Source organism: Gracilibacillus sp. JCM 18860, from assembly GCF_055395245.1.
This window is the reverse complement of sequence record NZ_AP043868.1, coordinates 3724025-3839367: the sequence shown is the minus strand read 5'-3', so window position 1 is coordinate 3839367 and position 115343 is coordinate 3724025. Positions and strand designations below refer to the sequence as shown.

Genomic DNA, 115343 nt, shown 5'->3' with positions numbered 1-115343 from the left:
AGGTTAAGCGTTGCTCCACGCCACAACGATGCTAAAGAATGAAAACTAACCTGCAGTGATCCTGCTCCATTGAAACTATCTTGTTCATTTAAAAAAACTGTTTGGCTATTATCAGCTGCTTCCCAATTACCAATATCTTGATCAAAATTATTAATAACATATGGTTGCAACGGTTTCTTCACTAATTCTACCCCAGCGAATTCTGGTAATTCTCTATCAGCCAATTGGGTTGAGTCAAAATCCGGTATGACATCCTTCCAGTTTTCAATTCCAATAATGGATTTAGCAAATTCAGTAACCTCTAGGGATTTTCCTGTATCGATATACTTGAAAACATCGTAAATATATTTTTTCTCATCTGGTGTACTTATTTCCCCTTCAGCTGTCGTCCATAGGCCTAATTTAAGCCCACCTTCTTCAGCATGATCGGTATGTCGGTGAAGGATAAAGGAATCAATTTCATCTAAAAATTTCACCTTATAATAAGCGTATGCATAGGCAGCTGCCTGAACCTTTTGTGCTTCTTCTGAATTATCTCCACTGTGAAAGCCTTGCTCTGACAATATAATCCGCCTTGGGTTATCTTCATACAACAATTCTTCTTGGTTCATATATTCAGATAATACTTGAAGATTCTTAAAGGTAATTACATCTGTGTTGAAATCATCTGTTGCTTTATCATCATTCCAGAATCTTGGTTCGAATAAATTTTGCGGATATGGGTGAAACGCTATATGCCAAGGGATATCGCCTTGAGATTTGATCCCTTCATTTAATAGATTAATAATTTTTTTATTATCATATTTCCACGTTGAATCTGCTGGAATGTTTTCATCCCAAAAGTGATCTAAAGAAATATAGGTTCTAGCATGTGCATAGTGACTTTTCACAATAGTGTTAGTTAGTCTTAACGTTCTCGCATACTCATCTACATAGTCCCAGACTAATTTAGGACCCATATTATTCCAAACCTTATTTTGTCCAACTTCATTACCAACTATATAGTTAACCGCACGGCCATACTTTTCATCTTCCCTTGTATAACGTTCAGCTAGAAAATTTGTTATTGCACTATAATACTTCGTGCCTATTTCATTTTTTGTATTTACAGCATACACTGTTCCACCTGGTTCCGCGTCTGGGTGGATCAAAAATTCATTAGGTGTATCCTCATTCATTCCTGTGTTATACATTATTAAGATGAGAGAAACAATCATGTTATTATCAGACATGCTCTTAATCTGATTATCTAAGCCTAGCACATAATCCTTTTTAAAATAGAAGGTTTCTCCTTCAAACTCGTATTCTATTGTGTTATTAGGGTGATTATCGCTACGATAAAGCATTAGATCATACGCCACATTAATGGCTGCATGACTGATACCTAATTCTTCTGCATCATCCGTCATCTGTACTTGAATTCCTTTTTTACTTTCTGCTTCTGGAAAAGGAAAATCATTCTGAGCTAATAGTTCCGGATTCGTTACATATTTAGCATCATCCACTAAACTATATTCTCCTTCTTCATTTTGTAACACTGCCACAAATTTTGAATAGAGTCGATGATTATCACCATCAGTTAGTGGAATTTTAAACGAAAATGTCGAATTTACCGATTTTTCTGCGATTGGCGTAACTTCCTCCCACCCCTGTTGTTTATTTTCATATGGTGCCAATTCATATAAAAACAATTTGGCATTTTCGTTATTGTTTACATATTCTTGGTTAACTGTTCCTTCAATCCTAATTGCTTCATTATTTGTTATGACACTCTCATGAATTTCTCCCTTGTAATCTATTAACTCTACAGGCTCATAGTCAAATTCTATTTGATTAATCACTAATTCTCCACCTGCTTGATCAACCATTGGTTCGATTCGAAATTGTTTAAGTGTACCACGCCATAAAGATTTATCAGCAAAGGAAAAATCAATTGTTTGCAAACTTTCTGAGGGATCAACATCAAATATTTTAGATTTTTCAGCATCCCAATTGGGCTCTTCTTCTGTTATCCAAGAAATTTTAAACTTGTTTGCGTCTGTTTCGTTTTTCATATTAATCGTTAATTTATTTCTCAATGATAAGTCTTGTTTGAAAACCGGTGAATAGAGTGATGGATTTTCACCAGTTACATTCATGTATAAATTACCACTATGCACATCTAACTGACTAGCTTCACTCGTGAAACCTTCTTTATCTCCAGCAACTGAAAATGTCATATCTATCATACTTGTTGCTACTAAATAATCAATTTGAAATTTACCATCCCAATGATCATATCCCGGCCCTCCTGGTTCTATCCCTTCCAGATCAAAGTTTTGCATATAAGAAATTTCGATCTTTGTAATAGCATCTCGATTTCCCCAATCTTTCATATCTAACAAGAAGGTATTCCATTGATCTGAGTTAATCTGCGCAATTCCCTCATAGGAATCTTGATTACTATGTAACGTTACCTTAATAAAATAATCAACTGGTTGCCATCCCCAAGAATTAGCAGCTAATGCCAAATAATTATGATCTGATAAATTTAAAGGTGTATCAAATTCACGATATATGGTACGCCATTCATAAACTTTTACTAGTTCGGGTGTCTGTTCAAGAGCACCAGATCCCTCGTATACGCTATTCGGTCCATTTGCAATACTTGTTACATAGTTGATTTCCTTTGAATTTTCACCTGCTTGCCATGTAGCTACATTTTCAGCTGAATTGAAATCATTAATGACCTTACTTGGATATATCATGGATGCATCCATAATATTATCAGTAGTTTTTAAATCTTCATCATAAGCTCCAGCAAATACTGGTATCGTACTAACGGAGAACAAAACCAATATAAATATTAAGAGTAACAGCTCTTTAAAATGAAGTAAGAATCTTAGAGGAGTTGTTTTTCCGGATAATAATAAAAAGTTAGATTCTTTTCCAACTATGGCATTAGGTAACAAAAAATCATTTAAAGATTGATTATTCTTCATAAGTTCCCTCTTTCCTATTAAATTTCCACTAGTTTTTGACATCTATTAATTAGTGTAGGTCAAGCTACCATTATATTTTTTATAATAACCTGGTGAGCATCCCACTTTTCGACGGAATAAACGGCTAAAAAATGCTGGATCATCATAGCCTACCTTCATGGCAACATTAATCACTTTATCATCTGAATGCACAAGGTAATATTTCGCCTTATCAATTCTGATTTGATGTATCATTTCCGTCACTGTTAGTCCGGTATGTTGCTTATAAATACGATTTAAATGCCTAACACTTATATTAAATACATTAGCTACAACCGCAGTTGATATTTTTTTATTGTAATATTGCACTAAATAATGGTTAATTTTTTTAATTAGCAATGCTCTTTCATCATCTATTTGATTCGTTTGAAAAGTTTTGATGCATTTTGAATGATTATGATTTGGTATTCTAGATAACAAAATTAGTATTTCAACAAGACGTAGCCAGATTATGGGTTGCGATCCAAGCGTGTTGCTATCTAATTCCTCTTTCATACTAAGCAATATCCGTTTTATATTGTTAGCATTATGCTTTTCGAGTTTGATAGGTATGTTTAGCTTTTCTTTATTATCTAATAATGATTGGATGTCAAAACTATTAATAAAACTTGAGGAGCTAAAGTCTGCAATATATGTTTGTTGAATCAGTTCAGGTGGAAATTTACATTTTATGATTTCGAGTTCATTAGAGGATGTCACAGAAAAAGTATGCCGTTCACCTGGATATATAATAAAAATATCATCAGCAGATAAGTATTTGCTGTCTTGCCCTTCCACATCATGCTTCATACATCCATTTACAACGTATACTAACTCAACGAACTTATGGTTGTGAATGGATGATATATTTTTCTGTTTATCTGTAACATCTTCAATCCAAATTGGATAAGCTGTATCGTTCATATACTCATCTTTGCTAATAATCATTTTAATCACTCTCCCTAGTATAACTTCACAATTATAAAGGTTAGATGGGTAATTCTTTTCATGTTATTCCTTGCTGGGCATTTTCGTATAATTCTCCATTGATAAAAACAGAAATGTTATCATCAAAAACTCCTTCCCATTCCAATTCTTTTGGAATATTGCAGTGATATTCATAATTATTTTCATCTATTTTGAACCATGCAATTGCTATGTCACCATGTCTAGTAGGGATCATACCTTTCACATTTTTTAATTCTCCAATATAGGGATGTAGCATTACTTTCTTTAAACCTATTTTAGAAATATCAACTCCTAAAATATGTTGATTTAACAAATATCCCGGGGTTGATCCCCAACCATGACATTGACTTACTGGAATGTAATCCACTAAATAAGTTGGTGTATGCCCCTGAAATTCATGAGGAATGGTACAACTAGGTTTGTCAGGATCAAATGCTTCCCACCAAGTGGTTGCTCCTTGCTTTAACATACTCCCCCAATATTTTTTCATGTGAGACATTGCCAATGCATGATAATTAAGTGAAAACAAGCTTTCTAATAAAATATGATAGAAAAATGGACCTTTTAAATGTGGAAGTGTATCTTTGATATAATAATCTTCCACAAATCTTTCTGCCTCTTGCCTTGTCATAATTCCAGTCCAAATCGCAATAAAATTCGTCTGATACGTAATGGAATTGGACTGTTCATCACCTACTAAACAATCGACAAATACATTCTTTTTCTCGTTCCATTGATATGTTCTAATACTTGTTTTCAAATCATCAGCTTTTTCTATCCAGCGTTGTGAAAGATTATGATGACCTAGTATTTTTCCCATTTCACTTACAATTTTCAAAGCTTTATAATAGAACATAGAAATAGCACTCACTTGACCCCTTTTATCAATGTAATCCGCCCAATCAACGAAACACCAAAACCCGCGATCCTTATCAATAGTAAATAAACCTTTTTCTGTTTCGTGAGATTCAAACCAAACCATTAGCTGAGTAATGGTAGGCCATAATTCTTCTAAAAATGCTTTATCTCCAGTAAATTGATAGTAGTCCCATACACCATAGACCCAATGAGCACAAAAATCTGGTAATAACATTTCATTACGCTCTGGTCCGGTTCCAGGTAATGATCCATCTTCATTTTGAATACGAGCAATTTGTCTCAAACATTTTTTAAGTAAAGCTTCATCACCAAAAACTTGATAAATAACCCTTGCCATGATAACAGCATCAACAACCCATAAAGCCCTCTCCCTTAAAGGAGTATCTTCAAGATGATCTTGACTATTTATTTTCGTCGTATACACACTCACATCCCATATTTCATTCAATAATGAATCATTTGATAGAAATTCGCCTTGCTTCTCAAAAGGATAGTGCACCAAATTGATTGCAACTTTACTTACTTTAACTGGCTCAGGAGTTGCCTGTATCACTACTTTCATATATCGGAATGCACGTCTCCCAAAAGGCTGCAGCTTATTAGTGCCCTTTTTCAAAATGAAAGTATCGTACAAGCTTACGTCTAAGGATTCTCCGTAATATAGCTGCAATACACCGCCTTCTGGTACTATCAGCTCCAAATTAACATAGCCAACCATCTCTCTAGTAAAATCATAGGTTATCGATGGCATAGCTCCTGGCTTAGATGCATCAAACAAAACTTCCTGCAAAAATGAACACTCTGTTGTCATCTTGCCATAATTTTCAGACATAGCTACGATTTCCTTTGGGTAAGCGTATTCATTATGAAGAAATGGAATTTCTCTTGGAATAAGATTTTTCCAAGGAGAATCTTTTGCATTTACTTTTGCAACAACATCGGCCTGTGACCAGCTAGAATCATCATATTCCAACAAATGCCAATTATCTTCTTGGTTAGCTAAATAAACTTCTTTATATCCATTCCATTTGTGTTGTCTGCTTACATCTTGCACCCATCTTTTTGATTGACGACATTTCCACGATTGATCTGTCACCAATTCATAATTACCGGTATGGAATTGTAAATAGAATCCACCTGGTCCTTGATATTGTTGTGTAACAATATCCTCACTTCCAAAGTTATATACTAACGCTGTAATAATATTTTCTTGTCCCATCATTAAATATTCATGGACATTATATTCATCATAATATTGCCATTCATTATCAGATGGAGAGGGACCACGACCAATTCGATGACCATTAACCCATAATATGTACTCCTGATTAGCTGAAACTTTAATAATCGCGTTCTCTTCTAATTGGTTAAGCATGAAACACTTTCTAAATTCCAAGTAAACGTTATCATTTCTTTGTAATAAATGATGCCAAATCCATTTTGCATTCCTATTCATAGAAGTTAGCCTCCAACCTCTTTATTAAGTATATGTTTATATAATAAAGTATACTTAATTGTTTGTAAAGTATTTTTTGGATTTTTGTACCTGAAATATAATTAATTGTTGAAAGAAAAGTAGACTGGCAATACAAAAATGATTTCATTTCCGATTTATTATCATTCTAACTAGAGCTAGAGTTATTTATGCCTTTTTAATATACGCAGTCACACTTTATTTATTGGAGCGAATGGACAGCATATACTATAAACAGAAATAAAAAATCCAGAGATTTTAAATTTCTCCAGATCTTTTTATTTCAGATAGCATTTTTGTACTATCTCTTACTATTAATTTAGGATAAATCTCATCTTTTATTAACTCTTTATTATTATTTTTATCTAACATCGCGTATTCTTCTAATAATTCAACTGACCTTTTTCCTAAAGTATACGAATTTTGATTAATGGTTGTTAGAGCAGGTGAATAGTACTTACTTAATTGAAGATCATCTATGCCTACTACACTAATATCTTCCGGCACGCTTAATCCCGCATCTTTTATTGCTTCAATAGCACCAAATGCTTTTAAATCACTAGTTGCAACAACTGCTGTTGGGGGATTATTTAATGCTAGTAAACGTCTCATACCTTCAAAACCCATTTGTTCTGATTCGTGCTCCCCACTAACAATCTGTATATTCTCCGATCTAAAAAGAATTTGATGATGCGATAATGCTAATTTATATCCTTCTAGTCTCAACATAAATTCTTGGTTCATATCTAGGAGCGAATCTCCTGTAAGAATAATTCCGATATTATGGTGTTTGTGAGCTATCAAATGTTGTGTCGCTAGATAGCCGCTATTCACATTATTAACTACTACATATGGAATTTCTAAATGAGGATAATAAAAATGCGACGTAATAAGTGGACGCCTTTCTTGCTTCCATTTATCTAGTACATCTAAGCTAATGCCGTCACCTTTTCCATCATTCAATATGATGAGTCCGACACCTTTTTCATTAGGTGGTTCACCATTACGGTGGTAATTCCACATTTCAAATTTTATATTTTTCTTTTCACAATCATGATGAATTCCTTCTAATAAATCAACATAAAAGCGATGGGATAATAATTGAAAAGAGACTTCCGTATGCACATAGTAAATTTTGGTGATTTTATTTTGTTCACTTTCCAATTGATTTTTCAAGGATGGATTTACAAAGGATCCTTTCCCTCTAATCCTCGTAATAATACCATCAGTTGCTAGTTCAACTAACGCTCTTCTTGATGTTATTTCACTCGTATTAAACATTTTCGCAATTTCAATTTGTGTTGGTAATGGTTTATCTAGAGGATATTTATCATTAATTATTTGTTCCTTTAATGTTTTGTATATTATTTCATACATTGGCTTTTTATTCATTCTATTCACCTCTTAAATAAAGTATACTTTATTATCATTAAGAGTCAAACAAAACAGATTAATAAATGACTTGCATTAAAGATATACTTTAAAAAAGGCTACATAGTCATGATAAAAATAGTCAACGATTACTTGCTTCATCTGTTTCTTTCGATCAGCTTTGATCCTTATCGCTCGTCAAATCCAGATTGTTTGAAAAAAACATCCCATAGGACCTGAAGGAGACAGCATCCGTGTAGCGCTACAATTTTTTAAAACTTGCATTCGTTTATCTCTATCATAGGCAAAGTTTTCCTTATACTTTATATTGGAAATTTTTATTAAAAGTAAATGATCAAAAACACTATTAATGGTTTTTAACGATTACTTCTGCATCTTGAGGGCATCTTACTTTTATACCTTTTGGAGCTTCAATGTAACTTTTCACTACTCCCTCTACTTTTAATTCATGCCTCACAAAAATATTCCCTTTAGGCGTCGGATAAGTTCCCTCCACCCAATCTAAATCTCCAAGCATTGGCTTGATTTCAATCGTTTTACAACCTGCTTCTATTATCCTTATTCCCAGTACAAACTCTGAAAGCCATGCTGTAGAACCAGATGCCCACCCATGACATAGGCTATGTCGGTATTTAATATAACAATGATCACCATATGTACCATGCACATCTACCTTACTATCATCTTCTGTGACAACTTCATCTATTTTGGCAGCATCTTGAAGCCATTCAACATCAAAATCTTCCCAGAAGGTTGTGGCCCCTAAGCTTAACATGCCTCCCCAATACTCACGTATAGTCTCCAGACTACCGATAATATCACCAGCATGCACCCGTGCTTTTAAAACATAATATCCGAGAAAAGTTGAAATGTCTTTAGCACCATCAATAGAAAGAACTTCTTCATTGATAGAGTTTTTGTCGACAAGCCCTGCTAATGACATCAATGCTGCAGCTTGCTTACTTTGACCATGTTCAGGTACATACTTTCTCAGAAGAGCTGCCGACTCCAAATATCTTTCAGCAAGCAAGGATTCATCTAGTTCTTTGCATAGCATAGCCCCCGCCTCCATTGCTAAAATGAGCAAACTATGGACACCTGCATCTACAGCCTTTGTATTACTTGTCGATGGCCAATCGATGAAAGGATTCGGCGTCGTATTTCTACCATTTTCTAAAATAAACGAATCTAAGAAAGACAATAATGATAATAAATAGTCTTTTTGTTCTTTTAAATACTCTACATTACCATTTTGCATATACCAATCCTTTTGAATAAGTATCCACCACATAGAATACGATGGAATGCCGTTCATCCAGCCTGGGATTTTAGTCTCATCACGGATTAAATCTAGACTTCTAGGTACAGAATCATCATAGCCGAACACAGATTGGATTGTTGAAGTTTCTGGGTGCATATCACCGATCCATACGAGACGATCACGCTTAATTCCGTCCCATAAATAATTTTGCATATTAAGATGGACCGTATACGCTCCAGTTTGCCATATGTTATTTAACAGATCATCGTTAGATCTAAAGCTTCCTTTATATTCAATATCTTGATAAATGAATACAGCTCGAATTGATTTTAAATCTACAAAACTAGCTTCATCTAGTAAATCAATCCGTACAAACCGAAAACCTGTATTCCCAACTTCACTCATGCCCATAAAGCTTACTTCAACCTCTTGATCACGTATGGCATGATCATTCGTTGAATTATTTTCCCCCAACTCACTCATTGCCTCCATCGCAGACTCACCAAATCTTACTCTGAGCCTTGATTTCTTCCCATTCCCTCCCTTCCATGCAAGGATTTGTATTCCGCCGTGGAGCTCGACGCCGAAGTCTAGCAAAAGACCAGCTCTATTCCCATTATTCGTTAACCTACATGCATTACCAGTATCTAAGGTAATCTGGCCACTTCTTTTTTCTAAAAGAATTTCTTCATTTTCAACTTGTGCATCTATTCCCTCCGTTTTCCAAATCACTCGTTTTGGCATTACATACTTTCTTACACGATTATCATTGTCGATCCTATTTAATAGATCTAAATCTAGTATATCCGTTAGTTTTCTATGACCATATTCATACAAATTTTACTCCTCCCATCTATTAAACTGCAATCAGTGGGGAAATCTTCCCCACTGATTTTTCATGTGATTCGTTATAACAAATCTTACTACATATTCTATAAAACACTCCCGTTATTCAACCGCTTTCCAACGATCATAGGCATCTGAGTGTATTTGAATATACTGCTCCACCCCCATGTCCTCTAATGTATCAAGATACTCATTCCAATCATTTTCTATCGATGCACCACCTGTTATAAATTGCGCTTCCATTTGTTCCACATAGTCCTCAATATCTGTTCTAAATGTATTTAAAGTTTTTATTTCATCTTCCGTAAAGTGAACATGAGGAAACATAGGTTCAGCAAATGGCTTAATATTTTCCAGTGTTTGTTGCATAATATGAGCATCTTGAGGATCTGTTTCTTCCTGTTTATACAGCTGTAACTCTTGTATGTGATCATGTGTTCTAGGTTCGGCAACACCTAGTGGCTTAATTTTACTGATGAATTCATTTCGTTCCATACCTTCAGGAGTTAAATATCTTATCCCTTGTTTATCATCTATATATTCAAAATCCTCGCCTTCAATTCCATAATTATATAAAATGGCTCCTTCATCACTGTACAGATAATCAACCCATCTAATCGTTGCCTCTGGATGTTCATTCACATTCGTGATGGCGAATACACCTGGTTGAACGAGTGAAGTTCTCGGTGCTATTTTTTTATTACTAACTTCAGAGGTTAATGGAGAAAGCGCAACATAATCTTCATTTTGTTCAATACCTACTGTTAAAAATGGCCCTCCATCATAAAAAACTCCTAATTGTTCGTTTGCCCCTTTCGCATTTACATGTTGCTTGTCTTGTGTAAAGGATTCAGAATCATAAAGGCCCTCCTCAAACAATTTGTTCATAAAAGTCAGGTAATCTCTATATTCTTCCTCCATTGGTGCAAATCTCACGTCACCCGTTGTAACATCAAGATGTCCTGTAAATCCAAATGCAGCCTGAATAACATTATGCACATTTACATCCTTAGAACTTGCCATTGGTATTTCATCTGCTTTCCCATTTCCATTAGGGTCTTCTTCTTTAAAAGCTTTCAAGACAGAATATAGATCATCGATTGTTTCCGGCATTTCTAAGCCTAATTTGTCTAACCATGTTTGATTAATCCATAACTTTTGATAGGATAAAAATCCTAATTCTGAATCAACGAAAGGTAACGAATAAATATGACCGTCAGCTGCAGTGATGGACTTACGAACTTCTGGTTTTTCTTCTAGCATCTTTTGTAAGTTCGGACCATGCTCTTCAATTAGTTTTTCTAACGGTATTAGCTGACCTTCTGCACCATAATCTGCCTCTTGCTCTATCGTTAGCCCCATCCCTAGTAAGACATCTGGGAGGTCGTCACTAGCAAAAGCTAAATTGAGTTTTTCTTCCATACTTTCAGCACTTGGGTTATTAAAGTGAAAACCAATATTCGTTTTTTCCTTTAAAACTTGAAAAACTTTTAATTCGTCCCATGGTACTGTCTGGTGTGGCGTAGAGGGACCCATCATGATTAACTCTATTTTTTCATCAACAATTGGGTAGCCCTCTTCATTAAATATATCCTTATTTAAATCGGAACTTGTTTCTTCCTGCCCTGAGTCTGAACATCCTGACATAATAAAAACACTCATAACAAAAGCGAAAAGTAGATGCTGTCTTTTCAATGTGTTATCCTCCTATACTCAATGGTTAATCTCTAACAAAACCTATTGAAACTAACACCACCAATTGACTCCTTCCATTTGTGACCACTATACTGCTTTTAGTTTTCTCGCCACGTATCATAGGCTTCTTGGTTAATTTCTACTAAACGGTCAACATTCATTTGCTTTAAAGTATCTATATACTCTGGCCATTCATCAAAAGAAACATCTCCTACAACAAAGCTTGCTTGCATTTGCCCTACATACTTTTCAATGTCACTTTGAAGTGCTGATACTTCATTTCTTTGTTCTGTAGTTAGATATACATCTGGTAAAGATATAGTAAAGTGTTCTTCATACTTCTCTACAACTTCTTTGTCAATATTATTGTTTAATGGAGAATCTTCCTTATGGACCCATTCCTTGGACATGTAATGTGGCACAAAAGTTCCTGCTGCAGGTGTTCTTTCTGCATTTGCTTCGGCCATGCTTTTCCCTTCAGGTATAATTTGCTTCCATGATGTTTTGGTTTCATCGGTCCATTCCCAGTCTTCCCCTTCAATACCCCCTGTTGTTCCAATAAATACACTACCTTCTTCTGAATAAAAATAATCAACCCACCTCATCGCTGCTTCAGGATTTTGAATCTTATCTGTTAAAGCAAATGTTCCTTGAATTACGCCTGAAGTGGATGGCCACATTAATTTATCATTTATGGAACTCGTTAATGGAGGTAGTGCTACGTAATCCCAGCTCTCTTCTTCCGGAACTTTTAAAAATGCACCTGCATCCATAAATAAGCCTAAACGCATATTTTGCCCTTTAGCATTTAATTGTTGCGCATCCTGTGTAAATGTTTCTTGATCTAATAACCCTTCACTATAAAGCTTGTGCATGAATTTAAGAAATTCTTTATAATTATCCATTGCAGGAACGAAAACAACCTCATCATTTATTACATTTAAATTGTTATTTCCGAGATAACCAAAGGCACCCATCAATCCATACTTAATATCATCTAACCCTGATGATCCAACAGGTATAATTTCTGAATCCTTTTCATGAAATGCTTTCAAGATTTGATATAAATCCTCAACTGTCTTAGGCATATCCAATCCAGCTTCATCGATCCACTTTTTATTAATCCAAAGCTTTGGACCAGTCAAATCCCTTGGCACATCGATAACAGTAGGAAGTGCGTAAATATGTCCATCTGGTGTGGTAATGTTCCGTCGAAGATCTGGATTTTCTTCTAATAACTTCGAGAAATTAGGAGCATATTCTTCAATTAAATCCTCCAACGGTAGAAATATGCCTTCTGAGCCATATTTCATCTGATCGGCAGTACTTATAGCTCCTCCAAAGAAAGCATCTGGATAATCTCCACTAGCAAGTAAAAGGTTAAATCTTTCTGTATAGCCATCTCCGGAAGGTGTTTCCCACTCAATGTGGATATTTGTCATTTCTTCATATTCTTGAATGATTGACATATCCTTCCATTCTGCTTGGATAGGGTTTTTTTGACCTACCATTTCTATGGTTATTTGTTCATCAACTATAGGAAAACCAGTTTCATTAATAGTAACTTGCTTATTATTATCTGTATCATTGCCCATTTTGTTTGAATCGGTACATCCAATTAAAGTAGCAATTACAAATAAAACAGAAAATAAAACATACCATTTTTTCAACCTTCTCACTCCCTAATAAATTGTTCTTACTTTGTGCCAACACCTTTATACACTTATGCCTCCTTTTCATAAGCTCTTTCTTTTCTCTAATAAACGATATATAGTTGTAAATAAGACCTCTTACTCTTTAATTGAACCAACTAATACACCCTTCACAAAATACTTTTGAAGGAATGGGTAGACAATGAGTAATGGAAGTGCTGATACGATCATTACTGAGTATTTGATTATATCTGCAATTCTAGCTTGCTCTGCAAAGGATTCTAAATTTTGGCCAGACATCATCATATCCACACTCATTTCATTCAAAATTAATATCTCACGTAAAACTAGTTGTAATGGGTACATACTTGAATCGTTCAGGTACATGAGTGCATTAAAATATTGATTCCAAAGCCCAACTCCATGAAATAATGCCATTACAGCTATAATTGGCGTAGAAAGAGGTAATACAAGCTTAAAAAATATATAAAAATCTGTTGCTCCATCCATTTCAGCTGCTTCTACTAATTCGTTGGGAACATTTTGCTGAAAAAAAGCTCTCGCTACAATGATCGACCATACTCCAAGTGCATTTGGCAGAATCATTGCCCATGTAGTATTAATCATGCCTAAATCTTTAATTAATAGATACGTAGGAATCAACCCACCGTTAAAAAACATGGTAAAGAGAAAAAACCACATAATCCCTTTTTTAAAGGGAATATCTTTCCTTGAAGTTGCATATGCACAAGGTAAAAGTATAAACAAATGTACTAAAACACCACTAATTGTGTAAATAATTGTATTTTTATAGCCGTTCCAGATATCTGCATTCTGAAACACCCGTTCAAATCCTTCGAAGGTAATATCCTTTGGAAATAGCCACATTTCCCCTGAATTTACTAAAGTAGGGTTACTTATTGATGCGCTTACAATATACAGTAATGGATAGATAACAATGGCAATAAGAAAAATAATAAACAGTGTGTTGAAAAAGATAAAAACTTTGTCTGCTGCACTTTCACGTTTCAATTCCTTCACTCCTTTCTACCAGAGACTATTATTGGTTGTTTTTTTAGCTATATAATTAACGGTTACAAGTAAGGTCAAACTGATAAGTGAGTTAAATAAGCCGACTGCTGCTGAGAAACTATACTGTCCTTCAAGTAACCCTGATCGATAGACAAATGTTTGAATAACATCAGAGGCTTCCATATTTAATGGATTTTGTAGCAAATACACTTTTTCAAATGCAATAGCCATTAGGTTGCCAACTTCTAGTATAAGCAATATAACAATTACTGGGAGTATCGCTGGAATGTTAATATGTAAGATTCGCTGAAAACGAGTGGCCCCATCTACTGTAGCTGCCTCGTGAAGTTCCGGGTTTACACCAGCCAATGCTGCAAGATAGATAATTGCTGACCATCCCAGATTTTGCCATACACCTGATTGTACAAATATCGTTTTAAACCATCCAGGCTCAGCTAAAAAGGCAATTGGTTCCATTCCAAAAAGACCGAGAAAATTATTCACAATACCTGTAGAAGGACTTAAAAAAGCGACTAGCATACCTGTCATTACTACGACAGAGATAAAATGTGGTGCATAGGTAATCGTTTGTGTAAATCGTTTAAACATACTACTTTTTATTTCATTCATTGACAATGCCACGATTATTGGTACTGGGAACATAGCCAACTGATAAGCACTAATCAAAAGTGTGTTGCTTAGAATGTCCCAAAAATAATAGGCATTAAAAAATCGTTCGAAATGGTCAAAACCAACCCATGGACTTCCTAGTATCCCAGCTGAAGCACTGTATTCTTTGAATGCGATAATCACACCATACATAGGGTAATAATTAAAGATTGCAAAGAAGACTATTGCTGGCACCATCATGGCATAAAGACGCCATTTCTTTTTCATTTTTTTCCAAACTTTTGCGGACGGTTTAACAGATACTATTGTTTCTATTTCAGTCCCAGCCTTTGTTGCCATTATTCTTTCACCCCTTTTTATTATTGAGTACTTAATAATAATACATGATAGTGTTTATACCCATCATCAAGTCATCTAATACTACTTATACTTTGTGCTAGGCATTAACTTTTCGAGTAATTAATCCCCCTTACAGTCATGCTTATCTATTATCTGTAATCGCTTACTTTTCCCATGAGATCTTTTTTAAACCTAACTAAATATTACTTCATTCCAAATAAGCAATCATTGTCCCGTCCGCCAAGTTTAATGGTCATTTCGGTCATGTTAAGGTGAGACAGTAATCAGCGGAGAGATGTTTCTCCACTGATATCATCACTTGCAATATCTCCTTGATGGAGAATTCGTAGAAGAAATAGATTGGAGTGTGAGGGAGACTAAATTATGAGCTACATATAAAACAGAAATACCTCTTACACCATCACCTATGACGGTATAAGAGGTATTCTATTACAATTTTTTAGCGTGAATTTTGACACATGGGAAACAACCATACCATAAAAATGCTAATGGGAACGACCGATTAGTTCAAAAGGTTTCTTAAATCGGTAAACTAAAAGCTATACGAATAGTCTAAAAACCTGTCTTTGCAATAAATCTAGGAACCACAGAATATGGCTTTTTGCTTCGTGCTCTCACTTCATAAACATTCTCATGCGAGATAGTCAATTCTTTCATGAAGTCCTCATATGGCTGTTGCGCTACATCCACGAGTCCGATTTGATAATTCTCTCCGTCAAATCTCCCTAGAACAGGCTGATCATTATATTGAAAATAGTGAACACCAATGAGGCCTGGTACTGAAGCAGCCTGCTCCACATAATAACGGTAAGCCTTTCCTCTCTCTAATTGATTCTCTGTCGCTTTTATTCCATAAGCTGGTAGACCTACGTCCGCTCCTCCAAAATGAAATTCACCAATAATAACGGGGATTTTCAGCTTTTTGCTAATGGATGTTATTTGTTCTTTATTCGGTTTATCTTGATAACAATTAATAGAAAATACATCAAATAGCTCACAGCCCTCTAACAAACTCTCACTAGAAATCCATGCATATCTTATTCCCATATTCAAGTGATTTGGATCTACTTCCTTACAGCAGGTTAATGGAATTTCAATATATCTTCTTATCATTACCTTCTGAAAAAATACAAAATCTTCTCCCTCTATCACCGATTTTGGCAATTTGAAAGACTCTGATGAAAACAGATCTTCGAAGGAAGTCAAATTAGTCTGCCATGCCTCATTTAATCGACCAATTTCGACATACCTTTTTGCTAAATAGTCTACAAATGCTCTTTTACAAAAACTGGTTTCTCTTTGATTGATCATTAGTTCTACCAAGTTTAACTTATTGATAAACGCCCAATGTGGCTCATTGCGCATAAAATATCCAACCACTCTACGATCATCTCGTATTTCTTCAAGTTGTCTAGCAAACTTTCGAGCATTATCTTGATATGCTGGATCAAAAACGTCTGGAAAATCTCGATATATCTTAAGAGATGTTTCTGGGAAATCACGCATTTGGAACACATAGGGAAGCTCTGAGAAGGAAATAAAGTGATCGTCAGACCAGTTGCCAATTGTGTTGAATTTCCATTGCTTCAATCTTTCATTGGTTAAAAACATCCATTTGTTATTCCAATCCTCACCGAAAGCTCTGATTAAATTCGCTATATGAAAATCAAAAGCTTCTTCATCAAATGCTTCGGTAAACCTATTATCTCCGATAGGAAGTGATGGTAATAGATTTTCCATTCCTTTTATTTTCATCGGACTATTTGGCCGAACACAATTTACACCAATGCTAAAGAAAGGATCACCTTCGGGACTAATTAGCCACCAATTAGTTCCATCATAGTCTGTACGAAAAAAACCGTTTGACGCAAACTTGCGCTCACCATCAAAGAAGAAAGGTCGTTGACGAACCTTTGCCTCTTCATAGGCTTGTATAAGCCTCGCTTTTAATTGTAGTGTACTTCCTATTCTCCCTAGCCATTCTCTGAAATTATTTTGGCCCATTTCATCGATATACTTCATTTCTTTCACTTGGCATTCTGGCTCATTGGTGAGTAGCTCTATGTTCGAAATCATGAATTTTCTTGAAAACCGAGAGGAGGGTGTCTCGATATAAACGGAATCGATGTATTCTAAATCAACAACAGGATCACCTCTTAAAACGGTTTGCATCACATTAGGATAACGCTCAAGAAACAGCTTTTCCCCGTTCAATGCGCTTAGCGGAAGACAGATTGTTGTCAGAACATGAGGTAGAATCCCAAAGTGAATTTGTACAAACCTACCGCTCCTCTCTTCAAATCGACAGATGATCACAAGAACATCCTCTGATTCATGAAACACGTCAGCAACAAAATATTCATTTTGTAAAAAGGCGTGCTTCGAAATTGCTGTCAGATCCAATTGAAAGCCACCACCATTACAAGAAGTAGCGATACTTAATGAGACATCATCCATATAATCCACTACTGTCTTATTAGACAAATTTATTACGTGTTCCTTCAAAAACTGCATTTATCTCAACTCCTTTTTACTCTTTAATCGAGCCCATGACAATGCCTTTCACAAAGTATTTTTGCAAGAATGGATAGACAAGTAAAATCGGCAGTGCACCTATAAATATCTGAGCAGATTTGACCGTACGCTGTGATAAGTTTTCGAGATCCTCAGGGTTCGTACTGATTTTACTCATATCTTGTTGAACGACTATCGTTTGAAGGAAGGTCGCTAATGGATAATTGGAGGTTTCCCTCATATAAATCAAACCATCGAACCAAGAATTCCAATGAAATACCATCGTAAAAAGGGTGATGGTGGCTATACCCGCCATTGATAACGGCAGATAGATTTGAAACAGAATCCGGAAAAAGCCAGCACCATCTATCTTTGCAGCTTCCTCTAATGATTTAGGAATCGTTTTAAAGAAGTTCATTAATAGAATAAGATTAAAGGCATTTACCACCCCCGGTAAAACGAGTGCCCATACCGTATTGGTCAGATTCAGATTGCTGACTAGAATGTAGCTTGGAATCATACCTCCAGAAAATAGCATGGTGAAAACAATGAACCACATATAGAAATTTCTACCCTTAAACTCCTTTGATAAGGCATAGCCAGCAAATACTAATACAGTCATCGTAATAAACGTTCCGAGGGTAGTTCGATAAAAGGAATTATATAATGTTTGTAAAAATAAGGGATTATCGAATGTTTTCTGATAGGCCTCCAGGGTAAAATCTACTGGTAGAAGGTTAATAATATTCGCACTTGCCGCTTCCTTTCCACTGAAGGAAACTGCAAGTACATGAATTAATGGCAGAACACATAGAATAGCCATTGCAATTAAAAACGTATAATTAAAAATATTGAAAATTTTGTACCCCAATGTCTTATGATACATTTAGATTCCTCCCCTAATAGACTAAAAAATTCGATAATTTGCCAATTTATAAGCTAACCGATAGGCAACCACAATTAACACAAAGCTTATGAGTGATTTAAATAGACCAACAGCTGTTGCAAAGCTGAAATTCCCGTTCTCCAAGCCCATTCGATAAACATACGTATCAATCACATCCCCTTTGTCATACACCAAAGGATTATAAAGGTTAAACACTTGATCAAACCCAGCATTTAAAATATTCCCTAGCTGAAGTGTGCTAATGACGATAATAATTGGTAGCATTGCAGGTAAAGTAACATGCCATGTTTGCTTAAATCGATTTGCTCCGTCCATTTCCGCTGCCTCATACAAATCCGGATTAACCCCACTAATCGATGCCAAATATACAATCATAGAAAAACCAAATTCCTTCCAAATATCGCTTGTAACGAGCACAGTTCGGAACCAATCTCCATTACCTAAAAAAAATATTGGCTCGATACCAAATCCAGATTCCAATAACCTATTCACAATACCCCCGTTTATCGATAAAATATCAATAAGAATTCCACCTAGAATAACCCATGAAAGAAAATGAGGCAGATAAACCATTGTCTGAATTCCACGTTTAATACTCATTTTCCTAATTTCGTTTAATAACAATGCCATGATGATCGGAACGATTAATCCGAAGACAATCTTCAAAACGGAAATAATGAATGTGTTCCAGATTACTTGGACAGAATCGTCGAACTTGAATAATGCTTCAAAATGCGAAAATCCCACCCATTGAGAACCGAAAAAACCTTCCCAAGGCTTATAATCCTGAAAAGCCATAATATTTCCAAACATTGGTAAATAGTTAAAAATAATCGCAAATATTACTACTGGTAAAACAAGTAAATGAAGTGGCCATGTTTTCTTCCATTCAAACGATGCCATGAAATGATTTTTCTTTTTTCTCCTTTCTCTTGACTCACTTATTACGCCTTCTGTGTATGCGCTTACTCTTTCCTTCACCTTGACCCCTCCTCGACACAAAAAATATGGCAAATCAGATATTGTAAAAACAACTTCATCTGTTATTATTATATCAACTCAAATAGCCGATACCTATGACAGGTAATTAACATCTATGACCACATTTATAACCAATTTTTAATAGCTGGGGGGAATAAAGTGATTAAATACAAAATCTTTAATAAACTTGTATTAGCTTTATTTATTTTACTTCTCGTTTGCTCTGTGCTTTTTACCATTACACAAAAAATAAACGAGTCCATTATGCGAAAAAATTTAGAAGAATCCACGAAAAAACAGCTAGACTACTCGGTGGAACAATTTGAGAAAGATCTACACCAGCTAGAAGTGATGAGTATATTACTGATCAACGATAGAAGTATTAAATCTTTCAGCACATCCTATGACTTTAGTAGTAGAATCGATCACCTGTTGAAGCGAAAATATGTGGAGGAAAAATTAAAAATTCAACAAAATGTGATTGGATCTAACCATGCATTCACTATCTACTGGCCACAAACAAATGAGATCATTTCTACCAATCAAGAAATAGAATATGATGCGTATGATTTCATCCATACTCCAAAAAATAAGTGGTTCTCTAAATGGGCAGGTGGTTCTCTTACCTTTGGCTTTATGGTAACGAGTCCATTAACTATTAATCATTTTGAAAACGTTAACACTATTGTTGAAGCAAGTTTTTCTGCTGAATTTTTAGATAATGTCTTAGATTTGATTAATGCATCGGGGAATGCCAATTCCTTTATCTATTTATCAGATAAAACTAGTTATGCTACTAACGAAATCAATGACTCAATGATTTCAGAAATCACAAAAAAGCCATCATTTAATCAAGATTCAGGTTCCTTCATCATTGAAAATCAAGACATCAAGTATGCCGTACATTATCGTTATATTTCTTCCATTGATGCCAAAATAGTAGGCTATACAGAGCTCGATAGCTTTCTAGCTCCACTTAACGATATAAAATATTTAGTTTATTTATGCCTTTTTACTTTGTTTATGACAGGCATTCTAATGGCTTATCTTTTACACAGACATCTACGATACAACATGAAGCATTTAGTAAACAAAATTGATCAGTTAGGAAAAGGGGCGTACGACACCAGGGTTACCATCCAAGCGAATAACGAGTTTGACTATCTTTTTTCCCGTTTCAATCGCATGGCACAAAAAATACAAGCACTGATAGAAGATGTTTATATAGCAAAATTAAGAACTCGAGAGGCACAGTATAAGCATTTACAATCTCAAATCAATCCTCACTTTCTCTATAACTGCCTTTTCTACATCGTATCAATGGCGAAACGTTCACCAGAGGCAGTCACCACGATGGCTAATAATCTTGCAAGGTATTACAGATATATTACGAAGAAAAATACAGATCTTACAGAACTCCACGATGAAATATCTTTTTTGAGAAACTATCTCGAGGTTCAAAGTCTTCGAAATAGTCAATTAACTTATAAGATAAATATCGCAAAAGAAATGGATCATATCTTCATTCCACCTCTCACGCTTCAACCGATTATCGAAAATGCGATTCTACATGGTATCGATAATCGTAGGGGGGCAGGAGAAATCATCGTAACTGGAGAAGCCACTAACGAATGTTATCGATTAATCATTGAGGATGACGGAAAAGGACTTCCATCATTTGAAATCAATCAGCTTTTACATTCCATTAATCAGCCCAATATTGGCGAGAGTGAGAGCTATGGTTTATGGAATATTAACCAACGACTTCTTCATTATTATGGAGAGCAAACGAACATTTCCATCCAGTCAAGAAATCCAAATGGTTTGAAGGTAACGATTTCGATTCCTAGGTTGTCCAAAATCAGAGATAATAGACAGCTTGTCCCTAAGAAAGGAGCTATATAATTGGATATCTTAATGGTAGATGATGAAAATTTTGTGTTGGATTACTTAGAAGACTGTATACGTAGCTTTGATTTAAAAATAAATGCGATTCACCGGGCGACGTGTGTAGATGATGCCTATGATTTATTATCCAATATGTCGATTTCTATTCTCCTTACAGATATACGGATGCCAGAAAAAAATGGCTTTGACCTACTAGAGCTCATTTATTCAGAGGAGCTACCTACCAAGATCATTCTGTTATCTGGTTATTCAGAATTTGATTTTGCAAAATCTGCAATACAGTATGGAGTGATGGACTATCTACTGAAGCCAATAATGCCTGATGAATTACAACGCGTTTTAGTAAAAACGATGGAAACTGTTACGAAGGAAAATAGGAAAAGAAAGGAGTTCATTACTAAGAGAATTAATTATAGACAAAGTCAACATTTTTTGAGAGGACAATTCCTTTTCGAATTATTCCAAGGGAAGTCCTATTCTGAGAAGGAATTCACGAAAAAACTAGCAGAACTGCAGCTTGATATCCCTTATCGAAGTGATTGTATCGTTAGTTCGATTTTGATGAAAACTAACAGCTTCAGAGGTGATAGCCAAGATACCGAACTATATCTAAAAGCGATCATGAATATTACCGAGGAAATACTCCATGAAGCTATCCCTACAAGGGAACAGCTGTGGTACTGTATCGATCCCTATCATTTCTTCCATTTCGTTATTCCTTTAAACTTAACCAATTCTGATGATCTCATGAAACAGAAGCTGAAGCGAGTGAAGCAAACAATCGAAGCATTACTAAACATTCGGATAGTCATGCTTCAATCTGAGTCTATTCAGTTGAACAGGGACCTCCATTCGACATATATGCAAATCGTTAACTATACCTTGCGATTAACCGAACAGAAAGATACGATGGTTCATCGGATTAAGAATTTAGATCCTTCAAGGTCACCCAACTATTTTCAGCACCTAACCGAGGCCCCTTCGTTAATCGATTTAATGGAGGTTGCACGATGGAATGAGGCCTATCAAAAGGTGGAGGCGATTCTTGACAAAATGGAAAAAGACGCTGTTTTCACACAGCAGCATTTAATGGAAATAATGTATTACTTCTTCAGTTGTTTTTCCTATATCTCTGCAAAAAATAATAGGCAACATACCTACTTTCCAGAATATATCACCTTTATCCAGAATCCGTTTACTATTAGCACACCCAAGGATATCAAAAACTGGATACAAAAAGGCATGGATTATTTGAGTAATACAGAAAATGAAAACACATCGAATAAAAACTTCTTAATCGCACAGATTCATGCCTTTATTTCAAAGAACATTCAACAAAATGTAACCTTACATTCGATTGCGGAGCATGTTTATTTACATCCTGTCTACCTGTCGAGATGGTACAAAAAAGAAACAGGATCTAGTATTTCCTCTTATATCTTTCAATTACGCATGAAAAAAGCTGTGACATTATTATTAACGACGAATAAGAAAATAGCCGATATTTCTCAGGAGGTAGGCTATCAGAAAACGCAATATTTTATAAGATTATTTAAGGAGCATTTTAAAATGACCCCCCAAAAATATCGGGAATCTAAAAATAGTCTAGAAATCCACCACTCTTAAAGTAGTGGATTTCTTCTTTATTTATTAATACTCTGATACCATTCATTCACTTCTTTTTCAATATCTTTACCACCTTTGGAATAGTATTCCTCGACAAATTCATCAAACTTATCTATCGAATATTCTCCATAAATAATTTTTGCGAAAGTTTCTAATTCAAGTGTTTCTAGATTTTCTCCTCTTGATTTCATTGTTTCAGTAGGCGCTCCAAGGAATAGACTTGGTGTATTAATGTCCCTCATCTCATAGTTTAGAGCTCCGGCTTTTATTTGTGCTTCTGAACTCTGCGCGATTACCTTCTGCGCACTAGTTTCTGGTTCATTTCCCTCATATATAAAATGATGATCCTCAGAAGACTTCAATGGTATTTCAGGAATATTCCAGAACAAAGTATATTTTCCCGGAGTTGCCGCTTGATCTAAAGGGGTTGGGAATTTGGTAGGATCATAGACAGCCTCTCCATCTACCATCGCATAATCATAGCCTTCAAAGAAACCATGCTCAAATTCTCCTGTTTCAAAAATTCTATCATAGATTTTGTCAAAATAATGAAAAAATGCGTCCATATGTTCAAAGCCTTTCCGGAACATCATCACCTTCCCCTCATTTAGACTATTCATGAAACGAGCTGATTTTCCATCCTGGCCAACAGGGAGAGTATAAGCTTCTAAAACCGCATCTGGATTCGTTGATTTCACATCACCTAAAGGCCAGCCTTCTGCCCAAAACGGTGCAGCGATCATTCCGGATTTTCCTTGAATGAATGCTTCCGTTGCCTTTACCTCATCCAAAACCGCTAATTCTTGATCTAAATACCCTTTACTATACCAATCTCTTAATTTATTTAAGCCTTCTTTAATTCCTGGTTGCACAGAACTATAGACTAGACTGCCTTCTTCATTTTCTAGGTAAGTACCTGGAATATATTTTCCTGTATATGCACCAAAGACAAAGCTCACATCAGACATCCAATTATTAAAGCCATTCCTTCCAGAGAAGCTGAATCCGAATGTATCATCCACACCATTTCCATCCGGATCATCATTTGTGAATGCTTCCATTACTGATTCAAATTCTTCTATCGTCTTTGGTGGCTCTAATCCTAAATGATCGAGCCAATCTTGTCTAATCCATAGAACCGGACTAGTACCATCTCCTGCAGTAAAGATTGGTAATCCCATTACCTTTCCATCATATGTTACCTGATTAAACGCATAGCTATTTTCCTCGTAAACCTCTTTCAGGCGATCGGATGCATATTGATCAAAAGCCTCTGAAATGTCCATCACTTGACCTGATTGGATAAGGTCATCAATGAGAATAGGATCTTGTACGATAAATGCATCCGGTAGCTCTTCATCGGACGTAAGGGATAGGCGTAGCTGTGTATGATAGGCACTATTGTCAGCAGACTCCCATAGATCCTTTATTTTTATCCCTAAGGATTCCTCCGCCCATTTGTTATGAATATTTTGGTGAATATTTTCTCCATTAATGAAAACATAATCAGAGCCTACTGGTCGAGCTGTGGTAATTTCTACAGCAGGTTCAAATTTTCCATCTTCATTTACCGTTGTTTCAGTTTCTTCGCTAGACGTGTCTGATGTGGCATCATCCGAGCTAACTTCCTCTGAACCTCCTCCATAACTACAGGCAGACAATAAGAAAACGATTACAATAAAAATAATAAGAAATAATTTGCTTTTCATATTAGACCTCCCTTTATTTATCTCCCCATTATTATAGCTGGAAAATTACTGTGTAGATATGCCCCATTATCTACAAACATAGCCAGACAATCAACCAAATTTGCTCTGAAGTTAAGAAGAGCCGCGGCTCCCATCACCACGGCTTATAAAACATTATACAAATTTCACAACATCCTCAAACGGCCGTCTACTTTTCGGCGTGGCATCCTGTACTCGATAGCCAAATGCCGCCATTACTGAAATCGTGAAATGATCGTCCTCTAAAAGTCCTTCCTTCCGCAGCAATTCGTTCATTGCTGCGATGGAAAATCCTTCAATCGGACAAGAATCTATTCCTATTTGTGCAGCTGTTGTCATCATGTTTGCTAATGCAATATAGGTTTGCTTAGATGCCCAGTCTGCCAAACGACGATCATCCTCTAACAGGTCGAAATCCTCTTTTTGGAAGTTTTCAATCATTGGTAACATGCTTTGTATTGCCTCGTCTGGATAGTTGTGAACATTTTTGTAGTGATCCATTAAATAATTGGAACGATAATTCATATCCTTTGCTGTTCTAGCCAAGAAAATGACAAAATGGCTCGCATCCATTACTTTACCTCTTGCACCCCATGAAGTGTCTTTAATCTTTTCTCGTAATTCCGTACTTTGAATAACTAAGAATCTCCATGGCTCTATCCCAAAGGAGCTTGGAGAAAGGTGTCCCGTTTCTAGAATAAAGCGGAAATCCTCTTCCGCTATCTTTTTATTTGGATCAAATTTTTTCGTTGCATGCCGAAAATGCATTGCATCCATTATATCCTTTTTTATTTGTTGTTTATCCATCCTTACACCTCCCAAATGTTTCCTTTTCTATTATAATTAGTTTGGGAACGAGAAGATAATATTTTGCTTTGATTAGTGATACTAGTAAACGGGCAGTACCATTAATTGCAAGATAATTGCTTTTCAAACACACCTACTCACTAGCATTGCGTTGATTATGCCGGGAAACCTTCATTCTGTTTCCACATATTTTCATCGAACACCATTTGCGCCTACCGCTTTTATCGATAAACAGTAAAACACAATCTGGGTTAGCACAACGTCTAAGTGCTTGTAGATCTCCTGTGGTATACAATCGCAATGCATCAAATGCTACTAAGGAAACTATTGCATCCAAAGAATCCCCGACTGGAATCGGCACAAGGCTCCCTTCTTTTATCCGCTTATAAGAAAAGGGCGCTTTTTCGATTAATGATTCTAGATGGGATACCCATTGGTCATCAAGATCTCCCTTATCTACAATACGTTCAAACCCTTCTCGTAAAAACTCTCTCAAATCAAGAAGAGCATGGAGTCCATCTGATATGACATATTCTTTATCGAATTGCTCATCCACTATATTTCCTTCCTTTAGCATTGTTTGAAACCAATCGGCGAAGTTCCCCTTAAGCAGGTCATGCCGAATTCCTCTTCTTACAATTTCCGTATTAACTAGATCTAATGATAAGTAATTTGAGGTAAGTGGGAAAGTTTCATTGTTTGGCATTTTCTATCCTCCTGAAAATTTTGAACTAACCATATTATAACCTATTTACAAGTTAATTAAAATCATCTATACTAACCACTATAAACAAAATAAGTGGTTAGTTTGAAAGGAGTAGATGTTAATGTCAAAATCCATCAAACCACCTTTTACGCAGGAAACTGCACTTGCTAAGGTGAAGGCAGCAGAGGAAGCATGGAACACAAAGGATCCAGAAATGGTAGCTCAAGCCTATACCGTGAATTCACAATGGAGAAATCGTACTGAATTTTTTAAAGGAAGAGAAGCCATCAAGGAATTTCTTAGGAAAAAATGGGCAAAAGAGCTTGATTATCGTTTAATGAAAGAACTCTGGAGTTACACAGAAAATCGCATATCGGTTCGATTTGAATACGAATGGCGAGATGCAGAAACCGATCAGTGGATGCGAACCCATGGAAATGAACATTGGGAATTCGATGATGAAGGGCTTATGAAGCGTAGGGATATGAGTGCAAATGACTATCCAATTAAAGCATCTGAGCGTCGATACCAAAAATAAATTAGGTGGGAGGTGGTTAAATGAAAACAGGACATGTAGGACTAAATGTAAGAAACATGGAGAGATCTCTTTCCTTTTATAAAGACATTTTCGGGCTAAAAATTGTAAGAGAATCTAAGGAAAATGGAAAGAAGTATGCATTCTTAGGACATAACGATAAGATAACCATCACTTTATGGGAACAAAGCCAAACAGAATTCTCCAAGGACCAATCAGGACTTCATCATTTAGCGTTTGAGGCAGATTCAATTGAAACAATCAAAAGGATCGAGGAAAAGCTAGTTAATATAGGCACTAACATGATTTATCAAGGGATTACGCCACATGAAGAAGGAGCTGAATCAGGTGGGATCTTTTTCTTAGATCCTGATGGGATTCGATTAGAGATTTACACTCCTTCAGGCACCTCATATCATGCTCACAATAATACGGAAGGTCCTGCTTGTGGGTTCTTTTAATGATGAAATATCATCGAGGGGAAATCGAAGTGCAAGAAAAAGCTTGTTTAAGGGAAGAGGCGTCCCGTGTAAGTAAGATTGTTCGTGAAAATATCGTGGATGTTGCTGCAAGATTTATTGAAAAACAGGTGATGCTAATTATTGGATTACAGAATGACAATGGCTTGGTATGGACTTCTGTAGTTTATGAAAGGCCTGGTTTTGTGAAAGTAGTAGATTCACAAACAATTTCCGTGCGAGCCCTTCCTCAACCTTCCGATCCCATATTTGCTGGTTTGAAGACAGGCAATACGATAGGGATATTAGCCATTGAGTTTGAAACAAGAAAACGGATGAGAGTAAATGGGATCATTACGAAGGTTCACGGGACTGGATTTACTGTAGAAACAAGAGAAGTGTACTCGAACTGCCCAAAGTTCATACAATCGCGTACCTTTTTAGGCTTCCAAACAATGAAACGCCAAGAACCGAAACTAGCTACACACCTAGATAAAGACCAGAAGGAAATGATACGTGAAGCAGATACATTTTTTATTGCAACCCACCATTTAGAGCATGGTGCAGATGCTTCTCACCGTGGAGGATTACCTGGATTTGTCCATATTGCTGACCCCCAGACTCTATTAATCAAAGATTATCCAGGAAATCATATGTTTAATACACTAGGAAATCTAGTAGAAAATAAACAAACCGGCTTGTTGTTTCTTGATTTCGAGGCAGGAAACCTTCTTCAAATTAATGGAGAATCGACAGTACATTGGGAGGGGACCGAGAGGTTTATTCATTTTAAGGTTAGACAAGTAAGAAGTGTTATAGGAGGCTTCCCGCTCCAATGGGAGTTTGGTAACTATTCTCCTTTTAATCCTTCGTTATAGGAATATAGCAACTAGTTATGTATTAGGAAAATCCGAGCAGATTTTACAATTTAACAGTATGCAAAAGGAACTCTTCAAACAAATAGGGAGCGTGACCTTCCCTGCGCTCCCGGATATGATTAAGCCTTCAATTCTTCCACTTCATTCTCAGATAGCTCAGTAATATCACAAATTTCAGCTGTGTTATAACCTTTATTAATCAATTTTCTTGCAACTTCTTTTTTTCCTTCTTTTAATCCTTCTCTTAAACCTTTATCACGCCAGGAATTTGGTAACTTTTTGACAAATTCCTCTAAGGACTCATCCTTTGTATCGCGTAAATGTTCCATTAACTGCTCCTCCTCATTACGGTCTAGTTTTAAATAAGACTCAAAGAAACCATGAATTAATTCCATCTTAGCTGGATCTAACTCTAATGTTGCTAACAAACGCAAAAATTCTTTCTTCACTTGAATTCTCTCAGATTGTTTATAGCCCATTTTACTTAATAATGCAACTGCTACAGGATTAGAGGGTGCAAGAAAAGAACGCCAATTCTCTTTTCTTAATTCCACTTTCAAAAAATGGAATGTTAATACGTGATGGAACGGAAAGGACATGGTAAAAACGTCTGGTTCGTCTCGAATTTGATCATAGGTGAATATGGTACTACAACCCTCTCTTCTTCTTAATAACAAAGATAGCATAAAAGTTGTTCCATACAAAGAACATAAGTTCGCTAAATTGCAATCGATTCTACCTTTAATCTACTTAAAATGATCAAAATATATAGGTATGATAAACTAATCATAATAGAAATTGTAGAAAGGGCGTGCGGTGAACATGACGAATTCAATAAAATTAACCTCTTTAAGCTCAAAGGGTGGTTGTGGCTGTAAGATTGGTCCAGCCGATCTAAGCCAAGTACTTAAAATGCTCCCACCAGCTCAAGTGAACCCTCACTTATTAGTTGGGCTCGAAACAGGGGATGATGCTGGGGTATACCAATTAAACGAAACAACAGCTTTAGTTCAAACCTTAGATTTTTTCACACCGATTGTAGATGATCCATATTATTTTGGTCAAATTGCTGCAGCAAATTCGATTAGCGATGTTTATGCAATGGGAGGCACTCCTATTACGGCATTAAACATTGTAGCATTCCCCATCTCCACCTTAGATAAATCGATTCTTACAGATATTTTGCTTGGTGCAAGTGACAAATTGGCTGAGGCAGGCGTGACATTAGTTGGTGGACATTCAATTGACGATCAGGAGCCGAAATTTGGTTTAGCCGTAACAGGTACAGTACACCCAGATTATGTCAAAACAAATGCAGGCGCAAAACGAGGAGATCGTTTGATTTTAACCAAACCAATTGGTGTTGGAATATCGACATCAGCAATTAAGCGCGATCTTTTAAATGAAACGGAAATCGAACGCGTTTCAAAAGTGATGGCAACATTAAATAAAACAGCTGCAGAAACGATGAAAAACTATCAGGTCCATGCATGTACAGATGTGACAGGGTTTGGATTACTCGGACATGCCGTCGAAATGGCTAAGGAGAGCAAGGTAGAAATCCGAATAAATCAGGAGCAGGTGCCTGTTTTACCAAGAGTACGGGAATTAGCCGATCAAGGAGTCATCCCTGGTGGAACGAAAAATAATTTCCAGCATATTAAAGATGTCGTAGCATTCCCAGAAAAAATGGACCAGATAGATAAATGGATTCTAGCAGATGCGGTAACATCAGGAGGACTTCTGATCGCTGTTTCTAACGACCAAGCCGACGATCTACTCACAGAATTACGGGATCAAAAAGTAGAAGCTGCGATAATTGGAGAAATATTAGATGGAGCATCAGGAACTATCTCCGTTCATTAGAAACAAATTAGGAAGGATTGTCAGAATATGATTGAGGACATTCAGGCAGATGAACTGTATCAGCTTAAAACAAACAACAATCATGTGTTAGTAGATGTACGTTCACCTAAGGAATATCAGGAAGCGACGATTCCTGGCAGTGTGAATATCCCGATATTTTCCGATCAAGAACGTGCAGTAGTTGGTACCATTTATAAACAAAAAGGGCCAGAGGCAGCAAAAGAAAAAGGCCTTGAGATCTTTTCTAAAAAGCTGCCGGATTTTATTAGAGAATTTAAAAAAATCGATGTGCAAGCTACCGTATTCTGTTGGCGTGGTGGAATGCGCAGTAAAACGGCCGCAACAGTTTTAGGATTAATGGGAATCGAAGTCCAGCGGTTAAGTGGTGGAATCCGTGCCTATCGAGAATGGACGGTCGAGCGCTTGAATCAGTTTGAGATGAAACCAGAGCTGTTCGTTTTAAATGGTTATACTGGCAGTGGTAAAACCATTTTACTGGACCGGCTCAAGGCGAAGGGATATCCAGTGATTAATCTGGAAAAATTGGCAGGTCACCGTGGCTCGATTTTTGGTCATATAGGAAGGAATCCTGTCAATCAACGCTCATTTGATTTTGCTTTACTTGAAAAATTACTTGAGGTCCAGCAGGAACGCTTTGTATTTATCGAAGGGGAAAGCAAGCGGATTGGAAAGGTAGTCATTCCGGACTGGTTTGATCAGAAAAAAGAAAATAGCAAGCAGATTTTTGTCCATTTGCCAGTAGAGGAACGGGTGAGGAATATATTAGACGACTATCAGCCATGGTTGAATCCAGAACAATTTAAGGAAGCCTTTCACATTATTAAAAAAAGGCTACCAACCAACATCTCTAAAGAGCTAGGCGAATATCTAGATGCTCATGATTTTACCAAGACAGTGGAGCTACTACTAACTTATTATTATGATTCTCTCTATGATTATTCAACCAATTATCCAGAGAGTCAGAAGACAGCTTTCACTGCATCCAATGTAGAGGAAGCGGAGGAGCAATTGGTGAAATGGGTTTCGGATCGGTACGGGAGTAAGGTGAAATAATTCTAACTTTTCAGGAGATGCGTGACTGTTTGATATTCATACGGTAGCCCTACATATTTTAGAAAAGGGCTACCTTTAAGCTTTCGTTAGTCAGTATGTTGTTTGATCAAATCAACCGTATGGAAAAGCAGTCGCTTATTTCCCCATTCCCCATGTCCTGGGACAACGATTTTCACTTGTGGATATTTCTCGATTACTTTTTTAACAGAGTCATCCCATTTTTCTGCATTGGCATCAGAAAGATTTCCAAGATCCTTTGCATCTAATGATTTGATGAAGCATCCACCAAATAAAATTTTATATTGGGGTAGCCAAGCCGTAATGTTATCCTTTGAATGGCCTTCACCAGGATACATGGTCTCTATAACGGTGTCACCTATATTCATCATCGGTTTTTCATCGAGTATCGGTTTTGGCGAAGGATATCCATTTTCTTTTGCTAGTTTCGCTGTCAAACGTGTACTTCGCACTTCTATCTTCTTATCTAATAATGCTTGAATTCCTCCAATGCTATCATCATGTGCATGGGTAACAATCGCCAGAACGACTTTTTTCTTCAAATGTTTTTGAATCATTTGTAATAAAGCTTTCGTTTTTGGATGATTCCCCTCTGTATCCCATGCAGTATCAATCAAGACCGCCCCTTTGTCAGTGGTAACAACTAACCCATTGTGGGGAATTTTGGTGCCCTTCCACTCATTATAGGATGTATGTACCCATACTTTGTCAGTTAATTGGGTCAATCCAATAGACTTGTCTTGACTAGTAATATGGGTAGGAGATTTTTCAGCTTCAGCATTTACTTGATCATTCAGTTTGGCAAGGTCTTCTGTAATTGTGGTTTCTTGATTTTCTTTAGGTTGAGTAGGTTGAGAGTTATCCTCTGAACAACCTATAAGCATGATACATAGGAGAAGCAATACTGGCCCAATTTTTTTAAATTTACTCCATGAACTCCTCATCATCTAACCTCTTTTCTACCAAGTGCTTTTTTGGTTTAGGTAGCTAAACAAACGGATCAGAAGGCCTTCTTTCTCATACTGCTACCCTTAAATTCTATTATAATAAATGAAATAAAAGATCGATATGCTCGGTTTTTGCCACTGTACCCGTACAGAAGAAAGAGGATGTGAAGAAGATTATATGATCATAGTGTAATGTGATAGAGAAAAAGATGATTATTCTCCCACTCCAAACTGTTTTAAATGATGATCAAGGTGCTTATATATTCCTTTTCCCCATTGCTCAGGAGTAAGTTTACCGAAAAAAGGATGTGGATGAGTCGTACACTTCTCTGGGCCATTATTCTGGAAGGTTATTATTTTCCCCTTCAGTTTTTCCTTCTCTGTTTCAAATTCTTTTTCTTCGACAATCAAAATGGTCGGAATGGTGGACATATTTTGGGCTAATGGCTTGTCGTTATAAAACATCGGTTTCACAAGATTTGCTATGAATATTCCTAACCAACCTCGCGCTGGATGAGATTGTCCCATTGCAATATCTTGAAAGGCTGAGCAATGTGCTAACATTTGGGCAACATCCATTTTACCCCATTTGGATTTTGAATCTGGGCTTAATTTGTCAATACGGTTTAAAATTTCTTGTAAATGTAATGGATTAAAAATATTTTTCATTTGTACGCCTCATCCCTACTAATTTCTCTTCTGTTTTTTAGTTAGAAATTTTACCAAAATCTGAAAACAATTATAGCATAATAATCCAATTTCCAGATCATAAACAGAAAGCTTGCCTATTCAAAACCAAAGAGATATGATTATTATTTGCACTATAAGAATATGGAGATGACTTATGTTGAAAAAGTTCTTAATTAAGCCATGGTCAGCGATCATGATTGCCATTTTTTGTTCGATTCTTTGGGGAAGTGCCTTTCCTGTTTTGAAAGTGAGCTATGTCGAATTACAAATGGCACCGAACGATGTGATGGCTAAAATGGTTTTCGCTGGGATTCGCTTTTTAATAGCAGGTATCATTGTGCTAGTATTACTAGCCTTTATGGATATTAGAAAATTAAAAATCACGAAAAGACAATTACTAGTATTAACTCTATTAGGAATTATTCAAACAGCTTTACAATATTACTTTTTTTATAATGGATTAGCCATCGTATCTGGCATGCAGGGAGCTATCCTATCCTCAAGCGGGATCTTTTTCACTGTATTGCTTGCCCATTTTTATTATAACAATGATCGGTTAGATCGAAAAAAATGGCTTGGCATTATCGCAGGATTTATTGGAATTGTCCTCGCGAATTGGGGACAATCCTTTGCACTGTCCTTTCAATGGAATGGAGAAGGGTACATGATTTTGGCAGGGTTAACTAGTGCAATTGCGACCATTATGGCAAAGGAATTAGCGACTGGTATTCATCCTTTTGCTATCACTGGATGGCAGTTAACGATAGGCGCTATTTTATTACTCTTGGTCGGCTACCCTCAATTGCAGGAGGGCGCTATTGTTTTTACCCCTTTAGGTTGGGGATTGTTACTCTATTCCGCCTTATTGTCAGCCATTTCCTTTGGATTATGGTATTCGTTATTAAAATATCAGGCTGCAGGTAAAATCAGTATGTATAAATTTATTGTTCCTGTAGCTGGCGTATTGTTATCGGCGATGTTTATCGATGGGGAAGCGTTAAATGTGATGATCTTCGGAGCTATCGTGATGGTGGCATCAGGGATTATAGTAGTGAATTATCGGTCTTGATGGGAGAAGAAACGCCCTCCAACTTCATTACACTTCTAATACCGACCAAAACATTACAAAATAACTCGCTAATACAATCAAATAGAAGATGCTAGACCAAAGGATATGTTTTTTCATATCCTTTTTCATTACAAAAGCAAACAATAATACCATAATATTTTGGGACGATTTCACAGCTCCAAAAAGGGGGGGATTGTTTACCAGTTCGACTGTTGTTTCGCTACCTGAGCGTCTACCAAATCTCATGACAACAATCAAGAACATCAAGGCATGGAATATGAGCAATACTAGATTAAGAATTTGTTATTTTGTAAATGTATACAAAATTTAACTTCTTCTATTAGGTTATATAAAGATACTCTTTTGCAGACTTTCACATTACTAATTATTATTTTTTATTTGTTGTTTAAGTCCATGTAAATAGTGAATACAACTTTATATTTTAATTCAATTGTACCATAGTGCTAATTGCAAAATTATGAATAGAAAGGAATAGTAATTTAGGAATAGTAATTTTATGAATTATTGAGATCAAAACACACAATACTATGCTATACGAACAAATGCTTAAACTTAAATGTATCCCCTTCCAATAATTACATTCTTGTTATATAATATATTTGAACTATATTATCGAGTGAAAATCGACCTATTTTTGAAGGGTGAAGTTCCCAGAAAAACCTACTCAATACGTTGATTGGTAATTCTTCTTATATTTTGATTTTTCAATCATATTCCCGGGCGCATTTAGCGTCTTTTATTTTAAAGGTTAATAGAAAATTTGTCCTAATCGTTAGTTTATGTAGTATTAATTATTAATTTATAGAAAAGGGAGATGTATAAATTGTCGACAGAATTACGTGAAAAATTACATGATCTATCAAAAAGAGTAGAATCTTTAAAAGGGAAAATTGAGACTGAAGAAGCTACTAAAACTAGTATTATCATGCCATTCTTTCAGATTTTAGGTTATGACGTATTTAATCCAAATGAGTTTACTCCAGAATACACAGCAGATGTTGGAATTAAAAAGGGAGAAAAAGTAGACTATGCTATCATTGATAATGGTCAACCAGTAATCCTGATTGAAGCAAAATCTATCTCTGAAAAACTAAATAAACATGATTCACAGCTATTCCGATACTTCGGCACGACAACTGCTAAATTTGCCATATTAACAAATGGAGTAGAGTATAAATTTTTCACAGATTTAGACGAACAAAACAAGATGGACTCTTCACCATTCTTTGAATTTAATCTATTAGACCTTAAAGAGAGTCAGGTAACTGAATTAGATAAATTCAACAAAGAAAGGTTTGATTTAGATAATATTTTTAGTTCTGCATCTGAATTAAAGTATACAAATAAAATAAAATCCTTATTATCAGAAATATGGGAAGAACCTAATGAAGATTTCGTTACCTTTATTCTTAATAATGTGTATGAAGGCAGAAAAACTAAAAATATAATTAATCAATTTAGTCCTATAGTAAAACAATCATTAAACCAATTTATTAATGAACTCGTTAATAAAAAATTAAATGCAGCTCTCAACTCTACTTCTAGTGAAAGCGTAAAAAAGTCGGATGAAATGCAAGAGCAAGAAGGCGAACCAGTTTTAGATAATGGAATTGTTACTACGGAAGAAGAGATTCAAGGTTATACAATTTCTAAGTTAATTCTTTCCGAAATCATGGACGAAGACCGCATTTACTATCGCGATAATAAAAGCTACTTCAATATATTAATAGATGACAATATAAGAAGATGGGTATGTAGATTAGGACTAGATAGCAATAAAAAATATATTCAATTTAACGATGAAAACAAGACTACTTCCAATATCGAAAAAGTTTCAGATTTAATGAAGCATAAAGAAAAAATAATTGAAGTAGCTAACAGTCTAATATAAATAATTAACAATGGTATTTCAAGAGATTCAAGAATTGGGTATGGAAGGGCTAAAGGAAAGGAAAAAGTTTTTGTCAGGCGCTAAACCCATTTCATAGTGATCGTGGGTATCAATATATCTCTAAACGTTTTAAACAAATGATTGATAAAGCTGAAATGGTTCATAGTATGTCACGTGTTGGTCGCTGTATAGATAATGGACCTATGGAGGCTTTTTGGGGAACGTTAAAATGTGAAAAGTATTATTTACATCAAACAAACTACCGAACGTATGAGGTGCTTGTTGAAGCCATGGATGAATATATATATAATTCTATAATCATGAAAGATTACAAAAAAGACTGAACGGCCAAAGCCCATCAGAATACAGGGTCAAGGCCGCTTAATCTACATTTTATATTTCCACTGTCTACTTGATAGGGGCAGTTCAAAAACTAGTGGCTTTTACTAATTTATTTACTACATTCCCAAACTAACAGTCTTTCACTCTTTGTTCCATACAAAAGAGTGAAAAATAATCTCACAAAACTTGTATATACCCTTCTGTCCCATTCACAAGAATTCGCTGCCCGTCTTTAATTTGTTTGGTCGCATTCTCTACTCCAACCACTGCAGGCAAGCCATATTCCCGTGCGATAACTGCTCCATGTGTCATTAGACCTCCAACTTCGGTAACGAGACCTTTTATTGATACAAATAATGGAGTCCAGCTTGGGTCGGTAAAGGTCGTAATTAATATATCTCCTTCTTCTAAATGAGCATCCTCTAAATCTACAATCACACGTGCACGACCCTCTATCGTTCCGGTTGAAACGGGTAAGCCGGCAATAGCATCTGCTGGCAAATCCTCTCGTTTGTATTTTCCTACAATAATTTCACCATCCGACGTCATCACTCGTGGCGGGGTGAGCTTTTCATATAAATGATACTCATCCCTGCGCTGGTTGATGATCTGATAATCTAGCTTTTTCGTTTGGATTACTTCACCAAGCTCATCAAAAGTGAGATAGTATATATCACTTTTTTCATGAATCACCCCTAATGGGATGAGTCGTTCTGCCTCTCTTAACAATGCCTGCTTATAAACAAAGTAACGATTAACCATACCGTATTTTGGGTATTCTCTATATCCGCTAAAATTTCGGATCAGGTCGATCCTCTGCTTTGTTTCCTTCGCCTTTTGTTCCCCATCTGGTAACTGCTTCAAGCGCTCTAGTAGCTCCTTTTCCTTTTTCCAAGCTATTAGCCGGCCTTGTTCAAATCTTTGTTTACTAGCATTGGGCTCAAAGTTTTGGATATTACTAAGAATCAACGGAATAAGTGTTGTAGGTTTTTCGCCCCAGCGGGGTTTCGTTAAATCGATTTCTCCAGCACATCGCATTCCATACTTTTCAAGGAATGCAGAAATGGCGTCTTTGGTGTCCTGCCCACCTTCCAATTGAAGGAGCTCATCCAAAAAATTATCCTCTTCTTCCACCTTTTGTAAATATTCCATTACGTTGGGATACGGCCGAATCACATCGGCAACATCTAATAGTGCAAGGCCCATTTCTGACGTAATATTATTTGGTACAGATTGAGAGAGCGTGTCCGCTACATTTTTTTCACCTAGCCACTTATGCATTTTTTCATTAATCCACATGGCAGCATTCATTGCAGCCATAAGCACACCCATACTTTGCGGATCTGATAACATTTCCCTTAATCGCTGAATATCATCCAGTATAAAATGGAACAAGTCTGACCCTTCTTTTGTTTGGATCACTTGTTTTAACTCTTCCATAGAGGTTTGGTTTCGCTTCATCAATTCCGTTACGATAGATGGATCATTATCAAATGGGGCTTCAGAACCTATAGGTGATAGCTTATCGGGACTCTCTTCTTCTTTAATAGGTAGATCTTCTCGCTCGATGATCGTCATCAATGCATCCTTAATGAGCGGATCCGATTGGCCTAAGGTGTTTAGTAGCATTTCTCTGCCCTCAGCTGAAGCCAATCTAGGGGTAATATCAACAAACAATCTTCCACCTGCTACATGCATCGGTGCAGGTGTTGTTAACAAGAAAAAGGACAATCCTAGTGGTTTCATAGCAGCTGTCATCATTTGTTGATGACCGACAGATACATAAAAATGGTTTTCTTCGGTCTCACCTACTTCTGGGATCGGATAAAGTGTCGTGATTGGCCGACTCTGAACGATATAAAATTCATGATCTACCAAGCACCATTCGATATCCTGTGGAGCTTCAAAATGTTGTTCTATCTGCTTTCCGATTTGCGCCAATTGTAAAATTTGCTTTTCCGTAAGGGTCGGAGAATCTTGGCGGTTTGGATCGAGTTGTTGTCTTTCTGTTCCACCGTCCTTTCTTGTATGGATCGCTAATTCTTTAGTTGCTATCCTTTTCTCGACGATTTGATCATCCTGTACTTTATAGCAATCAGGCGTTACGATGCCTGATACCAATGCTTCACCTAGTCCAAAGCTAGCATCGATCGAGGTGACCTTTCGATTTGATGTAATCGGATCTGCGGTAAATAAGATGCCAGAAGCTTTTGGAAAAACCATCCGCTGAACTATGACAGACAGGTACACGTCTTGATGATCAAATCCATTTTGCATCCGATAAATCACAGCACGATCGGTAAAGAGGGATGCCCAGCATTTGCTAATATGGCTCAAGATGTTTTCTTTGCCGATAATGTTCAAATAGGAGTCCTGCTGTCCGGCAAAAGAGGCATGTGGTAAATCCTCTGCCGTTGCACTAGAGCGAACGGCATATGCATGCATCTCGCCAAACTGTGTGAGATAGTGAGTTATTGCTTCTCTAATTTCTGGAGGAATTTCTATTTCGATAATGGTTTGGCGGAGCTTCCTGCTGACTTCACCAATTTGTTCTTGATCTTCAACAGTTAGCAGGCTAAGTTGCTCCAACAATGCTTGAATCCCTTCATTTTGTCCGATAGCTTTTTGAAAGGCCTCTGTCGTGAGGCAAAAGCCTTCTGGTACTTGTATTCCGTGGATTCTAGATAATTCTCCTAAATTCACTCCTTTTCCACCAACGAGCTTGTGCTGGGATTTTTCGATTTCATCAATAGCTAGAACCAAACCACTCATTCCACATCTCTCCTAACCTATAAGATTCTCTATGATTGTAGCAACTGCACAGACCAATAAACAGTCTATATTTACGATTTTTTATATGCTATAATGTAAGTGGAGATAGTGATCATCAGCTATTTTCTCTCTGATCGACTCTTTCCTATATACAAATTCCTACCATTACATTTTCAGAAAATTGGAAATGTTTACTTTTTTGTAAAAAGGATTGTATTTTTAAATAATCCTCTGTAAAATTATTTGTAATCGTTTACAAATAATAGTTTGGAGTGGGATGAACATGATTACTTTCTTAATAGCAATATCAGCCTTAGTTCTTGCTTATTTCACCTATGGAAAATATGTGGAGAAAATATTTGAGCCGAATAAAAAGCGACAGACACCTGCCTACGCGAACCAGGACGGTGTAGACTATGTCCCAATGCACAAACAAAAAAACGCACTTATCCAACTATTGAACATTGCCGGAACTGGTCCGATTTTTGGTCCGATTATGGGTGCCTTATATGGTCCTGTAGCATTTTTGTGGATAGTTCTCGGCTCGATTTTTGCAGGAGCTGTGCATGACTACTTAACTGGTATGATCTCTATTCGAAATCGAGGGGCACATATTCCAGAGCTTGCTGGGAAATTTTTAGGGAACATTTCCCGTCATTTAGTCAATGCCTTTGCGTTACTGCTTTTATTGCTTGTCGGCACCGTATTTGTCACGACACCAGCATCGTTATTGCATAATTTAATTGATGGCAAGGTTGCTTTAATCGTGATTATCCTCGCTATCTTTGCTTATTATATATTGTCTACTATTCTACCAATTGATAAAATTATTGGCCGAATTTATCCGTTTCTTGGTGCGATCTTACTCATTGGTACAATTGCCGTGGGAGTTGCCTTAGTTTTCTCAGACTATCAGATTCCAGAATTAACTCTTGCTAATATGCATCCTGGCGACTTGCCGATTTTCCCTATTTTATTCTTAACGATTACTTGTGGTGCTCTATCTGGATTCCATGCCACTCAATCACCACTTATTTCTAGAACCGCTCAAAATGAAAAACAAGGACGTTACATTTTCTACGGGATGATGGTGGCAGAAGGGATTATTGCGATGATTTGGGCAGCTGCTGCCATGAGTTTATTTGATGGTCAAGGGCTTCAAGGTTTGATAAGTGAAGGTACCGCTTCGCTTGTCGTCAATGAAGTTTCGATGACATTACTTGGTGCAGTTGGTGGAACCATTGCTGTTTTAGGTGCGGTCGTACTACCGATTACTTCTGGTGATACGGCATTTCGTGCTGCACGTAATATCATTGCCGATTATATCAATCTAGGCCAAACCAAGCTTGCAAAACGGCTAGTTATTGCCATCCCAATGTTTGTAGTATCTTATTGGTTAACAACGATCGATTTTAACATTCTATGGCGTTACTTCTCGTTCGCCAATCAAGGTACAGCAGCACTAGCCCTTTGGATTGGTACCATGTATCTTTTTGTAAAGAGGAAAAACTATGTGATTTCACTTGTCCCTGCACTATTCATCACAGATATGGTGCTAACGTATATCTTATATGATAGCAATCTCGGATTTGGCTTATCCTATCAGGCGGCACATACAGGTGGTATCGTTATGACGGTTTTCATTTCTGCTTTATTCTTCTGGAAAGGGAATAAAAATAGGGAAGGGAAATTGATTGTGGATATGGAGGCACCTTCTTTTCGTGGTGTAGCGTAAACGAAGTATGGCTGACTGGAAGGGTTAGATTGGACCTTTCATAGTCAGCTTTTGTTTTACCAAGTAGAGTTTTTATTTCTACTGACTATAAAAAATCTAACTTTTTCATCCTTGCTTTCTTTGCCAATAATAAATGGCAAGTTGTGTCCTATCACGAATTTCTAATTTATCTAAAATAACGGATAGCATATTTCGGACAGTTCCAACGCTTAAGAATAGCTGTCCGGCGATTTCCTTGTTCGAAAGTCCTTGAGCAACTAAATCCACAATATCTGTTTCTCTTTGCGTCAGTCCTTCCAACGCTTCTCGATCTGGTTCCATAATTGTTTTTAATACATCTGCGTCTAAGACGGTTGATCCTGCTCTTAATGCCCTGATTTGCTGGGCCATGTTTTCAATCGCTGCTGACTTTATTAAATATCCCTCTGCTCCTGCTTTTAACGCAAGTCTAATATTCTTCTCATCCTGAAACGTTGTTAACATCATAATTTGAACAGAAGGCCACTGGTCTTTTATTCTCTTTGTACTTTTGATTCCATCCATTATTGGCATTTGTATATCCATTAAAATGACATCTGGTAATTCTCGTTGACATACTTCAATCGCTTCTTGTCCATTTGCTGCTATATCAACGACCTCCAAATCTTCTTCTTTCCCAAGTAATAGCTTTAAACTTTGGCAAACAAGTTGATCATCATCGACGATTAAAAGCTTCATCTGTTAACCTCCTTTTTCTAAAGGAATGACACAAACAAGCAAAAATCCATTTTTTCGATTAATGGATAAGCTTCCTCCCATAGAGCGGGAACGTATTTGCAAGCTTCTTAAACCACTTCCAGTGTGGCTATTTTTTTCAACTGTACCATTATCCTGAATCAATAGGCGCACAATCGATTCCGTGACTTGTAAATCCACCTCGACTATTGTGGCATTACTATGTCTAGCAACATTTGTCAAAGCCTCTTTTAAGCAAGCTTCTAACAGCCTCCATTGATGAGCTGAAACGGCTTGCATATTACCAGATTTTTGAAGGTTTATATCGAGTTGTTGAAAATAGTGTACGATATTTTCTAAGCTTTCAATACCCATCCATGTTGTTGGAGTCATATTATGAACCGTATCCCTTAAGTTTTTCGTACTACGCTTTAAACGATTTTTCACTTCCTGGAGTAGTTTCTCGGCTTCCCTCGAATCTTGAATATACTCGTACGCTTGAAGAGCCAGGGATGCACCTGTTAAATCATGCCCTAAATGATCATGAAGCTCGCTAGCTATCCGGTTCCTTTCCATTAGTTTTGCTTGGTGGGAAGCTGATTGATTCGCTTCCAACAAATCTATCTTCATGCGTTCTAGCTCATATCTAGCCTTTCGCTGTTCATCTGCCTCCTGTCTATATACTACTTGATTTTTTAAGGCGATGAACGAAAAGACACCAAAGAAGAAGGCCTGCAAATAAAACCAAAATAATAGACTAGAAGCTGCTTGCGCAAAAAACAGACTAATAAAGATAAGAAGAGATAATAGCCATTTGCCTTTAAGGGCTAGCTCAAAAATTGGCAGTGCTAAAGCATAATAGCTAATATTTGTATGTGGGGTGAACAAAAAACAAATAAAAACATCCACTAAAACAAACCAAATCGGTAAAGCAAATCTCCAACGTAAACTTGTCACAATTAGTAAAAGAAGAATAAGGATAAAGGATCCATTCGTAGATTCACCAATAATCCATAAATGTATGAGAAAGCCGATAGTTAGAAAGCGCCAACCGTTTATAAATAGCATTGGTTCCTTTTGCTTCAACCTTCCCACACCTTTACTAATAGATTTTTCTTGTACTTCCAATAATGATACATACGATGGTATATAACCATAGTACACTATTAATCAGTAGAAAATCGAGGATATTTTCTCCAAAAACAATCCAATTCAGCCCTTCCGCAAGCCAATAGGTTGGAAAGATAACAGCGATTCGTTTTAGCAAATCTGGAAATATCTCTATCGGTATTATTAGCCCTCCTAGTACTACGATTAAAAAGATGAGGGACATATAAAGGAGAAAGGAGGTATCTTTCCTTCGATAAAAAGAAATCCATGCCAGAGCAATCGCCAGTGAAGCAAAGCAAAACGATACAAAAAGCAAAAAGAGCCTGCTTGGCTGGTATAGCTCTTGGCCAAAAAGAATGCCACCATATACAACAATGGCACATTGTAGGATAAGGATAACTGAGTAAGCTAATAAATTTTGACTTAAATATTGAAAATGGCTAACTGGTGCTACCGCTAGTCGTCTAACCACACCTTTTCCTCGATCCTCTAAAATAATGGTGGCTAAACGAATGCCGATAAACAAAATTAAAATTCCAAAATACTGATAACCATAAGGAAGAAATGGCCACCCCTCTCCTTTAGGTAAAAAAATACAAGCTATCGGAAAAATAGTAAGAAAAATTAAATTGGTCGTATTACCAAAAACTCTTTTTAAAGCAAAACGAAAAATAGTCACAACTTTCTCCTCCTCCCTAGATTGAGCATCACAATAAATAAGAGGACGATCGCCACTAAAAGGATATTCGCTTGAAACCACGCTTTTCCCGTATTCGATTGGCCCATCTCATTAATTGACATGATCGATAAGGTTAGTGGATTACCATACGTTCCAAAAAAATCAAAAAAGATATTCTCAGGCATTGGAAAAAATAATCCTGCCAAGACGACAAATCCAACACCATACAATTCACTTAATCGTTCCGCGATTTTATATTTTTTCACAGAAAAGGTGAAGATCAGACAAACAATGATCGATAAAATGGCCATTAAGGAAATGATATAAATCATCCATGCCCAATTAGCCCAAATGATGCCTAAAACAAATTGTGTATAAATCATTAATAAAACACCAAGTAAAATCGAATATCCAGCCCCACATATCATGATCGAAAAAGCATACATTCTTTGGTTAAAGGGTAAGGTGTATATTCTCATTCTGTTTTCTTTAAATAAATCATGATCGATTAAATACATGACAATCACACCTGCAAAAAGCTGAAACACAAGCACCATTGTCAGTGCATTTTGATAATGATAAGGCACTCCTGTTTCTGTGACAGATTCTGATAGAATAAATGAAAAAATCGTGATGAGAATAATAGGAATGACAAGAAGCAATAACAAAACAATATAGTTCCTGGCCATTCTAAGTACAGTAAATTTGACTGTTGAAAGTACTCTCATTACTCCTCCTCCTTATCCCTTAGCTGCTTACCCGTTAAAGTTAAAAAGACATCCTCTAAGTTTGGTTTATCGGCTTGAATGCCAAGCACTCCAGCATGTTCCTTCACAAGTGTGATGATTCGATCTAAATTGCCAGATCCAAATGTTGAAATAATGATGATTTGGCTTCCAGCTACGATAGCCTTCTTTACCCCAGCAATCTTTTCCAGACTATTCACTGGGACACTGTCAGGATCGGTAACGTCAATCCTCACTTTTTCTTCATGCTGTACTGTTTGAATTAATTCCTCAACCGTACCCTTCTTTATGATTTGGCCTTGATCCATAATCGTTACGCTAGAAGCAATTGCTTGAACCTCCTCCATATAGTGGGTCGTATATAAAATAGTCGTACCATTTTCTCTTAATTTTTTCACTGCTTCTAAAATATAATTTCTTGACTGTGGATCAATTCCAACAGTGGGTTCATCCATGATTAGAAATCTCGGCCGATGTGTTAGTGCACAAGCAATATTTAACCTACGCTTCATTCCTCCAGAAAATTTAGCTGGTACTTTATTCCCCTTATCTGCTAAACCAACAAACTCCAACGCTTCTTCTACTCTTTTCTTTTTTTCTTGCCTTTTTAGCCCATAGACACCTGCAAAGAATTGCAAGTTTTCCTTTGCTGTTAATTCCTCAAATATCGTAATCTCCTGTGTTACAAGTCCGATTCTTTCTTTATTTTGATTAGAGAATGGATTTTTCGAATTCCCGAAAAGCTCTATCTTCCCACGATCGAAAGGAATCATTCCAGTTAATGTTTGGATTAACGTTGTTTTACCTGCCCCATTAGGACCAAGCAGACCAATAATTTCTCCTTCTTGGATATCTAAGTCTATATAATCTAGGACAACATGAGAGCCATACCTTTTAATAACACCTTGCATAGATGCAATCGTCATATTGTTCACCCTTTCATTTCTTGTTACCTTCATTATCGCCATACCTATTCCCCGTCGGTAGTTACATTTGTCATTTCATGCTTGGAACGTGATGGAAAATTATGTAGTGATGGAAGAAGATTGGTTACTGGAATGGTATTGACTAATGTTGTTCATACAGACGTTGCCACAAGACGTGGTGGTTTTAATCTACAATCTGGAAAAAGTTGGATTAAATTAAAATGAGCTGTCGTAACAACAGCTCATTTGAAAGTCAACCTAATGTATATAGATTTCAGTATAAACTTTTACAGTTTTCTGGTAGTTTAAAAGGATTTTCTGTATCAATACGATCATAAAACATAATTCCATCTAGGTGATCTATTTCATGCTGAATAACAATAGAGGAATAGCCTTTAAGTTTTAACACTATTTCTTCTCCCTCTAAATTAAACCCTTTCACTTTAATCCGCTCATGCCTTGGGATAAGCCCTTTTATATCCCGGTCAACAGAGAGGCAGCCTTCGCTTGGTGGCAAATAAATCATAGAAACAGAATGGCTGATTATTTTCGGATTAATAAGGGTATATTCATGCTCTGTACCTTTCTCATCTCTCAAATAAGCTACGAACATACGCTTATTCAAACCAATCTGATTCGCTGATAAGCCTACTCCTGCACGTAATTTATATTTTTTGGATAGAACGGGATCTTGACTATTTTTCAAGAAATTCATCATACAAATTAATGTTACCTTATCTTCATCAGATGGAGGTACCAGTACTTCTTGTGTTGGTCGATGTAGGATTTCGTTTCCTTCTCTTACTATATCTTTCATTGTGATCATGTAATTTGAATGAAATTTACTCATAAATAAACAATTCATCCACCTTTACTTTTAATGTTTGTGATAATTTGAAAGCCAGCTCCAATGTGGGGTCATATTTATCATTCTCGATACAATTTATCGTCTGTCTAACAACTCCACACTCCTTAGCAAGTTGCTCTTGTGTTAACCCCAGTTTCTTACGTATTGCTTTAATTTTATTTTTCAACAGTATCACCTATGTCAAGTATATTGGACATTAATATTATAACAACCACAACAAATATGTCAATTACTTTGGACATTTTCTATTATAAAGTACCAAGAAACTACACACGAAATGAGGAAATATCAAAGTAGATTTTATGGGTAGAAGAAAAAGATATACTTAATTGAATATTCCCATCAATCTTTAGGCTATAGAACGTCTGTCTCCCTTTTATCGTGCTATTGTTTGTCAGCCACCCTCATTCTAAAGTAAGAAAATGAAATTAGATGAAGAATATACCTTTTTAAATCATGAAGTTACTTCTCCATACGATGATGATCCTATTATCCCTGAACATAAATTGGAGTTACCTTTTGATTTGGGTTTTATGAGCTATTAAGTACCAAGTTTATTAGATCTAGTCTTGATTTTGGCACTTATCATCGTTATAAGTGTCACTTTTAGTCGTATGGTAATTATTTTTGGTACTTAATTGTGGTTTAAGTACTATTTTGACAAAGGACTTTTTTTTTCTGGTACTTAAATTTGTTCTTCACTAGCACCCATTCTTTGGCAATTACACTGTCAAACACAGACTCCCTAAAATAACTTTCGATGCACACCCTCGTTTACTGCACCAATCCGTTCAATTGCATGCTGTGACCTCACATTTCGAATGTCTATTTTGATCTGAACACTACTCTCCTTTTTTATGACATATCCTTCCTGGTCACGTATCTGAAAAAGCTGATTCTTTTTTGGTTTCTTGGACTTTTTGGGTACTAAGGATAAAACTAATGATTGCTGCAACGCTACAAACATACGGGAGGAAAGAGTATCCCCAATTAGAAATGACAAAACCACCAATCATAGAACCAAGAGTTATACCAATATACAAAGCCGTATTATTCCAAGCCATAACAATTCCTCGGTCATTTGAATATTCAACTGCTAATCTTGCTTGGTATGATGTAAATCCTGCATACCCAACTAAAGCCCACATAAACAAGAAGAAATAGATCCAATCACCTGATGTGAAGAAGATACCTAAACAAACGAAAATTAGGGTCAAGAAAATGAGCGTAACTTTCGAAATCTTCCTTTCTCCAAATCTATCTGTTAGTTGACCACTTATAAGACTTCCTATAACAGCACCGATCCCATAAAAAGTAGTAGCTAAAGCGATTTCTGATGATGAGAATCTATTTTCGGAATAAAGAGCTGCACCTAAGTAAACATATAGAGCATACATTGAAATAGCCCAAATAGTTGTAACACTTACTGAACCAAGCATTCTTAGCAGATTTCCTGTTAATAGATTCCTTGCCGAATTATTTTTGGAAATATATTTCCATATATTATAATTTACTACCGCCAATATAGCTCCTATAATAGCCATTACAACAAATACTGAACGCCAACCAAGAAAATGCTCTAATAACGTACCAAATGGAGCTCCTGCCCAAAGGGCTGTTAAGTGCCCTGAAACAACAATCGAAAGCCATGTCCCTGTCCGGTTTGGTGGTGCAATATCTCCAATGATTGCATATATCAAAGGAGTAATTGAAGCAACGGATAAACCAGCTAAAATACGACTAACAATTAACCAAAAAAATGAAGGAGCAAAAGCAGTTAGTACGTTAGAAATGACGAACAACACTAAGCCAAATGTAATTAATGCTCTCCGTCCATTTTTATCTGAGAGCCACCCGAAAAAAGGAGCAAAAAAAGCATACGTGACAGCAAAAACTGTTACCATCCATCCAGTCATCGCTGAACTTATATTATAAGCTTCTGAAATGAACGGTAGTAACGGAGATACTACAAATAAGTCAATACCCATTAGAAACAAAGTTATCCAACCAACACTTAAATATACCCTCACTTTAAGCTCCATTACATCCCCCATTTACAATTATTGTTACATGTATATTCTTTGGAGCTATAAAAAGGACCTCTTGTTAAATAAACTGCCCGTTAGCACATTACATCTCACACTATTTTAACCTAATATTCCATCATTTCGTTTTAGATTTATGCCATGATACAAGACGATCATTTGATAATCGTAGTTGAACTCCTGCTACCTATAGTCATTTACAATCTTTTGTGTAGGAGAATACAAAAAAGACGGCTTCTCACTAAAGAAAAGCGCCCTTATCATGAAGACTCGGTTTCAAGATAGCCTTACTCAATGCAATTACCAAACTTATTAACTGGTAATGCTTAATAAGAAAATAGACGCTCTGCGCTCTTCTTAATGCAATCATTACTTAAATATGCTGTGATGAACGCATCTGGTACCTTGTAGCTTATAAAGCTGAGTCGATTGTAGGATTAGAAAATAGTTGACTTTGGCAATTAACTTGTTTTATACTTTTTTATATAGTTGACAAAGTCAATCATTTTTAATTTAAAGGAGTTGTTAAGTTGTGACGCAACCGACAGTTTCAAGCGTATCTAAAGTTAGACAGTTTAATCGTTTTTATACCAATGTTCTCGGTTTACTCAACCAACAGGTGTATGGTAGTCCTTTTTCTTTAACAGAAACTCGGATTTTATTTGAAATTAATAGTCTAAGTAACTGTACAGCAAAGTTATTGCAAGAAGAACTGGGGTTGGATCGTGGGTATGTGAGTAGAATATTGAAACGTTACGAAGAACAAAATATGATCTACAAACAGAAATGGGAGGAAGATGGTCGTACTTATTTTATTCACTTAACTGAAAAGGGAAAAAATATTTACAGAGATTTAGAAAAAAAAGCGAATCAACAAATTGAATTTCTTTTAACAGATTTAGATAGTGATAAACAACAAAAGCTCATCGAATCAATGAGTAGAATTGAAGGCATCTTGTCGGAATGCTTTGATCAAAATGAAGCGAACATTTCCATTAGAGACGATTATACTGTTGAAGATAAAAAAGATATTATCATTGAAAAGCAAAGAGCTTTTTATACAGCTAACCATGGATTTGATGAAACATTTCTAGATTATCTTCACGAGACCTTTAATGCAAAAATTGAGAAAATTTGGATTGCAGAAGATAACGGGAAATTTGCAGGTTGTATTGGATTAGTCGAAGAAAATGAAAAAACTGCTATGTTAAGGTGGTTCATTGTTGAGTCGTCCATTCGCGGAAAAGGAGTAGGCACACAATTGGTGCGAGCACTACTTGATTACTGCAAAGAACAACAATATGAACGAGTGTATTTATGGACTGTGAGTAGTTTGCCGATAGCAAGACGATTATATGGAAAATTTGGTTTCAAAATAACTGAAACAAAAGAAGAACAATTATTGTGGGGACAGCCAATTGTAGAAGAACGATGGGATTTAGAATTGAAATAATCACTACGCATTCCCTTTCCGCCCTCATAGTCAAAAGCTTCCAAAAATGTATACGATGCTAGTTTTATTCTTGTTCCATGAATGGATAATATAACAACAAGATCGTTGATATGGCGGTCTTGTTGATCTAAGGGGGCAGACTAACGTAGTAAAAGTAGCTCTTAAAAATAAAACTATGCTCATTTAATCGAGATTCAGAAACAGTCCCTTTGAAGCCTTCTATTCATTATTTTTTATCACCATCTGGATTATGTCCTTCATATCGCTGCGTTTCGCCGTAATAAAAATGAATACATTTGTAATTCTTAATCCAATCAAGAATTTCAGCTCCATTGTAGAACATGCATGTCAAAAGATTGTGGGCCACCTCACTTCAATCGTATGAATGTGTTTCTTTTCCACAATCAATATAAATAAGCCGACAAGCATTTATACTTATCGGCTTTTACATTATAACTCTTCACCATTTGTTTCAATTTCCGATAATAGACATAATTCATGCACCGATCTAGGAGCTTGCTTCATTTCTATTAGTTCTCTAACTTAACGCAGGGGATATCACCAAATTTCCTCTGTGACCAACAGTTATCTTATGAATATATGGGGACTCTTTCTCAAAAAAATCGCAATTTAATATAATTTTTTATCACCTATTGTAACATGATACCAAGTTTATTAGATCTAGTTTTGATTTTGGCACTTATCATCGTTATAAGTGTCATTTTTGATCGTGTGGTTATTGGTTTTGGTACTTAATTGTGGTTTAAGTACTATTTTGACAAAGGATTTTTTTATTCTGGTACTTAACCTTGTGATTGACTTTTATTTATGGGATTTTGAGGTTTGCAATTTTTTAAAGAAGTTTCTTTCTTTTAAAAAAAGAAGAGCCTTCTTAAAGAGCTCCTAATGGTTTAATTAATTTAAAGAATTATCATTGTAAATGGAGTTACGATATTTTATATCTAGCCCTTTATCTTTATTACTTTCTTTAGCGTGTTTCATTGCGTTCTCAGAAAGGTTACTTTACTTAAAATATGCTCTATATGCTGTGATGAACGCTTCTGGTGAAGATCTCACGGTATACGTATATACACCTTGTAGCGTATGCAAATAGAGAATACCACCTTTATTTGCAATTTCTCGATAAGAAAAATCCATCACATCCTTAATCGGAAACTCTCTATTGTGTGTAACGACCTTATCGCTATATAAGTAAATGATTCGGTCATGTTCAATATGAAACTGTTCAATACTTGTCACTTTTCTTTCTATTTTTATATATGGGTGCTGTGCTATCAAGCTCATATAACCCTCCTCCAAAAACAAAGGCTTTTTATAATTATGTTATCACAAATATCCTTACCTTTTAAAACAGACTTCAATCAAGGGTGATTCAGTAGATTGATCGTTTTGCCTACACGGGAGCGTCAGAAAATGCGATTTACAACGTTAAGCACATAGAAATCCCAATTTCTTTTTATGTATTAAGGGGAAATTGGGAAAGATCTTCAGCATCCCTTTTCGTTGCTAACCGAACATTAAGTGTCATTCGCTACACTCCTTAATAATAATTCCTTCTCAAGTTAAAGACCAAATTGGCTAAATTCAGCTTTGATTTTGGCACTTATCATCGTTATAAGTGCCACTTTTAGTCGTGTGGTTATTCGTTTTGGTACTTAATTGTGGTTTAAGTACCATTTTTGACAAGACATTTTTTATTTTGGTACTTAACGTTTCCCCATCAGCTTATTGTCCTTTAAGCAGCTGGTGTTGAAGAAGTCATACGTGTGCATGATTTATGAATTTTGGAATAAATATATAACAGAAAGGAGGAGGCTCTTATAACGAAAAAAATTCTATTATTTTGTGATCCCGGAATTGATGATTCTTTAGCGATTATGTACACCATGCTGAATCCTGACATCGAGCTTGTTGGTATCGTCACTAGTTATGGGAATGTGACAAAAGAACAGGCTACAGCTAATGCTGCTTATTTAGTACAGTTAGCAGGGAGAAATGACATTCCGATTATCCCTGGTGCTTCTCAGCCGGTGCAACAGGAAGATGTGACGTTTTACCCCGAAATTCACGGTGATGGAATCGGTCCGATACATCCTCCTAGTAATATGCAATACCAAACATATCCTTTTGATATGATTCGTTATATTATAGAAAAATATAGAGATGAGCTTATCATTGTAGACACAGGGCGTTCTACCACCCTTGCCATGGCATTTATCCTATTTCCAGACCATTTAAAAATGGTGGCTTCCCTCTATGTAATGGGTGGAGCATTCTTTGTTCCAGGTAATGTTACAGCACTAGCTGAAGCAAACTTCTATGGAGATCCAACGTCATCTAATTATATTCTTAAGTTCGCACACAACTTGACCATCACGCCTTTAAATGCCACTCAATTTGCAATTCTCACCCCAGATATCGTGGACGCCATTTCTAAAAATAAGAAAAACATCTATGCCTTCATGATTGCTCCTGTCTTTGAATATTACTACGAATTTTATAAAAAATCAGTACCAGGTATTTCCGGAGCGCCTATTCACGATCTTCTTACTATTATGGTTATTAATCATCCTACTATTGTTGATTACATATACTATGATGCAAATGTGGTTGAAGGCGGAGAAGCAAAAGGAATGTCTTATATTGATTATCGACCAACAAGTAAAACAGGAAAAACACGAATTGCCATCCAACTTCATTACGAAGCCTTTATAGATGAATTTAGTAGGATTATGTTACCGAAATGATGATAGATAGTTAACTCGTGTTGCTTGTATTCTAACGGGAAGTTTTAGCCGAATAACAATGGTCATTTCAGATACAAAAATAAGATTTCATAGCATTTTTTATATAATTAATGAGTGCTATTACTTCACTCTCTAGTCCCTCCCAATTATCCATACACTCTCCTCGATAGGCTTTTCTTGCTATGTCGACTAAAGTCGCATGCTCTTTAGGTAAAAGGGGAATCGCCCATTCTGCAGCCACATCTTTTGGAGAAATTTTACCTGTAGTCATTGTTTGCCACATTCGAGCTAGGGTCAAAATTACATTACGCTCATCACCTTTGATACCCTCCATCAACTCTGGGTAAGAATCCTTAATCGCTTCTCGAATATCTGTCATAGGCACGGGAGCAAGTATATCTGAAGCATCAGGACCAAATAGAGAAATACTATTCTTTCTTGCTTGTGCTAAAACAATAGCCAAATCAGGATCATAGCCTGGATCCTTAATTTGACCATTCTCAAAATCATCCCTAAGCCACTCACCATAGACAATTTCTTTCTTTGGTGGATATTGCCAAGGCATAACATCACTGTGATTTATAACCGTGAGTTCAAGTGGTCTCAAAGAATCTTTATTTCCTATCTTTCCAGAAATAAGCATTAGTCTATCAATTAGTTTCTTTCGAGTTACTTCAGGTAAATGGTTATTCACTATCACGAGGACATCGACATCACTGTTAATGCGTAAGCCACCTTTTACTGCTGAACCATATAGATATACTCCGATTATTGAACTTCCAAATAACTCCTCTACGATTTTTAATGCTTGAATTGCTTGTGCTGGTATTTTTTCATTGCTCAAATTGTTCAAGTAAATACTCCTCTCTTCTGATCCTGCCTTGTTCGTTTAAGTGAATAACACCACCATATCATAAATCTACAATCGAAAACCATATGTATAAACAGAGAAAACACAGAGAACTTACTTTTCTCTGTGTCACTCCCCTTCACTATCCACCCTCTTCACAACCTTTGCCGGCACTCCCGCCACCACACTATCCTCCGGAACATCCTTAGTCACCACTGCTCCTGCTGCGACAACGGCGTTATTTCCAATATGAACACCAGGAAGTATGGTTGCGCTAGAACCAATCCATACATTTTCGCCAATCGTAACGGGAGATGGATATGTCGTGCTTCTAGATTCTAAGGATAGCCCATGATTAAGTGTGGCAATCGTAACATTCATGCCGATCAATGTACCGTCACCGATCGTAATGCCTCCTCTATCTTGGAAGGAACAACCCGTATTGAAAAACACATTCTTCCCGATCGTGATATTTTTCCCAAAGTCTGTATAAAACGGTGGAAAGCACATAAAAGAGGGATCAACCTTCGATCCTGTTAACTCACTAAAAATATCTACTATCTCCTCTTTTGAATGATAGGATGTGTTCAATTTCATCGTTATTTTTTGGGCATCATAGCTGCATTGTGTTAAAAGCCCATGTAATTCTTGATCCACACCTGAAATCGGATTACCTTTCTTGCAAAATTCAATAAACTCTTCCATATTCATTATTCATTCACCTAGCTTTTGAGTTATATTTCGAGATATTATTCTCTTTTAACAATAGGTTACTCCTTATAGTTAACTCTAGGTCAAGAAATAAACGAACATAAACCCCAGCAACCAGTTATATTTATTTTTCAATCCTGACATAATGTTGTCAGGGTACTTCTGTATAATGATTTTATATGATATTATGCTAACCTTACAGGAGTGGTAATAATGGTTGAGAATCATTATGTTAAACTTGTCGGCTTGAAGGAAAATAACTTAAAAAATATAACACTCACTATTCCAAAAAAGAAGATCACTGTGTTTACAGGCGTTTCCGGATCTGGAAAATCTTCTATTGTATTCGACACAATATGTAAGGAAGCTCAGCGTCAGTTAAATCAGACATTTACGACATATATTCAAAATCGATTACCAACCTATAGTCCAGTAAATACATTATCCATTGAGAACCTATCCCCTGCCGTGGTGATTGATCAAAGACGATTAGGAGGAAATGTACGTTCAACGCTTGGTACAATCACAGATATTTACTCATTATTGCGATTATTATTTTCTCGAGTGGGAGAGCCCTTTATTGGTGAATCCGATGTTTTTTCTTTTAACAATCCGAAAGGGATGTGTCCAAACTGCCAGGGAATTGGACGAAAGGTTGAACCAGATATAGAGAAACTATTCGACCATACAAAATCCCTTAACGAAGGAGCGATTTTGTTTTCCACGTTTTCCGTAGGAACATGGTACTGGCAGAAGCATTTAAACTCAGGCCTATTCAATCCGAATAAAAAGTTAATGGATTACACGGATGCAGAATGGAAAATGTTACTACATGGAAAAGATGAGAAAATTATATTACCCTTAAAAGACGAACCCACCAAATATTATGAAGGCGTTATAGACAGATTTAAACGGATGTACTTAAAAAAAGACATCCGTCAATTATCGCATAATGTTAAGAGATTCATTACCATAACACCTTGCACCACATGCAATGGAGCTCGTTTAAGTCAAGAGGTATTAAATTGCAAAATAGATGGCTATAACATCGCTCAATTCACTGCTATGGAAATCGGAGAATTAATAAAAGTAATCAAAACAATAAAAGATCCAATAGCTAAACCTATCCTATCGAACATTTCAAGTCGATTACAGCATCTCATTGACATGGGACTTTATTATCTTACCTTAAACCGAGAAACATCCACCTTGTCTGGGGGAGAATCACAACGTGTAAAAATGATAAGACATCTTAATAGTAGTTTAACAGATATGATGTATATTTTTGATGAACCGAGTATCGGATTGCATCCCTGCGACGTACACCGCCTTAATAGAATGCTCCAAAAAATTAGAGACAAAGGAAACACGGTTATAGTGGTTGAACATGACAAGGATGTTATCCGTATTGCTGATCATATAGTGGACGTAGGACCAGGTGCAGGTACAAATGGTGGTGAAATTGTCTATGAAGGAAATCTAACAGGATTATTGGAAGCAGATACATTGACTGGAAGATATTTAAGAACTAAACAATTATTAAAAAAGGAAGTCCGTCCATTTAATGAGTATCTTTCCATCGTTAAAGCATCCAAAAACAATCTAAAGAATGTTACTGCTCGTATTCCTTGTGGTGTTCTTACTGTTATTACTGGCGTAGCTGGTTCGGGGAAAAGCACACTGATTTTAGACGAATTTTTAGCACAGTATCCAAATGCGATTGTAATCGACCAAAAGTCAGTGGGTACCTCGATTCGGTCTACCCCTGCGACTTATACGGGCATAATGGATATCATTCGAAATTCGTTTGCCTCTGCTAATAAAGTAAGTAAGTCCCTTTTTAGTTTTAATTCAGAGGGGGCCTGCCCAGAATGCCAAGGGAATGGATTTATTCATACAGACCTTGCATTTCTGGAAAGTATGAGAACAACTTGTAAAATATGTAATGGAAAACGGTTTAAAGACGAAGTACTTCAGTATAAATTAGACGGAAAATCCATTTCAGATGTATTAGACATGACAGTGTTTGAGGCACTTTCCTTTTTTCAGGAGGAAGAAGTGCTTTCCACCTTAAGAGCATTTTCAGAGGTAGGATTAGACTATATGACTTTAGGTCAGCCATTAAACACCTTATCGGGTGGTGAGTGTCAAAGAATGAAATTAGCTGGCGAGCTACACCAATCTGGCAACATTTATGTTTTGGACGAGCCGACAACTGGTCTTCACATGTTCGATATTAGCCATTTATTATCCATTCTAAATCGTTTAGTGGATAATGGCAGCACCATCATAGTGATTGAACACAATTTAGATATCATGAAACAAGCGGATTGGATTATCGACCTTGGACCTGATGGTGGTAAAAATGGAGGAGACATCATGTTTGTAGGTACTCCACATGATTTAGTAACAAGGAGTAACTCGCTAACTGCACAATATCTAAGAAATGATATACAGGAGGACTTACCTTGAAAATCGAACGTTTATTAGGAATCATTGTGTTACTGATTTACAGGAAAAGAATGAAGGCGGTGAACTTATCGAGGTACTTCGAAGTATCAGAGAGAACGATATATAGAGATATTGATTCTCTTCAACGTGCAGGGATTCCGATCGTATCGCTTCCTGGTCAAGAAGGCGGTTATGAATTAACGGATCAGTTCAAATGGGATAAAAAGTATCTATCGCTAGAGGAATTACTCTCTATACGGTGGGCGTTAGAAAGTATGGAAAAGGCTACTGGTTTCGAAGATATGAATGAATTGGTTTCGAAAATTAATCAATTAATCGACTCCGATCCCACGCAAGATAAAAATATCCAAATACAACTTTCTCATTCGAATCATCGTTCGCAACATATTCAAACAATATACAAATCCATTCAAAATAGTAATGTAATTAAAATTCGCTATGTGGATCATCAAGGAAAAGAAACAGAGCGAGAGATAGAATCCATGGGGATTTTTTTAAAAGACTACCACTGGTACTTGTGGGCATATTGTTTACTACGAAAAGAACTCAGAATCTTTAAGCTAGCACGGATCTTGAATATTCATCCTACAAATCGCTATTTTACGAGACGTCCGTATACAATGGAAGATATATATGAAAAAGAAGATGGAATATCTGGAAACAGCATAGAGCCATTTACCGTCTGCTTCCAATTTAACCGAGAGATGAGAGCACAGGTATTAGATAACTTTCAAAAAGATGAAATAGTGGTTAATCCAGATGGGACGTTCATTGTTAAGAAAAAATATTACACCATGGATAAAGCGATCATTCAAATTCTTCGTTTTGGAAATAAAGTCCGTATTATTTACCCGAAAGAGTTGGTGCAAAAGTTTACCAAGTGCTTGGATGATATGAAAGATTTATATAGAGAGCAATAAATAATGCTCGTCAATACTCTATTCCAAAAGATTATCAAGAACTTGGTGTAAAAATTGAATCTAATAATAGCAATCATGACACGCCTACACCTAACACGCTTTAGCCATTCTACGATTTTTGTGAGTCCTACCTATAAATCTGTTAATGCAAGATCTTTTTTTAAAAAGGAAAACCATATGATACAATAAATGTATAAAATGTTAACATTTTCAATTTATGTATAAGGGGGTGTTTATAGTGGTATTAGAGGATTTATTGGGGCCAATATTCGTATTCATTATTAGCATATTTCTTCGATTTAAATTTTAAAAAATGAAATTTATATTTGTAATTATTATAAGCGTGGTAATTGGGACTTTCTTCTCTCCATTCATTTCAGAAGTAAATAGATCGATATTAGATGTGTTCCTATTCAATTGTTTCGTATCCCTTTGTGCACTATGGTTGGTAAAATGGTTTATATATATGAAACCTAAACAATTAGAAATTTACAATTCTATTGAGAGATTTTTTTCAAATAATGATGACTTAACTGTAGAAGAAAAAGAAGAGTTGAGTAAACTACCTTCAGAAAATATGTTTGGATTACCGACTTTAATTTTGGGTGGTGTTGGATTTCTTTTTGGTCCTCAACTTTTATTTGTTCCCATAATTGCATTGTTATTTGGCATATTAACATTTGGAACGTTGGATAAAAGCAGAGGTCAAAATCCTTGGGCTTTTTACATAGGGATAACCTTTTCCATTATTGGAATAGTTCTTCACGAATTAGGTTACACCCACATATTAAATTAACTAAGACAATTATTTATTTTTAGGTATTTGCCATAGTATTGAGTAGAGGTTTTGTAATACTAATAAACGACTTCTTATCCAAATTGATTTGACCACTGATGGTGAGTGAAGGGCAACAATACACCCCTCTCTCTAAAATATACTCAAATCCCATTGCTTCGCGATATGTCGAAGAAGCCTAATCCCTGCAATACTATTGCCTTGCTCATCAAGCGCAGGACCATACACCCCAATTCCGCAACCTTCTAGAAAAGGGAGCTCCTCATTTCTAGCTCTTGGTGGTGAAACTGCAATAATACCACCAGACACCCCACTTTTTGCTGGGATTCCGACATATGCAGCGAATTTTCCTGAGGCATTATACATGCCGCAAGTCAGCATCAAGGCCTTTGCTAAACGGGCAACTTGTCTTGGAATAATTTTTTTCTCCGTTTTTGGATCCTCGCCATCATTTGCTAATATCATCCCAATATGGGCCAAATCCTTTAGGGAAATTTCGATCGAACATTGCTTGAAGTAGGTTTCCAATGTTAGCTCTAGGTCTGATTCCAATGAGCCAATTTCGACGAGATAGTAGCCGATGGCTCGATTTCGCATCGAGGATTCTTTTTCAGATGCAAATACATCCATGTTTAATCTGGGACGGTAGCCTAGGATATTTTCTAACAGCTGAAATAGGGGCACTAGTTTCTCATCCGATGTTTTTCCGTTTAATAGTGACGTTACTGTTATAGCGCCAGCATTTACAAATGGATTAAATGGCTTTTTGAGCTGTTTCATTTCTAGGTGCATAATGGAATTAAAAGCGGCACCTGTAGGCTCTACATCGACACGATCCAGTACATAAGAAATGCCTCTTTCCATACATGCAATAATAAAGGTGAACACTTTGGAAATGCTTTGTATCGTAAAGGGTATCTGAACATTGCCAGACTCTATGGTCATCCCGTTAATGCCCGTGATGGAAATGCCTAAGTGTCTTTTATCAGCTTGCGCTAAAAGTGGTATGTAGGAAGCGACTTCCCCTTCCTTCGTATGTTTCCTGTAAAAAGTCACCCAATCATCCACATAATTTTGCAGCCATTCTTTTGTTAGTTTTGTATTTTGATTAATAGCTCCCTGTACCAAAAAACCACCTCACTGGTGGTAGTTTGTGTATTTTCTTGGGAAAATAGTCAGGGGATTGGACATAAGCTACCCTTTTCCCTCTTTCCATTCCATTACATATTCCTCCATCACTTCTTTTAATTCTTGTCCTATACGGGAATAGGCTTCATCATTAAGATTAGCAAGTGATACACGAATCGACCATTCTGGTGCTAAAAATCCTTGACCGCTTAATAGGACAATCGATGATTTCTCGGCTAATCGGTATAAAATATCTTCTGGTTGATAATTTTCTAAAAGATATTCTGTAAAGCCTTTTTCATAATAATGATTGCACCAGATTTCCAGATCGATTTCTGTATAATAGTCTGCATTATTTGGTAAATGCTTCTTCGGCAATCCTAGACCTTCATATAAACGAAGCATCCTTCGATCTAAAATGTCGTTGGTTTTTTGTTTATACTCATTATTGGTATCAAGCATGGCAAATATGGAAAATAAGGCCATTTGTACTTGCTGTGGTGTCGATAGTCCAGCGGTGTGATTCATGGCGACATCTCTACTGTCTGCTACGATTCGATCGATAAACTTCGTATATTCTGGAGTTCGGGTAAGAGAAGCATACCTTCTATTTAAATCCTCTTTCTTTTTTTCAGGTAATTCCTCCAATAACTTATCAAAAACATTATTCTCACTTATAGCAATGGTTCCTAAGCGCCAGCCTGTCACACCAAAATATTTGGAAAAGGAATACACGCCAATCGTATGAAAAGGTAAATCCACCATAATCGAGCGAAAGCCTTCTACAAAGGTTCCATACACGTCATCAGAAATGATCATTAAATTAGGATTGTCATGCTGTACAATTTGTGCAATTTGATCTATGGTTTCTTTTTTTATCGAGACAGATGGTGGATTGCTCGGATTGGTTAGAAATAGTGCCTTGATTTCCTTATCCTTTAACTTTTCTATTTCCTCTGCAGGGTATTGCCATGTATGGTTCCCCTCCTCATCTATTTCGGTTGCCATAATTTTAACGAGCTCAAAAGCATTATTCGGGAGTTCTGGAATCTCTATGTATGGTGGAAAGATCGGAACCATCACCGCGATTTTGGACCCCTTAGGAAGTAGGTGATTTTTATATAATGTTTCAAAAATATAGCACATCGCTGCCGTGGCCCCTTCGACTGCAAATAAATCAAACGTATTTTCCTGATCATATAGCTCCTTCGATAAAAAGTCATGCACTACTTTTTCCGTTCGAACAAGCATCCGACCAGGATTAGGATAGTTATCCCCGATGATTCCATCTACTAATTCATAGACCCAGGCATCTCTTTCAAACTGTTTTCTGTTGATTCCGTAATCAATGATTTCCTTTAGCAGCTGCATTCCTGGAATGTGCGGATTTTCTTTCGCATAATTTTGGAAGCGTTCTGCTATCCCATTACGATTTGGCATGCCAGCTAAGTCACCTTCATCCCATACTCGTCTTGATTCAGAGACCGCAAATTGTCCAAGCGCAAAAAATGCTTCTCTTGGGGAGGCGGCAATCCAATTGGGATTACCGCGACCCGCATCAAGCATCGTCCTAGTTATCCTCTTTTTTCCTTTGGCAAGCTCAATAAGTTTTTCTTTTATTTCAAAGGGGCTTATTCTACTTGCTTTATTTAGTTGATACATCGAAATCCTCCTAAACAATCTACTATCTTCATTTACATAAGTATTCCACTATTAGGCGTGAAATATTATCTGAAGATACATTTCTTAGGATAACAGCATGTTTAGGAGATAGAATTCGGTGATCTTAAAGGTTATTGCATTACGATCCAGAATGTTGAGTTTTTGAGTGATTATATTACTTTATGGCCTGAACTAACAATACTTTTGTATCCTAGAACAAGAGTTTTATAAACGCTCACATTATGTGATCCTATTCATTTTTTGAAGTTTTCTATAAATGAATAGAGCTAAAATTTTGAATAATGAACAAAAAATCCTTTTTCACAGGCTTCTTTTTATCAAAAAGTAATACTTTGTATCATTAAAGCAATATCAATGTCCACAGACTCAATTGTATTGCATTTTCTAATATAGGACCGAAAATATTAATAATTATTTACATTTATATACATAAGTGATATCATTATAATATAAAAATATTTCATACAAAGGTGGTTATATTCATTATGTTGCAGGAGCGAAAAGCATGGACAATAAATGGTTATCTAGGTATTCTCCTTATAGTTTTACTCTTAGGTTTAACCGCTTTTACCTTTTTTCAAGAACAATTCGTTGTTGGAGTCATAGCTCTTCTCATCGCCATCCTACTTGGAAGTGGTATTACGTTAGTCCAACCTAACCAATCAGTGGTTGTTACGTTTTTAGGAAAATACATGGGTAGTATTCGACAGGAAGGTGTAGTAATTACGATACCGTTCACTGCAAGACGAGTTGTTTCCCTTCGCGTTCGAAATTTTAATAGTAAAAAATTAAAAGTAAATGATGTGAATGGGAACCCGATTGAAATTGCTGCGGTTATCGTTTTTAAAGTAACAGATTCCGCAAAAGCAGTATTTGAAGTGGACCGCTATGAGCAGTTTGTGGAAATTCAAAGTGAAACAGCCATTCGTGCCGTTGCAACGAAATACCCTTATGACACTTTTGAAAACGTGGAATTAACCTTAAGAGGAAATGCCGAAGAGGTGTCCGGCGAACTAGCTTCCGACTTACAGGATCGTTTAGAAGTTGCTGGTGTAGAAATTATCGAAACAAGGTTAACCCATCTTGCTTATTCGACTGAAATTGCCCAGGCTATGTTACAACGTCAGCAAGCAGATGCCATCATTGCAGCAAGACGGAAAATCGTTGAAGGAGCAGTAGGAATGGTACAGGATGCCATCGAGCAATTGGAAAAAGAAAATATTGTAGACCTTGATGAGGAGCGTCGTGTCGCCATGATTAACAATTTACTTGTTTCGATCGTAGCAGACCATGGAGCACAGCCTGTCATTAATACCGGCACACTATATCAATAAAATTTGTTAAAAAAGAGGGTTTCTATGACGAAGAAAAAACATTTCCCATTGCGAATAGACCCTAAACTCTATGAAATATTGCACAGTTGGGCCAAAGATGAATTTCGTAGTGTAAACAGTCATGTGGAATTTTTGTTACGAGAATCTGCCAAAAAAGCTGGGCGATTACCTAAAACTCAGGATAAAAAAATTGGGGAGGATTAAGTTCTTCTCCTCTTTACTGTAGGTGTGGTGTATGCCTTTGATTTACTAAATAGAAAAAGGATCTTAGCCTAAGATCCTTTTTCTCATGCTATTAACATTATTCATTGGACAGTTTTAATTGATCAAGCACTTTAAAGAAAAGGCTCAGAATAATGGCAATGATGGTGGCTAAGCCCATACCTGTTAAGGAAACATCCCCGATATTAATGGCAGCACCACTAATTCCAATGACGAGCACCACACAGGTTAATATCAAATTCTGTGAGCGGCTATAATCAATTTTCGCTTCCACAAGCATGCGGATACCACTTGATGCGATTATACCGAACAATAATAGTGAAATCCCACCCATTACAGGCGTTGGAATCGATGTGATCAGTGCAGCTAATTTTCCACAGAAAGATAATATAATAGCGATAACAGCTGCCATACCAATGATCCACGTGGAGTAAACTCTCGTAATTGCTAAAACCCCGATATTTTCTCCATAGGTTGTGTTAGGTGTTGCACCGACAAGACTAGAAATAATGGTGGAAATCCCATTCCCCGCTAATGAACGATCTAAGCCCGGTTCCTTTGCCAAATCCTTTTTGACAATATTCCCTGTTACAAATAAATGCCCAATATGCTCAGGAATAAGGACAATTGCCGCAGGAAGTATAATCAAGATTTGGGACCAGTCAAATTTTATTTGGTAAAATTCTGGCATGGATATCCATGCAGCTTCCTTTACAGTTGTTAAATCAACTAAGCCAAAAATAGCAGCGATAACATATCCTGCAATAATACCAATCAAGATAGGAATAATTTTCAGAAATCCTCGTAAGGTTACCCAACAAATAATGGTAATCAGCAAGGTTAGGAATGATACAATAGCCGCTTTAGGATCAATCGCCCATGAAGCCCCTGCATCTGCTGGCGCAATCCATCCTGCCATTTCTGCTGCAGTCGGCACAAGCTCAAGACCAATAACAGCGACGATAGCTCCCATAGCTGCAGGTGGGAAAAGGACATCGATCCAAGCAGTTCCGGCGATTTTGATGATAAGAGCAACAACGCATAAAATAATACCGACAAATAGGAACCCGCCTAGTGCATAACTATAACCCTCCATCCCCGAATAGTGACCTAAAACGACAAGCACTGGTGAAATGAAGGCAAAGCTAGAGCCTAAATAAGCTGGAATCTTTCCTTTCGTAATAAAAATATAGAGCAATGTCCCGACACCATTCATCAATAAGATGGTCGCAGGGTTAACACCGAACAGTACAGGAACCAAAACCGTCGATCCGAACATCGCAAATAAATGCTGAAGACCTAATGGTAAGCTCTGCAAAAAAGGTACACGCTCGTCAACTTGTATTTCATCATATTTTGCCACTTTATTTTCCCCCTTGAAGTAAATATAGGGTTCAAACAGTTACCGCTTAATAGACAAAAACACCTTGCTAAAAAAAGCAAGGTGTTTGCGGATTGATACAACCATAGACTACCAGATTAGCTATGGTTATGAACTTCACAGACTTTGAATCTATTCCACCTTGCCAGTCTCACAGGACTGAATTAAAGGTAACCGTATGAACTTATCTCAAATATTATTACAATATATTGTCGAAATGTCAATGTTTTTTTGCAAACGGAAGGATTGTCACTTTAATTTTAAACGACCATACTCTTAAAGAACAACTTGAAATAATGGCGACTGCCAGAACATATTATCACCCATCAAGATTCTTGTCACTACGTAATATGTTGAAAACATGTGATCGATTAATAATATTGAATTTTGCGAAATGGAGTACGCTAGTGGTTGTTGTGGCTCTGCGGGTATCTATAATATAGTTGAAACAGAAATGTCTATGAAAATATTAGATTCGAAAATGAAACACACGAAAGCTACACAAGTTAACTACTGTTGTGACCGCAAATCCTGATTATTTACTACAAAAGAAGCTTAGTATCAAAAGAGAAGGAGTAAACGAATCTGTACGTGCAGTTCATATCGTCGACCTATCGCTAAAAAGCTGTAAGTCGAATTAGGCAATTTTTCTATCCTCATCACCCTCATTCAATTGTCTTTTCCCATCCCAGAAGTAAATACGAGGCAGACCCGATAACAACCAATATTCATGCAATAAGGTAGAGCTAACAAACAATATCAAGGTCCAATCTATTTGCCTCAAAAGAATCTCTCCCTTCGTAACTAATTTATGGCGAAGGCAGGTTGTCTAAGAACGTTTTCACTTTTTGATAAGAGTGGGGTTTTGACCTCCAATATTTGCTATATAAGTACCAACTTTATAATCTTTGGTTACATTTTTGGTACTTAAATTGGTTTTAAGTACCAAATTTATGATCTTGGGTTGCAATTCTGGTACTTAAATCGGTTTTAAGTACCATTTTTACTTGTTCGCTTTCTAGCTTTGGTTCTTATTCGTCATTGTATTCGCTTACAATAATTATTCTTCTTCCAGCAGGCGGCGTAAGGTTTTTCCTACTAATGATTTTGGAAGGCTATCTCGGAATTCGTATATTCGTGGTATTTTGTAGGCGGCAAGCCTTTCTCGGCAAAACTTCTCCAGCTCCTTTTCGTCTGTGGTCGCTCCTTCTTTCAAGACAATGTAAGCCTTCACTGTTTCGCCTCGGTATTCATCCGGAACTCCGACTGCGGCTGCATCCATTATCGCTGGATGTTCAAACAAGACCTCCTCAATTTCTCGAGGGTAAATATTGAATCCACTGGCGATGATGAGATCTTTTTTTCGATCGACAATGTAAAAGAAGCCTTGATCATCCATTTTGGCCATATCACCTGTATAAAGCCAGCCGTCTTTTAAGGTATTACTCGTTTCCTCCGGTCGCTTCCAGTAGCCTTTCATCACTTGTGGTCCTTGAATGATCAGCTCCCCTACTTCTCCGTTTTCAAGTTCTTTTCCTGTTTCCGGCTCGACTACCTTTGCGATTGTATCTGGAAAAGGGATTCCAATCGAGCCGAGCTTCCGTTTTTCCCATATGTTATTCGCATGGGTGACTGGTGAGGCTTCGGTTAATCCGTAACCTTCAATCAACTTACCACCTGTTATCTCCTCGAATCTTTCCTGGACCTCACCCGGTAATGGGGCCGCACCACTAATACATACATTGATGGACGATAAATCATAGTTCTTTATTTTTGGATGATGGATTAATGATAGATACATCGTTGGTGCTCCTGGAAAGGTAGTCGGCTTCATTTTGTCAATTAGCTTGAGCGCCATGTTTACATCAAACTTAGGGAGAAGAATAAGCATGCCACCTAATTTTATAGAAAGGTTCATGAGTGTAGTCATTCCAAATACGTGAAAAAAGGGGAGCATCGCCAAGTATCGTTCTCTCTTCTCCTCACTCCGATATACCCAAGCTCTCGTCTGCAACGTATTGGCGACAAGATTATAGTGAGTAAGCATGACACCTTTGGAAACGCCAGTTGTCCCTCCTGTGTACTGAAGCAATGCCAAATCTTCTTCCACATCTATGAGGACATTGATCGGCTTAGCTGGCGCATTAGATAGGAGTTTCTTAAACGAATGGGTATGCTGATCATAGCTGACCTCCATTGATAAACCGTCTTTTTTGGCCTTGATTGGGTACAGGATATTTTTAGGAAAGGGCAAGTAGTCCTTCATGGAAGTAAAAATCGTATGCTCTACTTCTACTTTCGGCAATACGTTTTGGACACGCTTAAACAAATGATCCAAGGCAATAACGACTTTCACACCAGCATCATTCAATTGATGCTCCAGCTCTCTTTCTGTATAAAGAGGATTGGTTTGAACGACGATCGCACCAATCATTAATGCTCCGTAGTATGCGATAATGGATGCAGGACAATTCGGGAGCATAATTGCTACCCGATCGCCCTTTTCGAGCCCTAACTTTTTTAAGCTATTTGCGAATTGATAGGTTTCTTTTAATAGCTGCTCATAAGTGATCTTTTTTCCATAGAAAAAAATTGCGGTTTGTTGCGGGAACTTTTTTGCTGTGTCTATCATAAATTGAGCCAAATTTTGCTTTGGATATTCGTATGACGGTGCGACTTCTTCGGGGTAGTACTCTAACCATACTTTTTCAGACATATCCAACTCTCCTTTTTGGCTATGGGCCTTTAAACGACATACTTCTCAGCTGCAATGACACGTGCTGCAATTTGCCTTTTCCGTTCTATCGTATTGATCGGTGTTCTGCGCGCTAGCTTTTTTAAGACAGATAGCTGTGTACTTAGCCTATCTCCAGACTCCACCTGAGCTAACGAATCCTTGGCGAGCGCTTCGATCGTTTCAAACGATTCGTGGACAAATACTTGCGTCATTGCGATGGCATTAGCCGCTTTCTCTTCGCCCTCTTTGGCAACTCGCTTTTTCGTTCTAAGAAACGCACTTTCCGCTGCATACACTTGGATCATGATGTCAGCTAAGTGACTGAGGATTTCTTGTTCTGAATCTAGCTTTTGCTGGTATTTTTGTACGGCTAGACCGCCAATCATGAGGAATATTTTTTTCGCCATCTTAATGAGGTACTCTTCTTGCTCCAAGAGCCCTGTAAACGTCCGTTGTGGCATAAAGGTAAGCAGCTCTTCTTGTAGCTGTTGTGCTTTTTGCATAAGTGGGAGTTCGCCCTTCATTGCTCGCTTAATCAGTGTCCCTGGTATGAGCAAACGGTTAATTTCATTCGTTCCCTCAAAAATTCGATTGATGCGTGAATCACGATAGATGCGCTCGATTTTATATTCCTTGATAAATCCATAGCCACCGTGAATTTGAACTCCCTCATCGGCAATAAAATCTAACGTCTCTGAACCAAATACTTTATTGATCGAGCATTCTAACGCATATTCAGCAATCGCTTTGGCAGACGCCACTCCTGCATCAGACCTGCTGAAATCAATCGCTTCCATACTCGAATCTATTAATCCAGCAGTCCGATAGACCATACTATCCAAAACATATGCCTTTGTATTCATTTCCGCTATTTTTCTTCGAATAAGAGAAAAGGATGAGATCGGCTGCTTGAACTGAACCCTTTCATTCGCGTAGGCTGATGCTTCCTCAATCGTATCCTTAGACGAACCGAGACAACCAGCGGCAAGCTTAAATCGACCAATGTTCAATATATTAAAGGCAATGAGATGACCTTTTCCAACCTCCCACAACAGATTTTCTGCGGGAACCTTCACCTCTTCTAAAATTAGGGGGCAGGTGGAAGAGCCTTTGATCCCCATTTTCTCTTCTTCTGGTCCGACACTAACTCCTTCCATCGTTCTCTCCACAATAAATGTACTAAAATCTGTTCCATTTACTTTCGCATAAACAATGAAAATATCAGCAAAAGCCGCGTTCGTAATAAACTGCTTTGTCCCATTTAAAATATAGTGCTTCCCATCCTCCGATAATGTGGCGGTTGTTTTGGCACCAAGCGCGTCCGAACCAGAGGATGGCTCTGTTAGGCAATAGGCGGCAATTTTTTCCCCACTCGCTAAGAGAGGCAGGTATTTTTTCTTTTGCTCCTCTGTGCCAAAATAAACGATCGGCAATGTACCAATCCCGACATGTGCACCAAGGGATAGACCAAACGATGATGCCTTTGATAATCGCTCACTAATTAATGTCGAGCTTATTTTGTCTAAACCAAGGCCTTCATATTGTTCTGGCACATCTGCACTAAGAAGCCCCAATTCTCCAGCTTTTTGTAGGAGCTTGACGGTGAGATCATAATTTAAGCTTTCAATCGCTTCATCCTGTGGCAAAATCTCGCCTTCGATAAAATCCTTTGTTGTTTCGCCAATCATTCGCTGCTCTTCGGTAAAATCCTCCGGTGTGATCACCGAGTTATAATCGACATCGTTAATGATAAAGCTTCCACCTATTATTTTTTCACCCATCATTTTCGTTCCCCTTTCTATCATGGTGCTTAGATTCGGCGAGTATCAATCTGGGTGCACTTCAAACACACCAGCTGCCCCCATACCGCCGCCTATACACATTGAAACGACCCCATACCCACCGCCTCGTCGCTTCAGCTCATAAAGTAAGGTTGAGGTTAACTTAGCTCCTGTACATCCGAGAGGGTGGCCAAGTGCAATCGCTCCCCCATTTACATTGACCTTCTCCTTATCGATATTCAATTCGCGAATGACTGGTAAGCATTGTGCTGCAAATGCTTCGTTTATTTCAAAAAGCTTGATCTCATCCTGACTAACCTTTGCCATATCGAGGGCTTTTGGAATCGCCTTGATGGGACCAATGCCCATAATCTCAGGCTCCACTCCAGCGACAGCAAAAGAGCGGAACGTTGCTAAAGGCTTTAAACCAAGTGCTTCGGCCTTCTCTTTACTCATCAACACACACGCTGCTGCACCATCACTCATTTGCGACGAATTTCCGGCTGTTACAGACCCTCCCTGCTTGAATGCAGGCTTCAGCCCTGCTAGTATGTCAACACTTGTATCTGATCGAATGCCTTCGTCTGTATCGACAATGCATTGCTTTTCCCAGCGCTTGCCGTTTTCATCGACACCCTTATGGACTGTGTGGACTGGGACAATTTCTTCCTTAAACTTCCCATCCTTCACAGCTGCAGCTGCTTTCTGGTGGCTTTCTACGGCAAAGTGATCCTGATCCTTTCGGGATACTTGATATCTTTCTGCCACTTCTTCTGCCGTAAAACCCATCCCCATATAGATTTCTGGCATTTCCTCAACGATCTGTGGATGTGGGGACATCTTAAACCCTGACATCGGGACATGACTCATACTTTCTACTCCTCCACCGATCACCACATCAGCATGACCAAGCATGACACGCTCTGCTGCAAACGCAATCGACTGCAAGCCGGACGAACAAAAACGATTAATCGTCATCGCTGGAGTGGATGCCGGAAAACCAGCGTATAGGGAAATAATTCTTGCCACATTTAAGCCCTGTTCTCCTTCTGGCATGGCACAGCCAATAATGATATCCTCCACATCCTCTTTTTTTAATCCGTTGGCCCGCTTGATGACCGCATTTAAAACCGTACTTCCTAAATCCTCTATCCGTGTTTGGGCAAATCCGCCTTTCTTTGCCTTTCCTACCGGTGTACGTGCAATCGATACAATCACTGCTTCTCTCACAAGGTTCACCTCATTTCTAAAATTAATTACGTAATGGCTTCCCTTTACTTAACATATACTGCATGCGCTGCCTAGTTTTCGGCTCCCCGCACAAGCTTAAAAAGGCTTCCCGCTCGAGATCAAGCATATATTGTTCACTCACTCGCGTCCCTGCTGGAACATCCCCTCCCGCTAATACGTGGGCCAATTTATTGGCAATTAACTGGTCATGGTCACTGATATAACCTGCCAGTTTCATTTGATAAGCACCTAGCTGCATCAATGCCTTCCCTTCACTACCGACGACACGAATATCCTCTTCTGGTTTCGTGGCATTGTCCTCTTGAACCAATCTTAGGGCAGCTTGCTTTGCTTCGAATAGAAGATGATCCTGATGGACAACAACAGTATCCTGCTCACGCAAATAGCCTAGCTTTTTCGCATCGAGAGCACTTGTTGATACCTTTGCCATACCGAGCGTTTCAAAAATTTTATTGACATATGGTTGTAAATCAACCTCTGGATTCGTAACAGTGAGGCTAAGACGAGAGATCAGCTCCTTACACCCTCCGCCTGCTGGAATTAAGCCAACACCAGCTTCGACTAATCCGTAGTAAGTTTCGGCTGAAGCAACAACCCGATCGGCAGGCAGACAAACCTCCACTCCTCCACCTAAAGTCATACGATGTGGGGCTGCAATAACCGGCTTTTCAAACCGCTTTAAGTGATACATCGTATTCTGGAACAAGCGGATAATATGCTCGACTTCGTCCCACTCTTCGTCCTGTGCTTCCATTAAGAGCATCATTAAGTTGGCACCGACACAAAAATTCCTTCCTTGATTGGCAATAACGAGCCCATCGTAATTGCTACGGACTTCCTTGATGCTTTCTTCAATCATCATTAAAATATCTGCACCGATCGCATTGTTGGGGGAATGAAATTCAAGACATGCGATTCCATCTTCCAGATCGATCAGACTTGCTCCGCTACTCGCTTTTATCACCTTGTTCTGCTCTTTTAGTGTACGTAGGGAGATCACTTTAGGGTTTGGCTCTAGCTGTTTGTAAGCACCATTTGAAACGAAATATGTCGTACCTTCCTTCCTTTTGTAAAAGGATGTATTCCCTGCCTCAATCCAATCTTTCACCCATTGCGGAACACTTGATCCTTCTTTTTCCATCCGATGGACCGATTTTTCCAATCCAATTGCATCCCATGTCTCAAATGGACCAAGCTCCCAATTAAAGCCCCATTTCATTGCTTCATCAATTTCCACGATCGAATCGGCAATTTCTCCTACCTTTTCGGCAGAATAAAGGAGGACTTCTTTTAGCGTATTCCAGGCTAGTTCCGCGTAACGATCCTCTGTACTAAAGAGCGCTCTAAGCTTCTGCTTCGCTCCTTTTGCCATTTTGGCAGCTTCCAAGGATGCCCCGGCTATTTTCTTTTGTGGTTCATATTCCATTGTTTGAACATTAAGGGAGAGAATCTTCTTCCCTTTTTCGTTCTTCACCTTTTTATAAAAGCCCTGCTCTGCCTTTTCACCAATCCAACCTTTATCAACCATCTGCTGTAAAATTTCCGGGACCTTAAACACCTTTTTCTCTGCTTCATCGCTTACTTTTTCATACATATTGTTAGCAATATGCACAAACGTATCGAGTCCTACTATGTCCAATGTTCGAAATGTCGCACTTTTCGGACGCCCGATTGCCGGTCCAGTACATGCATCGATCTCCTCAATCGTATAACCCTTTGCTAGCATTTCATTTAGGGTGACATGCATACTGTATGCTCCGATTCGGTTAGCGATAAAGTTCGGGGTATCCTTTGCGATCACGACACCTTTGCCGAGCTTATTCTCACAAAATGGACGCATCACATCAACGATTTCTGTTAGTGTCTCCTCACCTGGAATAATTTCTAATAGCTTCATATAACGAGGTGGATTAAAAAAATGTGTGCCTAGAAAATGCTGTTTAAATTCCGTACTACGCCCGTCGACCATTGCATTGATGGAAATGCCCGATGTGTTGGAGCTAACAATTATCCCCTTTTCCCACACTTTTTCCACACGCTCAAACAGCTGCTTCTTGATGGAAAGATTTTCGACAATCACTTCCACCACCCAATCGACTTCCTTTATTCGCTCCAGATCATCCTCGATATTGCCAGGAGTTATAAGTGATGCCAAATCCTCATCATACAGCGGGGCTGGCTTATTTTTTTTCAGTTTTTTTATTGCATTTACCGCTAAACGATTTCGGACTTCATTACTATCTAGAGTCAGTCCTTTTCTTTTTTCCTCCCCTGTCAATTGACTAGGAACGATATCGAGCAAGAGACAAGGGATCCCCACGTTTGCTAAGTGGGCGGCAATACTCGCTCCCATAACACCCGAACCGATTACAGCTGCACGTCGAATTTGTCTTTCCATACGATTACCCTCCTGTTCTAGATCATCCTGTAAGTTTGCTAGACTCGCCAAAGACAGCTTGCGCTAAGATTTCGGCAATATCCTTTGCCTCCACCTGCTCCTCTACCTCCATTGCCTTCGTGCCATCATCAAGCATGGTTAGGCAATACGGACATGCACTACTAATCACCGTTGGATTCACGTCAAGCGCCTGCTCCGTACGAGCGATATTCACCCGCTTTCCGGCCGTTTCCTCCATCCACATCATCCCGCCTCCAGCGCCACAGCACATGCCATTCTCCCGGCTACGAGCCATCTCCACTAACTCCACTCCTTTAATCGAACGGAGAATATTTCGAGGCTGTTCATACACATTGTTGTAGCGCCCGAGATAGCAGGAATCATGATACGTAATCCGTTCGTTCAATTCATACATTGGTGTTAACCGGCCCTCTTTCACTAGCTGATCGAGAAGCTCGGTATGATGAAGGATCTCCACCCCTTCTAAGCCAAACTCAGGGTATTCATTTTTCAGTGTATTAAATGTATGCGGACAGGCAGTCACGATTTTTTTCACCTTGTATTTCTGCAATGTCGCGATATTTTCCATGCACAGCTCTTGGAAAAGTAATTCATTACCCATTCTTCTTGGCGTATCTCCAGAGTTTTTCTCCTCATTTCCGAGAATCGCAAAGTTGACACCTGCTTCATGTAGCAATCTTACCAATGCTTTAGACACTTTGCGGCTACGATTATCGTAAGATCCCATCGAACCGACAAAGTAAAGCACATCAAAATCAGGGTTTTCCTTTACTGTCGGCACCGGAATCCCCTCAATATCTTCGGTCCAATTCGCCCGGTCTTTTCGATTAATTCCCCATGGATTCCCTTGGCGTTCAATGTTTTGCATCGCACGCTGGCCTTCATGAGGAACCCGGCCTTCCATAAGAAGCAAATGTCTCCGCAAGTCCACGATTTTATCCACATGTTCATTGCCGACTGGACATTGATCCTCACAATTCCGACAGGTCGTACATGCCCAAATCTCCTCCTCTGTCATCACATCACCAACAAGATTTAGCTCCTCTACCTTCCTATCTGTTGTCGACCACATCTGCTCTTGGAGCGTCATCGTCGGTTGAATCGTTGTTCCTTTTCCCCACTCGGCCTGTACTCCATCCACCTCTTGGACACTGTGTATTCCATAGGAAAGCTTTGGTACCCAAGGAGACTTTGAGGTAATGGCTGCACCCTTTTCTGTAAGGTGGTCTCGCATTTTTGCAATAAGGTGCATTGGGGAAAGAACCTTGCCTGTATTAGAAGCAGGACACGCATCCGTACAGCGCCCACATTCCACACAGGAATAGAAGTCGAGCATTTGCTGCTGGGTGAAATCTTCTATTTTTCCCACACCAAACGATTCGGCATTTTCATCCTCCAAGTCAAGGCTTCTCAATTGGCCAACTGGCTCTGTTCGCCTGAAAAAAATATTAATCGGAGCAACCATCAGATGAAAATGCTTCGACTGCGGAACATACACTAAAAACGCGAGTAAAATCAACAAATGTGCCCACCAAAACGTGTAATAGAGAATATTTACAGTGATCTCATTCAGTGACATGAATCCTGCTGCAATCACCGAGGAAATCGGAGCATACCAAGAAAAGGCCAGATCATGAACCACCCGCTCCAACCCTAGTGTGAGTAAAATAGATAACATTAAGGAAAAAATGAAATAAATTACGATACTAGGCTTCTTTCCTCTTTTTAACCGCGATAGCTTCTCCCCATAACGGCGATAGGCAGCATAGCCAACGGCAAGAAAAATGAGAAAAACTGTCATTTCCTGAAAGAGGTTAAAGACGTGATAGCCTGGAACCGGAAGTCTATCAGCCCCTAGACCTTTCACAATGATATCCAAGGCACCAAACTGTAGAATGATAAACCCATAGAAAATAATCACATGCATGATCCCGCTTTTTTTGTCCTTTAACAATTTCGTTTGACCAAATACTTGCAAGACGAGCGTCTTTAAGCGTTCATCTAGCTTTTTTTCTATTTCCACCTGCTTTCCTAGCTTCATATAAATGTAGCGATGGTAGACGACTTTTCCAAACAAATACAAGCCGTAACCAGTTACGAAAAGAAATGCTAGAAATTGCATCCATTGCCAAGCCACAATGATCGCTCCCTTCCTGATACATGGAGTTTTTGGACCATTTTTTCATTGCAAGAAACACACATGAAAATGTAAAGGCTCTCATACAAATATGGATATGAACCTGTTTAGAAGAAAATGCTAACCATTTGTTTTGGAAAGGAGAATGATGAATGGATATTTATGTGATCCTGAAACAAACCTTTGACACCGAGGAAAAAATTATCATAGAAGATGGTCAAGTTACCGAAGACGGTGTGCAATATGTCATCAATCCATATGATGAATACGCCGTGGAAGAAGCGATTCAAAAAAGAGAGGAGCTTGGAGGGAACGTTTTTGTTATTGCGGTAGGTCCTGAGCGGACATCAGAAGCCCTCCGTACAGCTTTGGCAATGGGAGCCGATGAAGCCATATTAATAGCGGATGAAAGAATTTGCTCAGACGAAAATACTGTATCCAAGGTATTAGCTTCCTACTTAGGCAGCCAAAAGGTTGATTTGATTCTAGGGGGTTATTTTTCCGTTGATAATGGCGCTGGTCAAGTCGCCATTCGATTAGCACAGCTCTTAGACATCCCACATGTCGGCTCGATTACGAAGCTCGATATTCGTGATGACAAAGCGATAGCAGATCGGGATGCAGAAGGTGACCTCGAACAAGTGGAAGTAACACTTCCTGCTGTTTTCACTGCACAGCAAGGGTTAAATGAACCACGTTACCCTAGCCTCCCCGGCATTATGAAAGCGAAGAGGAAACCTTTTAAGCAATTAACTTTGGATGATCTTGATATAGACGAAACCGAGCTAGCTCCAAAAACAGAGAGAATAGCACTTTCTCTCCCTCCCCAGAAAGAAGCAGGGCAAATTCTAAAGGGCGATACGGCTGAGCAGGTGAAAGAGATTGTGGAAAAACTGCGTCATGAGACAAAACTATTATAATAAGGAGGCATTCCTATGAGTAAAACCATTCTAGTCGTTGCGGAACACCTCGATGGAGCATTGCGTCAGGTCACCTATGAAGCAATGCAGGCAGCAAGATTGTCCTCAACAAATAACGATAAGCTCCATATTGCCTTGATTGGGCATCAAGTAGAAGACTTAATAGAATCACTTTCCTATGTGGCCTGTGAAAAAATATACGTGATCGACCACCCAGATTTAGAGCAGTACAATCCAGAAGCCTATTCGAATGCATTAAAACAAGTGATCGATATCTCGAATCCAGACGGTATCATTTTTGGACATACAGCGATCGGCCGTGATCTCGCTCCGAAAATTTCAGCAAGGCTTGATGCCGGACAAATTTCAGATGTAACTAGCATCGAGAACCTCGACGATCATGTGGTGTTCACCCGGCCAATCTATGCGGGAAAAGCCTTTGAGAAAAAGGTTTTCCAAAGCTCTCCTTGGGTGGTCACCATTCGACCAAATAATATTCCAGCAGCTGATTTAAGGGGAGAAAAAGCGGAAGTGGAACAGATCGAATACGCTAAGCCAGCATCTTTACGAACAGTGATCAAAGACGTCGTCCGAAAAACATCTGGAAAAGTCGATTTATCAGAAGCTAAAATTGTTGTCTCAGGCGGGCGCGGAGTGAAAAGTGCGGAGGGCTTTAAGCCTTTAGAAGAGCTAGCCGATGTCCTCGGTGGAGCAGTCGGTGCCTCAAGGGGGGCTTGTGATGCTGATTATTGTGACTATTCCTTGCAAATTGGGCAAACCGGCAAAGTTGTTACACCAGAGGTCTACATTGCCTGCGGGATTAGTGGTGCGATACAACACGTCGCTGGAATGAGTCAGTCGAAGATTATTGTTGCCATTAACAAAGATCCGGAAGCCCCAATCTTCCAAATTGCTGATTATGGCATTGTCGGAGACCTGTTTGAGGTCGTACCTTTACTAACGGAGGAATTTAAAAAGGTGGTAGATTAATAGAAGGTGTCTCCCTGAGACCCTTCTTTATTTTTCAAAATAGATCCAGCGATGCTCTCCTCTCTTGTCATAATACTGTTCTAATATTCGAAAAATCCGTCTCTTGGATACCAATTTACCACACCAATGATAAATAGCCGATGAAGTTATTTTTCGTTCAGGGAAGAGAAATTGATGCTCCTTACAAACTCTTATAATCGCATCACTACCTTTTTCGATATAATTACATAATCGACATTCGATGCTTTGTTTTTTTGGATGTGTATTCATTTCACCACACTGATCACAAGGAATCCCTTTCTGTAATTCTTCATATGGATAGGTTGGAAATGGGTTAAATGGAGGATGCTCGATGTGATTTGTTAGAAGTTTTTCGGAAGCTTGTTTTTCCTGGGAGGTGATTTTAGCAGTGGCTGGAAAATGCATGATAAAGCGGTTGATTTGTGTTGGTAAGATCAATTGTTTATCAAGTGGAGCTTGAAAGATGGAACACTCGGGGTTTACAAATATGACATAGGATAGTAAGGGAAGATTTATGTTTAATGACTGAAGTAAGCGTCGGAGTACGGAATGCGCTCGATCACGCTGCGCTATCGGATTATCGATTTCCACATCGTTTACCAGCCATAATTTATCATCATGCCAATAATATTCCCCTTGGAAGTTTTTTATCTCAAACAAGAAGATCTTTCCGTTTTTCAATAAAATAGTATCGATTTGACAATATTTACTATGGTGTAGGAATAAGTCTTTTAAGATGATATGCTCTCCCTTTAGCTTATCCAAGTATGTATCAAACATCACCTCCCCCTCAAAACCTTTCGCTAAACTTCGGTACCGTTTTTTCTCTTCTTCGGTTAGTGGCTTGCGTTTAGACAAATACTCGTAAGCGATTAATTCATTAGGTTTTTTTCTAGGTTTTGCAATCATTAGGTATACCTCCTTTTATGACATATGATAACATAAATTAGCTGAGATAAGAATAAGTGCGTAATGAAGGGCATGAGAGTTCATTTTGGCGCTTAGGGCCGGGGTTTAAGTGCCAAATGAGACTCATTATTTTTATTTTTGGTACTTAGGCGGGGTTTAAGTGCCAAATGAGACTCATTATTTTTATTTTCGGTACTTAGGCGAGGTTTAAGTGCCAAATGAAACTCATTATTTTTATTTTTGGGACTTAGGCGAGGTTTAAGTGCCAAATGAGACTCATTATTTTTATTTTTGGTACTTAGGCGGGGTTTAAGTGCCAAATGAGACTCATTATTTTTATTTTTGGTACTTAGGCAGGGTTTAAGTGCCAAATGAGACTCATTATTTTTATTTTTGGTACTTAGGCGAGGTTTAAGTGCCAAATGAGACTCATTATTTTTATTTTTGGTACTTAGGCGAGGTTTAAGTGCCAAATGAGACTCATTATTTTTATTTTCGGTACTTAGGCGAGGTTTAAGTGCCAAATGAGACTCATTGTTTTTATTTTCGGTACTTAGGCGAGGTTTAAGTGCCAAATGAGACTCATTATTTTTATTTTCGGTACTTAGGCGAGGTTTAAGTGCCAAATGAGACTCATTATTTTTATTTTTGGTACTTAGGCGAGGTTTAAGTGCCAAATAAGACTCATTATTTTTATTTTCGGTACTTAGGCGAGGTTTAAGTGCCAAATGAGACTCATTATTTTTATTTTCGGTACTTAGGCGAGGTTTTAAATGCCTTTTTGAATTTTAGCTCTTAGAAGAAATTCTTAGATAATATCCGTCTGGATCGATAATTCTAAAATCATCCAGCCCCCATGGCCTACTTGTCAGTTCCGTTTCGATAGGATGCCCACTTGTGACTACTTTTTGATAAATATCTTTCACTTCTTCTACTTCTAAAACGATTTCTACGCCTAAACCAAATGGCTGTCCCCTACGAGCTTTCAGGGGATGACATCCCGGCAAATTTTCCATTTCACTTATTCCTAGCACCACATCCCCTTTCCTTACAGGTAGGTAATTTTTATTCCTATCTTCTGGCAAGCTAAAACCTAGCACATTATGATAAAATTCGATGGACTTTTCTATATTCCTCACGAATAATTCCAGTCTTAGTTTCATTTTGGGATTTCCTTTCTTAAAAACTACCAGATTTCCTTATTATGTTCTTCAACATCTCCCATATCCAGTACTCCACCTTTTTCAACCCTCAACGAATATTTCAAATAACCATGCGTCTCTGCCTTCAATCCTTCCATATCAAATCCACTTCCATTATATAATACAGATTCATATTCATAACCTTGTTCATCGAGAATATTTTTTACCTTTCTAGCTGCCGAAAGAAAATCTTCTTTTGTTTGTTCCGTTGAATCTAGTTGTACAAAAATTTCCATCGGTTTGTCTAGTGCTAGTTCCTTACTCCATTTGACATCATCTTCAAATTTTCCTTTTAATACTTCCAATTGGATTTCCACAAGATGAATTGTGTCCATTTTCTCCGAAAGCAGTGGGGAAATTTCCTGATGTGCCTGTTTACTTAAACGATTCGCCATTTCTTGGTCTAAATTTTCATAATAGATGCCATCCCAGCTGACGGTTGGATTGAAAAAGCCTCTGACCTTAAATTCATATTGCTTTACATTGCCTTTTTCGTCTGTAGAACCAACCTCAATGACGGAATATTGATATTCACTGAATTTAAAATTATAAAATCCTTCTTTAATTTGAAGCTCTTGGTCGAAATAGGTTTCTTCCAAATAGTCTTCTAAAACCTCTTTAGAGATATATTTGCTTATTGGATTTCCATTAAACGCATTGTATAAAAAAAGCACAAATCCGATTATCACCACAAGAAGCACAACGAAGAATAGCTTCTTTTTATTCATAAGATGTCCTCCTTTTTTTTCAGCTTTTTAAATAAAAGTCCAATGACACTTCCAATTAATGCGAACAAATAATGTATAGCGGATACCATAACTGACGCTTGGAGTACATCAAATCCATACATTAACATGGAAAATTCAGCATCGATTTGACCGGCCAAATAAGCGGAAATCCCTTCTATTACAGACCAAATAAAAATCGGAATAAATGAAAAAAGAAAGACCATTTTCATATCGGAATAAAAGAGATAAATCAATAGACCTAGTACAGTATACCAAAGAATGAAGCCAAAACTATCGTTTATTAATGCTGTTTTAATCGCTAATAGGAAAGAAAGTCCAACGAAAATAATTTGGTATAGGGAAAGTCTTCGATTAATCTTTTTGAACATCTTATCCCGATCAGACTCCGATGTCTCAGGGATCTCTTCTTTTTCTAAAGGATTCTGAAGTACTTTTGCAAGTTTTTGAAGCTCTTCATTTTTCTCCATTTGTTCTTCTATCCATTCCTTAGTCGCATCACTCAACAACCCTTCCTGATATAGAGGAAGGAGATCTTCTACTATATGTCCAACATGTTTATCCATTTTGATCATCCAATTCTTTTTGAATTATTAACTTAGCTCGATGGAAAATAATCCGCGTATGGTTTTCACTCTTATTGACTAATGTTGCAATTTCCTTAAAAGACAATTCACCATAAACTCGTAACATAACAATTTCTTTGGGGACATCTTCTAATTGATTAATAGCCTCATTCAACGTTTTTTGTTTTTCCTTTTCCAACAGTTGTTCCTCAGGAGAAATCGGGTTACGTTCCTCTTTGGGGAGCTTTTCTAGAAGAAGATTCTGATACCTTTTGCTTCGATAAAAATTTCTTAACCGATTTTTGGCAATCGCAAAGAGCCAAGTATCTAAGGTAGACTCATAGGAAAACGTATGAAACTTTTTAATCGCTTGATAAAAAACCTCTTGGGTCAGGTCTTCAGCTATTTGTTTATTAACTGTTTTCACATAAAAGAAGGCATAAATTCTCGGATACACCTCTTTGTAAAGTTCCTCTAGTTTCATAACGCTTCCCCTTCTCTTAGATCCTAACAGTTAAGCCCGTTTTTATCTGTTCATATGATTAGTAACACGAAAAGAGTGTTTGTTACAAAAAAAGTATTTTTTTTGATTGGATATTATTACTTTGGACATTTCTATATTAGTTTCCTGAACGTAAAAAAGACAAGGCTTAATACCTTGTCCGATACTTGGATCATAATATTTAATTATTTGTGTGCTTGGATTAGATACAGTGGTCAGGGGTATAAAACACCTCGTCAATTTTATTGTTAAAAGGTTTTAAATATAACATAAGCATCCATTCCGTGAAATTACGTTCTATTTTGCTATTAAATTAATGAAGTTACCTTTCTATCTTCACCCTTTAAACCAATCAAGTTAGATCTGTAAATTTCAAATTCACAAGAAAATACTATTTCGTCCCTTACGAAACTTTCAACTTCTACCGTTGTACGACGTTTTCCCAAATCTGTTCCTTTTACTTTCGCTTTCGCAATAATCATTTCATTTTGTTTAACCTGTTTTAGAAAATGGATGTTAGCCTTCGATGTTAAAGCCAATTCATCATTTATAACTGCTATCGCTAATGAATTAGCTTGTGCAAACAGGTAATGTCCTCGAACAATCTGATTACGACTAAACACATGTTCCTTTTCTTCTATTTCTAAAATAGATACTGCAGATTTCTCCAGTTCTAAATCAATAATCTCTCCGATTACTTCTTCAATAGGTAATGATCGAATCTCTTCCTTGAGATTATGATTGGCAATATCTTTTATGCGGTCTCTTAATCCTGGAATAGATAACTCAAGTCGGTCTAATCTTATGGTTTGTATACTTACGTTAAGTTTTTTTGCTATATCCTTATCCTTTATAAACGGAGTCTCCGAAATTAGTTGTTTTAGCAATGCTTGTCGTTTCTCTTTTTTCCCCATCATGTCACACACCTTTTGCATTACTTCTGGTTGGAGAGAACTTCGATTCCTACATCTATTGTTTTCTCTCTTCCCATAAAATTTAATAATATTTTCGCTCTATTTTTACGTTTATCTATCTTCCTAATAATACCTTCCATTCCTTTTAGAGGACCAGATTTAACCAATACTTTTGAATTTTCAATATATACTTTTGAAAAGTCAATGATGTCATCTTTACTAAGTAGCTTTAATAAAGGAATAATTTCTTCCTCATCTATCTTAGTAAACGTTTCTCCCGTATTTTTCGAATAATATCCGCCCCTGTTTACAAGTCTATAAAAGTTAGGTATCTTTTTAATTTTGTGGTAGATATAAGAATTCATATTAGTTTTTACTAGAACATAACCGGGGAATAAGTATCTTTTTACATGATAGACCTTACCTGATCTCCTCTCAGGAATCTTCCTTTTAGGAATGACCGAATCCAGTATGGTGTTATCAAAATTTAATTTAAGATTTTTTTGAACCTCTTCTTCCTTTCCAGACTCTACAAAAAGCGCATACCAATCCATCATAAACTACCTCTCTTTTGTTTATATTTAAATCTCACGCTCTAGGCATTTTGAAATGCAATAAACGTGAGTAAAACATCTTTTTTGAATTGAATGATGCTTTTGTCTCTTCCCACTTGGGAGATCTTTAAATAATTATTGTGTTATTTATTAGAGAATTGAAGTTCTTAAAAACTGGAATCATGCTTAACTTTTAAATAGTGGAATCATTTATGAAGTAACTTAGAAGAGAGTTTTTTATTTACTGGAAATGCTATTCATCGATATCTTTCCCATTAATATAACTGAAAAAATCACTTGGAGTTTTTTTACTTATAAGACTATTTCTACATCAATTTACGATTTCCTCCTTTTTTTGATAAATTTTACACTTTTTTATTATACAAACATCAAATTGTACTTAGATTTTTTCTTTTTTCTTACATATTCTCTTGCACCCAGCCTTGATTTTCTACATACCATTTTATTGTTTTCTTTAGACCAAATTCGAGAGTATATTGGGGTTGCCAGCCCAATTTTTTAATTTTGGTTGCATCAATTCCATACCGGCGATCATGACCTGGACGATCTTTTACAAAAGTGATTAATGATTCCGGTTTTTCTAATTCAGCCAAAATCATTTTTACGATTTGTAAATTGGTCTTTTCGTTGTTACCACCAACATTATAAACAGATCCAACTTTACCCTTTTGCATAACCAAATCGATAGCCCGACAATGATCTTCCACATATAACCAATCACGTACGTTAAGACCATCCCCATAAATCGGCAAAGGTTTATGATTCAATGCATTCATAATAACCAATGGAATTAATTTTTCTGGAAATTGATAAGGGCCGTAATTATTGGAACAACGAATAATAGTAACAGGTAAACCATAAGTTTGATAATAAGAAATTACGAGCAAATCGCTGCCTGCTTTACTTGCAGAGTATGGGCTACTTGGGGCCAATGGAGTCTCTTCCGTAAATAACCCAGTCTCTCCCAATGAACCATATACCTCATCTGTTGAAATCTGTAGAAATCGTTCTACTGCGTATTTTTTTGCCGTATCTAGTAATATTTGAGTACCTAGGATATTCGTTTTTACAAAAATATCAGGATCGAGAATACTTCGATCAACATGAGATTCCGCAGCAAAATTTACAATCCTATCAATGCCCATTTTGAATATATCTTCTAGTAGAACTCTATCCGTTATACTACCTTTCACGAAATGAAAATTTGGATTTTTTCTAAAAGTAATTAAATGCTTATGGTTTCCAGCATATGTCATTGCATCTAGAATAATAAATTTATCATCAGGATGCTCACTGGACATATAATTTAGAAAATTACTGCCAATAAAACCTGCTCCACCAGTAACTAATACTTTCACTATTTTTCCTCCATTAAAATTCTAGAATACTTTCATCTATATTAGCTTTAGCAAACGGTTCATGATATTCGGCTAACCGAATTAGATATTTTCCATACTCACTTTTTTCTAAAGGAATGGCTAATTTAAGTAGTTTGTCCCTAGATATGTATCCTTTTCGAAAAGAGATTTCTTCTATACATGCAACTTTTAAACTCTGACGTTTTTCAATCGTTTGTATAAACAATGATGCTTCTATTAATGATTCATGAGTTCCCGTATCTAACCATGCAAATCCTCGTCCTAATAGCTCGACCGTCAATTGATTGGACTCTAAATATACCTTATTCACATCTGTAATTTCTAACTCCCCTCTTTTGGATGGTTGGAGGGTTTTAGCGATATCAACGACTTGGTTATCATAAAAGTACAATCCAGTTACAGCATAGTTTGACTTAGGATAGGGTGGCTTCTCTTCAATAGACAGAACAGTACCATCATTATTAAATTCAACCACACCAAATCTATTAGGATCACTGACATAATATCCGAAAATCGTCGCTCCCATTTGTTTTAAAGAAATTCTTTCTAGTATTTTAGTAAAGCCATGTCCATAAAAAATATTATCTCCTAATATTAATGCTACATGATCATTGTTAATAAATTTTTCCCCAATTAAAAAGGCTTGTGCAATTCCATTAGGAGAATCCTGTACGGCATAAGAAAGATTAATTCCAAGATGTGAGCCGTTCCCGAAGAGTTGTTCGAATCTAGGTATGTCTTTAGGAGTAGATATGATAAGAATCTCACGAATTCCAGCTAACATCAGTACTGATAAAGGGTAATAGATCATAGGTTTATCATATACTGGAAGTAACTGCTTAGAAATGGATTTGGTTAATGGATAAAGTCTTGTCCCACTGCCACCAGCTAATATAATTCCTTTCATTTGATATACCAACCTTTTCTATCCCTAAATATTTTTTAGTGTAACCAATGAACATTGCATCTTAAATGTTGAAATATCGGTGGGCTCACGCAAATTATTTCCCGGGTAAGAATTTCTTACCCGGCTAAACTATTCCACCGGTTTTTCACCAACGGCTAGGCACAATTGGCGGACAATGGCATGATGCTTATCTTGCACCATCTTTCTCCAGCCAACGGAAACCTTTGCAAGATCTTTACTGGATAAAAAACCATCCTTCATTAACTTATATGGAATACCTACACCTTCTGATTGAAAGAACATTTCATCCCCTAATAAACTGCTATGAGCATTGACAATATCAAACTGTACATTGGAGAACCCACCATCTTTTAAAAGGATCGGCAATTCCCTTCCAATTTTAGGATTGCCTCCTTCTGCAAATCTTGCCTGACAGTAGGCATCATATAACTCCCTTAAACCCGGAACAGGAGGGTAGGTCATAATATGCATTTCAAAATCATTATCCACTACCATTAACTTTCCGCCTGGCTTCAATATACGGTATATCTCCTGAACCGCTTTTATCGGTTCGGGTAAATGTTCCAACACCAAGCGAGTAATGGCAACATCATAGCTGTTATCCTCCATTCCTGTTTGCATAATATTACCTTCATGAACTTGCCATCTTTTTTGGTTTTTTTCCCTTAAATAATCTTTGGCATAATTGGCTAACAAGGGGTCAATCTCTAGTCCAGTTACATTTGCTTGTGGGATATGGTTTAATAGCTTCTCTATCAAAAAGCCTGGACCAGAACCTAACTCGATAATCGTTGTCGCGTTTGCCAATCCATGCTCTTGATAGTGCCTCCATTCATTATCCCAAAATAAATTAACCTGCGCCTTTAACCGTTTTATTTCACCTTGAACATCATTAGCTATAGAAGCAATCTGATAAGAACCCGACGAATTCATCATTTTTCTAGCAGGAAAATGGGATATTCCTGCCTTCCCCCCCTTCAAGAGATGCTAATAGATGCAAAAAAAGATATATTTAATCTTACTATCATCCAGAAAGATTAGTTGCTTGAAAGTTTTGAATGTTGACTATCATTGGGAGTGGGATGTTGATGTTTGACTTGGGGATAATTCTTGATCCATCTCATTTTGTAGTCGCTTTAAGCTGAAGGCAACAAATGCCACAGAAACAACTGCTGAGCAAAAATCTGAAATCGGTCCAGAAATGAATACTCCTTGGATACCTAAAAATTGTGGTAGAATTAGTAACGCAGGGATTAGGATCACCACTTGTCGGACTAAGCTGAGAAAAATGGATTGTTTGGCCTTACCTAATGCTTGAAAATACCCCGCCCCGATAATTTGTAAACCGATGAGTGGAGTAAAGAGCAGGAAAATCACCATCGCACGACCACCGAATTCAACTAATTCTTCATTCTGGTTAAATATAGAAACTAGGCTTTCTGGCATAAAATAAATAAAAAGAGAAGCAAACACGGCAAAAACGGTGGATAATGCAAATGCCGAAACTAGCATACTTTTAACTCTTTTATAGTTCTTAGCCCCGAAATTATAGCCAATAATTGGCTGAATTCCCATGCTAATACCCCAAATCGGGAGCATAATAAAGGTTTGTACTGCATTAACGACATTCATTCCTGCAATTGCCGTACTTCCACCATACTTTAGCAGGACATTATTCAACACAATCATCTGCACGCTGGTCGCCATCTGTGTAATAAAGGATCCTACTCCCAAAGCAAAGATTCGCCCGACCAAAGTTCCGCTAAGCCGAAGGTTTTTTACACGAATTTTTAATACACTTTTACCTGTAAAAAAGTGAGACATTACCCAAATGAAGGATATCAATTGAGAAATTGCTGTTGCCAGAGCTGCACCTTCCATTCCCCAATCAAAGCCAAAAATAAAGATAGGAGCTAAAATGACATTAAGTATAGAACCAATCAACAAAGTGAGCATCGATTTTTTGGGATTACCATCAGCCCTGAGAAAATTATTCATGCCCGATCCCACGATCATAAAAATACTGGCTATGAGGATTATGCGCGTATAATCTGCTGCAGGTGTCAATATTTCTTCATTTGCACCAAACGCTGTTAGAACGGGCTCCAAAAAAATCCAGCAGAGAACCGTGAATACTACGGAAACCGAAATTAAAAGGGTTAATGCATTCCCCATTACTCGCTCGGCTTCTTCATTATTTTCCTCTCCTAGGCGAATAGAAGTCAGTGCGGTTGCACCTGTACCTATAAGATTGGAGAAGGCCATAATCGTCATCATCACTGGAAAGGCTACAGCAATGCCGGCCATCCCAATGTCACCCACCCCATTACCAATAAAAATCCTATCAACGATATTATAGGAGGCACCAACAAATAAACCGATAATCACAGGTAATGAATAAGTAAAGAGTAACTTAACTGTATTTTCCTCAAGCATAGCTTTTGTTTTGTCCATATTTCTCCCCCGTTTTTTAAAAATTTTTTATTTCAATAAAATGATATTTCTTCATAATCAATATCGTAAATTAGGCGTCCTACCTCCTTCATCCGGGCCTCATCCAACTGTTGCATAAACTCCATATATTTTTCCTCCCACTCCTCACTTGCTTCTGTACCATCAGCAACAATGTCTAGAAACTCACGATCATCCCCTCGTAATTCTTCATAAAAGACAATTTTAGCAAAAATAGCCAATTCAATATCTCCGAATGTAGCAAAAAGCGCATCATATTCGTCACCAAATAAGCTCCCCGAATTTAGTAAGTCTAAATAATCATGGAGAGAAACGAAATGATCCCGAATGATTCGAACTTTTTCTTCCAGATTGTCGCTTTCCATGATCTGATCTACCAATTCTCGCATTTTCATATCACTCATACGATCATTCTCATTTAACATTAGTACCATTGGTTTTTCGCGTTCTTCCTCTTCTCGAATAATCAGCATTTCAAAATTACCAATCTCGGTTGCGTTGTTTACCCTTTGAATTAATTCATCGCGATACAAATCGATATAATGGTTAAGTGCTTGATCCGTTTGAAGCTCCTCCTGTAATCTGCTAAATGCTTCATGAATTAACCTGATCCTTTGATCCGCATCACATGTTGTAAACATTCGGTTCAACTGTTCATATTGAAAATCAGAAATTCTAACCTCATTAGCCTTTCCTCCGGCAAGCAGTGAGAATACAGCATTGTTTATGATTAATTCAAAGATATTAAAAAGCTCAATCTGATAGTTAAAGCGGTGTTTTTTTCCGAAATTTTTCAACACATACATTAAATCTGAATGACTAAATAGATGACAAAATTTTGTCTCCATTAGCAATCGTTCTAGATACTGTTTCATATAAAAAACACCTTGAAGTCGCATATCATCAATGGCTAGAGGATAGTCAATACTTGCCATCGTATTTTGGGCTTCAAAAACAATATCATAATGGTTCATAAAAACAGGTAAGGATTCATCGATGGTCATATTATAAGCATCCACTGGGACATCTAGTTGCATCTCTACTACCTCTCGATACAGCTGTTTGGACTGTTCAAAATACTGACTAAGTAATTCTAGGCCTTTTTCATGTATTTTTTTTACACTGTCGGTATTTAAATGAGAAATAGCCTCTTCTGGTTCGTTAAAATGAAGGGTATAGGCATCCATGGCATACATCAGAGAAACCATAATCCCTTGTGCTTTATCCGATGTCACGGAAGTACTTTCCCCTTGGGTATGCTTCCGTATTAATTGCTGCAGGATCTGCATAATCTCTATCTGTATCTGGTAAACCTTCTGACCTGTAATAAGCCCCACCCGCTGTCCTTCATATAAAAGAGACATGGTATATTGATTTCGCGTTAACTGTGAACGATCAATCTTAATATTAGAAATGGAGCGTTTACCATCTTGCGAGTTATCTAATTCCATGTTTTATCATCACCTTCAAAGGAGGACTCATTACTTAACAAATCCCTTCTGAAATTTTCTGCGAGTTGCTCCATTCTACTTCTTAATAGCTCTACCGATCCAGCACAGGGTCCATTAAAATCCTCCATCATCTGATGAATAAGTTTCACATCCCCGATCTTATCTTCCGTTTCATTTCTAAGATGATAAAAAATCTCCTGAAGATCGTTTAGTGTCTCCACATAATGTTCCTGGTTCATATAAGGCGAGGCAGCAAATACTTCAATTAATTCCTTTAACACTTCGGTGCTTAATTCGACTCGTGCATAGTCATGAAGGACTTTATTTCTAGAGGTAATCAGTGTTTTGACATCATTTGGTGTAAGAACAAGGCCGTGTTCTTTAATTTTTTTATTTAAATCGAGTAATTCCGTCATTGTTTTCGACTGAGGAGATAGTTGGACGGAATTCAAAAAACGGGATAAATCCATAGCCTTTCTTCCTTTCTATAAACTTCTAAAAAATGTGTTGACTTTTACATTAAAATATGATATGATTATAGTGGAGCATTTTAATGTATTGTATTATGAATTTATCCCATTTGTTTACATATGTCAATAGGTTTATTCATCTCATTACATAAACGAACCCCCTGTTTGTGATTCTAACAGGGGGTTATTGCTGTCATAGACCTATTATGAGATATTTCTTTCCTCCTTAAAAATATTTAAAATCTCAACGGCTTTTTTATAGCCGCCCGCTTTCTCAAAAGAATGTTTGATTCTTCTCAAATTGTCACGATATTGGCTCTTTTGCACGGAGTCGAGCGCTTCTCTTAATATATCTGAGGTTAATGTTTCTTTATCTAGCGTTATGGATGCCCCCAGCCTAGCAAACCGATCAGCCATATAAGGTTGATCCCCACCAATAGGCAGCACTACAAAAGGAATTTCTTGATAGACTAAATCACTTGTGGTATTTAAACCGCCATGCGTAACAGCAACCTGTGTATATTTAAGTATCTCATCTTGGGGAACATAATTTCTCATAATCACATTATCTGGAATATCAAATGGAGAAAGATCCGTATTATAGGCAGTGATGACTACAACGGTGTCTTTTTCATGACGAAAGGCTTCAAAAAATATGTTATAAACATCTAAATTCACTTTATTAAAGGCTGTTCCTAAGGAAATATAGATCACTTTTTTATCTTTCAATTGATCAAAGGGAAAATCCATCTTTTCCTTTAATGTACTAACAGGTCCACCAATAAATCGAAAACTTTCATCATAATCGACGGGATTAGTAACAAAGTAATCAGAAGTGTAGGCAATATTCAGGTCGGCATAATGTGGGGACATCCCCATTAAATTTGGAACTTCTATACGATAAGCCTCATTCATCCTCTTTACCATGGTTTTGTATTCTTTAAAAGCTGGATGATCATACATTTTCTCCATTCCAGCCATATTTTTATTTGCTGGCAATAATTCTTCAGGCCTAGCGAAAACTGCATGAGAAGCGACAGTTGGAACTTTTAAAATTTGACCAATGATATGACCAATAGGATACATGGAATCATAAATGAGGTAATCAATGGATTCATCAGCAATTTCATCCAAAATATGATGAACCACCTTTTCTGTTGATAACACCATCCTTAAAGCTATATCAAAAAATTGCTCATTCTTCTTCAGATGAGAATTTTCTTTGGGTAGTTTGGCATGCTCTCCAAGACTTCTAAAAATTGCTCCCGTTTTAGCAATCTTCTTCTGATAATCATCTGTACAAAAGTAAATCACTTCGTCTCCTTGATCGACTAATTCCGTCACCAAGCCTAACGTTGGATTCACATGGCCATGTGAAGGTCCATTTAAAAATAATACCTTTGCCATTTATACCACTCCCCTGTTATATTCAAAATATTAATGATGTAATCCCCGAGCCATCACTTGGTCTAATTGCTTTCTTAAATGCTCCATTCCTTGTCTTGTGGCATCTATTGCATCTAGCTCTCCTTCATATTCAAAGGAACAATATCCTTCATAACCATCTGATACCATTTTGGTAAATAGCGACGAATAATCCATTACCCCTTGGCCATGAGCCACTGATTTTAAATATCTCCCATCTACAGACTGGGTCTCCGTTTCCTCTGTTACGAACTGCCAATCTTTTAAATGGACATTCACCGTGTATTTTTTTAGCATTTCATAGGCTTTAAGAGGATCCTCTCCTGCCACTAACATATTGCCATAGTCAAAGGTTAATTTGAGTCCAGGGACTTGATCCAAAATATTTGTCACTTCAGCTACACTGCAAAAAGGGGTCTGGAGTGCAGGATAATTTTCAATTGTTAGCACAACACCTTTCGATTCGGCATAAGGTGTAATCTTTTGTAATGCAGAAATAATGCGTGGTAGCCCCTTTTGTTTATCTTCTTCACTGGCAATAAACTGTGGAATAGCCGGCACCAGCATTACCATTGGTGCGGAAAGCTCCACTGCCTTATCAATAATTTGCTGACAGAGTGCTATATTGTCTGAATGGGTATCCTCCTGCTGTACTGCTAAATCAACAAAGGCATTGATACATGAAATCTTCATCTGATGATTTTCCAACATTGTTTTAATTTCTCCGGTTGGCCGACTAAAATCAAACATCAATAACTCAATCGCATCAAATCCTTCATTTTCGGCAAATGCAATAACATCCTCCAACTTCATTTCTCCAGAACGCATCTTAGAAACTAGTGAATATGTCATTAAACTAAATTTCATTTTACCTTCATTCCTTCCCTTTATTTAAACTATTATTATTCATACAATTTCTTGCATAACGACACAATATCCGCTTGTGAAGCCGGATCGAACAGTAGTGTCATATGGCTAGTAGATTCTACATCTAACAGGTGAAAACGAGGGAAAACCCTCACCCACTCCTCCCAATAACTTGTATGATCAATACTAAAGTCATCTCTATCCGTTGTCATATAGGACATAAGCTCACCATAAAATAAACCGCTTTGATTTCGGACATAATAGCAAGTAACCTCGGAAGCATTCGGCAGGGTCGATAAAGTGTACTGCTCTATTTCAAATGCCTCCTGCATTCGTAAATGCCGCAGAAACAAATCCAATAATGCCTCCTCCGATAACGTTAAAGAAAGCCCTCGTTCTCTTCCAAGTCGGATTAGTTCTATCAAAAATGACTTCTCATCGTTATACTCAGGAATTTCTTTGTTATGAATCAGGTTTTTCAAAATGTGATCTGCTTCCTTCTTGTTACGATTTAACAATGCCATATTAACTGCTTGCAAGGCTTTGCTTTGAGGACTGAGCTGTATTTTTTCCCAACTAGAGAGATCAGGAGAATCTATCAATACCAGAGTGCTAACGGTCTCTCCTGCCTCCTGCAGTTGACGGATGACTTCATATGCCAATACTCCTCCTAAAGAATACCCACCTAAATCATAGGGACCTTTCGCCTGCTTGCTTTGGATTATTTTGACATAATACGCGGCTATTGCTTCCACTCCTTTTATAGGAGTATGTTCTGTCAAATGTCCTTTCGCCTGTATCCCATAAAATGGTCGTTTGCTTTTTTCTGCAAGCATTTGAAATCCTTCTACTCCTCCACCTTCCCCGTGTATCCAAAATACCGGTCTTCCACTAAAATGCTGATTCAAATGAAGAAGTTCTGGAAATTTGGATGTGGCAGAGGCTACATGAAACGCTGGCATTATTTTTTCCATCACTTCTGGTCGATTGACAAGGGTTTTCTCTTGCATCACCCATTCTTTTTCTACTACCTTCGTTAAGTCTTCCTTTAGGTTTGTCACCATATGTTGCTTTAACAGTGTCAAGGATTCCCTCGGCTTCTCGGCCAATTCTCTCGCTAACTTAATTGCATAAGGCAAGACATCCTTTCTCGGAAGAACAGGAACCAACGCCCCTCGCTCGGCCAGTTCAGCACCCTTGAAATTTTTTCCGGTAAATAAAAACTCCTGTGCCAAAGGATGACCCAAAACACGAGGCAAAATCAACGTTGCTCCATCACCAGGTGTAAAACCATAACTCATATGATTACAGGCATATTTACTTTCCCGGCTCATAATAACAAAATCACAAAACATACCTAGGCATAACCCTCCTCCCAAGCCATGCCCTTGCATTGCTGCAATAACGGGAATATCACACTCCATCGACAAACTATAGAGATGAAGATCCGTCATTTTCGCTTTGCCCTCATACAGTGCCAACAAACCTTCTTGTGTGCCACCACAGGCAAAATACGTATCATAACCTGTAAGGATAACCACTTTGCAATTTGTATTGTTTTTTAACGATTCAAAAGCTTGCATAAGACCAGAAATCAATTCTGTAGAAAAAGTATTTTTATGTTTACGATCTTGCATGGAAACCTGGACAATCCCTGGTTCAATCTCTCGACAATCGACGACTGAATCTTGTAAAGTTAAGGCTTCTTTTTCCTTCCGTTTTCCTTGATCACCCCCTTCCTCTTGAGGTGATTGATCTAGAAAAGTCGCAAGCTCATTATAAGCTTGTTGAACAGTAATTTTATCTGATTGAAGCGCACGAAATATTTCCTTTGTATCCATAAATGCCATTCCTCCCCTCATTTCCCAAATAGATTATGAATCCGTTCCCTTACTTCCTGTTGGTGAAAGGTTTTTTCATGCATGGTCACTTCTTGTTCGATAATGGAAGGTAATTCCTGACGTATCGGAGCAACTAGGTGATTTTTTAAAAGAACAAGGGAATACCTTGGTTTTTCAGCAATCTCACGTGCTAATTCAACCGCATGATTTAATACCTCTACTCGTGGCAGTACAGGAAATGGCACTCCCCTCTTTTCAAGATCAGCTCCCCTATAGTTAGCGGAAGTGATTAATAGCTCCTCAGACAAGCTGATACCTAGTTTTCTTGGCAAGATACAAGTGGCCCCCATACCCGGGGTAAAACCATACTTCATAAAGTTAGTTGTATAGACACTTTCCCTGCTTAAAATAACAAAATCGGCAAATAAGCCCATTATGAGACCACCCCCGATTCCATGACCTTGCATTGCAGCAATAACCGGAATATCGCAATTCAATGCCAAGCTATAAACATTTTTATCTGTAAACTTTTCTTTACCTTCATGAATGGCCAATAAACTTTCTCGTGTCCCTCCTGATGCAAAATAGGTATCATAACCAGTTAAAATCACCACTTTATAGGTTTGATTGGCTTGTATTGCATCAAAGGCATCAATCAATTCGTCAATTAATGCCTTTGAAAATGTATTTTTGTATACATCATCCTGCATCCTCAGCAATACAATTTCCGGTTCAATCTCTTCAATGTGCACAACAGACTTCATCTATTCCCTCCTCTCATCCCTATATCACTCCCAAGGAAATTTTCCTGTTTCAATATAACGGTAAATCCCTGCCAAATTTTGTTCGTCTGAAAACATTTCTTGATTCGCTTCCACAGCCAGTGATTTTTGTTCTTGCAACGGGCTATAAAGCTTATGTACATACTGTTTATACCGTGTAATGGCTGTTTTGGTTAACGGTTTGAGGCGAAGCAGATGTTTACGTAAAAGTGACTTGCTATTATCCTCAAAGGCATCAACTAATCCCCATGCATCTGCCTGCTGAACCGTAAAGGTCTTTGTCATGATCGTCAAATAGTTGGCTTTTGCAACACCTATTCGACGAATTAGAAAGGGAAGTACTGCTGCAGGGAAAACCCCAAATAACAACTCTGATAAACTAAATTGAGCATTACTTTCTGCCAATACAATATCACTTGCAGCCACAAATCCTATTCCTCCTGCGTTAACCCGACCTCTGACATGGGAAATGGTAATAAAGGGTCCAGTGGCTAACCTTAACCACAAATCATATAACCGTTCTGGGTTTCGCTCACGTATTTGCCCACTTGCCATCGTGTCATGCAGTTCCTGAAAGTCTGCACCAAAACAAAAGACATCTGGTAATCCTTCTATTACCACAACGTTGATCGATTTCTCATAACAATCAAGTACATGATGACATTCCTCAATCATCTGGTCATTAATGGTATTATTTGCTTTTGGACGATAAAGCTGCAAATAACAAATAGCTTGTTCTATCTGGACATTCACCGTTTGATAGTCCATTATAACCACCGATATTTTCTATGGAATTCATGAATTTCTTCTAATACCAAAAGACCTTTATCCTCACTCAGCGATTTCGTCCCCGGAATAAGGTCAAGATCCAACTTTACATTTCTTGTCCCAAATTTAACCTCATTGCTTCTCACTAACAGCTCTTCATACTCTTCCATCGTTAAATGGTAACGATTATTCAATTGTTCTTCGACCCTAAACTGTCTAAGTTTTTCTTGACCTTTGGGTGATACAATACCACTATAAAATTCTGAACAACAGCCAGATCCATAGGAAAAACAACCAATCCGTTTTGGTGAATCAAATCGGCCCTGGTCAATGGTGCTTAATAGGGACAAGAGAACACTTCCCCCCATAATATTCCCCACCCTTTGCCCATATTTCAAACCTGGTAAGACACGTTCTTCAAAATCCATTTCAATTTCTTGGGATTTCGCTTTAACCATTTTTCGCATCATTGTTCGATGGGCACCTTTGACCATTCCACCAAAAGGGGTATGATAGCAGAGATATTGAAAGGTTTGTTGATAATCTACCTCAGCAACTCTCCGTTGATATTCTAAAAAAGTCTGTTCACAACAATCCAGATAAGACAACAAAGACAAATCTGCATTCCCTGCTTCACTGTCTGGTATGGGCCGGCATGTATCCATTACCTCATATCCATAATAGCCATTGGCACCTACATCTACCTGAAACAAATAAGGTGTCTCACTAATCAACATCGCAACAGCTCCCGCTCCACCACTTGGTTCCGCATAGGACCAATCTTGAGACAATTCCTCACCACCTTCAGCTACTAAAAATCGTGAGATATCACTGGCAATCACAAGGGCTTTTGCCCCAGGAGAGGTTTGGGCGAGAATAAATTGAACGGCCATTTGCAAACCAGCCGTGCCTGAATAACATGCCTGCTTCAACTCAAACATACGACAATTACGATTTAGACCTAAGTAATGATGAATATAAGTGCTCATTGATTTACCAAAATCAATGCCAGATTCTGAACAGGTGATCAATAGCTCAATCCGATCCTTCTCCTCTGGGGATAGCCCATCGACAATAGGTTTAGCTGCATTTACCCCACATGTGATGGGATCTTCGAATGGCAGAGCCACAGCCTTCTCCTTCATTAGTAAATTCTCAAAGCGTGTCAAATCTAATCCCCTATGTTTTGCTAATTCCATCACATCCAAATAAGTTGTTCCTCCAAAAGCGTTCATTGCTTCAATTCCAACTATATTCATGTTCTATCCCCTCCAGTATCATCTTTCATTTTTGAGACAAACAGCGGTATTCACTCCTCCAAAACCAAAACTTAGATTAAGTGAATGGTTAATGGACACCTCGTTTTTTCCTTGGCGCACCCAATTAAAGAATTCATTTATCGGGTTTTGCAAATTGCGACTTGGATGCAATTGTCTTGCTTCCATTTGTAACAGTGTGGCAATTAATTCCACTATCCCAGCTGCACTTAAGCCATGTCCAGTAATCGATTTGGTAGTATTGATATAGGCATGTGGCAGTCCACAGTCGATTAACGCTTGAAGTTCCGTTTCATCTCCTATTAGAGATCCGGAACCATGTGGATTAATATAATCAATCGAATCAGGGAGGAGATCCGCCTGCTCCAATGCTTGTTGAATAACAAGCATTTCTCCTTCCCGTGAAGGATTAGGATTTCGGTTACCATCCATTCCCCTAGCCCAGCTCAGAATTTGAGCATAAGATGGAATGCTTCGTTTTAATGCTGTCTCTCTTCGTTCAATCACTACCGCTCCACAGTTTTCCCCATAAATAAATCCATCTCGGTTTTGATCAAAGGGGCGGGCAGCCTTTTCAGGCTGGTGGACATAGAGATCCGTTCCCATTGCCCCTAGTGACCGAAAGGCATGGCACTCGATATACGAGATATCCATTAATGCACCTAGCGCAATACAAGCATCCACCTTTCCGGATAATACTGCTTCACATGCCTGGATTACAGCCATCTGTCCACTAGCGGAAGAGCCACCAATAGTATAGGCTAGACCTTTAATATCAAATTGTTCTGTACACCAACCACAGATATCACTATCCATGAAGGACATCCCATAGGTGGGTGAAATAAAATGCGGTTTATCATGATAATGATCATAAATGTGCAGCATTTCCCTTTGTTGTACATTGGACCCACCTATAATAAGCCCAATCCTTTCAGCAGGTATGTGAGCTAACTTCGCCTCCTGCCATGCTTCCATCAATGTCAGTAAGGCCACCTGACTTGTTAAAGATGCCCTCCTCCACTGCCTTTTGGTATTCTCATCTGGAAAATTCAATTGATCTATTTCAGCTCCGATAAAATCTATCTCTTTTTTCCTACCAGGACGTTTCATTTGATTGAAGACATGCTTTCCCTCTAGTAAAGCGGAAGAAAAGTCCAATTTCCCTTGACCGATAGCAGATAAGATACCAATGCCAGTAATCACTAAATCATTTTTCATTTTTTAATATCTCCCCTTTGCAATAACTGATCAGCTTGCTCTATATCGATTTCACCAGCCTGTACACTTTTAACAAGCTGTTGCAAATGGAGTGGTGATGAATTATCTAATTCATTTTCCATCGATAATTGACCCAGTATAAAATCTGCAAACTCCCGAAGATAAGGGTATTCATAGATACTATTAGCCGTAAGAGTAAGTCCATATCGTTCATTAATTGCCTGAATCCATTCCACACCAATAATGGAATCTAACCCTAATTCAACAAGCTCACTATCCAATTTAATCTCCTTCTTATCCATAGAAAGAGATTCTGCCAAGCTTTCAACCAAGTATGATATTACCTCTTCCGTGTTATTTAAAGTCGGTGAATCGTTGGGCTTATCTATCGGTTCTATTGGTAGAGTAGAATCTATTTTAGACTCGTTCTCTCCATCTATCGCATCCTCCGCAAATCCTGATGAGGATTGCGCCAAGGCTGTGGCAAATTTACGAATATTAGGAAATTCGTAAATGCTATTAGCAGTAAACGATGTTTGGTATTGGTTATTTACTGCTTGGATCCATTCCACGCCAACGATGGAATCCATCCCCATTTCAATAAATGGCATATCACGATCGACATTCTCTTGATCCAAATCTAAAACTTCCTTTAACAGCATGGCTATCGATTTTTCAATCTCCTCGATGTCACTAGTTTCCGAATGCTCATTCCCCCTTGATTTATCTTTTACTCCAGTTAATTGGATCGATTCTGGTTTCGCTATAGGGACAGATGACCATGTATCTATCTCAGGTGTTGACAAGTGTTGTAAGGCATATTGTTTGGAAGCCTCTCCATGATCCTTCTTCGGTTCATTTCTTAAGGATTTTGTCGTCGGATCCTCATTTGGCGAAGGCGAATCGATCGTTTCCCGAATAGAGTAACGCATATCTGGTTCCTTACTTTCTACCCAGTAATTATTTCTCGCAAAGGGATAAGTTGGCATATGCAAACTTTTAGCATTCGTACCAAAAAATAAAGCCTCCGAATCTATTTCATATCCCTGACAATACATCGTAGCTAACGCCATTAAGTTCTCTTGATATTGTTGGGGGTCCTTCCGTGCATCTTTGTTCTGTTCTAATAAACTAGTAATATATTTCATTAACGCTGTTTGACTCGTAAACATCGAAGGTACCACACCATGAAATAGATTAGGTGTATTTTCTTTATTGATGGCTCGCTTTAAAGCATATAGTGCGTCTTCCTTTTGATGAACGATCATTGCCCATCGATGACGAAAATGCTGGCGACCATGTAAAAGGGTATAGCTGACTTGTAAAAGATCCGCCTTCTGCCCCTCCGGGTCTTCCAAATAGGCGATTAAATCGGTTACCTTTTCAGCCAACGCCTCTTCGGTCTTTGCCGACAGTGCCAACAAATAATATGGGAGCGATGTTCCCTTCTCGTCCCGTTCCTCTTTTGAATAGCTCTCTACTACCAAATGCACATTGGTTCCACTCATTCCAAAGGCGCTTACTGCTCCTCGACGAGGTTTTCCCGGGCTGTCTTTCCATTCTTGATTGGTCTTATTGACATAAAAAGGGCTATTTTCCCATTGGATATATTTATTTTCCTGTTCACAGTGCAAGCTAGCTGGAATGGTTTCATGTCTTAAAGCCTGCACCATACTAATGAGACTCACCAGTCCGGAAGCCGCAAAGGTATGTCCAAAGTTGGTTTTGGTAGACGTAATCGCACAAAACCCTTCTTTTTTTGTATAGCTTTGGAAGGCATCCCGTAGGCCATTGACTTCCACTGGGTCTCCCAACCTTGTCCCCGTGCCATGGGTGACAATATAGGATAAGGTTTCCGGATCAATACCATACCGATCATACACCGAACGGTAAAGCTGGGATTGGACCACCCCGTTCGGGGCGGTAATACCGTTGGTTTTGCCATCATAGTTCATACCACTCCCCCGGATTACCGCATAGATCGGATCTTGATCCGCTTGCGCTTGTGAAAGGCGCTTAAGCACCACCGCTGCCACCGCTTCTCCTGGTACCATCCCATTTGCACGTTCATCAAAGGCATAACATCGCCCATCTGGGGATAACATGCCAGCTTGATCAATCGCTTCTAGCGTCTGTGGCAGGAGCACTAGATTCACCCCAGCGGCAATGGCTGTGTCACAATCCCCCATACGTAGGCTTTGACACGCCTGATGCAAACCGACTAATCCAGAGGAACAAGCGGTATTGATCGCCATATTCGGGCCACTAAGATTGAGCACATAGGAAAGCCGTGCGGCCAATATCGCATCATGATTAGAGGTAATCGGACCATCGAAGCCACTGAGATACTGGTAATCGCCATTTTCTACCCCAACAAACATGCCAATCTGTTGACGCGCTAATTGCTTTTCCCCATAGCCTGCATCCTCTAATGCTTTCCAAGCTTCCTGGAGTAATAAACGCTGGCGCGGGTCCATGTTCTGCGCTTCCCGTGGAGAAATCCCAAAAAATGTGGGATCAAATTCCCGTACGCCTGGCACCATGCCGAGGTGCCATGGTTCCCCCTCTTCCGACCAACGGGTCGTTGGTTGAACCTGCTCTTCTCCTTGGACCAGATGCTCCCACAGTTGCGCAATATTTCGTGCCCCAGGAAATCGGCCACTCATCCCTATCACGGCAATAGGTTCCGTATCTGGCTGGGTTGGTGCCGCTGGCACCTGAGGAGCGGATGGAGATTTTCGCTCCTCTAGCTTTTCTGATCTGACTGGCTGAGACGATTCCTTCGGCGCTGGCTGGTCCTCGGTTGATAAATGCAAGGATGGCTTTTCCCTTGTCGTCCCTTCCCTGTAAAAGTCGGCCATGGCTTCTTTGTGTTCCGTCATATAATAGTCCGTCAACTTCCCTAATGTAGGGTAGCCAAAAAAGAGAGCCGGGGTAATCTCCACCTGATAATGATCGGTCAATTGTTCGGCAAAGGTGGCTAAGGTAATCGAATCAAAGCCAAAGTCCGCCAGGTTACTCTCTACCTGCAATTGGTGCCGCGGGATTTGTAATAGCTGGGAGGCGATTTCCTTTAAATCCCACTCTACACATTGGGGGACACTTAACCCCTTCATTTCTTCGCGCCTTCCTTGCCCGGCTGGCACATCCAAGACATCAGGTTGCTTCGGTAATGGCTCCACTGTCTCCGGCTGATCTATCCCTAGAAATCGGTAGACTCGCTCCGGTTGACCAGCCAGAACCAAATGCTGAGTGGAGGACTGACCGAGTAAGCGCTCAAAAAGAGCGAATCCTTCCTCTGTTTCCAAGGCTCGTTGGCCACTAGAAGCGAGATAGAGATGGGTCTGTTCCTCGTCTCCTAGCCCCATTCCCCCTTCTTTCCATAGAGGCCAATGGATCACGAGCGTCTTCCCAGGGTATATTGCTTGCCTTTGATCAGCATAGGCCAGGAGGAAACGGTTAGCGATCGCATAATCTCCTGCCCCCATATCTCCCAAAATTGCCGAGGAGGAGGAAAAATAACAGACAAAATCAAGGGATTCCGAGGCGAAAACCTCATCCAAGACCTGGACCCCTTGCACCTTCGGAGCTAACACATGTGCAAAATCAGCCGCAGACTTTGCCAGAAGAGGTGCTGTACTCGCTACCCCCGCCGTATGAATGACCCCGTCGATTCCTCCGAATCGAGTCTTAGCCTCTGCAAGGACCGCTTCCATTGCCGCTCGATCACAAACATCCGCCTGGCAGTACACCACTTGGCTGCCTGTTTCTTCCCATTGCTTGATCTCCGCCGCTAAGGAATCGGATAACGGGGACCGTCCTGTTAACACCAAATTGACAGATCGCGAGCGAGTGAGGTTAGCCGCCAATGAACGGCCTAAGCCCCCTCCACCGCCGGTGATAAGATACGTACCACCTTCTTGAATCTGCCCTTCCCCTTCCGTGATATCCGTCGACTTTATTCGGCAAACATGCCGTTTCCCTCCGTCATAGAGCACACTCTCTAGATCAGGGGTCCCGAGCTCGTCCGCGAGCCTATCCAGCCACTTCGTTATGTCCAGCGCTTCGGAGGTGGCTTTTTGTAGGATTCCTGCGACCTCCATCTGAGGGAACAGGAAACCCAGAGATCGCTCCCAGCCCATCCAAGATTCGAGATAGCTGCGTTCCAGTGGACTCGTCCACTCCCCTGCCCAGACGAAACGGGCTGGCTTCGCTTCCTGCGTTGCCTGGAATAGGTGGAAAAGGGGCCTATAATCGCTAAGGAAGTGCGGTTCCTCCAATGGCCACAGATAGAGTAAAGCAAAGCCCGTCCCCCAGTCAGCCGCTATGCGCTGAAGGGTTTGGCGGTAAGCCGCTCCATCCTCTCGAGGGAGCTGGTAAGAATGGGCATTTTCCCGAGAAGCTTTCGGTCCCTGGGCAATAAAAATGACCTCTGTCCCAGGATAACGGGTTTGAAGGCCTGTACGCCATAATGATTGATAGCTAGGATCGGATAGAAAACAGACCCACACCTTCGGTGGGGCCCATCGCTCATCCGGTAGCTCTTGTTGTTGCCAGTTTTCCGCAAATGTCATTAACCGGGTTTCCTCCGCCGATTTTCCCATCGCTTCCGCTACTGGAGTCTGGGAGGAATCGGACACAGGAGAGGCTTCCTTCGCAGGAGCCGTAACTTCCTCTGGTTGTGGTACCCAATACCGATCTGGCGAAAACGGATACGTAGGCAGAGGCACCCGACCATATTGACCTTCCGTAAACAGAGCAGGATAATCTAATTCATATCCCTGAACATATAAATCGGCCACGGTGGATAGATTGTCCTTATAGCCTGTATCCGACGTTTGACATTGGTGAATACATTGATTACCGAGCTGTTTAAAGGCTGGTTTCTCTCGTTGCTCTTGATTTTCACTTACATAGACATCCTCTGCGTGATCTTCATGAAGCCAGGCTAATAATGCTTGTCGGGCAGTTACTAAATCGGAAGCCACACAGGCAAGACGGTATTTAAAGTGTTGACGACCAAATAAAAGGGTAAAGCTAATATTACCACAATCTCCAGATTCCTCACGCTCACAATAAGTAATAAATTGCTCCACCTGTTTTTGTAGCCCTTCCTCGTTACGAGCAGATAAAACAAAAAGGTAAGCTGGTTTCTCCTGATGCTCCAAAGTCCTTTCTGGTGCCTCTTCAATCACCATATGAGCATTCGTCCCAGTAGCTCCAAAGGAACTAAGGGCAGCCCGTCGTTTAATACCTGGTTTGACTTTCCACTCTTTTAGCTCAGTATTGACCAAAAAAGGACTGTCCTCTAATCGAATATTAGCGTTCTCCTTTTCAAAATTCAGTGATGGAGGTATTTGCTTATGGGATAGAGACAATAGAATTTTAATAAGACCAGATATACCCGCGGCTAACTGTGTATGACCAATATTGGTTTTAATAGAACCTAGGCTACAGTAGCCCTTTTGATCTGTAAAGGAACGGAAAGATCTGCTTAAGCCTTGAAATTCAATAGGATCGCCTAATTTAGTTCCTGTACCATGTGCCTCTACCATTTGAATTTCTTCTGGGTTAATATCGAACGTTTCATAAACGGACTCTTCTAATTGCTGCTGTGATCGCAGACTAGGTGCCGTAATTCCATTAGTCGTTCCATCCTGATTCATACCCGACCCTCGAATAACACCATAAATGTGATCTCCATCCCGGAGTGCATCATCTAGGCGCTTGAGTACGACCGCTCCCACTGCCTCACCTGGTACCATTCCATCGGCCCGGTCATCAAAAGTAAAGCAGCCCCCCTGTTGCGAAAGCATCCCTGCTTTATCCGCTAATAGATGATACTGAGGAGTATTATTAATATAAACACCACCAGCTAACGCCATTTCCGTTTCCCCTGACCATAAGCTTTGGCAGGACATATGAATGGCCACCAAAGAACTAGAACAGGCTGTATCAATCGCAACCGCTGGTCCCTTCAAGTTTAATAGATAGGCAATTCGGGCAGGTATCGCTGAATTCAATGCTCCCCACAACGCTTGGGGTGGAGGTGAGTCCATAAATAAGGAGGTATAATCCCCACCACCACAGCCAACATATATGCCACATTTGCGACCTTTCACACTTTCACCAACATAACCGGCGTTTTCCATTGCCTTCCAGGACTCTTCTAAGAATAATCGTTGTTGCGGATCCATATATGTTGCTTCCATTCCCGATATATTAAAAAAGAGGGGGTCAAATTGGTCGATATCTTCCAAATAGGCACCATAGTCACAAAATTTAGCATTCTCCTCATAATATTGAGATAAATCCCAACGAGTGACCTTTTTCACCAGATTTTCGCCTTTCATAAGATGTTCCCACAAGTCATCTACCGTTGGAGACTGAGGAAAACGGCCACTCATTCCAATAATAGCAATGGGTGCTTTTTCTTTGTCCTTAGATGATGAATCTAACTCGGTAGTCGGAATTGTCGATCGTTTAGTGTAACCGTTTGTCCTAACTTTAGAAGGGCTCGGATGGATCACTTGCTCTGGTTTCTCCTCCTTTCCCTGTGGTTCGGCTACCTCAACTCTAGTAGCGATCTCTTCCTTGAAGTTTGAGGTAATATAATCTGTTAATAATTTAACAGACGTATAATCAAACAAATCCGTTGTCTCTAATTCTATCTCCAAGGCTTCATTTATTGCTTGTATGAGTCGAACCCCAATAATGGAATCAACACCATATTCTGCAAAAGACAGCTCTTTGTCTATCTTACCCGGGTTCATCTTAAGAGCATCAGCTACCTGCTCTAAGACCATATCCGCAATATACACTTCCACTTCAGTAGTAGATGTAGATGGTTCACTTGAAAACTTAACTAGTTCTTTATCCTGCGGTTCCTTCTTCTGTAAAGTCTCGCTAGGCGTTTTTACCAAACGGATCACACCATCACTTTCTGTTGCAATGATTTGTTGACCCAAATCGTGCGATGTCTCAGCCGGAAATAAAACAGAACGGAACCCTTCCTCTTCCAATACTTTTTTCCATGTCTCAGGATATAAACCAGGACAGCCTGGAATGCGTAAGTCATCATCATACAACCACCAACCATCAGTTAGACCAAAGGTTAAATGGGTAAAAAGAGATAATTGACTTATTTCATTGATTAATAATAATCCATTTTTACGTAATAGAGTTTTTGTATTGATTAGAGTTCTCTTTATATCTCGAGTGGCATGGAGTACATTTGCTGCAATGACTACATCATAATATCCTTGTCGAAATCCTTGTTGCTCAGTAGATTTCTCTATATTAAGCGTGTGATAGGTTGTATATGGATAGTTTTTATGAAAGGTACTCTTTGCCATTTGCAAAAAAGCCTTTGAAATATCCGTATAACAATACTCTCCAATCGAGTCCTGAATTGGGGCCAGCTTTTTAAAAATACCTACACTGGTACCACCAGTTCCAGCTCCAATCTCTAATATGTTGATCTTGACAGTTGGATGCTGCTGGCGTAATAAATTACAATAGTTTATTAACATGGTGGATAATACATCATTAAAATAATCAACTACCACATTATTTTTATAGATTCCCTCTACCAACTCAAAGGAAGATTTGGGAAACATAATATCCGTAGCCAGTTTCTTACCTGTGAGAATATCTGGCAGGGAGCGCATCATTGTCTCGACTAAAACCACCTGAGCACGAGTGTTGTCTTCCGTTATCCATGGCTGTTTTTGTTCATCCCATTCCTTCCAAACTATATCCGCTTGTCTTGGATCAGGATCTTTCACAACACCTGTTTCACCATTCCACGTTAGATAGTTCTTCTCTTCTAAAAAGCGGATGCTTACTTCTAGCCAATTTTTATACCTTTCATGCAGCCCATATTGTTCCACTAATTCTAATAGATTAAATTGCTTGTTTGTAAACAACCCTATTGACTGTAATTGTCGTAAGAGGAGCTCACAATACATCCGTTCCAACTCTACCATATCCAAACCTCCTGACTCATGAAAAGATCACTTTCATCATTGACTATCATCGAACTCTCTTCCTATACTCATCCTTGACATCATCCATAAATGAATAGTTTGGTCAATTAGTTACCATGTACCTACCTCTTGCTCATCATTTACTGCGGCTCCTTAGCCTTTTATCTTAGGCAACGGTATATCTGGTAATAGACGTTGTAAATTATCCATTTGTGATTCATAGGATGAAGACACCATCACCATCTCATCATCCGACAATACCTCCTGTCCCTTTACCTGATCTCCACGCTTATTTACCCAATGAATGTTAGTCATATAAACACAGACACTACCATCTGACGCACAAAGCCTTACATCCCATCTCCCCAATTGATCATTTGGTGTGATGACTGCCCATTTAGGGTTTTCAGTATTAAAATATTCAATGGTCTTACTTTGTAAGAAAAATGACTGATCCTGAAAATCATCCTCTACTAATAGAACTCTAGCAATTTGCAAAGAAACATTTAACAAGATAGGATGTGTTATCATTTGTTCTTGTATTTGTTCAGTAGCTTGAGACAGATGACATTTTAATACCAACTGGTTAGATCCCTGATATATCTTTTCGATTACTTGATATCCCGAGCCAAATGATACCCCCACTGAGCTTAATAGATTCTCTAGATTATGTTCGGTTTCCTTACTATTGTCGATTAGAGTTTGAATATCCACTGTTGGTGGAGCTAACGGTGAGCGTAAGTATGCTTCCCCTTGACAGATAGTTTCATCCGGTCTAGTGTCGCTTGCTATCACAAATTCAATGACATCTTTTTCGTTCATAAATAATCGCAGATAAACCTCGATTGCAGACGAATCTATTAACAGAGATTCAAGGCAGTCTATCTTATTTAACACAATCTGTGGTATTTCTGGGGTTTCCTCTTCCCAAGCTTTTAGGATGGCATTATGAACCATTTCAAAAAAAGTGGTCACAGATAAAGCAGGCTGTCCCTTTACCCTATACTCACTTAGTAAAGACTCCTTACCCGTAAAATTAGAAGTAAATCGCACCCCAGAAAAATCTGACGTATTTTGATGCAATAATGGATGGAGGTGTGTAGGTTTCTTGGTAGCACTTGGAACATTCGGAATCCAAAAACGCTCCTGCTTAAATGGATAGGTTGGTAGACTGATGCGCTTTGGCTGACCTTTGGGATAAAAGCAATGCCAGTCCACATCCATACCAATCACCCATAACCGAGCAATGTAATGCGATTTGCCCTTTTGCTGCCATTTTTGTAGTATCTCTTGTCCATCTTCATCCCCTGTCAACAAATCCAATAACTCATCCTGTTGTCGGATATGTCCGCGGTAAATTCCATTCGTTTTATCTTCGCCTGCCAAAAAGCTTTTCAGCTTCTGCTTAAAGTCATTACGGTCCTTAACCATGAAAGCAACCCGTTCCTCCAATGCTATTCGACCAACTTGAAGCGTATAGGCAAGATCTGTCATATTTAGACTATCATCCTCCTCTAGTTGATTAAGATAGTTTAGAAGCTTCTGCCCATAAGCGAGAAGACGTTCTCCGCTCTTAGCAGAGATAGGCACTAGGATCTTTTGGGATGATTTCGAAAATTTCTCTTGATGTACAATGGAAGGATTCTCCTCCATAATAATATGCACATTTGTACCTGTTGCACCAAAAGAGCTAAGGCCAGCCCTACGTGGCAAAACGACTGTTTCATCTTCTTTTGTGATAGTTGGTTTATTCCAGCTTTCTTTTTCTTGTTGCACAAAAAAGGGAGAGTCCTCAAAGTGTATATAGGGATTTAACTCTTCTGAATGTAGGGAAGGCACTAAAGTTTTATGATAAAGTTGTAGTGCGTTCTTAATTAATCCACTAATCCCAGCCGCCGATTCCGCATGACCGATGTTCGATTTAACTGATCCAATAGAACAATACTGCTTATCAGAAGTGTATTGTCGATAAGCCCTGATTAGCCCTTGAATTTCAATTGGATCACCAAGAGATGTACCCGTACCATGTGCTTCAACATAACTAATAGTACGTGGATCAATTCCAGATTTCGCAAGACATGAAGCAATCAAATCCCCCTGTGCCACTGGATTAGGCACAGTAATGCCATTAGCTCTCCCACCATGATTAATGGCACTTTCTTTAATGACAGCATAGATATTGTCCTTGTCTTTTCTCGCCTTGGATAAAGGCTTTAACAACACCACACCAACCCCATCACTTGACACATATCCATCCCCACCTTTCCCAAAGGAATGACAGTAACCATCTGAGGCATGCATATTTGCCATACCATAGGTTAAGTATTTGTTGGGATGAAGAGATAAGTTCACTCCTCCAGCTAAAGCAACATCACTTTCCCCTTTTCGTATACTGTCGATGGCTAAATGGACGGAAACCAATGAAGAGGAACATACGGTATCAATAGCCATGCTGGGGCCGTTAAAGTTACAAAAATAAGAAACTCGATTGGCAATAGGTGCATAATTAAGCGATAGAGGTAACGGCATTCCCTCCGCTACTGCTTCGGCCCCAATAAGGGTATAATCTTTATGCATTACACCCGCAAAGACCCCTACAGAGCTTGAATGATTCCCTCCCGAATAGGCAGCCAATGTTTGTGGGGTATAGCCTGCATCCTCTATACACTCCCAACATACTTCCAAAAACAAACGTTCTTGAGGATCAAGGATTTCTGCTTCTCGTGGGGCAATACTAAAGAAATGAGGATCAAAACAATCAGCATTATCAATGAAACCACCCCATCTAGAAATTGGTTTTCCCGATGGAGAGGTAAGATTGTCAAATTTCTTCCAGTCCCAGCGGGAAGGTGGTACCTCTGTAACGCAATCTTTTCCAGCTACTAAATTAGCCCAAAACTCTGAGATGTTAGCAGCACCAGGAAAACGTCCCGCCATACCAATTATCGCAATGTCTTCATCCTGCTCCTGCACATCTGGTGCTTCTTTTGCTAGAAGAACCGGATCACTAACTTCTTCATCCTCTACTTCTACTTCTTCCTCTTGCCCTTCCTCCCACTCGGGTGGCAAGGCGACATGTTCGGCAAAATAACGAGACAATTCCTGGATCGTGCCATACTCAAAGAACAAGGTAGGGCTAACAACAATCCCTAGCTTAGATTCTACTTCTTGGCTAATTTCCAAAAGTTGAGAAGACTGCAACCCAAGCTCAAAATACCCCTGATTTGTTCGAACCTTAGACGACGATGTATTCATATGATGAGCAAAAATATCTCGTAGTATATGTTCATATATCGCTTCCTTCGCACCCTTCTTTCCTTGTTGTTTAGGTATTTTTGTTATTGCTTTCTCTTTTTCCACAACTGATGATGGAACCCGTCCTTGTAACGAAGCAGTAATCTGTTCTTTTGCTCGAATTTTTTTACTAGTGATCCCGAGAAGTTGCCCTATCTGTTTACCTTCCTCGTTATAGAAAAACATATCCAGTGAACAAATATCATTCCCTTTCTTTACAGAGGTAGCCAATGCTCTTACATATACTTCTGTCTGCAAAGGGGCTGTACAATAAAAGGAAGCATAATGTAAAGGCAAATAGAGATCCTCCCCTTGACCTGGTATTTCCCACAGCGCACCTGCTGCCATGGCAGAGCCGTCTATTAATGCTGGATGAAACAAATATCGTTCAGCTTCCTGCTGATGTGTTTCATCCACCTTAATGGCAATAAGGAGCCCCTCTTCATCCTGATAGACATCACCTTTCGCTTTAATGGCCCCGCCATGAACAAGCCCCTGCTCACGAGCTTGTTCATATACCTTATCTAAGTCAAAATGATGACTTGATTCTTTTTGAAGCTTATCTAAATGAATAGACTCATTAAAGGTAACTGTCTCTGGATGTAATTCCGCAGTGATACACACGAAATTCTTTTCATTGTCTTGGAATTCACTTTTCACCTGTATATGCCATTGACCATTTTTTTCTTCAAAGGTAAAAGCTAGCGGTACAGGTTGATCAGCACTGACTGTTAATGGATGTAAGATAGATAAACGTTTTAACATATAATCTTGATGACCTAATCCCACCCGTTCCGCCAATTGATACAAAAGATCGATATAGGCGAGACCTGGCAGCAATGGTTGATCATATACCTTATGATGTTGGATGATAGGGTGATCTACTGTTAACGTCAGACGAAACACATTGGTCATTGAATCTCCCCCCAAACATTTCCTGCAAATTTTATATTATCCTGCTTAACATTTTCTTTCACAAAGGCTTTTCCACTGATCAGTTTATTCTGTAAAACCGGAGGCACCTTCGGGTAAAGAAGGCGATTTTTGTTGGATGCAAAGGATTCAATGATGACATGATAGTTCGTCCCCCCATCTGGAAATGAACTTAAAGCAGCATTCCGTGGTAGATTAGCCGATGTTTTCCATTTTACGGATTCCCGGTTAAACTGAATTCTCGATTGAGCAAAGTCATAATGTTCAAAAGGTTCTCTCGCAGATAAGAATGGAGGTATTTCCCCATAATAAACACTTAATACGCATCGAATAAAGCTAGCCATTCCTGATGCTAAAAGCAAATGACCAATATTAGGTTTTATAGCTCCTAAATAGACTTGGTCTAATTTCTGATTAGTAAGATCATAAGCTTCGGATAGTGCCTTGATTTCCATGGTATCCATGATGGGTGTGCCACCTCCATTCAATTCGATATAGCCAATGTCCTTTGGCTTCTTACCGCTTAGCTCTAATGCTTCTTTAATCACCTGCTTTTGAGCATGAAGACTAGGAGATCCCGGACCAAGCGTACGACCATCATTATTGACTGCGATGCCTTTCACCACTCCATAGATGTGATTTCCATCTCGAATAGCATCTGATAATCGCTTAACCATTACTACACCAATTCCTTCTCCAAGAACTTCCCCCGTCGACTGTTTGTCCATAATCTCAAACCGACCATTTTGACTTAATATATTCCGAGCTGCAAAGACATCATGGGCCGTTGGGCTTAACAATAAGCTAACGGCGCCGACCAACGCCATATCGATTCTTCCAGCTTGCAGGGCATCTGTAGCCATTAGTAATCCTGACATGCCTGAAGAACAGGCCGTATCAACTACTAAACTAGGTCCTTTAAAGTCAAAAAACTTAGATATATTGGTAGCAAGATAGTTTTGGCCCATCCCTAAAATGGGGTTAGTAGATTGTAAAACTTGATCTAATGGAGCCATCGGCTGTGAACGACCACCAATATAAACCCCTACCGATTTTCCTTGTAAATCACTTTGTTCATAACCTGCATCATAAATCGTTTTAAGGCTTTCTTCCAAAAGCAAGCGTGCCTGTGGATCCATAATCGCAGCATCCGCCCGATTAATATGGAAAAAGTCAGGATCAAATCGGTCAATACCCGTAATCCACCCCCCTTTGTCCACCCGACCATTTTTAGCCATCCAGCGTGTTTTCGGTACAGAACGCAAGGCACTTTTTCCTTGTTTCAATAATTGCCAGTAGGCTTCTTTAGTAGGTGCATCAGGGAAGCGTGAGGCAATGCCAACGATTGCAATATCTTCTTTCTGTTGCATTTGCCCATCTCGAACAGTCACCTTTGGTGAAGTTTTTACCTTCTTATCTCTTTTTGTTGCAGATGCCTTTTGAAAAGCAGTACCATGTTGTTCCATTAGATAATTAGCTAAGGCTGCAATGTTATCATGTTCCAAAAGCAACGAAGGGGATATCGTCTGGTCGATTTTCTGCTGAATAACTTGTACAATTTGAGCAATGATAATGGAGTCCACCCCATATTCTGTAAAGGAAATATGCTCATCTGGGGCTTTTATTAGCTTTAATTCTTTTTGAAAAATCTCTTTTAACCATTTTACCGCTTGCGCACGTTCTCCTAAGACCGTCTCTTCCTTGCTGTGACCATCTATTTCCTTGATTGTTGGATTCCAGGTTATTGGCTCTTTCCGATATAGGAGTTCATCCAGTTTAAAGCGTCCTGGATCTATAACAGCGGGCATACAGACCGGCTCATCAAGTTGCCGTACCATCTCTATAAGTTGTAATCCATCCGCCGTATTGAGAGATTGTAACCCGGACATCTCATATGCTGGGGTATCCATACCACCTGCCACCATACCTGTTTCCTTCCATGCTGGCCATTGGATCGATTGAATACCAACCTGTCCTTGACCAGCTTGATAATTGGCATAAAAGTCCATATAGGCATTAGCCATTGCATAGTCACTTTGACCCGCTCCCAAATAAGGAATACCATTAGCAACCGAAGAGAATAGTAAGAAAAACTTCAATGGTTCATCTGATAACGCTTGATGCAAATTAGTTAATCCAATCATTTTTGGCTCACAAACCGCCTGTATTTCCTGAATCGTCTTTTTCAGAAAGGAAGGGTTCTCTCCTTTTATACCTGCACAGTGGAATACACCAGTAATTGGTCCCATCTGTTGATGGATTTTGTTTACCATCAGATTTAGGCCTTCACTGTCTGTTAATGCAGTATGATCATAATACACTTGCACTCCTTGATCGTTTAAGGCTTTTAAGTGACGAATCTTCTCAACACGTTGACTTTCTTCCTCACGTGTAAGAGCTTCAGCCCATAAAGACTGGTCTGGCAATGGCTCTCGCCCCATAATGACAAGTCGTTTGACACCCTGACTGACAACCCGTTTCGCAATTTGTTCCCCAATCCCTCGGGTTCCCCCAGTGATTAGAATCACATCATCTTCCTTAAAAGCTGTCCTACCTTGTTCTTTTGGTTTTAATATTTCTTTCATTTCAGGGACAAAGCGTTGATCCTGACGGTAACAAAACTCTGTCATCTTCTTTTGTTGATCAAACATATCCTTCACTTGTCCCCACAGTCGATTTGGTTCATCAGTGGGACAATCACTATCCATCGTGATAAATGACGTTTGCTTATATTCTGCCCCTAGCATTCGATATAATCCCGCTAGACGGGCACCTTGTAAGGTTGGTTGCTCTATCTTCCAGGACTGTAGACAATGAGTGACTTGTATCACTTTCCAACCATCAGCTTGTCGATGATTGGATAGTAAGTGTTGGAAAAAGGTGATTTTACCCCATTCGATTCTGGATTCTTGCTCATATATGGCATCATAAGCTGTTAAATCAATCATTCCTTTGAAGTCCTTGTCTGCAATTGTCCCTTTGAGCTGTAGATATAATGTTTCGCCTGCTCCTTCGTTGTAAAAATCCGTTGAAACGCCTTGTTCCACCGATTCACCATGGACAACCGGAATAATTTGAACATCTTGATCTTCCAACATAGGATGGATCAAATGAAACGTTCGACAAGTTGTAAAAACAATCAGTTTCCCTACTAATAACTTGCTGTCCTCCTGAACAGGGTCTGGGCTCCATGTTTTATGAAGGATTTTTTTCTCCTTAGAGAATGGTACTGTCTCCACCTCTTTATTCCTTTCCCTCTTAACCCAGTACCTTTCCTGGGCAAAAGGATAGGTAGGGAGACTGATACGTTTTGGACGATTTGTGGCATATAGCTCCTCCCAGACAATAGGCATTCCATACACCCACATACTGACTAGCTTATGACATTTGCCTTTTTGCCACCATTGCGATAATATCTTTTGAAAATCATCATCCGTTTTTAGAGCGTCCATTGGTCCTTTTTGCTTAGTGAATTGACCTCTGTACAATCCGGATATTCTTTGTTTCCCATCCAAAAACTCCTTTAATTTTTCTCTGAGTTCTGGAATAGACGTTACTAATAGCCCCAAACGTTCTTCCATGGCATCACGACCTACTTGTAATGTATAGGCCAGATCCGCCAGTGCCCCATCATCAGGCTTCCAATTGCGAATAGTCCACCATAAGTTTTGTGCCTGCTCTTTCAACCGGCTCTTATCTTTGGCAGATAAGAGAATGATCGCAGGGGAATGAGGGAGAGTGCTTCTATCAATTGATACAGCTTTTGATGTTACATACTCTTCAATTACCACATGTGCATTAACTCCACCAAAACCAAAGGAACTAACACCAGCACGTCTTGGAAGCTCCTTACCCTCTTGATCCTGAAGGGCTGTCCATTCTCGATTGTTTTGAACAATATAGAAGGGACTATTTTCTAATTGAATATAAGGATTGATGACATCCGTATGCAAGGTTTTAACTAACTTTTTATGCTTTAGTTGCAATAATAGTTTAATCACACCAGCAATTCCTGCTGCCAACTCCAAATGCCCAATATTCGATTTGATTGAGCCTAAGCCACATTGGGCCTCCTTCACGGTTGACTCTCCTGTTGTCTCGTAGAGCTCGGAAAAGGCAGTCTTTAAGCCATTGACCTCAATAGGATCACCCAATTCCGTTCCAGTACCATGGGCTTCAATATAGGTGACTGTTCTGGGATCAATACCTGCTTTTTGATAGGCATCAATCAGCACCTCACTCTGTGCCTTAGGATTAGGAGCTGTCAAAGAATTAGCGTGTCCGCCATGATTCACAGATGACCCCTTAATCACACCATATATATGATCCCCTGCACGCTCAGCATCTTCTAATTTCTTCATGTAAATCATACCGATTCCTTCTCCACGCGCGTAACCATTCGCCTTATCGGAAAAGGTTTTACAACGTCCATCCTCTGACAGCATATTTGCTTTGCTAAAGCTAATATGCAATTCTGGTGTCAAAATTAGATTAACTCCTCCGACAATGGCTCCTTCACAGTATCCGTTTTGAATAGCATTAACAGCACGGTCAATGGCCACCAAGGAACTGGAACAAGCAGTATCTATCGGTTCACTCGGCCCGTGAACATTCAGAAAATAGCTCATACGATTGGGGCCTAAAGCGGAAGCCATGCCAGTTGCTGAATAGCCTTCCAGTGTAGAGCCGGCGTTTTTAATTACATTGCCATACCCACTGTATCCCATCCCCACAAAGATGCCTGTTTTTGTACCAGTTAAACTTTGTGGAGCGTACCCTGCGTCCTCAATTGCCTTCCAAGCATACATCATCAGCAAGCGTTGCTGTGGATCCATTAACTCAGCCTGGCGTGGTGAAATACCAAAAAACAGTGGATCAAACTGATCAATCCCCTCTATAAAAGCACCCCATTTTACATTCGTTTTATTCGTTTCAGTAGGGTCACCGTAATATTCCCGCCAGTCCCAACGTTCTTTTGGTATTTCTGTAATACAATCCTTACCTAACACAAGATTTTCCCAGAAGTCATCTAAATCTTGCCCCCCTGGGAAGAGGCCACTCATACCGACTATGGCAATATGATCATTTGCTTTCTGTTGTTTGGCGGAGGACTTGTCTGCCACTCTTTCGTTAGACTTTGCTTCAGAATAGCGATGTTGATTACCTTGCTCTTGTTTATTTTCGATAGGTAAGGGCTGTGATCCAACCGTACCTCTTGGCTGAAAATGAGCTTGTAACACGTTATAGTAAGTACGAATCAAATAATCTGCTAAATCATTCAAGGTATTGTGCTCAAAGAAAATCGTAGGCATTAATTCCAACTGATAACGCTGATTTAACTCATCTGCTAGCTCTGAAAACGTAATAGAATCAAATCCATATTCGTCAAGTCCTGTATACTTATCTAGCTCATCTATCTCAACATGAATCAACTGAGAAACGACATCAAAAAGGGCTGTCTGTAGACGCTCCTTCAAATCAACAGAAGCCTGGGTTTGGTTTTCGGTTTTGTTCTTTTTCGCTTGAATCACCTCTTGTTCTATTTGAGGAGTTAGTAATCGTTGTCTTATCCTCTTCGTATCTCCTACGGTTACAAGTACTTGTTCATTGTCTAATGCAAATGCTCGGTAAAATGCTTTCATGCCTACTTCATTCAATAATGGCGTCATCCCAAGCTGTCCACCCATCATCTGTTCCTTTGATGAGCTGATTGTCATCCCACCATTTTTCCAATAAGGCCAATTAATAGAAAGAGTCCGACCACTACGCTGTTTGTCTACTACTAAACGATTACGCCAGTACATAAAGTGGTCCATAAAAGCATTAGCAGCTGCATAATCGGCCTGTCCAATACTGCCCCACACCGCTGATCCTGATGAAAAGCAGATGAAAAAATCCAGCGGAACGTCTTGGGTGGCTTGATCCAGATGAATTAAGCCGTCAACTTTGGCTGCCATTACGGCTTCAAGCTCTGCTTTCGTCTTATGACGGATTAGACTGTCCTGAACGACACCTGCACTATGAATAATTCCTTTGGGGACGCCATATTTTTGTTTTATTTCCCTTAATAAGGTTTTAAGAGCATGGCCATCCGTTACATCAGCACGTTCATATACAACTCGGATATTAGAAGGAATCTCCATATTTTTCAGGACATGGCCTGAAGGAGAACGACCTACAAGAATTACTGTCGCTTGTTCAACCTGTTTGGCAATCTCTTTAGCAAACAACTGGCCTAAACCGCCAGCGCCCCCCGTAATCAAATAGGTACCACCATCCCTAAAAGGTACAATATTATTAGTAGTATCGGCAGTAATCTCATCCAATCTCCTAACCGATCTTGACCCTTGTCTATAGCGGATATGCTGATCCTGGCATTGCCTATTTTCCTCAAGAATATTATTTATACCCGTTAGCTCATCTACTTCAATCAACTGGCCAAAGACATGCGGATGTTCTAATTGACCAGTTTTTAAGATAGCAGCCAGACCCTTGAGGGAGTGTTGATCATCGACTGCCGGAATCACTAATTGCAGACACTGTGGTTGCTTGTCGTGTACATCGATCATGGATTGCCATTCCTTGAGAATCTGATTAGCATAATCCATATAGCGTTCAGCAACCCCTACTTTTTCAGATTGTAACCAACGAAAATCTCCCTCTATTGGATTATCAAATCCACAAAACAATACAAGACTTTTTTCATATGGTACTTTTTCTTTCTTTTGATTGACGGGTTGTTCAAACCAAAGTGGAGCTAGTAACAAGGTGTCTATCTTCTCAGTCTCCTGTCCTTGAGTCAGTTTTCTAAGGGAAAGGCCTTTAAGTTTTGTACATACACGACCCTGATCATCACAAAGATGTATATCTAGTTTAATCACGTCATCCTCTGCTTTGCTTCCTTCACTATACTGGATAAATGACCACATACGTGGCGAACACGGTCTACGAATCACGGCCTCCTCCAAAGCAAAGGGAATACGAGGGGTTATGTCTTTCTCCGTACTATTCATCAATCCTATTGCTGCCTGTAATGCAGAATCCATCAAACCAGGGTGCAATTCAAAATCGGATAATGTCGTTACTGCTTTTTGTGGGAGTTCCAGTCTTGCT

Annotated in this window: 81 protein-coding genes and 6 pseudogenes (2 of these 87 running past the window's edge); 21 read left to right on the top strand and 66 right to left on the bottom strand. The window is 38.4% G+C overall.

Features of this window, described 5'->3' with window-relative positions; translation table 11 throughout:
* From ACZ5R4_RS18775 to ACZ5R4_RS18720, 12 genes are all read right to left on the bottom strand, one after another.
* Positions 1 to 2981: the 5' portion of a DUF5722 domain-containing protein gene (locus tag ACZ5R4_RS18775; protein WP_464367809.1), read on the bottom strand. Its footprint begins 610 nt before the window's first position; the window shows 2981 of its 3591 coding nt (coding positions 1–2981); its start codon is at positions 2979 to 2981; the stop codon falls past the left edge of the window.
* A gap of 45 nt (positions 2982 to 3026) precedes the next feature.
* On the bottom strand, positions 3027 to 3947 hold the full coding sequence (locus ACZ5R4_RS18770; protein ID WP_054861009.1) for an AraC family transcriptional regulator: 921 nt from the start codon (positions 3945 to 3947) through the stop codon (positions 3027 to 3029).
* A gap of 58 nt (positions 3948 to 4005) precedes the next feature.
* Positions 4006 to 6303: an alpha-L-rhamnosidase-related protein gene (locus ACZ5R4_RS18765; RefSeq protein WP_464367808.1), complete on the bottom strand. Its 2298-nt coding sequence runs from the start codon at positions 6301 to 6303 to the stop codon at positions 4006 to 4008.
* Positions 6304 to 6579: 276 nt separating this feature from the next.
* Positions 6580 to 7713: a LacI family DNA-binding transcriptional regulator gene (locus tag ACZ5R4_RS18760; RefSeq protein ID WP_464367807.1), complete on the bottom strand. Its 1134-nt coding sequence runs from the start codon at positions 7711 to 7713 to the stop codon at positions 6580 to 6582.
* Positions 7714 to 8059: 346 nt separating this feature from the next.
* Positions 8060 to 9811, bottom strand: a complete 1752-nt coding sequence (locus ACZ5R4_RS18755) for an alpha-L-rhamnosidase-related protein (RefSeq protein WP_464367806.1) — start codon at positions 9809 to 9811, stop codon at positions 8060 to 8062.
* Between the two features lie 111 nt (positions 9812 to 9922).
* Positions 9923 to 11515: an extracellular solute-binding protein gene (locus ACZ5R4_RS18750; protein WP_464367805.1), complete on the bottom strand. Its 1593-nt coding sequence runs from the start codon at positions 11513 to 11515 to the stop codon at positions 9923 to 9925.
* A 98-nt stretch (positions 11516 to 11613) separates the two neighbouring features.
* Positions 11614 to 13185 carry an extracellular solute-binding protein gene (locus ACZ5R4_RS18745; RefSeq protein ID WP_464367804.1) on the bottom strand — a complete coding sequence of 524 codons (1572 nt, stop codon included), beginning with the start codon at positions 13183 to 13185 and terminating at the stop codon, positions 11614 to 11616.
* Positions 13186 to 13305: 120 nt separating this feature from the next.
* The gene (locus tag ACZ5R4_RS18740) at positions 13306 to 14199 is read right to left on the bottom strand and encodes a carbohydrate ABC transporter permease (RefSeq protein ID WP_464367803.1); all 894 of its coding nucleotides are present in this window, start codon (positions 14197 to 14199) and stop codon (positions 13306 to 13308) included.
* Positions 14200 to 14214: 15 nt separating this feature from the next.
* Positions 14215 to 15168 carry an ABC transporter permease gene (locus ACZ5R4_RS18735; protein WP_464367802.1) on the bottom strand — a complete coding sequence of 318 codons (954 nt, stop codon included), beginning with the start codon at positions 15166 to 15168 and terminating at the stop codon, positions 14215 to 14217.
* 573 nt (positions 15169 to 15741) lie between these two features.
* Complete coding sequence (locus ACZ5R4_RS18730; RefSeq protein ID WP_464367801.1) at positions 15742 to 17703, bottom strand: beta-galactosidase; 1962 nt, start codon at positions 17701 to 17703, stop codon at positions 15742 to 15744.
* Positions 17704 to 17719: 16 nt separating this feature from the next.
* Positions 17720 to 18589 (bottom strand): carbohydrate ABC transporter permease, encoded by an 870-nt coding sequence (locus ACZ5R4_RS18725; RefSeq protein ID WP_464367800.1) that lies wholly within the window; start codon positions 18587 to 18589, stop codon positions 17720 to 17722.
* 21 nt (positions 18590 to 18610) lie between these two features.
* The gene (locus tag ACZ5R4_RS18720) at positions 18611 to 19513 is read right to left on the bottom strand and encodes an ABC transporter permease (RefSeq protein WP_464368517.1); all 903 of its coding nucleotides are present in this window, start codon (positions 19511 to 19513) and stop codon (positions 18611 to 18613) included.
* Positions 19514 to 19750: 237 nt separating this feature from the next.
* Between ACZ5R4_RS18720 and ACZ5R4_RS18715 the strand changes: the two genes are divergently transcribed.
* Positions 19751 to 21496 carry a sensor histidine kinase gene (locus tag ACZ5R4_RS18715; RefSeq protein WP_464367799.1) on the top strand — a complete coding sequence of 582 codons (1746 nt, stop codon included), beginning with the start codon at positions 19751 to 19753 and terminating at the stop codon, positions 21494 to 21496.
* Positions 21497 to 23125, top strand: a complete 1629-nt coding sequence (locus tag ACZ5R4_RS18710; RefSeq protein ID WP_464367798.1) for a response regulator transcription factor — start codon at positions 21497 to 21499, stop codon at positions 23123 to 23125.
* Between the two features lie 17 nt (positions 23126 to 23142).
* Here the strand turns inward: ACZ5R4_RS18710 and ACZ5R4_RS18705 are convergent, their stop codons facing one another.
* The 3 genes from ACZ5R4_RS18705 to ACZ5R4_RS18695 form a co-directional block, all read right to left on the bottom strand.
* Positions 23143 to 24834, bottom strand: a complete 1692-nt coding sequence (locus tag ACZ5R4_RS18705; protein WP_464367797.1) for an extracellular solute-binding protein — start codon at positions 24832 to 24834, stop codon at positions 23143 to 23145.
* A gap of 153 nt (positions 24835 to 24987) precedes the next feature.
* Complete coding sequence (locus ACZ5R4_RS18700; RefSeq protein ID WP_054860993.1) at positions 24988 to 25659, bottom strand: nitroreductase family protein; 672 nt, start codon at positions 25657 to 25659, stop codon at positions 24988 to 24990.
* 133 nt (positions 25660 to 25792) lie between these two features.
* Complete coding sequence (locus ACZ5R4_RS18695; protein WP_054788681.1) at positions 25793 to 26365, bottom strand: CGNR zinc finger domain-containing protein; 573 nt, start codon at positions 26363 to 26365, stop codon at positions 25793 to 25795.
* 121 nt (positions 26366 to 26486) lie between these two features.
* On the opposite strand from ACZ5R4_RS18695, the gene ACZ5R4_RS18690 reads away from it, so the two are divergent.
* Genes ACZ5R4_RS18690 through ACZ5R4_RS18680 form a run of 3 tightly spaced genes read left to right on the top strand, consistent with a single transcriptional unit; the run spans position 26487 to position 28236 of the window.
* Positions 26487 to 26903, top strand: a complete 417-nt coding sequence (locus ACZ5R4_RS18690; protein WP_054860991.1) for a DUF1348 family protein — start codon at positions 26487 to 26489, stop codon at positions 26901 to 26903.
* Between the two features lie 20 nt (positions 26904 to 26923).
* Positions 26924 to 27361 (top strand): VOC family protein, encoded by a 438-nt coding sequence (locus tag ACZ5R4_RS18685; protein ID WP_054860990.1) that lies wholly within the window; start codon positions 26924 to 26926, stop codon positions 27359 to 27361.
* Between the two features lie 2 nt (positions 27362 to 27363).
* Positions 27364 to 28236: a pyridoxamine 5'-phosphate oxidase family protein gene (locus tag ACZ5R4_RS18680; protein WP_464367796.1), complete on the top strand. Its 873-nt coding sequence runs from the start codon at positions 27364 to 27366 to the stop codon at positions 28234 to 28236.
* Positions 28237 to 28355: 119 nt separating this feature from the next.
* Here ACZ5R4_RS18680 and ACZ5R4_RS18675 read toward each other — a convergent pair whose 3' ends face one another.
* On the bottom strand, positions 28356 to 28922 hold the full coding sequence (locus tag ACZ5R4_RS18675) for an RpnC/YadD family protein (protein WP_464367795.1): 567 nt from the start codon (positions 28920 to 28922) through the stop codon (positions 28356 to 28358).
* A 136-nt stretch (positions 28923 to 29058) separates the two neighbouring features.
* On the opposite strand from ACZ5R4_RS18675, the gene selD reads away from it, so the two are divergent.
* Entirely contained in the window at positions 29059 to 30102 is a 1044-nt protein-coding gene (gene selD / locus ACZ5R4_RS18670) for a selenide, water dikinase SelD (protein WP_464367794.1), read from the top strand.
* A 27-nt stretch (positions 30103 to 30129) separates the two neighbouring features.
* Positions 30130 to 31176: a tRNA 2-selenouridine(34) synthase MnmH gene (mnmH, locus tag ACZ5R4_RS18665; protein ID WP_464367793.1), complete on the top strand. Its 1047-nt coding sequence runs from the start codon at positions 30130 to 30132 to the stop codon at positions 31174 to 31176.
* Positions 31177 to 31262: 86 nt separating this feature from the next.
* Here the strand turns inward: mnmH and bla are convergent, their stop codons facing one another.
* Entirely contained in the window at positions 31263 to 32138 is an 876-nt protein-coding gene (gene bla, locus ACZ5R4_RS18660) for a subclass B1 metallo-beta-lactamase (RefSeq protein ID WP_464367792.1), read from the bottom strand.
* Between the two features lie 216 nt (positions 32139 to 32354).
* Positions 32355 to 32810, bottom strand: coding sequence for a DUF1569 domain-containing protein (locus ACZ5R4_RS18655; protein ID WP_464367791.1), 456 nt, complete (start codon positions 32808 to 32810; stop codon positions 32355 to 32357).
* A 175-nt stretch (positions 32811 to 32985) separates the two neighbouring features.
* Here ACZ5R4_RS18655 and ACZ5R4_RS18650 point away from each other — a divergent pair, with 175 nt between their 5' ends.
* The 3 genes and pseudogenes from ACZ5R4_RS18650 to ACZ5R4_RS18640 form a co-directional block, all read left to right on the top strand.
* The gene (locus ACZ5R4_RS18650; protein ID WP_464367790.1) at positions 32986 to 33900 is read left to right on the top strand and encodes a DMT family transporter; all 915 of its coding nucleotides are present in this window, start codon (positions 32986 to 32988) and stop codon (positions 33898 to 33900) included.
* An 835-nt stretch (positions 33901 to 34735) separates the two neighbouring features.
* Positions 34736 to 35812 (top strand): type I restriction endonuclease, encoded by a 1077-nt coding sequence (locus ACZ5R4_RS18645; protein WP_054860983.1) that lies wholly within the window; start codon positions 34736 to 34738, stop codon positions 35810 to 35812.
* A gap of 92 nt (positions 35813 to 35904) precedes the next feature.
* Positions 35905 to 36197 (top strand): annotated as a pseudogene (locus tag ACZ5R4_RS18640) (transposase); the annotation flags it as partial.
* A gap of 134 nt (positions 36198 to 36331) precedes the next feature.
* Here ACZ5R4_RS18640 and ppsA read toward each other — a convergent pair.
* On the bottom strand, positions 36332 to 38926 hold the full coding sequence (gene ppsA / locus ACZ5R4_RS18635) for a phosphoenolpyruvate synthase (RefSeq protein ID WP_464367789.1): 2595 nt from the start codon (positions 38924 to 38926) through the stop codon (positions 36332 to 36334).
* 283 nt (positions 38927 to 39209) lie between these two features.
* Here ppsA and ACZ5R4_RS18630 point away from each other — a divergent pair, with 283 nt between their 5' ends.
* Positions 39210 to 40661: a carbon starvation CstA family protein gene (locus tag ACZ5R4_RS18630; RefSeq protein WP_464367788.1), complete on the top strand. Its 1452-nt coding sequence runs from the start codon at positions 39210 to 39212 to the stop codon at positions 40659 to 40661.
* 105 nt (positions 40662 to 40766) lie between these two features.
* Here the strand turns inward: ACZ5R4_RS18630 and ACZ5R4_RS18625 are convergent, their stop codons facing one another.
* The 8 genes from ACZ5R4_RS18625 to ACZ5R4_RS18590 all read right to left on the bottom strand — a co-directional run bounded on the left by ACZ5R4_RS18625 (position 40767) and on the right by ACZ5R4_RS18590 (position 47746).
* Entirely contained in the window at positions 40767 to 41378 is a 612-nt protein-coding gene (locus ACZ5R4_RS18625; protein WP_054860982.1) for a response regulator, read from the bottom strand.
* 3 nt (positions 41379 to 41381) lie between these two features.
* On the bottom strand, positions 41382 to 42461 hold the full coding sequence (locus ACZ5R4_RS18620; protein WP_464367787.1) for a sensor histidine kinase: 1080 nt from the start codon (positions 42459 to 42461) through the stop codon (positions 41382 to 41384).
* 16 nt (positions 42462 to 42477) lie between these two features.
* Positions 42478 to 43164, bottom strand: a complete 687-nt coding sequence (locus ACZ5R4_RS18615; protein WP_464367786.1) for an ABC transporter permease — start codon at positions 43162 to 43164, stop codon at positions 42478 to 42480.
* Positions 43161 to 43892 (bottom strand): multidrug ABC transporter permease, encoded by a 732-nt coding sequence (locus ACZ5R4_RS18610; RefSeq protein ID WP_464367785.1) that lies wholly within the window; start codon positions 43890 to 43892, stop codon positions 43161 to 43163. The genes ACZ5R4_RS18615 and ACZ5R4_RS18610 overlap by 4 nt, the downstream gene beginning before the upstream one ends.
* Positions 43892 to 44869, bottom strand: coding sequence for an ABC transporter ATP-binding protein (locus ACZ5R4_RS18605; RefSeq protein WP_464367784.1), 978 nt, complete (start codon positions 44867 to 44869; stop codon positions 43892 to 43894). The genes ACZ5R4_RS18610 and ACZ5R4_RS18605 overlap by 1 nt, the downstream gene beginning before the upstream one ends.
* A 241-nt stretch (positions 44870 to 45110) precedes the next feature.
* Complete coding sequence (def, locus tag ACZ5R4_RS18600) at positions 45111 to 45686, bottom strand: peptide deformylase (RefSeq protein ID WP_054860980.1); 576 nt, start codon at positions 45684 to 45686, stop codon at positions 45111 to 45113.
* The gene (locus tag ACZ5R4_RS18595; protein ID WP_054788688.1) at positions 45679 to 45870 is read right to left on the bottom strand and encodes a helix-turn-helix transcriptional regulator; all 192 of its coding nucleotides are present in this window, start codon (positions 45868 to 45870) and stop codon (positions 45679 to 45681) included. Before ACZ5R4_RS18595 ends, def begins: the two co-directional genes overlap by 8 nt.
* A 709-nt stretch (positions 45871 to 46579) precedes the next feature.
* Entirely contained in the window at positions 46580 to 47746 is a 1167-nt protein-coding gene (locus ACZ5R4_RS18590) for an MFS transporter (protein ID WP_109983823.1), read from the bottom strand.
* Between the two features lie 535 nt (positions 47747 to 48281).
* Here ACZ5R4_RS18590 and ACZ5R4_RS18585 point away from each other — a divergent pair.
* Positions 48282 to 49202 (top strand): bifunctional helix-turn-helix transcriptional regulator/GNAT family N-acetyltransferase, encoded by a 921-nt coding sequence (locus ACZ5R4_RS18585; protein WP_109983824.1) that lies wholly within the window; start codon positions 48282 to 48284, stop codon positions 49200 to 49202.
* A gap of 1023 nt (positions 49203 to 50225) precedes the next feature.
* On the opposite strand, the gene ACZ5R4_RS18580 is transcribed toward ACZ5R4_RS18585, so the two are convergent.
* Positions 50226 to 50507, bottom strand: a complete 282-nt coding sequence (locus ACZ5R4_RS18580; RefSeq protein ID WP_054860976.1) for a hypothetical protein — start codon at positions 50505 to 50507, stop codon at positions 50226 to 50228.
* A 536-nt stretch (positions 50508 to 51043) separates the two neighbouring features.
* Between ACZ5R4_RS18580 and ACZ5R4_RS18575 the strand changes: the two genes are divergently transcribed.
* The gene (locus tag ACZ5R4_RS18575; RefSeq protein ID WP_464368516.1) at positions 51044 to 51970 is read left to right on the top strand and encodes a nucleoside hydrolase; all 927 of its coding nucleotides are present in this window, start codon (positions 51044 to 51046) and stop codon (positions 51968 to 51970) included.
* A 67-nt stretch (positions 51971 to 52037) separates the two neighbouring features.
* Here ACZ5R4_RS18575 and ant(9) read toward each other — a convergent pair whose 3' ends face one another.
* On the bottom strand, positions 52038 to 52823 hold the full coding sequence (gene ant(9), locus ACZ5R4_RS18570; RefSeq protein ID WP_054860975.1) for an aminoglycoside nucleotidyltransferase ANT(9): 786 nt from the start codon (positions 52821 to 52823) through the stop codon (positions 52038 to 52040).
* 126 nt (positions 52824 to 52949) lie between these two features.
* Positions 52950 to 53531, bottom strand: a complete 582-nt coding sequence (locus tag ACZ5R4_RS18565; RefSeq protein WP_109983826.1) for a DapH/DapD/GlmU-related protein — start codon at positions 53529 to 53531, stop codon at positions 52950 to 52952.
* A gap of 213 nt (positions 53532 to 53744) precedes the next feature.
* Between ACZ5R4_RS18565 and ACZ5R4_RS18560 the strand changes: the two genes are divergently transcribed.
* The 3 genes from ACZ5R4_RS18560 to ACZ5R4_RS18550 all read left to right on the top strand — a co-directional run bounded on the left by ACZ5R4_RS18560 (position 53745) and on the right by ACZ5R4_RS18550 (position 57719).
* Positions 53745 to 56003 carry an ATP-binding cassette domain-containing protein gene (locus ACZ5R4_RS18560; protein WP_464367783.1) on the top strand — a complete coding sequence of 753 codons (2259 nt, stop codon included), beginning with the start codon at positions 53745 to 53747 and terminating at the stop codon, positions 56001 to 56003.
* On the top strand, positions 56000 to 56923 hold the full coding sequence (locus ACZ5R4_RS18555; protein ID WP_464367782.1) for a helix-turn-helix transcriptional regulator: 924 nt from the start codon (positions 56000 to 56002) through the stop codon (positions 56921 to 56923). Before ACZ5R4_RS18560 ends, ACZ5R4_RS18555 begins: the two co-directional genes overlap by 4 nt.
* Before the next feature lie 466 nt (positions 56924 to 57389).
* Positions 57390 to 57719 carry a hypothetical protein gene (locus ACZ5R4_RS18550; protein WP_054860972.1) on the top strand — a complete coding sequence of 110 codons (330 nt, stop codon included), beginning with the start codon at positions 57390 to 57392 and terminating at the stop codon, positions 57717 to 57719.
* A gap of 132 nt (positions 57720 to 57851) precedes the next feature.
* Here ACZ5R4_RS18550 and ACZ5R4_RS18545 read toward each other — a convergent pair whose 3' ends face one another.
* The gene (locus tag ACZ5R4_RS18545; protein WP_054860971.1) at positions 57852 to 58847 is read right to left on the bottom strand and encodes a glutaminase; all 996 of its coding nucleotides are present in this window, start codon (positions 58845 to 58847) and stop codon (positions 57852 to 57854) included.
* A gap of 66 nt (positions 58848 to 58913) precedes the next feature.
* The gene (gene aspD, locus ACZ5R4_RS18540) at positions 58914 to 60509 is read right to left on the bottom strand and encodes an aspartate 4-decarboxylase (protein WP_464367781.1); all 1596 of its coding nucleotides are present in this window, start codon (positions 60507 to 60509) and stop codon (positions 58914 to 58916) included.
* A 509-nt stretch (positions 60510 to 61018) separates the two neighbouring features.
* Here aspD and ACZ5R4_RS18535 point away from each other — a divergent pair.
* Together ACZ5R4_RS18535 and ACZ5R4_RS18530 are read left to right on the top strand one after the other, a co-directional pair.
* A complete protein-coding gene (locus ACZ5R4_RS18535; RefSeq protein ID WP_219987218.1) occupies positions 61019 to 61864 on the top strand; it encodes an SPFH domain-containing protein in 846 nt (281 codons plus the stop codon).
* Between the two features lie 24 nt (positions 61865 to 61888).
* The gene (locus tag ACZ5R4_RS18530; RefSeq protein WP_054860969.1) at positions 61889 to 62068 is read left to right on the top strand and encodes a type II toxin-antitoxin system antitoxin; all 180 of its coding nucleotides are present in this window, start codon (positions 61889 to 61891) and stop codon (positions 62066 to 62068) included.
* A 97-nt stretch (positions 62069 to 62165) separates the two neighbouring features.
* Here the strand turns inward: ACZ5R4_RS18530 and uraA are convergent, their stop codons facing one another.
* Positions 62166 to 63449: a uracil permease gene (gene uraA / locus ACZ5R4_RS18525; RefSeq protein ID WP_277679075.1), complete on the bottom strand. Its 1284-nt coding sequence runs from the start codon at positions 63447 to 63449 to the stop codon at positions 62166 to 62168.
* Between the two features lie 385 nt (positions 63450 to 63834).
* Here uraA and ACZ5R4_RS18520 point away from each other — a divergent pair.
* Positions 63835 to 64108 (top strand): annotated as a pseudogene (locus ACZ5R4_RS18520) (heterodisulfide reductase-related iron-sulfur binding cluster); the annotation flags it as partial.
* Here ACZ5R4_RS18520 and ACZ5R4_RS18515 read toward each other — a convergent pair.
* From ACZ5R4_RS18515 to ACZ5R4_RS18490, 6 genes are all read right to left on the bottom strand, one after another.
* Entirely contained in the window at positions 64105 to 64251 is a 147-nt protein-coding gene (locus ACZ5R4_RS18515; protein WP_181397443.1) for a hypothetical protein, read from the bottom strand. The pseudogene ACZ5R4_RS18520 and the gene ACZ5R4_RS18515 sit on opposite strands and share 4 nt — an antisense overlap.
* A 276-nt stretch (positions 64252 to 64527) precedes the next feature.
* Positions 64528 to 66183, bottom strand: coding sequence for a long-chain-fatty-acid--CoA ligase (locus tag ACZ5R4_RS18510; protein WP_464367780.1), 1656 nt, complete (start codon positions 66181 to 66183; stop codon positions 64528 to 64530).
* Between the two features lie 29 nt (positions 66184 to 66212).
* Positions 66213 to 67985, bottom strand: a complete 1773-nt coding sequence (locus ACZ5R4_RS18505; RefSeq protein WP_464367779.1) for an acyl-CoA dehydrogenase family protein — start codon at positions 67983 to 67985, stop codon at positions 66213 to 66215.
* Between the two features lie 45 nt (positions 67986 to 68030).
* Complete coding sequence (locus ACZ5R4_RS18500) at positions 68031 to 69215, bottom strand: acetyl-CoA C-acyltransferase (protein WP_464367778.1); 1185 nt, start codon at positions 69213 to 69215, stop codon at positions 68031 to 68033.
* Positions 69216 to 69237: 22 nt separating this feature from the next.
* Positions 69238 to 71634 carry a 3-hydroxyacyl-CoA dehydrogenase/enoyl-CoA hydratase family protein gene (locus ACZ5R4_RS18495; RefSeq protein WP_464367777.1) on the bottom strand — a complete coding sequence of 799 codons (2397 nt, stop codon included), beginning with the start codon at positions 71632 to 71634 and terminating at the stop codon, positions 69238 to 69240.
* Between the two features lie 22 nt (positions 71635 to 71656).
* Positions 71657 to 73777 (bottom strand): (Fe-S)-binding protein, encoded by a 2121-nt coding sequence (locus ACZ5R4_RS18490; RefSeq protein WP_464368515.1) that lies wholly within the window; start codon positions 73775 to 73777, stop codon positions 71657 to 71659.
* Positions 73778 to 73944: 167 nt separating this feature from the next.
* Here ACZ5R4_RS18490 and ACZ5R4_RS18485 point away from each other — a divergent pair, with 167 nt between their 5' ends.
* Together ACZ5R4_RS18485 and ACZ5R4_RS18480 are read left to right on the top strand one after the other, a co-directional pair.
* A complete protein-coding gene (locus ACZ5R4_RS18485; protein ID WP_464367776.1) occupies positions 73945 to 74712 on the top strand; it encodes an electron transfer flavoprotein subunit beta/FixA family protein in 768 nt (255 codons plus the stop codon).
* 15 nt (positions 74713 to 74727) lie between these two features.
* Positions 74728 to 75702: an electron transfer flavoprotein subunit alpha/FixB family protein gene (locus ACZ5R4_RS18480; protein WP_464367775.1), complete on the top strand. Its 975-nt coding sequence runs from the start codon at positions 74728 to 74730 to the stop codon at positions 75700 to 75702.
* Between the two features lie 27 nt (positions 75703 to 75729).
* Here the strand turns inward: ACZ5R4_RS18480 and ACZ5R4_RS18475 are convergent, their stop codons facing one another.
* The 27 genes and pseudogenes from ACZ5R4_RS18475 to ACZ5R4_RS18345 form a co-directional block, all read right to left on the bottom strand.
* On the bottom strand, positions 75730 to 76632 hold the full coding sequence (locus ACZ5R4_RS18475; RefSeq protein WP_109983838.1) for a nuclease-related domain-containing protein: 903 nt from the start codon (positions 76630 to 76632) through the stop codon (positions 75730 to 75732).
* A gap of 92 nt (positions 76633 to 76724) precedes the next feature.
* Positions 76725 to 77360, bottom strand: coding sequence for a hypothetical protein (locus ACZ5R4_RS18470; protein ID WP_464367774.1), 636 nt, complete (start codon positions 77358 to 77360; stop codon positions 76725 to 76727).
* 60 nt (positions 77361 to 77420) lie between these two features.
* On the bottom strand, positions 77421 to 77795 hold the full coding sequence (locus tag ACZ5R4_RS18465) for a VOC family protein (protein WP_277679345.1): 375 nt from the start codon (positions 77793 to 77795) through the stop codon (positions 77421 to 77423).
* Positions 77796 to 77818: 23 nt separating this feature from the next.
* Entirely contained in the window at positions 77819 to 78562 is a 744-nt protein-coding gene (locus ACZ5R4_RS18460; RefSeq protein WP_464367773.1) for a YfjL-like protein, read from the bottom strand.
* On the bottom strand, positions 78559 to 79146 hold the full coding sequence (locus ACZ5R4_RS18455) for a hypothetical protein (RefSeq protein ID WP_054860965.1): 588 nt from the start codon (positions 79144 to 79146) through the stop codon (positions 78559 to 78561). The genes ACZ5R4_RS18460 and ACZ5R4_RS18455 overlap by 4 nt, the downstream gene beginning before the upstream one ends.
* Positions 79139 to 79630, bottom strand: a complete 492-nt coding sequence (locus ACZ5R4_RS18450; protein ID WP_109985207.1) for an RNA polymerase sigma factor — start codon at positions 79628 to 79630, stop codon at positions 79139 to 79141. Before ACZ5R4_RS18450 ends, ACZ5R4_RS18455 begins: the two co-directional genes overlap by 8 nt.
* Before the next feature lie 326 nt (positions 79631 to 79956).
* Positions 79957 to 80565 (bottom strand): transcription factor FapR, encoded by a 609-nt coding sequence (gene fapR, locus ACZ5R4_RS18445; protein WP_464368514.1) that lies wholly within the window; start codon positions 80563 to 80565, stop codon positions 79957 to 79959.
* A gap of 17 nt (positions 80566 to 80582) precedes the next feature.
* Complete coding sequence (gene loaP, locus ACZ5R4_RS18440; RefSeq protein WP_109985212.1) at positions 80583 to 81116, bottom strand: antiterminator LoaP; 534 nt, start codon at positions 81114 to 81116, stop codon at positions 80583 to 80585.
* A 419-nt stretch (positions 81117 to 81535) separates the two neighbouring features.
* The gene (rfbB, locus tag ACZ5R4_RS18435) at positions 81536 to 82495 is read right to left on the bottom strand and encodes a dTDP-glucose 4,6-dehydratase (RefSeq protein WP_277679341.1); all 960 of its coding nucleotides are present in this window, start codon (positions 82493 to 82495) and stop codon (positions 81536 to 81538) included.
* 13 nt (positions 82496 to 82508) lie between these two features.
* Positions 82509 to 83423 (bottom strand): glucose-1-phosphate thymidylyltransferase RfbA, encoded by a 915-nt coding sequence (gene rfbA / locus ACZ5R4_RS18430; RefSeq protein ID WP_109985204.1) that lies wholly within the window; start codon positions 83421 to 83423, stop codon positions 82509 to 82511.
* Between the two features lie 129 nt (positions 83424 to 83552).
* Complete coding sequence (locus ACZ5R4_RS18425; RefSeq protein WP_464367772.1) at positions 83553 to 84380, bottom strand: class I SAM-dependent methyltransferase; 828 nt, start codon at positions 84378 to 84380, stop codon at positions 83553 to 83555.
* Positions 84381 to 84512: 132 nt separating this feature from the next.
* Positions 84513 to 85898 carry an MATE family efflux transporter gene (locus ACZ5R4_RS18420; RefSeq protein WP_109985203.1) on the bottom strand — a complete coding sequence of 462 codons (1386 nt, stop codon included), beginning with the start codon at positions 85896 to 85898 and terminating at the stop codon, positions 84513 to 84515.
* Between the two features lie 32 nt (positions 85899 to 85930).
* Positions 85931 to 87367: a DUF6179 domain-containing protein gene (locus ACZ5R4_RS18415; protein WP_109985202.1), complete on the bottom strand. Its 1437-nt coding sequence runs from the start codon at positions 87365 to 87367 to the stop codon at positions 85931 to 85933.
* Positions 87358 to 87819, bottom strand: coding sequence for a DUF6323 family protein (locus ACZ5R4_RS18410; protein WP_464367771.1), 462 nt, complete (start codon positions 87817 to 87819; stop codon positions 87358 to 87360). Before ACZ5R4_RS18410 ends, ACZ5R4_RS18415 begins: the two co-directional genes overlap by 10 nt.
* 222 nt (positions 87820 to 88041) lie before the next feature.
* The gene (locus ACZ5R4_RS18405; protein WP_109985201.1) at positions 88042 to 89244 is read right to left on the bottom strand and encodes a macrolide family glycosyltransferase; all 1203 of its coding nucleotides are present in this window, start codon (positions 89242 to 89244) and stop codon (positions 88042 to 88044) included.
* 30 nt (positions 89245 to 89274) lie between these two features.
* On the bottom strand, positions 89275 to 90114 hold the full coding sequence (locus tag ACZ5R4_RS18400) for a sugar phosphate isomerase/epimerase family protein (protein ID WP_464367770.1): 840 nt from the start codon (positions 90112 to 90114) through the stop codon (positions 89275 to 89277).
* Positions 90115 to 90164: 50 nt separating this feature from the next.
* Positions 90165 to 91091: a thioesterase domain-containing protein gene (locus ACZ5R4_RS18395; RefSeq protein WP_347836102.1), complete on the bottom strand. Its 927-nt coding sequence runs from the start codon at positions 91089 to 91091 to the stop codon at positions 90165 to 90167.
* Positions 91092 to 91814: pseudogene (locus ACZ5R4_RS18390) on the bottom strand (polyketide synthase); the annotation flags it as partial. It abuts the gene before it with no gap.
* A 173-nt stretch (positions 91815 to 91987) separates the two neighbouring features.
* Positions 91988 to 92734, bottom strand: coding sequence for a polyketide synthase (locus ACZ5R4_RS18385; RefSeq protein ID WP_109985199.1), 747 nt, complete (start codon positions 92732 to 92734; stop codon positions 91988 to 91990).
* 24 nt (positions 92735 to 92758) lie between these two features.
* Positions 92759 to 93520 (bottom strand): enoyl-CoA hydratase/isomerase, encoded by a 762-nt coding sequence (locus ACZ5R4_RS18380; protein WP_054789200.1) that lies wholly within the window; start codon positions 93518 to 93520, stop codon positions 92759 to 92761.
* A complete protein-coding gene (locus tag ACZ5R4_RS18375) occupies positions 93520 to 94779 on the bottom strand; it encodes a hydroxymethylglutaryl-CoA synthase family protein (RefSeq protein ID WP_464367769.1) in 1260 nt (419 codons plus the stop codon). Before ACZ5R4_RS18375 ends, ACZ5R4_RS18380 begins: the two co-directional genes overlap by 1 nt.
* A gap of 18 nt (positions 94780 to 94797) precedes the next feature.
* Positions 94798 to 96015 carry a beta-ketoacyl synthase N-terminal-like domain-containing protein gene (locus ACZ5R4_RS18370; RefSeq protein ID WP_464367768.1) on the bottom strand — a complete coding sequence of 406 codons (1218 nt, stop codon included), beginning with the start codon at positions 96013 to 96015 and terminating at the stop codon, positions 94798 to 94800.
* Positions 96012 to 104003, bottom strand: a complete 7992-nt coding sequence (locus ACZ5R4_RS18365) for an SDR family NAD(P)-dependent oxidoreductase (protein ID WP_464367767.1) — start codon at positions 104001 to 104003, stop codon at positions 96012 to 96014. Before ACZ5R4_RS18365 ends, ACZ5R4_RS18370 begins: the two co-directional genes overlap by 4 nt.
* 153 nt (positions 104004 to 104156) lie before the next feature.
* Positions 104157 to 104651 (bottom strand): annotated as a pseudogene (locus tag ACZ5R4_RS18360) (polyketide synthase dehydratase domain-containing protein); the annotation flags it as partial.
* Between the two features lie 147 nt (positions 104652 to 104798).
* Positions 104799 to 107291: pseudogene (locus ACZ5R4_RS18355) on the bottom strand (type I polyketide synthase); the annotation flags it as partial.
* A 126-nt stretch (positions 107292 to 107417) separates the two neighbouring features.
* A pseudogene (locus ACZ5R4_RS18350) lies at positions 107418 to 108212 on the bottom strand (polyketide synthase dehydratase domain-containing protein); the annotation flags it as partial.
* Positions 108209 to 115343: the 3' portion of an SDR family NAD(P)-dependent oxidoreductase gene (locus ACZ5R4_RS18345; protein ID WP_464367766.1), read on the bottom strand. 1040 nt of this gene lie beyond the right edge of the window; only the last 7135 of its 8175 coding nucleotides appear in the window; the start codon falls outside the window, past its right edge — the gene reads right to left on this strand; its stop codon occupies positions 108209 to 108211. The pseudogene ACZ5R4_RS18350 and the gene ACZ5R4_RS18345, both read right to left, overlap by 4 nt.

What these genes read in the sequence shown, in the direction of transcription:
- ACZ5R4_RS18560 (WP_464367783.1), top strand. Translation starts at nt 53,745, where the DNA reads ATGGTTGAGAATCATTATGTTAAACTTGTCGGCTTGAAGGAAAATAAC.
- ACZ5R4_RS18580 (WP_054860976.1), bottom strand. Translation starts at nt 50,507, where the DNA reads ATGAGCTTGATAGCACAGCACCCATATATAAAAATAGAAAGAAAAGTG.
- def (WP_054860980.1), bottom strand. Translation starts at nt 45,686, where the DNA reads ATGAGTAAATTTCATTCAAATTACATGATCACAATGAAAGATATAGTA.
- ACZ5R4_RS18700 (WP_054860993.1), bottom strand. Translation starts at nt 25,659, where the DNA reads ATGGATAAACAACAAATAAAAAAGGATATAATGGATGCAATGCATTTT.
- ACZ5R4_RS18420 (WP_109985203.1), bottom strand. Translation starts at nt 85,898, where the DNA reads ATGGACAAAACAAAAGCTATGCTTGAGGAAAATACAGTTAAGTTACTC.
- ACZ5R4_RS18605 (WP_464367784.1), bottom strand. Translation starts at nt 44,869, where the DNA reads ATGAAGGTAACAAGAAATGAAAGGGTGAACAATATGACGATTGCATCT.
- ACZ5R4_RS18690 (WP_054860991.1), top strand. Translation starts at nt 26,487, where the DNA reads ATGTCAAAATCCATCAAACCACCTTTTACGCAGGAAACTGCACTTGCT.
- ACZ5R4_RS18380 (WP_054789200.1), bottom strand. Translation starts at nt 93,520, where the DNA reads ATGGACTATCAAACGGTGAATGTCCAGATAGAACAAGCTATTTGTTAT.
- ACZ5R4_RS18550 (WP_054860972.1), top strand. Translation starts at nt 57,390, where the DNA reads ATGAAACCTAAACAATTAGAAATTTACAATTCTATTGAGAGATTTTTT.
- ACZ5R4_RS18720 (WP_464368517.1), bottom strand. Translation starts at nt 19,513, where the DNA reads ATGGCATCGTTTGAATGGAAGAAAACATGGCCACTTCATTTACTTGTT.
- rfbA (WP_109985204.1), bottom strand. Translation starts at nt 83,423, where the DNA reads ATGAAAGGAATTATATTAGCTGGTGGCAGTGGGACAAGACTTTATCCA.
- ACZ5R4_RS18530 (WP_054860969.1), top strand. Translation starts at nt 61,889, where the DNA reads ATGACGAAGAAAAAACATTTCCCATTGCGAATAGACCCTAAACTCTAT.
- mnmH (WP_464367793.1), top strand. Translation starts at nt 30,130, where the DNA reads ATGATTGAGGACATTCAGGCAGATGAACTGTATCAGCTTAAAACAAAC.
- ACZ5R4_RS18735 (WP_464367802.1), bottom strand. Translation starts at nt 15,168, where the DNA reads ATGGCAACAAAGGCTGGGACTGAAATAGAAACAATAGTATCTGTTAAA.
- ACZ5R4_RS18490 (WP_464368515.1), bottom strand. Translation starts at nt 73,777, where the DNA reads ATGCAATTTCTAGCATTTCTTTTCGTAACTGGTTACGGCTTGTATTTG.
- ACZ5R4_RS18485 (WP_464367776.1), top strand. Translation starts at nt 73,945, where the DNA reads ATGGATATTTATGTGATCCTGAAACAAACCTTTGACACCGAGGAAAAA.
- ACZ5R4_RS18695 (WP_054788681.1), bottom strand. Translation starts at nt 26,365, where the DNA reads ATGCCAAACAATGAAACTTTCCCACTTACCTCAAATTACTTATCATTA.
- ACZ5R4_RS18425 (WP_464367772.1), bottom strand. Translation starts at nt 84,380, where the DNA reads ATGATGAATTCGTCGGGTTCTTATCAGATTGCTTCTATAGCTAATGAT.
- ACZ5R4_RS18395 (WP_347836102.1), bottom strand. Translation starts at nt 91,091, where the DNA reads ATGCCAGCGTTTCATGTAGCCTCTGCCACATCCAAATTTCCAGAACTT.
- ACZ5R4_RS18415 (WP_109985202.1), bottom strand. Translation starts at nt 87,367, where the DNA reads ATGGAATTAGATAACTCGCAAGATGGTAAACGCTCCATTTCTAATATT.
- ACZ5R4_RS18590 (WP_109983823.1), bottom strand. Translation starts at nt 47,746, where the DNA reads ATGGAGCTTAAAGTGAGGGTATATTTAAGTGTTGGTTGGATAACTTTG.
- ACZ5R4_RS18465 (WP_277679345.1), bottom strand. Translation starts at nt 77,795, where the DNA reads ATGAAACTAAGACTGGAATTATTCGTGAGGAATATAGAAAAGTCCATC.
- ACZ5R4_RS18460 (WP_464367773.1), bottom strand. Translation starts at nt 78,562, where the DNA reads ATGAATAAAAAGAAGCTATTCTTCGTTGTGCTTCTTGTGGTGATAATC.
- ACZ5R4_RS18625 (WP_054860982.1), bottom strand. Translation starts at nt 41,378, where the DNA reads ATGAAGCTTTTAATCGTCGATGATGATCAACTTGTTTGCCAAAGTTTA.
- ACZ5R4_RS18645 (WP_054860983.1), top strand. Translation starts at nt 34,736, where the DNA reads ATGTATAAATTGTCGACAGAATTACGTGAAAAATTACATGATCTATCA.
- ACZ5R4_RS18770 (WP_054861009.1), bottom strand. Translation starts at nt 3,947, where the DNA reads ATGATTATTAGCAAAGATGAGTATATGAACGATACAGCTTATCCAATT.
- ACZ5R4_RS18680 (WP_464367796.1), top strand. Translation starts at nt 27,364, where the DNA reads ATGAAATATCATCGAGGGGAAATCGAAGTGCAAGAAAAAGCTTGTTTA.
- ACZ5R4_RS18475 (WP_109983838.1), bottom strand. Translation starts at nt 76,632, where the DNA reads ATGATTGCAAAACCTAGAAAAAAACCTAATGAATTAATCGCTTACGAG.
- ACZ5R4_RS18450 (WP_109985207.1), bottom strand. Translation starts at nt 79,630, where the DNA reads ATGAAACTAGAGGAACTTTACAAAGAGGTGTATCCGAGAATTTATGCC.
- loaP (WP_109985212.1), bottom strand. Translation starts at nt 81,116, where the DNA reads ATGGATTGGTATGCGCTTTTTGTAGAGTCTGGAAAGGAAGAAGAGGTT.
- ACZ5R4_RS18565 (WP_109983826.1), bottom strand. Translation starts at nt 53,531, where the DNA reads ATGAATATGGAAGAGTTTATTGAATTTTGCAAGAAAGGTAATCCGATT.
- ACZ5R4_RS18630 (WP_464367788.1), top strand. Translation starts at nt 39,210, where the DNA reads ATGATTACTTTCTTAATAGCAATATCAGCCTTAGTTCTTGCTTATTTC.
- ACZ5R4_RS18370 (WP_464367768.1), bottom strand. Translation starts at nt 96,015, where the DNA reads ATGAAAAATGATTTAGTGATTACTGGCATTGGTATCTTATCTGCTATC.
- ACZ5R4_RS18760 (WP_464367807.1), bottom strand. Translation starts at nt 7,713, where the DNA reads ATGAATAAAAAGCCAATGTATGAAATAATATACAAAACATTAAAGGAA.
- ACZ5R4_RS18725 (WP_464367800.1), bottom strand. Translation starts at nt 18,589, where the DNA reads ATGTATCATAAGACATTGGGGTACAAAATTTTCAATATTTTTAATTAT.
- ACZ5R4_RS18655 (WP_464367791.1), bottom strand. Translation starts at nt 32,810, where the DNA reads ATGAAAAATATTTTTAATCCATTACATTTACAAGAAATTTTAAACCGT.
- ppsA (WP_464367789.1), bottom strand. Translation starts at nt 38,926, where the DNA reads ATGAGTGGTTTGGTTCTAGCTATTGATGAAATCGAAAAATCCCAGCAC.
- ACZ5R4_RS18405 (WP_109985201.1), bottom strand. Translation starts at nt 89,244, where the DNA reads ATGGCAAAGGTATTATTTTTAAATGGACCTTCACATGGCCATGTGAAT.
- ACZ5R4_RS18675 (WP_464367795.1), bottom strand. Translation starts at nt 28,922, where the DNA reads ATGCTATCTTTGTTATTAAGAAGAAGAGAGGGTTGTAGTACCATATTC.
- ACZ5R4_RS18705 (WP_464367797.1), bottom strand. Translation starts at nt 24,834, where the DNA reads ATGAAAAGCAAATTATTTCTTATTATTTTTATTGTAATCGTTTTCTTA.
- bla (WP_464367792.1), bottom strand. Translation starts at nt 32,138, where the DNA reads ATGAGGAGTTCATGGAGTAAATTTAAAAAAATTGGGCCAGTATTGCTT.
- ACZ5R4_RS18455 (WP_054860965.1), bottom strand. Translation starts at nt 79,146, where the DNA reads ATGGATAAACATGTTGGACATATAGTAGAAGATCTCCTTCCTCTATAT.
- ACZ5R4_RS18685 (WP_054860990.1), top strand. Translation starts at nt 26,924, where the DNA reads ATGAAAACAGGACATGTAGGACTAAATGTAAGAAACATGGAGAGATCT.
- ACZ5R4_RS18365 (WP_464367767.1), bottom strand. Translation starts at nt 104,003, where the DNA reads ATGGTAGAGTTGGAACGGATGTATTGTGAGCTCCTCTTACGACAATTA.
- ACZ5R4_RS18765 (WP_464367808.1), bottom strand. Translation starts at nt 6,303, where the DNA reads ATGAATAGGAATGCAAAATGGATTTGGCATCATTTATTACAAAGAAAT.
- ACZ5R4_RS18480 (WP_464367775.1), top strand. Translation starts at nt 74,728, where the DNA reads ATGAGTAAAACCATTCTAGTCGTTGCGGAACACCTCGATGGAGCATTG.
- ACZ5R4_RS18730 (WP_464367801.1), bottom strand. Translation starts at nt 17,703, where the DNA reads ATGCAGTTTTTGAAGGAACACGTAATAAATTTGTCTAATAAGACAGTA.
- ACZ5R4_RS18495 (WP_464367777.1), bottom strand. Translation starts at nt 71,634, where the DNA reads ATGGAAAGACAAATTCGACGTGCAGCTGTAATCGGTTCGGGTGTTATG.
- ACZ5R4_RS18505 (WP_464367779.1), bottom strand. Translation starts at nt 67,985, where the DNA reads ATGGGTGAAAAAATAATAGGTGGAAGCTTTATCATTAACGATGTCGAT.
- ACZ5R4_RS18510 (WP_464367780.1), bottom strand. Translation starts at nt 66,183, where the DNA reads ATGTCTGAAAAAGTATGGTTAGAGTACTACCCCGAAGAAGTCGCACCG.
- ACZ5R4_RS18650 (WP_464367790.1), top strand. Translation starts at nt 32,986, where the DNA reads ATGTTGAAAAAGTTCTTAATTAAGCCATGGTCAGCGATCATGATTGCC.
- ACZ5R4_RS18610 (WP_464367785.1), bottom strand. Translation starts at nt 43,892, where the DNA reads ATGAGAGTACTTTCAACAGTCAAATTTACTGTACTTAGAATGGCCAGG.
- selD (WP_464367794.1), top strand. Translation starts at nt 29,059, where the DNA reads ATGACGAATTCAATAAAATTAACCTCTTTAAGCTCAAAGGGTGGTTGT.
- ACZ5R4_RS18385 (WP_109985199.1), bottom strand. Translation starts at nt 92,734, where the DNA reads ATGAAGTCTGTTGTGCACATTGAAGAGATTGAACCGGAAATTGTATTG.
- ACZ5R4_RS18375 (WP_464367769.1), bottom strand. Translation starts at nt 94,779, where the DNA reads ATGAATATAGTTGGAATTGAAGCAATGAACGCTTTTGGAGGAACAACT.
- fapR (WP_464368514.1), bottom strand. Translation starts at nt 80,565, where the DNA reads ATGATGGGGAAAAAAGAGAAACGACAAGCATTGCTAAAACAACTAATT.
- ACZ5R4_RS18400 (WP_464367770.1), bottom strand. Translation starts at nt 90,114, where the DNA reads ATGACATATTCACTAGTTTCTAAGATGCGTTCTGGAGAAATGAAGTTG.
- aspD (WP_464367781.1), bottom strand. Translation starts at nt 60,509, where the DNA reads ATGTATCAACTAAATAAAGCAAGTAGAATAAGCCCCTTTGAAATAAAA.